Raw genomic sequence first — 115,343 nt, 5'->3', positions numbered from 1 at the left:
CGGCGATACCCCCCATGCCAGCACCACCGATGCCGACAAAGTGGATGTGCCGGACGCGTCGCATCTCGGGCACGATAGTTCTCAGTTTCGCCAATTGTTGTGTATTCACGTTTTTCTTCACTATTTTATCTGTTACGCATTCACGGTCCACGCCTCGCGCAGGCCGTTCATATTCATTTTTTTGCAGCAAGAACCACTTCTGCCGCTACCCGTTCGGTAGCATCAGGGATTGAAACTGCTCTGGCACGCTGTGCCATATCCAACAGCGTTGGACGATCCCACTTAGTGAGCAATGCACTGACTGCCTCAGCCGTAAACTCCGGCTGTTCGAGGATCCGGGCTGCACCGGCTTTCTCCAACGGCAGCGCATTCCAATACTGCTGACGATCTTTATGCTGGAACGGGACAAAAATAGCCGGTAAACCTGCCGCTGCCAGTTCGCTGACTGTTAACGCGCCTGAACGACAAACCACGACATCTGCCCAGGCATAGGCCGCAGCCATGTCATCAATAAATTCCGTAATCTTGTGCTGCGTCTGACCCACCTGCTGATAAGCCTGGGTGACGGTTTCGAGCGATCCTTTGCCAACCTGATGCCACAGCGAAATTTTATCACCCAGCCTGGCTGCCACATCGGGCATCGTCTGGTTCAGCACGCGCGCGCCCTGACTGCCACCAATCACCAATACCCGGATTGCCCCGGTGCGATCTTTCAGACGTTCTAGCGGGAGTGGCAGCGCCAGCACGTCTGTACGTACCGGATTACCAACCACTGCCGCCTTGGGGAACGCCCCTGGGAAGGCTTGCAGTACCGTTTTGGCGATCTTCGACAGCCAACGATTCGTCAGCCCGGCGATCCCATTCTGTTCGTGTAACACAACCGGGATACCACATAACCAGGCGGCCAATCCCCCCGGCCCAGACACATACCCGCCCATGCCGAGAACCACATCAGGCTGGTAACTGCGCATGATCGCTTTCGCCTGGCGTACCCCCCGATAAATTCTAATCGGTGCCGTCAACTGCGCCTTAAGTCCTTTGCCTCGCAAGCCTGAAATACGAATAAAATCAATCTCGATACCATTCTTCGGCACCAAATCCGCTTCCATTCTGTCGGCAGTACCCAGCCAACGGACCTGCCAGCCTTGCGCCATCAGATGATGTGCGACCGCCAGCCCCGGGAAAACGTGTCCTCCCGTGCCACCTGCCATCACCATTAAACGCCTGGTCTCGCCACTCATCGGGCACTCCTTACAAACGCCTGCGCTTTCGTCATGCGTGTTTCAAAATCAATCCGCAGCAATAACACTATCGCCGTTGACATAATCAACAGGCTCGAACCACCATAACTGATTAGCGGCAGGGTTAAGCCCTTGGTCGGTAACATACCGGCTGCAGCACCGACGTTCACCAGTGCCTGAAAGCTGAACCACACCCCGATGGAACATGCGAGAAAACCTGAAAAACGCTGGTCAATCTGCAGCGCTTTCCGTCCGATGGACATCGCGCGAAAAGCGACGAAGAATACCATTAACAAGGCTAAAACCACACCGAAATAGCCCAGTTCTTCCCCTAAAATCGAGAAAATAAAGTCGGTATGCGCTTCGGGTAAATATTCGAGTTTTTGTACCGAATTGCCCAGGCCTTGCCCCCAGAATTCACCGCGGCCAAATGCCATCAGCGATTGTGTCAACTGGTAACCACTGCCGAAAGGATCTGCCCATGGATTCCAGAACGACGTAACGCGCCGCATACGATAGGGTTCTGCCACAATCAGCAGGCCCACCGCGAAAGCACCGGAGCCGATAATCGCCAGGAATTGCCACATCTTCGCTCCAGCCAGAAACAGCATGGCGAGCGTGGTGACGAACAGCACAACTACCGTTCCCAAATCGGGCTGAGCCAGCAGCAATACCGCCAGAACCACCATCACCCCCATCGGTTTGCAGAATCCCCAGAAGTTCGAACGGACTTCCTCAACCTTGCGCACCAGATAACTGGCGAGGTAACAAAACAGCGACAACTTGGAGAACTCAGCCGGTTGAATACGCAGCGGCCCCAAAGAGATCCAACGCGATGCACCGTTTACCGAGCTACCTACGACCAGTACCACCAACAGCATCACAATCGAGGCCAAAAGCATGATATTGCTGTAACGCTGCCAGACTTCCATTGGAACGCGCAGAGTCACCAGAGACAGTCCAAAAGCCAACGCGAGGTAGATTGCATCACGCTTGGCAAACAAAAACGGATCATCGGCCAGACGCTGACCAATCGGCATGGAGGCTGACGTCACCATCACAAAACCCACGATCGCCAGACCAAAAGTCAGCCACAACAGCGTGCGGTCATACAGCACCATGCTGTTGGCATTGTTCTCTTTGGTGTCCATCACCCAATCGTTGAGTTTGCCGAAAAGCCCTAATCCAGGTATCCGCATCAGCCAAGCTCCTTTGCCAATCGGGTGAATTCATCACCGCGCTGTTCAAAGTTTTTGAACTGGTCGAGGCTGGCGCAGGCTGGCGAGAGCAAAACCATATCGCCAGATTGCAGCCGTGGGCTGATATCACGCATCGCCTGTTCCATCGTTTCGAACAGGGATGAAACGTCTGGCCGCAATTGCGCCAATTCAGCGCCGTCGCGTCCAAAACAGTAAACACCTACTTTGTCACCCTGCAGGTAAGACGCCAGAGAAGAAAAATCAGCAGACTTTCCATCACCACCCAATAACAGATGCAGTGTTCCCTGCACCTGCAGCCCCTTCAATGCGGCTTCGGTACTGCCCACGTTGGTGGCTTTGGAGTCATTGATCCAACGCACACCATTGTGCTGATGGGCTAATTGGAAGCGATGCGCCAGACCACCGAACGTCGTCAGTGCTTTCAGACTCGAGGCCCTTGGAATATTCACCGCATCGGCCAGCGCCAGTGCCGCCAGCGCATTGGTATAATTATGTTGCCCCGTCAATTGCATCTCTTTGGTGTTCAAGACTTTCTCGCCCCGCACACGCAGCCAGATTTCACCCTGTTGACGGTTAAGATGGTAATCACCGACATCTGCACCAAAACTGATGCAACGCTTGTCTGCGCCACGCACTGGCATAGTCAGGGCGTCATCAGCATTGACCACGCAAACATCAGCATTCTCATAAATACGCAGTTTTGCCGCCCGATACTGCTGTAAACCAAATGGATAACGATCCATATGATCTTCCGTCACATTAAGAATTGTGGCGGCAGCGGCGCACAGGCTAGAGGTGGTTTCCAACTGAAAACTCGACAACTCGAGCACGTAGAGCTGATATTCAGGCTTAAGCAGCGTCAAGACCGGCAGCCCAATATTGCCGCCGACGCCGACTTGCCAGCCTGCGGCTTTCGCCATCTCGCCCACCAGCGTCGTTACGGTACTCTTGCCGTTGGATCCGGTAATTGCGACGATCGGTGCCTGCGCTTCGCGGCAGAACAACTCCACATCGCCAACAATCTCAACACCAGCCTCTGCGGCGGCACTTAACGCCGGATTTGCCAGCGCCATTCCTGGGCTCGCCACAATCAAATCGGCATCCAGCAGCCACTCTTCATTGAGAGAGCCGACGTGACACTCAACGCTGGTAGCCAGCTTGTCCAGTCCGGACGGGCTGATACGGGTATCCATAACGCGAGGTGTGACACCGCGCGCCATAAAGAAATCGACACAGGAGAGACCGGTCAGTCCCAACCCGATAATGACGACTTTCTTACCCTGATAATCAACCATTTTACCGTACCTTCAGCGTCGCCAGGCCAATCAGCACCAGCATCAGCGAAATAATCCAGAAGCGCACAATCACCCGCGGTTCCGGCCAGCCTTTAAGCTCATAGTGATGATGAATCGGTGCCATACGAAAAATCCGCTGCCCCCGAAGCTTAAAGGACCCGACTTGCAGGATCACCGACAGTGTTTCAACCACAAACACGCCGCCCATGATCACCAATAAAAACTCCTGGCGCAGCAACACAGCGATGGTACCAAGCGCGCCACCCAGCGCCAGCGAACCAACATCCCCCATGAACACCTGAGCTGGGTAGGTGTTGAACCACAAAAATCCAAGCCCGGCGCCAACAATCGCCGTACACACCACCACCAGTTCCCCCGCATGGCGCAGATAAGGGATATGCAGATACTCGGCAAAATTCACGTTACCTGTCGCCCATGCCACCAGGGCAAAACCTGCGGCAACGAAGACCGTAGGCATAATCGCCAGCCCATCAAGGCCGTCAGTCAGGTTTACGGCGTTACTGGTCCCGACAATCACAAAGTAAGCCAGCAGAATATAGAGCAGCCCCAACTGCGGCATGATGTCCTTGAAGAATGGAACCACCAGTTGGGTGGCCGGCGTATCTTTACCAATCGCATACATCGCAAATGCCACAATCAGCGCGATCATGGACTGCCAAAAATATTTCCAACGTGCAATCAGTCCCTTGGTGTCTTTGCGGACCACTTTGCGGTAATCATCAACAAAACCAACAATGCCGTAGCCAACCAGAACAAACAGCACACACCACACGTACGGGTTGGAAGGATACGCCCACATCAACACCGAAATAGTGATGGATGTAAGAATCATCAGCCCCCCCATAGTTGGGGTACCCCGTTTGCTGAAGTGGGACTCTGGACCGTCGTTACGCACAACCTGGCCGATCTGTAATTTTTGTAGCCAGGCAATCAGTTTCGGCCCCATCCACAAAGAAATAACCAGGGCGGTCAACAGACTGACAATGGCGCGGAACGTCAAATACGAAAAGACGTTAAATCCGGAATAATATTTGACCAGGTGTTCAGCCAGCCACACTAACATGTTGCACTCTCCTGTAACGCGCGTACTACCTGCTCCATTGCGGCACTACGTGAACCTTTAACCAAAACGGTAATAACCGCATGTTCAGACAATAAGCTCGTTAAACGGGCTGTCAGCGTTGCCTTATCCTGAAAATGTTCGCCACAGCTGCTGGCTTCACTCAGCAATTGGCTTTGTATTCCCACACTCAATACTTTGTCGATACCGGCAAGACGCGCAGCCTCACCGACCTGGCGATGGCAATTTTCACTCTCATCACCCAGTTCAGCCATATCGCCTACCACCATCACCCGATATCCCGGCATTTCTGCCAGAACCTGTGCTGCCGCGGTCATTGAACCCACGTTGGCGTTATAGGTGTCGTCAAGCAAAAACTTGTTCTCAGACAGCGTGATAGGGAAAAGACGCCCCGGCACGGCCTGTAACTCACCCAGCCCTTTCTGGACTGCGTTGAGTGGCGCACCCACCGACATAGCCAGCGCAGCAGCCGCTAATGCATTCGCGATGTTGTGACGGCCCGGTAGAGGTAAGTGGACACTTACTTCACCCTCAGGACTGTGCAGGGTAAAAGCGGTTCCCTGCTGATCAATCTTTATTGCACTGGCATAAAAATCCACGCCATCGGCGGCGTACGGCGAAAAGCGCCACACTGTTTTGTTGCTCAGAACCGACTGCCAGTGCGGCCAATCGTTACTGTCCGCATTGATAATCGCAACGCCGTCAGCAGGTAAACCGGAGAAAATCTCGCCTTTCGCCTGCGCAACCCCAGCCAGCGAACCAAAACCTTCCAGATGCGCCGCGGCAAGATTATTCACCAGCGCCGTTTCCGGGCGGGTTAAATCGGCGGTATAAGCAATTTCGCCAATATGGTTGGCACCCAACTCAACGACAGCAAAATCATGCTTTGCCGTCAGGCGCAGCAGCGTCAGCGGCACACCGATCTCATTATTGAAATTGCCTGCGGTATACAGAACCTCACCACACTGGCGCAAGATCGATGCGGCCATCTCTTTAACCGACGTTTTACCTGACGAGCCTGTCAGCGCCACCACGCGAGTGGGTACTTGCTTGCGTATCCAGGAACCCAGTAGCCCAAGCGCAATCCGGGTATCTTTGACCACCAGTTGCGGGACATCCACCAATAAGCGCTTACTTACCAGCAAAGCCCCAGCACCTGCGGCGATGGCATCATCAGCAAACTGATGAGCGTCAAAGCGTTCGCCTTTCAGTGCCACAAACAAGCAACCTGCGGTCACCTGACGAGTGTCGGTCGTTACTTCATTGATCTGGCGGTCGTTACCGACCAGTTCAGCATTAAGTACCGCTGTCAATGCTTGCAGGGATACGGTGATCATGCCAAAACCCCCAGCAAACGGGCTACGGTGACACGATCTGAATAGTCAAGCCGTTGATTTCCAACCAACTGATAATCTTCGTGACCTTTACCGGCGATCAATACCACATCATTCTCTTTCGCTTGCATTATGGCGTTGGTTACGGCTTCGGCACGTCCGTGGATTTCCTGCGCACGTCCCGCGTCAAGCAGGCCAGCAAGGATGTCAGCCACAATCGCCCTGGGTTCTTCACTGCGCGGGTTATCGTCAGTAACAATCACCCGGTCGGCATATTGCTCTGCAATCCCACCCATAAGCGGACGCTTACCTTTGTCACGATCGCCACCACAGCCAAAGACGCACCAAAGTTGCCCCTGACAATGCAGACGCGCCGCCGCCAACGCTTTTTCCAAGGCGTCAGGGGTATGGGCATAATCGACCACGACAGTCGGTTTTCCCGGCGCATTAAAAACTTCCATACGACCACATACGGGTTGTAGCTCCGCGCCGGTTTTCAGCAGATCCGCCAGCGGATAGCCAAGAGCCAAGAGCGTCGCCAGAGCCAGAAGCACATTGCTGACGTTGAATGCGCCCATCAACCGGCTTTCCAACAGCCCTTCGCCCCAGCTCGAATCAAACGCAATGGTCGCGCCATTGTCGTGATAGCTGACACTGCGCACGATCAGCCAACGGCCGGCCCAATCTTGCGGTAATTTATCTTCCATACTGACGGCGACGGCCTGCGGCAATTTCGTAAGCCAACTACGGCCCACATCGTCATCAGCATTAATGATCATTTGCCCCACATGGTGCGTGGAGAAAAGCAGCCATTTCGCCGCTTCGTAATGCGCCATATCACCGTGATAATCCAGGTGATCGCGACTCAGATTGGTAAATACCGCAGCGGCAAAATTGAGCGCGGCAACACGATGCTGAACCAAACCATGGGACGATACTTCCATTGCGGCAAAGCTGGCCCCCTGTTCAGAGAGGTTATGCAGCACTTGCTGTACATCAATCGCCGAACCGGTCGTATTTTCTGTTGGGCACACGCGCCCTAACAGACCATTGCCTACGGTCCCCATCACGGCGCTGGTTTCACCGAGTGCCTGGCTCCATTGCGCCAGCAACTGGGAGGTAGTGGTTTTCCCGTTGGTGCCCGTTACGCCAATCAGGCGCATGGTCTCTGCTGGCTGATGGTAAAAACGCCCAGCCAGCGCAGAAAGGCGTTCTGACAGATTACTGAGATAAATAACCGGTACACCGTGCATCTCAGTTTGATAACCGTCTTCGGCCACACCCTCGGCTTCAGCAACAACAGCGGCAACACCTTGCGCAATGGCTTGCGGGATATACCGGCGCCCATCTGCCTTGTGACCAACAATGGCGACAAACAGATCCCCGGCAGCCGCAACGCGGCTGTCTAATGTCATTTCCCGAAGCGCACGCTCAGGGGCGTCTGGCACCCATGGAGCGAGTAATTCGCGCAGATTACGATCGGCCACCTGAACCCTCTTTCTGATTGATTACCAAGTCATTCTTTTCAACAGTCGGCAATGCATCCGGTTCAATGTTCATGGTGCGCAAAACTCCGCCCATGATGGCACCAAATACCGGTGCAGAAACCGCACCACCGTAGTACTTCCCTGCCTGTGGATCGTTAATCACCACCACCAGGGCAAACCGGGGATTACTCGCAGGCGCAACGCCTGCGGTGTACGCAATATATTTATTTACGTACTTTCCATCAGGCCCGACTTTCTTTGCGGTACCCGTTTTAATGGCGATTCGATAGCCTTTGATTGCTGCTTTGGTCCCGCCACCACCCGGCAGTGCGACGCTCTCCATCATATGAACCACCGTACGTACCAGAGGCTCAGGGAAGATGCGTTCACCCGAAACCGGGGGATCGACTTTGGTTATCGACAAGGGGCGGAAGATGCCCAGACTGCCGATCGTTGCATAGACCCGCGCTAACTGTAACGGCGTTACCATTAGCCCGTAGCCGAAAGAGAAGGTGGCCCTCTCTATGTCAGACCACCGTTGTTTTTGAGGATATAAGCCACTGCTCTCTCCGACCAACCCCAAATTGGTCGCTTTTCCCAATCCAAAACGAGAGTAAGTATCTACTAACGCTGAGGACGGCATCGCTAACGCCAGCTTTGAAACACCAACGTTACTCGACTTCTGTAAGACCCCGGTCAGGGTCAATTCACCATAACGCGCCACATCCTTGATCTCATGGCCGTTAACGTAATAGGGCAGGGTATTGAGAACGCTGTTCTCTTTGATGACGCCATTTTTCAGCGCAGTCATAACAACCATCGGTTTGACGGTCGACCCTGGTTCAAAAATATCGGTGATGGCGCGATTGCGCATCGTGTCCTGCGGCGTGCCGGACAAATTGTTCGGGTTGTAGGAGGGACTGTTGGCCATCGCCAGAACTTCACCGGTGTACACATCGACCAGTACCGCGGTACCTGATTCGGCCTTGTTGAAAGCGACCGCGTTGTTCAGTTCGCGGTAAACCAGCGCCTGGAGACGTTCATCAATGCTTAACACCAGATTGTGCGCGGCCTGGCTGTCTACCGAAGAGATATCTTCAATGACCCGGCCATAGCGATCCTTACGCACCGTACGTTCGCCCGGCTGACCGGTTAACCAGCGGTCAAAGCTGCTTTCGACGCCTTCAATGCCTTTTCCATCGATATTGGTTACGCCAATGATATGTGCAGTCACCTGCCCGGCAGGATAGTAACGACGCGATTCCTGACGGAGATAGATGCCCGGCAGTTTTAATTTATGGATGTAATCGCCGATGGCCGGATTGACCTGACGCGCCAGATAGACAAAGCGCCCTTTCGGATTGGCATTGATACGCGCAGACAGTTGATCCAGAGGGATATTCAATGCATCAGACAAGGCTTTCCAGCGCGTATCCAGCGAAATACCACCGCGCTCATTGAGCTCTTTGGGATCGGCCCAGATCGCATTGACCGGAACACTGACCGCCAGGGGTCGTCCGGCACGATCGCTGATCATACCGCGTGACGTTGGCACCTCTTGGACGCGCAGGGAGCGCATGTCCCCTTCCCGCACCAGACGATCAGGATTAATGACCTGCAAATACGCCATACGCAGTATGAGTCCAACCAACGCCAGCAGAATACAACCGCAGATCAACGCAAAACGCCAGCTTACAAAACTGGCCTGATCTTCCTGACGTTTTAACTTCACTGCGCGTGCTGCTTTCATGCGTTAGCTTATCCGCTCCATGTATTTTATTGTTTAACCACAATATTTTCTTGTGATGGGTCCACATGCTGCATCTGCAATTTCTCCGTTGCGATGCGCTCAACGCGGCTGTGATCCCCCAACGCGTTTTCTTCCAAAATCAGGTTGCGCCATTCGATATCCAGCGCATCCCTTTCTAAAACAAGCTGCTCACGTTCAGCAGTCAGTAGCCGGGTGCGGTGGGCGGTCGTCACCACCAGAACGGCTGAAACCAGAACCGCGGCCATCAGGATCAACGGGAACTTGGCATTACGCAGCAGATCCCCGCCGATAACACCAACCAGTCCGTGCCGTTCATTCCCAATCACTCACCCATCCTCTCGGCAAAACGCAATACTGAACTCCGGGCCCGGGTGTTTTCCGCCACTTCGGCATCAGATGGCATCATTTTACCGATGGATTTCAGCGTCCTGCCGCCGAGTTCCCGTAACTGCACTTCCGTCATCGGCAAACCAGCCGGTACTTGCGGGCCACGGCTATGCTGGCGAATAAAACGTTTTACGATCCTGTCTTCCAGCGAATGGAAACTGATTACCGATAAGCGCCCTTCCGGTGCCAGGACTTCCAACGCACCCTCAAGCGCACGCTCGATCTCTTCAAGCTCACTGTTGATATAAATCCGTATTGCCTGGAAGCTGCGCGTGGCCGGATGCTTGTGCTTCTCGCGTACCGGACTGGCATTGGCAATCAGATCGGCCAGTTCTTTGGTGCGGGTCATCGGCAATTCGCGGTTACGTTCAACCACGGCGCGGGCAATACGTTTGGCAAAGCGTTCTTCACCAAATGTTTTCAATACCCAGGCGATGTCGTCAGCCTCGGCTTTCTGTAGCCATTGCGCGGCAGACAAACCACGCGAAGGATCCATGCGCATATCCAGCGGTCCATCACGCATGAAAGAGAAACCACGTTCTGGATCGTCAAGCTGTGGGGAAGAAACGCCGAGATCCAATAAAATGCCGTCGATTTTGCCAGTTAAATCCAACTCCCGCACATAGTGGGAAAGTTCAGAAAATGGGCCGTGTATGATGGAAAAACGTGGGTCAGTAATCTCTTTTGCCGCTTCGATAGCCTGAGGATCGCGGTCGATGGCAATCAAGCGGCCCTCCGACCCAAGTTGGGACAGAATCAGTCGAGAGTGTCCACCGCGGCCAAATGTACCGTCGATATATATGCCGTTGCTGCGGATGTTCAAGCCATTTACGGCTTCATCCAGCAACACGGAAGTGTGTTTGTAATTTTCCAGCATGCTTATAATGACAAATCCTGTAACCGCTCAGACAAAGGTTCCTGAGACGATAACTCAGCGTCAATATCTTCCTTAACTTGTTGATACCAGTCCTGTTCATCCCACAATTCAAACTTGTTGAATTGCCCGACCAGCATCACTTCTTTGGTTAGCCCGGCATGTTGGCGCAATGTGCTTGCGATCAATAACCGCCCGGCATTATCCATCTGACACTCACTGGCATGGCCTAAAAGCAGACGCTGAATACGACGCTCAACAGGATTCATACTCGACAGACGGGACAATTTTTGTTCGATCACTTCCCACTCGGTCAGCGGGTAAAGAAGCAGACAGGGCTGGTGGAGGTCAATGGTACATACCATTTGGCCTTGCGATTCCTCTGCCAGCAAATCCCGGTATCGGGTGGGTACGGCGAGCCGCCCTTTGCTGTCGAGATTAACCATCGTTGCTCCACGAAACATACCTGAGCTACCCCTTCATGACCGTTTTCACCACTTTCCCCCACAAATCCCCACATAAAAGAGTTTACGGATGGTTTGAAAACCTTGTCAAGCCAGAGCGGATGCGGTTTGGTAATATTTCTAGGAGTAATTTGAGAGGGATTGCACCTGTGAGGTGGGTATCGCAGAGGAAATAAAAATTAACATTATGATTAGTTAAGGAAAAATCCTTAAAAAAATAATAACGCTTAAAAAACTGCCAAATTGGATAAAATCTGGCAGATGATATTCTTCTGTAATCAATGTCTCATTTCTAATAGATAACCCAAACACATCCATATCCTGAGCCAACGTAGAAGACTGCCCCGATAAACCGCATAAAACCCATACTTTTTTTCTGAGATAATGCACTTAACTCATTGAGTTAATAAATACACTTGCTCTAAATGAGTTAAATAAAGTCAGGCATTCTACAGCAGATTATCGACAGATATTAATGTATTTTTCATATGAGACAGGCAAATATATATCGAAGAAACCGTTTTCGTTTGAAGTCAATTAGCTAAGATTCATCTCAAATCCGCTTTTTTCGGGCTGAATCACTTTCTTACATTTATTTTTCATAAATAGTAAATGAAATCCGATCAAATCACCGAACAGTGAGCGGATACAGAATTATTGGCAATTCATTGGGTTAATTTCACATTAAAAGCAGGCACGGCAATTGCGTGCCCGGCTTTTTTTATCATCTATGACCCCATATCTGCGGCCAATCATCATCTACGACTTAGTACACCGCGTCTGAACAGATTGCGACGAATCCGCGTCAAACCAGGTTTTGGCTTGCGGGGCTCGTCCAGGCTGGCCAGAACCAGTTCCAACACCCGCTCAGCCACTTCGCGGTGGCGCTGGGCGACAGCAAGTACTGGGCACTGCAGGAAATCCAGCAGTTCGTTATCACCAAAGGTGGCAATAGCCAAATTGGCGGGAAGGTGGCCATTCTGCTTAAGAATAGTGTCCATCACACCTTGCAGAAGTGAAAACGACGTGGTGAAAAGTGCCTCTGGCATATCATGCGTTTTCAGCCAGTCAGCAAACAGCGCACCGGCGGCCTCACGTTCATAGCTGTTGGCATAGAGAAAATCGATCTGACGGGTATCACCTTCCCACGCCTGGCGGAATCCTTGCTCACGCAGGAAACTGACGGAGAGTTCAGGCAATGCACCCAGGTAGAGCACTGATTTTCCTGGGAACTCACGCAGCTCTTTTGCCAGCATGAGTGAATCCTCCTGATCAGCACCGACCACACTGATGAAATTCTCACGATCCAATGCACGATCGAGGGCAATAATCGGGAACGGATCATTTGCCCAACGTTGATAAAAAGGATGTTCCGGAGGAAGAGCCGTTGACACAATAATGGCATCAACCTGCCGCTGAAGCAGATGTTCGACACAACGCATTTCGTTATCGGGCTGATCTTCCGAACAGGCAATCAGCAATTGGTAACCGCGCTGGCGTGCCTGCCGCTCCAGATAATTGGCAATACGGGTATAGCTGGTATTTTCCAGGTCAGGAATAACCAAACCGATAGATCGCGTTCGTCCTGCTCGCAACCCAGCGGCAACAGCATTGGGGTGGTAGTTATGTTCCCTCACGACGGCCATGACTTTTTCGACTGTCTTATCGCTGACGCGGTACTGTTTCGCTTTACCGTTAATGACATAACTGGCCGTAGTGCGCGAAACGCCCGCTAACCGCGCGATTTCATCCAGTTTCACGTAAACCCCTTAAGTGCGTAAGAGTAATAATAGGACTGATGCATTCCATCAAAATGTGCAATGGAATGAAAATCAGTCTTCCCTGATTGGTTTTTCTTCAACGTAAAAATATTCAGAGTGAAAAACCAGCGGCTTTAGAGCCTATTTGGATAGGCCCTTAATCCTTAGAAGAAGTCTGGTATTATCTAACCGCAGAATTTCTCACTGAGCAAGGTGTTTTGCTGAAGGGTGTCAGCTAGACTCCAAAAAAAAGCCCAACAACGCGTTGGGCCTTCAAAAACTCAGCGCATCCAGAACGGACTCAGCGCATTATTTTATCACCACGAGACACGCCGACGATGCCGGAACGCGCCACTTCAACAATTTCAGCAACCTCGCGTACCGTATTGAGGAAAGCATCCAGCTTGCCGCTGGTTCCTGCCAATTGCACCGTATAAAGCGTTGCGGTCACATCCACGATTTGACCACGGAAAATCTCGGTTGAGCGCTTGATCTCTTCACGGCCATAACCACTTGCCTGCAGTTTGACCAGCATGATTTCACGTTCGACGTGCGCGCCTTGTACCAACTCATTCACACGCAGAACATCAACCAGTTTATGCAGTTGCTTCTCAATCTGTTCGAGGACCTTGGCATCCCCCATCGTCTGGATTGTCATCCGCGAGAGCGTGGGATCGTCGGTTGGGGCAACGGTCAGGCTTTCAATGTTATAACCGCGTTGGGAAAACAGACCGATCACCCGCGATAACGCGCCTGACTCGTTTTCCAGCAATACTGATAAAATCCGGCGCATGATTAGGTCCTCTCCGTTTTGCTTAACCACATTTCATCCATACCACCGCCGCGAATCTGCATCGGATAGACGTGTTCAGTCTCATCAACGGTAACATCCACAAATACCAGACGATCTTTCTGACTCAAGGCCTCTGCCAGCTTGCTTTCCAGTTCGTCTGGCGTGCGGATTGCAATACCGACATGGCCATAAGCTTCAGCCAGCTTCACAAAATCCGGCAAAGACTGCATATAGGATTGCGAGTGACGGCCAGAGTAGATCATGTCCTGCCACTGTTTGACCATCCCCAGATAACCGTTGTTCAGATTCACGACGACCACTGGCAAATCATATTGCAGGGCCGTAGAAAGCTCCTGAATATTCATCTGAATGCTACCGTCGCCAGTGACACAAATGACGGTCTCTTGGGGTAACGCCAGTTTCACACCGAGAGCGGCAGGTAAACCGAAGCCCATCGTCCCCAAACCACCCGAGTTAATCCAGCGACGCGGTTTATCGAAGGGATAGTAGAGTGCGGCGAACATTTGGTGCTGCCCAACGTCAGAGGTGACATAGGCATCGCCTTTCGTCAGGCGGTGCAATGTTTCGATGACGGCCTGTGGCTTGATTGTCCCACTGGTTTTGCTGTAACCCAGGCTGTCACGCGCGCGCCAATGTTCAATTGAGCGCCACCACTCGAGTAATGCGTCATAATCCTGGGCAGTATCGCTCTGCGACAACAGTTCCAGCATTTGTTGAAGCACACCCTTCGCATCCCCGACGATAGGAATATCTGCTGTCACCGTTTTTGATATCGATGTCGGGTCGATATCAATATGCAACACGGTGGCATGCGGGCAATATTTGGTCAGATTATTGGTCGTGCGATCGTCAAAACGAACGCCAACAGCAAAAATCAAATCAGTATTATGCATCGCCATGTTGGCTTCATACGTCCCGTGCATGCCAAGCATGCCTACGCTTTGCCGATGAGTTCCCGGAAAACTGCCCAACCCCATCAGCGAACTGGTGACCGGCAAATTAAGTTTCTCAGCCAGTTGCAGCAATTCTTCATGACAGCCGGAATTAATTGCCCCGCCACCGACATACATAATCGGTTTCTTCGCCGCCAACATTGTCTGTAAAGCACGCTTAATCTGGCCGCGGTGCCCTTGCACGTTCGGATTATACGAACGCATGCTGATCGTGTCGGGATAGGCGTAAGGGAATTTAACGGCTGGATTGACCACATCTTTCGGCAGATCGACCACCACCGGGCCTGGACGACCCGTTGCGGCGAGATAAAAGGCTTTCTTCAGGATGGTGGGAATATCTTCCGCGCGCTTGACCAGGAAGCTGTGCTTTACGACCGGACGGGAAATACCGACCATGTCGCACTCCTGAAAGGCGTCATAGCCAATCAGCGAGCTGTGAACCTGTCCGGACAGTACCACCAGCGGGACAGAATCCATATAAGCCGTGGCTATACCAGTGATCGCATTGGTTGCACCAGGGCCTGAAGTGACGAGAACCACGCCCACTTCACCCGTTGCACGCGCGTAGCCGTCAGCCATATGCACCGCACCCTGTTCATGACGAACCAGAATGTGATCAATGCCACCAACCGTATGCAGGGCGTCATAAATGTCGAGTACGGCCCCACCCGGATAACCGAATACATGCTTAACGCCCTGATCGATCAACGATCGGACAACCATCTCGGCTCCTGACAACATCTCCATGGGTTTGCCTCCAGGCTTGTTTTCTTACTGAATGTCGGAAACCTTTTCCTGCCATTCTGTGGGTAAAGGGCTCGGCCCCAGACTTCTTATTGTTCGAATATATACCCATACTTGGAGATGCAGGAGCGTTGGCGTAACTAACACCCTGCAACGTGAAGTACGAAGCGTATAGCGGATTACCTTAACGTCAGGACTAAAGGCAAGCAAACGGCAAAAAAGAGTCGGTCATGCGAGGATATCCTGCCGCGTTCTAATTTCATCAGATTTACAAAAACAAAACACTACCAGAAGCGGCAATAATCTCTGTTTTGTCTGGAACACCTTATCAATAATAGAACTAAATGATGCGTTGAATTTATATTCGGTTGAAGCCAATACGGCAATCCTACCCCTATAAAGAGGTAGGTATTACGGTATTGCTCAGAAGATGAATCACTTTAGTCGCGGTACATGGAGTTAATTTCAGAGTGGTAACGTTGGAGAATAACTTTACGACGTAGCTTCAGCGTTGGCGTTAACTCGCCGGACTCCATTGAAAATGCTTGTGGCAGCAACGTAAATTTTTTTACCTGTTCAAATCGTGCCAGCCCTTTCTGCATCTCTTTCAGGCGCAACTCAAACATCTCAACGATCTGACTGTTTTTAAGCAACTCCAGACGATCGTGATACCGGAGGTTGAGCGCACGCGCGTGCTCCTCAAGGGTATCGAAACAAGGCACGATCAAGGCAGACACGAAATGACGCGCATCAGCAATAATCGCGACCTGATCAATAAAGCGATCCTGACCCAACGTGCCTTCAATCAATTGCGGGGCAATGTATTTTCCGCCCGACGTTTTCATCAGATCTTTCAGGCGTTCGGTAATGAACAAATTCCCATGGCGATCGACTTCGCCTGCGTCACCCGTTTTAAACCAGCCATCCGCTGTAAAGCTCTCTGCGGTCTCCAACGGCTTGTTGAAATAGCCACGCATGATAATGGGACCGCGAACCTGAATTTCATTCTCATCCCCAATCCGCACCTCAATACCCGGAAGAGGCTTACCAATCGAGCCAAAGCAAAAGTCACGCTCTTCCCAGCACGAAACGGTGGCGCAGGTTTCGGTCATGCCATATCCGTACTTGATGTTCAGCCCCATCGACTGGAAAAACAGAATCACATTATCGTCAAGCTTGGCACCCGCCGCAGGCAGAAAGCGGACACGTCCACCCAGTACGCCCCTTAACTTTTGCAATACCAGACGCTCAGCCAACGAATGTCCCCACTGCAACCAATACGGAACGGGCTGTTTTTTGCGTTCGAGCATAAATACCCGCTCACCACACGCCAACGCACAGCGGAACATAAGACGTTTATGCCAGCGTGCTTTCTCAACTTTTTCGTTGATGGCGCTGAAAACTTTTTCATAGAAACGGGGAACGGCACACATCACCGTAGGTTTCACGGCCTGCATGGCATCCCGCACCTGATCGGTATTGCGCAGATAGACATTCTGCGCACCAGTGTGCATCACATAAAAACTCCAGGCGCGCTCAAACACATGCGACAGAGGCAGGAAACAGAGCGAGACATCGTCTGCGGTCAGCGTAAGACGCTGGTCATGCAGGCAAAGTTGCGCTGCCATATTGCGGTAATCGAGCATCACCCCCTTGGGTTCACCTGTGGTGCCCGAGGTGTAAATCAGCGTAAAAAGATCGTCCAGTTCACATTGGTCAATACGCTGCTGGAACACCTTTTTCTGCGCGTCAGTGGGTTCATACCGCATAAATTCCGACAGATGACAGGCGATATCACACTCACGTAAATCCACGCCATCATCCAGCGCCACAATATGGGTTAGCTGTGGGGAAACGCCACGAAGCGCCAACGCCGCATCAAAATGCGATTGGTCGCCAGTAAAAAGAATACGAATATCGGCATCGTTAAGTACATAGGCGGCCTGCGCGGGTGTGTTTGTCGCATAAACCGGTACACTGACGGCACGTACTTGCAGGATAGCCAGATCAACCAACGACCAGGCGATGCAGTTGTTTGCGTAGATCGCGACGCGCTCCTGCACATCAACACCCAAACCAATCAACGCATTGGAAATAGCAGAGACGCGCTCACCAATCTCGCGCCAGCAAAGATGTGTTTCTGCCTCCGGTGACCATTCCCTGAACGCAACCCGATCGGGGAATTGTGAAACCTGCTGCTGAAAACGGCGAACCTGATGGTATTGAAATAAATCATTTTGCATAAAAAGCAAAACCTCACTGTTTATCGACGCGACGGCAGCTTGAAGAGAGATAACTTTCAGCTTACACGCGTTCATATTTTTCCGCGCAGTCTACTGATTCTGTCACTGATGGCAAACAAAATTCAGCGTAGAACTGTGAGCTAAAACGCATCTCTGATCTGATTAGAGCGCAGGCGCAACAAAAGGTTTTCAGCAGTGAGAAATGCTAGCCATTCCCATTTAGAATAAAAAACCAACTTTTATCCATTGAAAGGTGACTATGACTTGCAGGGGCGGGTTTAAAGGGATGCGCTGAAAAAGCGGGGCTGCCATAACGACACCCCCGCTCTATTTTTATGTAAAGACCATGCTTTGTATAAAGACAATGCCTTGTATAAAAACAATGTTTTTGTAAAGACAAGGAATTAAAGCGATGTTCCAGATTGACTCAATAACGTTCTCATCCATTGGTGCGCTTTGTCTTTTCCTGCTGATTCATGCCAGGACAAGTTACAAGCCAATGTGTTTTTCATCCATGGCAGAGGAATTAATTCCAATTTGAGAGGCTCAGCGAATTCCTGCGCTAACCAACGCGGAACCAATGCCACCATATCCGTCTGCGAAACGATATTCAGTACACTGCTCAGATCCGTTGATTGGGATGAAATAGAACGACGCATTTCCATAGATTCATAAAATGGCGCACTGAATGACCCCATCCGATCAAGCATTACAACAGCATGTTTTTCGGCAAACAGCGCATCACGGGAAACTTCTTCTTTTACACGCTGATGATTGGCAGAAACTACTGCGATCAATTCATCCTCGAACAATTTTTCATTATGGAATTCAGGATTTTCAAATTCGTTGTAGCCAATAACAAATTCCATCTCCTGATAACGCAATTGATGCTCGATGTTATCATTAATGGTCGATGTTAATTTAAGTTGTACATGGGGTGCACAATGAGTAACGAAATTGAATATTTTCCCAGACAGACGAATATCTAATGGGCTACATATTGATATATTAAATACTTTCTCGCTGCTATGAGGCTCAAATCCTGCGCCCGGCAATTCATTCAGTACCAGTTGCAAAGCTTGTCTTACCGGCCCGAAGAGCTGTCTGGCACGGACAGTAGGTTGAATCCCCCGGCCATAGCGGACAAAGAGTTCATCATTAAACATCACTTTTAATCGGGCGACTGCGTTACTGACGGCAGGTTGCGACATACCCAGTGATTGCGCAGCACGGGTAATATTCTGTACCTGCATCACCGCATCAAATACAGTCAGCAAATTAAGGTCAACATGACGCAGATGAACTTCACAGGGTTCTTTTATTACTAATAATTCAGACATAATCAACTCCACCAAGCCTTGCGCTTTAATGTTTGGATAGGATACAAAAAACGTATTCGGGCTCGGAATTTTGGTGTGTTTATTAAGCCTCTTTTTATCTGCAATACAAAAACTCACAAATAAAAATGAAACTCACGGGGTCTTAGATTAATTTAATGATTAACCTGAAATAAACGCAGGGTTAAAAATACTGTCACTGACTATTTTTCACACATCCTCTTTCTTGGGTGAACGGCCACTTTACCGAAAGTTATTATGTGCGTTTATCTGTTGCGTTGATGAGACCACAAAATGTAATGTTGAACAATCATACCCGTAGTAAATGATTAGTTAAGCAGTAATAAACTAAGTCGTAAGTTATTCAATTTTAATTAAAATAACTCGGATGAATCATCCCCCTACCCCTATTTTTTTCTAGTAATTCATCAAGCGATATGCAGTTATGTAGCAAACATCGACGAAATAGCGCGAATAATCGCCCACCCACCTCACCGTTCATGGGTGAAACGCATCGACAACACGATAATCAGTAACTTCAATAAAGGATAATTTCACGGTATTTTATGCTGAATCAAAATTCATAATGGTTCAACAGGGTCTCATTGGTGAATTTTTCAATGGGTGTTGACATGCGGCGCACATTCACGTATCAAATTAGAACAACGAATTAATTACTCTACGAGAAGCGGAAAAATCATGTTCACCACTCATCGTCTACTAGGCCTACTACTTAACGCATCTAACTTGCGCGGTACGCTGGTGGACGGAACTCAGAACTGATTTCAGCCACTACGAACAGTAAACCCGCGCCATTGCGCGGGTTTTTTTTTACCTGCATGGCGTCAAAGTTAACGACAAGGAACTACCCGATGAGCCAACAAGTCATTATTTTCGATACCACGCTGCGTGACGGCGAGCAGGCATTGCAAGCCAGTCTGAGTGTAAAAGAAAAAATCCAGATCGCGATGGCGCTGGAAAAGATGGGAGTCGATGTGATGGAAGTCGGTTTCCCGGTCTCATCACCTGGTGATTTCGAATCCGTACAGACCATCGCCCGCCAGATCAAAAACAGCCGCGTATGTGGTTTGGCGAGATGCGTAGACAAAGACATTGATGTCGCTGCCGAAGCATTACGGGTTGCTGAAGCGTTCCGTATCCACGTATTCCTGGCTACCTCAACGTTACATATTGAGTCAAAGTTGAAGCGCTCCTTTGACGACATCATGGAAATGGCGATCCGCTCAGTGAAACGCGCACGCAATTATACCAATGACGTGGAGTTCTCCTGTGAAGACGCCGGTCGTACCCCCATCGACAATTTGTGCCGCATCGTAGAGGCTGCCATCAGTGCCGGTGCTACCACCATCAATATTCCAGATACCGTCGGTTACACCACACCACATCAATTCAGCGGCATCATTACCACCTTATATGACCGCGTGCCTAACATTGATAAAGCGATTATTTCTGTGCATTGCCATGACGATCTGGGAATGGCGGTTGGCAACTCGATCGCGGCAGTACAGGCTGGCGCCCGTCAGGTTGAGGGAACGTTGAACGGGATTGGTGAGCGCGCGGGTAACTGTGCATTGGAAGAAGTCATTATGGCGATCCGTACACGCCAGGACATCATGAATGTCCACACCAATATCAATCACCAGGAAATTTACCGTACCAGCCAGATTGTCAGCCAGTTGTGCAACATGCCAATCCCGGCAAATAAAGCCATAGTGGGTTCAAATGCCTTTGCCCACTCGTCCGGTATTCATCAGGATGGCGTGCTGAAAAACCGCCAAAACTACGAAATCATGACCCCAGAGTCGATTGGCTTGAATCAAATCCAGCTGAATCTGACGTCGCGTTCTGGCCGTGCTGCGGTTAAGCACCGGATGGAAGAAATGGGTTATAAGGAATCAGAGTATAATCTGGACAGTTTATATACCGCCTTCCTGAAGCTCGCCGACAAAAAAGGCCAGGTGTTTGATTACGATCTGGAAGCGTTGGCGTTCATCAATAAGCAGCAGGAAGAGCCGGAACATTTCCGTCTGGATTATTTCAGCGTGCAATCAGGCTCCAGCATGATGGCGACCGCATCAGTCAAACTGGCCTGTGGTGAAGAGGTAAAAGCAGAAGCCGCTACCGGTAACGGCCCGGTCGATGCCATTTACCAGGCAATAAACCGCATTACCGAATATCCCATTGAGTTGGTGAAATATCAGCTTTCAGCCAAAGGCCAGGGCAAAGATGCGTTGGGTCAGGTGGACATTGTTGTCTCCTACCAAGGGCGTCGTTTCCATGGCGTTGGGCTGGCAACAGACATTGTCGAATCCTCTGCCAAGGCCATGGTGCACGTTCTGAACAACATTTGGCGCGCCCAGCAGGTAGAAAAAGAGATCCAACGTCTGCAACAACAAAATAAACATCAAAATAACCAGGAAACGGTGTGAACATGACGAAGACCTATCACATTGCTGTCTTACCCGGAGACGGCATCGGCCCAGAAGTAATGGCTCAAGCATATAAAGTGTTGGATGCCGTGCGCCAGCGTTTTGATTTGCGCATTACTACCAGCGAATATGACGTTGGCGGCGCGGCAATTGATCGGCAGGGTTCCCCGCTGCCTGCAGGCACCGTTGCTGGCTGCGAGCAGGCAGATGCCATTCTGTTTGGGTCGGTTGGCGGCCCAAAATGGGAACATTTGCCACCCGCAGAGCAGCCGGAGCGCGGTGCCCTGCTGCCTTTGCGCAAGCATTTCAAATTATTCAGTAATTTGCGCCCTGCCCGCCTGTATACCGGACTGGAAGAATTCTGTCCGCTGCGCAGCGATATCGCCGCACGCGGGTTTGATATTCTCTGCGTCCGTGAATTGACTGGCGGCATCTATTTTGGTCAACCCAAAGGCCGCGAAGGTCAGGGCATGCATGAGCATGCTTTTGATACCGAGGTTTATCACCGTTTTGAAATCGAGCGCATTGCCCGCATTGCCTTCGAGTCAGCACGCAAACGTCGCGGTAAAGTTACGTCGATTGACAAAGCCAACGTCTTGCAAAGCTCCATTCTGTGGCGTGAAGTGGTTACTGGCATCGCTAAAGATTACCCGGATGTCAGCCTGAGCCACATGTACATCGACAACGCCACCATGCAGTTGATCAAAGATCCATCCCAGTTCGATGTGCTGCTGTGCTCCAACCTGTTTGGCGATATTCTGTCTGATGAATGCGCCATGATCACCGGTTCGATGGGCATGTTGCCTTCAGCCAGCATGAATGAACAAGGTTTCGGTCTTTACGAACCCGCAGGGGGCTCTGCGCCAGACATCGCAGGTAAAGGCATCGCCAACCCTATTGCGCAGATTCTCTCCGCCGTACTGCTTTTGCGTTACAGCCTCGGTGCTGACGAAGCGGCAGACGCTGTTGAGCGAGCCATCAGTAAAGTATTGGAAGAGGGTTACCGCACTGCCGATTTGGCGGGGGACGGTAAAGCAATCAGCACTGGTGAAATGGGTGACGTCATCGCCCGCTTTATCGTCGAAGGGGCATAACATGGCCAAGACCTTATACCAAAAATTATTCGATGCCCATGTGGTCTATGAAGCGCCGAACGAAACACCGCTGCTGTATATCGATCGCCATTTGGTTCATGAAGTGACCTCCCCACAGGCTTTTGATGGCTTGCGTGCTATGGGGCGTCCGGTTCGTCAACCGGGCAAAACCTTCGCCACCATGGATCATAACGTGTCGACCCAGACCAAGGATATCAATGCCTGTGGTGAGATGGCGCGTATCCAGATGCAAGAGTTGATCAAAAACTGCGCCGAGTTTGGCGTGCAGTTGTACGATCTGAATCATCCGTTTCAGGGCATTGTTCACGTCATTGGCCCTGAACAGGGTATGACCCTGCCGGGCATGACGATTGTTTGCGGCGACTCCCATACCGCCACCCATGGCGCTTTTGGCTCGCTGGCCTTCGGTATTGGTACGTCGGAAGTTGAGCATGTGCTGGCGACGCAAACCCTGAAACAGGGGCGCGCCAAGACCATGAAGATTGAAGTGAATGGCGTCGCCGCTGAGGGTATTACGGCAAAAGACATCGTGCTGGCTATCATCGGTAAAACGGGCAGTGCGGGCGGTACGGGTCACGTCGTTGAATTCTGTGGTCAAGCGGTACAAGCGCTGAGCATGGAAGGTCGTATGACATTGTGCAATATGGCCATTGAGATGGGTGCAAAAGCCGGTTTGGTCGCTCCAGACGAAACCACATTTGCCTACCTGAAAGGCCGCCAGTTCGCACCGAAAGGTCAGGATTGGGATGATGCGGTCGCGTACTGGAAAACTATGCAGTCCGATGCAGACGCAAAATTTGACACCATTGTCACACTGGATGCGGCAGATATCGCACCGCAGGTTACATGGGGAACCAACCCAGGTCAGGTCATTGCGGTCAATCAGATCATCCCTGCACCAGAATCCTTCAGCGATCCGGTTGAACGTGCCTCTGCGGAAAAAGCCCTGGCATATATGGATCTGAAACCGGGCATTAAATTGACCGACGTTGCAATCGACAAAGTCTTTATCGGCTCCTGTACCAATTCACGTATCGAAGATCTGCGTGCAGCCGCCGCTATCGCCAAAGGGCGTAAAGTGGCAACCGGCGTGCAGGCGATTGTGGTTCCTGGCTCTGGCCCGGTTAAAGCGCAGGCGGAAGAAGAGGGTTTGGACAAGATTTTCATCGAAGCCGGTTTTGAATGGCGTTTACCGGGCTGCTCAATGTGCCTGGCGATGAATAACGATCGTCTGAATCCTGGTGAGCGCTGTGCGTCCACCAGCAACCGTAACTTCGAAGGGCGTCAGGGACGCGGCGGCCGGACGCATCTGGTCAGCCCGGCGATGGCGGCAGCGGCAGCGGTAACGGGCCATTTTGCCGACATCCGTGAACTGAATTAAGGGAGAGAAAACATGGCTAAATTTACGCAACATATCGGTTTGGTGGCCCCTTTGGATGCCGCTAACGTGGATACCGATGCCATTATCCCCAAGCAGTTCCTGCAAAAGGTGACACGCACGGGCTTTGGTCAACATCTGTTCAATGACTGGCGCTTTCTTGATGACGCAGGGCAGCAGCCAAACCCTGATTTCGTCCTGAATCAGCCGCGATACAAAGGTGCCAGTATTTTGCTGGCGCGTGAAAACTTCGGTTGTGGCTCTTCTCGTGAACATGCCCCCTGGGCGCTGACCGACTACGGTTTTAAAGTCATTATTGCGCCAAGTTATGCTGACATTTTTTATGGCAACGCTTTCAACAATCAGCTTCTGCCGGTCGCGTTGAGCGACGAGCAGGTGGATGAATTGTTCACGTTGGTCAAAGAGAATGAAGGCATCGAATTCACGGTCGATTTGGCAGGGCAAACCGTGCATGCAGGGGGGAAAAGTTATCCGTTTGAGATCGACAGCTTCCGTCGTCACTGCCTGATCAACGGGCTGGACAGCATTGGCCTGACGTTGCAGCACGAAAGCAACATTTCTGAATACGAACAGAAGCAACCGGCATTTATGAAATAACCGGCGCGTCAATCAGGCTCCGCACAAACCCCGGCTTCAGTTCCCTGAAAGCCGGGTTTTTTATACCTATTATTTTTACCTTAAACGTCGCGAACCCGGGCAGTGAGAATCAACGCCACGATCACCAGCCCCGTTGCCACCCAGTAAACCGCGTAGTGACCGAAATTCTCGGCGATCACCCCCTGTAGAATCCCCGCCACAATCACTCCGGTAGAGATGCTATTGGTGAACAGCGTAGTGGCTGAACCGGGTCGGCCCGGCATCAAATCCTGGAAATAGAGCATGCCAATGCCCGCAACTATCCCGATGAAAATGGCATTGAACAATTGCAGCAGCAATAACGCAGTTTTGAACTGGAACATCACCAGCCCGGCGTAAAAAAGCACCCCAGCCGCCACGGCAAAAACCATCATATTGCGTTTGCCAAAACGCTTCACGTAATAGCCCGCCAGCAGCATCGCCGGGATCTCCAATCCGGCGGCGGTCCCCATCAAAAGTCCGGCCAGACGATCGGGCAAACCGAGATCGGCAATAATATACAACGGCATATCAATGATATACATGGTGTTGCAGGTCCACATCAGCAACGATGCAACAAACAGCAGACGGACATCTTTATCTTTCCAGGCATTGGGGTGCACCACCATCTGGTCCACCGGTTGCTCCGCCCGCGGCACGGAAGGAAGCACCAGCCAAATCACCACCGCACTGATCAGGAAAATACCGGCGGCGAAGCAGAACATCACCGTAAAACCGTAATTCAATGCCAGCATGAAAGACAAAGGCGGCCCAATGACCCAGGCCAGCGAAAGTTGCGCACGCATCATCGAGCTGAACATCACCACTTCGCGCGCCGAGTTATCGGCGTATTCACGAGCCAACGCAAACAGTTGCGGCATCGCCGTATTGGCGATAGCGGCCAGCATCACACCGAGGGTAATGAGGGTCAGATAGTGGCGGTTGAAGGCAAATAGAAGGCAGTTGGCCACCGCCATCATGCAACACAAAAGAATCAGTGACTTACGGTTGCCCTGGTTGTCAGAACGTTTCGCCAGCATGAAACTGACCGCGATACCCGCCACCGCATTAATCGTATAAAACAATCCCACCCACAGCGGCCTGACTTTGACTTCTGTGGTTAAAAACAGGCTGAGTGTGGGAGCCTGAAGCGCACCGGCGACACCACAAAGGAATGCCACGGCTAAAAAAGCGGTGAAGATAGGATTGATACGGCGTTTGAGCATGAAAGGTATCCCTGCGCTTTACTGTGCTGAGGAGCCAATAACGTTGAGAAGAGAAGTGTAACTGTCTTTTTGGCAATGATACAGCCAGCGGGCCAAGGAAATGATGCGGCTTATTTCTGTCACTCCATTACCGCCGTGGTGGCCGGAGAGAATAAAAAAACCAGCAGGTTACCCTGCTGGCTGGTGAAGAACACCATTACTCAGAAATACGTTTGGGCATCAGCGTTCGTCAGGCACTTTTCTGACGCGGCTCTGCTGCCGCAGAATTCGTTTTCCACTGCATTAACTGTTCAAGGATCGCCATGCGGTATTGGGCTGGAACCCAATGCAACCATTCATCCTTCGGGCGCATTGCGGCGAAATAATGTTGATAGAATTGACTGGGCATAAATTTTTTCATGGCTCCCTCCCGTTTACGTTACGTCAAAGCCTTTCATTGATTAAAAGTATGGGCGTAATATAGGGAAAGATAAATTGATGAATTTATGCCGGAGAGTTCCCCTTTTATGTCTACCCCGCGCCTGCAACAACAGTTCATCCGTCTCTGGCAATGTTGCCATGGCGAACAAACAGAAACCACATTGCAAGAATTGGCGGAAGTATTGAGCTGCTCGCGGCGTCATGTGCGGTCTTTGCTTACGTCGATGCAACGTGAAGAATGGTTACTCTGGCAAGCCGAGGCGGGACGGGGTAAACGCTCCACGCTGACCTTTCTTTATACTGGCTTGGCTTTGCAGCAGCAGCGGGCTGAAGAGTTGCTCGAACAGGATCGCATAGACCAGTTGGTGCAGTTGGTTGGTGATAAAAATGTCGTTCGGCAAATGTTGCTGTCCCAGCTCGGTCGCAGTTTCCGCCAGGGTAAGCACATCATGCGCGTGCTCTATTACCGTTCGCTGTTCAACCTGCTGCCCGGCTCGGCCCTGCGCCGCTCGGAGACCCATCTCGCCCGGCAAATCTTCAGCGGGCTCACACGCATAAATGAGGAAAACGGGGAACTCGAACCCGATTTGGCGCACCACTGGCAAAAAATAACCCCGTTGCACTGGCGTTTCTATCTACGGCCAGCCATTCACTTCCATCACGGACGTGAATTGGAGATGGCCGACGTGATCGCGTCATTAACCCGGCTGAAGACGCTGGCGCTGTTTTCTCATTTGCATGAGATTACGTCGCCCACACCCTATGTGGTCGATGTAAAACTGGCTTCCGCTGATTACTGGCTTCCCTGGTTGCTGGGAAGTGTCCACGCGATGATTTTGCCGCATGAGTGGCAATCCCTACCAGATTTTGCCCGCCACCCGGTAGGCACGGGGCCCTACGCGGTGGTACGCAATCACCAAACCCAGCTTAAAATCCGCGCTTTCGATGATTACTATGGTTATCGGGCACTGATTGATGAAGTCAATATTTGGGTGCTGCCTGAACTCAGTGAAGAGCTGGTTCATTCCGGGGTTCAACTTCAGGCGGATGATACGGACAACAGCGAACTTGAGAGTCGGTTGGAAGAAGGTTGTTATTTCCTGCTTTTCGATCGGCGTTCGCCATTGGGTGCCGACAGCCAGACCCGCGACTGGCTATGTGAAATCCTCAATCCCATCGCCCTACTCAGTAACGCGGAGAATATTTATCAGCGTTATTGGTCCCCCGCTTATGGCGTGTTGCCGCGTTGGCACCATAAACCCAAGCAGGAGCCGCAGCAGAAACCCGCACACCTCACGCAATTGACGCTAACCTTTTATAGCGATCATTCGGAGTACACCGCCATTTGCAATGCGCTGCGCCCGATTCTACGTTCGCATGATATCGAACTGAGAATCCAAACGGTGAGTTACGAGCAGTGGTATCAGGGCGATGTAGTGAGCGATATCTGGCTTGGCAGCGCCAATTTCTATTTACCGCTGGAATTCTCGCTGTTTGCATCACTTTATGAACTGCCACTCTTGCAGAAATGTCTGACGGAGAATTTGCAGCAGTACGCCGATTTGTGGCATGAGAATACCCTTTCGCTCGCGGATTGGTGTCAGCGTCTGGTGCACAGCAACCAGTTCCACCCACTGTTTCATCACTGGCTGCAAATTCAGGGGCAAAGGAGCATGCGGGGCGTGCGTATGAATACCCTGGGATGGTTTGATTTCAAATCCGCCTGGTTCGCCCCCCCAGAGGTATAATCGCCCTTTCGCCGAGCCTGCTAAGTCTCTACAATAAGCCGTTCTCAACGGGGTGCGAAAAAGCGCGGCCAGTCATCTGAGCCAACCTTTTTAGCTGAGAGTAAACCCGTCGAACCTGATCCGGTTAATACCGGCGAAGGGATTTGAGAGTGTTCAACGCTGACTCAAAGTCCTTTGCCACCCCTTATCTCAAGGAGCGCAAAGTGTTCAAGAAATTCCTGCCGTGCCTGTTACTGATAGCCGCACCCGTTATGGCGGCGAAACCCACGCTTACGGTGTATACCTACGACTCCTTCGCGGCTGACTGGGGCCCCGGCCCGGCAGTGAAAAAAGCTTTTGAGGCCGAGTGTGACTGCGAACTGAAATTCGTTGCGCTGGAAGATGGGGTATCCCTGCTGAATCGTTTGCGGATGGAAGGTAAAAACAGCCAGGCGGATGTGATTCTGGGATTGGACAATAACCTGCTGACCGCCGCAGAGCAGACCGGTTTGTTCAGCAAAACTGACGTGGACAGCAGCCAGTTAACGCTGCCCGACGGCTGGAAAAATGATCTGTTCGTCCCTTACGACTACGGCTATTTCGCTTTCGTCTATAACAAAGACAAATTGAAAAACCCGCCGAAAAGCCTGCATGAGCTGATCGACAGCGATCAGCCGTGGAAAGTGATTTATCAGGATCCGCGCACCAGTACGCCTGGATTGGGTTTACTGCTGTGGATGCAGAAAGTCTATGGTGATAAAGCGCCTGAAGCCTGGCAGAAACTGGCGAAGAAGACCGTCACCGTCACCAAAGGTTGGAGCGAAGCGTATGGCCTGTTTCTCAAAGGCGAAAGCGATCTCGTCCTGAGCTACACCACCTCCCCGGCCTACCATTTGATTGAAGAAAAAAACGCCAGTTATGCAGCGGCTAACTTCAGCGAAGGCCACTATATGCAGGTTGAAGTCGCAGGCCAATTGGCTGCCAGCAAGAATCCTGAACTGGCAAACCGCTTTATGCACTTCATCGTGACACCCGCCTTCCAAAACACTATTGCAACGGGCAACTGGATGTATCCGGTGATCAAAACCACGCTGCCCGCGGGCTTTGATACCCTGACCGTGCCAGAGAAATCGTTACAATATGGCGCGAAAGACGTCGCCGAACAGCGTGGTCAATGGATTCAGGCATGGCAGCACGCCGTCAGCCGCTGATTCCGTGCTGGCTATGGCCCGGACTGATTGCCGCCCTGCTGATCCTGCTGGTGGCCCTGCTGGCGTTTGGCGCGTTGTGGTACAACGCGCCAAGCAATGACTGGCGGAAGATTTGGCAGGACAGCTATCTGTGGCACGTGGTGCGCTTTACGTTCTGGCAAGCCCTGCTCTCGGCAATAATCTCCGTCGCACCGGCCATTTTTCTTGCCCGGGCACTGTTCCGCCGTCGCTTTCCTGGACGGCAATTATTACTGCGGCTTTGCGCCATGACGCTGGTGCTGCCCGTACTGGTCGCCGTATTTGGTATTTTGAGTGTGTATGGCCGTCAGGGCTGGCTGGCACAAATTTGCGGCTGGTTCGGTATTGATTACCGTTTCTCGCCCTATGGCCTGCAAGGTATTTTGCTGGCGCATATGTTCTTCAATTTACCGCTGGCAACGCGTCTGTTGCTGCAATCGCTTGAGAATATTGCCGTTGAACAACGGCAAATAGCCGCACAACTCGGGATGAACGGTTGGCAACATTTCCGCTTTATCGAATGGCCAGCGCTGCGCAGGCAGATCCTGCCGACGGCGGCATTGATCTTTATGCTCTGTTTTGCCAGCTTTGCGACCGTGCTGTCACTGGGCGGTGGCCCACAGGCCACGACGATTGAACTGGCTATCTATCAGGCGCTGAGTTACGACTACGACCTCAGCCGCGCAGCGATGCTGGGGTTGATCCAACTGACATGCTGTTTGGGTCTGGTGCTCCTCAGCCAACGTTTCAGCCAGGCTTTACCCGTTGGGAATACCCATGGTCAGCGCTGGCGCAATCCCGAGGACTCCTGGCGAAAACGTGTTTCAGACACTCTGCTGATCGCAATGGCTCTGTTACTGATCGTTCCTCCCCTGCTGGCTGTGGTCATTGATGGAGCCAATCAGACTGTCTTTGGCGTATTACGCCAACCGGTACTTTGGCAGGCATTGTCGACATCGCTGCGTATTGCACTTTCTGCCGGTGTAGTTTGCGTTGTGCTGACCATGATGCTGTTATGGAGCAGCCGTGAGCTGAAACTACGCCAGCGCCTGTATTGGGCCCAGAGTATTGAATTGAGCGGCATGGCGATTCTGGCCATGCCGGGGATCGTACTGGCAACCGGTTTTTTCCTGCTGCTGAGTGCCACAACAGGTTTGCCCTCATCGGCATGGGGTTTGGTGATCCTGACCAATGCCCTGATGGCCATTCCCTACGCGCTCAAGGTGCTGGATAATCCCATGCGCGATCTGGCTGAAAGGTACAATCCGTTATGCCTTTCACTGGGAATGACCGGATGGCAGCGATTGCGTTGGATCGAGTTGCAGGCGCTAAAAATTCCCGTGGCGCAAGCGCTGGCTTTTGCCTGCGTGCTATCCATTGGTGATTTTGGTGTCATGGCGCTGTTCGGTAATGAGCAGTTCCGCACCCTGCCTTTCTATCTTTATCAGCAAATCGGCTCTTACCGCAGTCAGGATGGCGCAGTGACGGCTCTTTTGCTGTTATTGCTCTGCTTGCTGCTTTTTACCCTGATCGAACGTTTACCGGGACGACATGCTAACGCTAGATAAACTGACCTACCTCTACGACCATTTGCCGATGCGCTTTGATGTCACTGTCGCCAGCGGGGAACGTGTCGCGATTCTCGGTCCAAGTGGTGCAGGGAAGAGTACGCTGTTGAGTCTGGTTGCCGGATTTCTGGCGCCCGTCAGTGGGCGCATTATCCTGAATCAACAAGATCATAGCGCCACCCCGCCCGCAAAGCGGCCAGTGTCGATGCTGTTTCAGGAAAATAATCTTTTTTCGCATCTGACCGTGCGACAGAATATGGGATTGGGACTGGATCCCGGTTTGAAGCTGACCGTAGAGCAGAAGCAGAAATTGGCGGAGCTTGCCGAGCAGGTGGGTCTGGCGGATTGTCTGGATCGCTATCCCGCGCAGCTTTCCGGTGGTCAGCGTCAACGGGTGGCGTTGGGGCGCTGCCTGTTGCGCAGCCAGCCCATCCTGTTGCTTGATGAGCCTTTTTCCGCATTGGATCCGGCACTGCGCAGCGAAATGCTCACGCTGTTGGATCAGGTATGCCAGCGCCAGCAACTGACGCTGCTGATGGTGTCGCATAATCTTGATGATGCGGCGCGCATTGCCGAGCGGACTCTGCTGATTGTCGACGGGCGCATCTACTACGATGGCCCGACCACAGCACTGGTTGACGGCACCGCCAGCGCCGCCTCGGTACTGGGAATTACACCTCGGCAGGCATAATCACCCTTCCAGCACCTTCCATAATAAATGGCGATAGACAGGCATCAGCGGTTGCTGGTGCCAGAAAATAAAACAGGCCACCGCAGCAATAACGGTCAATGAGCAGACCCAACGCAGGCGGCGCAAAGGCAACCAGCGTGAAAACCAATCCGGGCTGCGTTTCCCTTCCCTGAACCAGCGCCAACCCAACCAGCCACTGAGCCAAACCAGCACCACCAGCAAAAACAGCAGCCATTTGAACAGTCCGCTGTGGGCGCTGGCCGGAATATCAATCGCCACACCCGCCAGAATTCCGGGTAGAAAATAGATCGGTGGCCACGCCAGACAGCCAATCACGTTCGGCAAGGCAAACTTGTGCGGTGGTAGATCGAGCATACCGGCGACCATCGGTACCAGTGGTCGCGTTGGCCCGATAAACCGCCCTAAAATGACCGTTGCAAAACGGTGCTGGTGTAATGCGTATTCCGTTTTCATCAGCAAGCTTTTATGTTTTTTCAGGAATGACCAGCGGTGCAGAGGCACTTTAAAACGGCGTCCAATAAAATAGGAAACCCAATCGCCAAGAAAACACCCCAGTGTTCCCGCCGCCCAGGCGGCATACAGGCTCACTTGCCCGCTGCCAATCAATGCGCCCAGCGAGGCCATCATCACGGTGCCTGGCAGTAATAGCCCCACCAATGCCAGCGATTCCAGGAAAGCAACAATAGAAATGGCAACGAGCGAGAAAGCCAATGACTGTGTGACCAAATGAGCTAAATAGGCTTCCATAAACTCCAACTTATTTCTGAAACGACGACAATCCGGGCGCGCGAATTGTCGGCGCGTACCGTTCATCCGTCAATCAGTCAATTGTATGCGTATTTGGCAGAACAGTGGCCGATGGACAATGACTGTATAAATACCCATACTATAGTGATTCATTTAACGGGCATAGAAGGCGCAACGTGACCCAACCCCGGCAGGGCTTTTTGCTCACCCGTCATTGGCGGGACACCCGAGAGGGAACGGAAGTCGAATTCTGGCTGGCTACCGACGATGGCCCGCAGCAGGTGCGCCTGCCGTCGCAAACATCCGTCGCCTTTATCCCCGCTGAACAACGCCAACGTGCGGAAACCCTGCTGCGCGATGAGCGACATCTGCAGATTCGCCCGCTGCAATTACTGGATTTCCATCGCCGCCCGGTGGTGGGGGTGTATTGCCAGCAACACCGCCAGTTAATGCGTATCGAGAAAGTGCTGAGAGAAGCGGGCATTCCCATTTTTGAAGCCGATATCCGTCCACCAGAGCGCTTTCTGATGGAACGTTACATCACCGCGCCGGTCTGGTTCAGTGGTGAACCTCTGGCAGGAAATGTGCTGGGCAATACGCAAATGAAAGCCGCCCCAGAATATCGCCCTCAATTAAGATTAGCCTCTCTGGACATTGAGACCAGCGGAAATGGCGAACTGTATTGCATTGGGCTTGAAGGCTGCGGCCAACGGCAGGTGTACATGCTTGGTCCACCCAATGGCGAGGACACCGAGCGGGACTTTACGCTGGAATATGTCAACAGCCGCCCACAATTGTTGGAAAAACTCAACCACTGGCTGGCAGAACACGATCCTGATGCCATCATTGGCTGGAATCTGGTGCAGTTTGACCTGCGTGTGCTGCAAAAACATGCGGATCGCTATAACATCCCCTTACGTTTTGGTCGCGGTGGCGGTGTGCTCGAGTGGCGTGAACACGGTTTCAAACAGGGGCATTTCTTCGCTTCATCCGCAGGACGATTGATCATTGATGGCATTGAGGCGCTGAAATCCGCCACCTGGAGTTTCCCCTCTTTCAGCCTCGAATCGGTTTCGCAAACATTGCTCGGTGAAGGAAAAGACAGCGATAACCCTTATCAGCGCCTGGCCGAGATCGAACAGCGTTTTCGCCAGGACAAACCTGCGCTGGCCCGCTACAACCTGAAAGATTGCGAACTGGTCACGCGAATTTTTGCCAAAACAGAACTGCTGTCGTTTCTGCTGGAGCGCGCTACCGTCACGGGTCTGGCCGCCGATCGCAGCGGCGGCTCGGTCGCAGCATTTACCCACCTCTATTTGCCCCGCATGCATCGCGCTGGTTATGTTGCGCCCAATCTCGGTGAACAGCCGGAAGATCCCAGTCCAGGCGGCTTCGTGATGGATTCCCGGCCTGGCCTCTATGATTCGGTATTGGTGCTCGATTATAAAAGCCTCTATCCGTCGATCATCCGTACCTTTCTTATTGATCCCGTTGGGTTGATCGAAGGGCTGGCGCACCCTGACGACGCCCATTCCGTGAGCGGTTTTCGCGAGGCGCGATTCTCGCGGGAGAAACACTGCCTGCCTGAAATTGTCAGCCAGATATGGCAGGGACGGGAAACGGCAAAACGCCACAGCAACAAACCACTCTCACAAGCGCTGAAAATCATCATGAACGCATTTTATGGCGTACTCGGCACCAGCGCTTGCCGTTTCTTTGATCACCGCCTGGCGTCGTCCATCACCCTGCGCGGCCATGAAATCATGCACCGCACGCGCGCCCTGATTGAAGCGCAGAAGTACGATGTGATCTATGGCGATACCGATTCCACCTTCGTCTGGCTGAAAGGCGCACACAGCGAGGCGCAGGCGAAAGAGATTGGTCAGGCCCTGGTGCAACAGGTCAACCAATGGTGGCGGGAGCATCTCCAGCAGGAATACGGGTTGGAGAGCGCGTTGGAGTTGGAGTTTGAAACCCATTACAGCCGCTTTCTGATGCCAACTATTCGCGGTGCGGAACAGGGCAGCAAAAAACGCTATGCGGGATTAATTAGCAGCGATCAGGGCGATCGGATGATTTACAAAGGGTTGGAAACCGTCAGAACGGACTGGACGCCACTGGCGCAACAATTCCAGCAGCAGCTCTACGAGCTAATTTTCCACCGCCAACCTTATCAGGATTTTATCCGGGATTACGTTAGCCGCACGCTCAGCGGTGAATTGGACGATCAACTGATCTATCGAAAACGGCTGCGCCGCCGACTGGATGAATATCAGCGAAATGTCCCGCCCCATGTACGTGCAGCACGGCTGGCCGACGAGTATAATCAACAGCAGGGCCGACCTTTGCAGTATCAGAACGGCGGCTGGATCAGTTACGTTATGACCACTGCCGGACCCGAGCCATTGGAAACACAGCACTCTGCAATCGACTATGATCACTATGTGGAACGGCAGTTACAACCGGTGGCTGACGGCATTCTGCCCTTTCTACAGGATGATTTTGCTGCCCTGATAACCGGTCAGATGGGGCTGTTTTGAAAGAAATAAGCGTGTTTGGCAGGTGACGAAACGGTCACCATCCATTACCATAGCGCCCTTCCCAAATTCTGAACAATCACAACACCATGTTGTCACTCCCTGCCAGACCGCATGGAAGGAGCGCTATTGCCTGCTTAAGCAGCAGTAGTCCGACATTATTACCAATTACTATTTGAAGGGGCGTAGCGAGCTAGCAAAGTTCGCTTCCGGCCAGAGCGGAGTGACCCGCAGTGGACATTGAGTCCATGAGGAGTCCGAGCACTGCCCGGGAGGGAAATCGCGACGCGCAGTAGCCTGTCATAATTAATAGAGAAACAATATGCCGTTCACAGTAGGTCAACGCTGGATAAGCGATACGGAAAGCGAATTAGGATTGGGAACCGTGGTTGCACTGGATGTGCGAATGGTGACTTTGCTTTTCCCCGCCACTGGCGAAAACCGCTTGTATGCCAGAAATGACTCGCCAATTACCCGGGTGATGTTTAATCCGGGCGATACGATCAGCAGCCATGAGGGATGGCAGTTGATAGTTGAAGAGGTCAAAGAGGACAAAGGTCTGTTGACCTATTTGGGCACACGTATTGATACGGAAGAAAGCGTCGCTATGCGTGAAATGTTGCTGGACAGCAAGCTGACCTTCAGTAAGCCGCAGGATCGCCTCTTTGCCGGTCAGATTGACCGTATGGATCGTTTTGCGCTGCGTTTTCGCGCAAGGAAATATCAGCGTGAGCAGTTCCGGTTGCGCTGGAGTGGCTTGCGTGGGATGCGTGCCAGTCTGATCCCGCATCAGTTGCACATAGCTTATGAAGTGGGTCAACGCCATGCGCCGCGCGTATTGCTGGCAGATGAGGTGGGGCTGGGTAAAACCATCGAAGCCGGGATGATTATTCATCAGCAATTACTGGCTGGGCGGGCAGAACGGGTTCTGATTGTGGTGCCGGAAACACTGCAACACCAATGGCTGATAGAGATGTTGCGCCGCTTCAACCTGCATTTCTCTCTGTTCGATGATGAACGTTATGCAGAAGCTGCCCACGATGCTTCCAATCCGTTTGAGAGCGAACAGTTGGTGATTTGCTCGCTGGATTTCGTGCGCCGCAACAAACAGCGCCTGGAGATGCTCACAGAGGCACACTGGGATTTGCTGGTTGTCGATGAGGCTCACCATCTGGAGTGGAGTGAAGAAGCGCCAAGCCGTGAATATCAGGTGATTGAACAGCTTGCAGAACATACGCCGGGCGTTCTGTTACTGACCGCGACGCCGGAACAACTGGGCCAGCAGAGTCACTTCGCCCGCTTGCGCCTGCTCGATCCAAACCGGTTCCATGACTATCGTGAATTTGTGGCTGAACAGCAGACTTATCGCCCGGTCGCCGATGCGGTAACGTTATTGCTGGGCGGTCAGCGTCTATCCAACGATGAAAAGAACGTGTTGGGCGAACTGATCTCGGAGCAGGACATTGAACCCCTGTTATCGGCAGCGAACGAAAAAGGTGAAGACAGTGAAGATGCACGCCGCTCGCTGATCACCATGCTGATGGATCGCCACGGTACCAGCCGCGTTCTGTTCCGCAATACCCGCAATGGGGTGAAAGGTTTTCCGCACCGCGTGCTGCATCAGATCCGTTTGCCGCTGCCGATGCAGTATCAAACCGCGATTAAAGTTTCCGGCATTATGGGCGCGAAGAAAACTGTCGAAGCCCGTGCGCGTGACATGCTTTATCCAGAACAGATTTATCAGGAATTTGAAGGCGAGAATGCCACCTGGTGGAGCTTCGATCCGCGTGTGGAATGGCTGATGGGGTATCTGACCACCCATCGTCATGAAAAAGTACTGGTTATCTGTGCGAAAGCCGATACGGCACTGCAACTGGAGCAAGTTCTGCGCGAGCGCGAAGGCATCCGTGCGGCAGTGTTCCATGAGGGCCTGTCGATTATTGAGCGTGACCGCGCTGCCGCCTATTTTGCTTCCGAAGAGGAAGGCGCACAGGTTCTGCTCTGCTCAGAAATTGGCTCTGAAGGCCGTAATTTCCAGTTCGCCAGCAGAATGGTGATGTTTGACCTGCCGTTCAATCCTGACTTGCTGGAGCAACGTATTGGCCGTCTGGATCGTATTGGTCAGCAGCACGAAATCCAGATTATGGTTCCGTACCTTGAGCAGACCGCACAGGCCATTCTGGTGCGCTGGTATCACGAAGGGCTGGATGCATTTGAGCATACCTGCCCAACGGGGCGCCCGATTTATGACAGCAGCTATCAGCAACTGATCGGTTTCCTGGCAACGCCTAACGAGCAGGAAGGTCTCAATGAATTTATCCATGAGTGCCGCTTACATCATGAGGCGTTGAAACTGCAACTTGAGCAGGGTCGTGACCGCTTGCTTGAGATGCATTCCAATGGCGGCGAAAGCGCACAGGCGCTGGCGCAGTCGATTTCCGAATGTGATAACGACGTCAATCTGGTGAATTTTGCCCTGAATCTTTTTGATATCGTTGGCATCAATCAGGAAGATCGCAGCGATAATCTGATCATCCTGACGCCATCCGATCACATGCTGGTGCCAGATTTCCCGGGATTACCGCAGGATGGGTGTACAGTAACTTTCGATCGTGAGCAGGCGCTGTCGCGTGAAGATGCACAGTTTATTACCTGGGAGCATCCGCTTATCCGTAACGGATTGGATCTTATTCTCTCTGGCGATACAGGCAGTTGTGCCGTTTCACTGCTCAAGAACAAGGCTCTGCCAGTGGGTACCCTGCTGGTCGAACTGATTTACGTTGTTGAGTCCCAGGCTCCCAAGCATTTGCAACTGACCCGCTTCCTGCCACCTACGCCGATCCGGATGCTGATGGATCGCAAAGGGACCAATCTGGCGGAACAGGTCGAGTTCGAAAGCTTTAACCGTCAGTTAAATGCCGTAAACCGCCACACGTCCAGCAAATTGGTGAACGCGGTACAACAGGATGTTCACGCCATGCTGCAAATGGCAGAACCCTTGGTCGAACAACAGGCGCGCGTCTTGATCGACGAAGCCAAAGTTGAAGCCGATGAGAAACTGACTGCCGAATTGGCACGAATGGAAGCGCTCAGGGCGGTTAACCCGAACATACGTGATGACGAGTTGGAAGCCCTTGAGTTGACCCGTAAACTGGTTCTGGCAAACCTGAACGACGCTAACTGGCGTCTGGATGCGATTCGCCTGGTGGTGGTAAGTCACCAGTAAATAAATGGTAAGTCACCAGTAAATGACACGCCGCGGGAGAATAGCCCGCGGCTGTGTACTATTCTGAACTGCGGAGTCCTGATGGAACCCTATAATCCACCGCTCGAGCCCTGGCTGCATATCCTGTATCAGGACGAGCATATCATGGTGGTCAATAAGCCCAGCGGTCTGCTGTCGGTACCTGGCCGTGCGCTGGAGCACAAAGACAGCGTCATGACGCGCGTTCAGCGTGATTTTCCCCAGGCAGAATCCGTACACCGTCTCGATATGGCCACCAGCGGCGTCATTGCCGTTGCTTTGACCAAAGCGGCTGAACGCGAGCTGAAAAGGCAATTTCGCGAGCGTGAACCCAAGAAATCGTATATCGCGCGAGTTTGGGGACACATTGAGAAGGATGAGGGCGTCATCGATTTGCCGCTGATTTGCGACTGGCCGAACCGACCAAAGCAGAAAGTGTGTTATGAAACCGGGAAGGCCGCGCAGACCGATTATCTGGTACTTGAACGTGCAGAAGATGGTACCAGCCGGGTAAAACTCACGCCGATCACCGGGCGTTCCCACCAGTTACGCGTGCATATGCTGGCGCTGGGGCACCCGATTCTGGGAGATAATTTCTACGCCCACCCAGAAGCCAGGGCGCGCGCGCCACGCTTACTGCTGCATGCGCAGGAATTAATGATCATCCACCCCAAGTTCGGCAAACCTATGCATTTCCGTTGCGAAGCCGATTTCTGATTTATCCCCCCTCATGATAATTATGAAGGGGGATGCACTTATTTGAATCCTTTCTCGCGTTTGATCAGATCGTAAGCAGCCTGAATCTCCTGCGCCTTCTGTTTTGCCATTTCCATCATTTCCGGCGGTAACCCTTTCGCCACCAGCTTATCCGGATGGTGTTCACTCATCAGCTTGCGGTAAGCACGTTTGATCGTCGTGGGGTCATCCTGTGGATTGATCCCCAGCACTTTGCAGGCATCTTCCAGCGTTGGCCCTTGCTGTCCAGCCCAACCGCCCTGCCCGCCGCCCTGCCCACCGAATTGGGTACCCCCTTCCATCATGCTGAGAAATTGATCGAACTGCTGGCGGGAAATCCCCAGCTCTTCGGCAATGACGTACAGCACCTGACGCTCATTCGGATGCAGCGAACCGTCGGCAAACGCCGCCTGAAGCTGAATCTCCAGAAACATACGGATCAGGTCGAAACGGCCAAAACAGACGCTGCGCAGCTCCCGCAGTTTTTCACGCAGTGGAAACTGGCTCTGTTTACCTTGGCGAAACGCCTGTTGCGCCTGGGTACGCTGATCGCCATGCAGTTGCAGACGATCCATAAACTGGCTGGCAACCTGAATATCGGCCTCGGTCACCCGCCCTTTCGACTTGGTCAGGTGTCCCATCACCTGAAATGTCGTGCGGAAAAAAATTGATTGCCGTGTCTGCTGACCAGAAAAATAACCGCGGCTTTTGCTTGCACGCGCCTTATCGACCATGTGTCCAATCAGCAGTCCCAATACCACACCCCAGAAGCCCATACCGGACATTAATCCCAGTACAAGTCCGAGCAGCTTTCCCCAATACTGCATATACTCCTCAATTCATCATGCCGTCGCTTAAAATTTGCATTATCATACTCGTCATTTATCTCTGTGCCTAACAACGACAGATTTTGACGGCGGGATTTAACACTAGCGCAACGCTGATGAGTGATATAGTCTCTGACCGTTTGCCGGCATGATGCCTCTGATGACGGAACACTGAATACCGCGTATGAAAAAAAGTTTCCCAACACTGCTGGCCACAATGATTTGGACGGCACTTTATAGCCAGGGTGCCCTGGCCGATCTCGCTGCGCAATGTATGCTCGGCGTACCTGTTTACGACAAACCGTTAGTGAGCGGCGACCCCAATAGCCTACCTGTGCATATTCAGGCCGATAAAACGGACGCTAATTTTCCGGATAGCGCCCTGTTCACGGGTGATGTGAATGTGCAGCAAGGCAACAGCACGTTGACTGCCGAACAAGTTGAACTGAATCAAATTCAGAAAGAAGGTCAACCTGATCCGGTGCGCACAGTAACGGCGACGGGCAATGTGCATTACAACGATAACCAGATCATATTGAAAGGCCCCAAAGCCTTTTCAAACCTGAACACCAAAGATACCGATGTGGATAAGGGCGATTACCAGATGGTAGGTCGTCAGGGCCGTGGCGACGCCGACAAAATGAAGATGCGCGACAGTAACCGCTATACCATTTTGGAAAACGGCACCTTTACCTCTTGCCTGCCCGGCGATAACAGCTGGAGCGTGATGGGAAGTGAAGTAATCCACGATCGCGAAGAAGAAGTCGCTGAAATCTGGAATGCGCGCTTTAAGATTGGCCCAGTCCCGGTTTTCTACAGCCCCTATTTGCAATTGCCGGTCGGTGACCGCCGCCGTTCTGGTTTCCTGATCCCCAATGCGAAATATGGCAGCAAGAACGGTTTCGAGTTTGCCTTACCCTATTATTGGAATATCGCACCAAACTTTGACGCCACGATCACGCCGAATGAAATGACCAAGCGGGGTTTGCAATGGCAGAACGAGTTCCGCTATCTGACCGGTTTGGGTACAGGTCTGATCGGGTTTGACTATCTACCGGATGACAGCGAGTACAAACGAGACAACCCGGACGATGATGATAATACCCGTTGGCTGTTCTACTGGGGCCACAGTGGCGTTGTGGACAAGGTGTGGCGATTCAATATCGATTACACCAAGGTCAGTGATTCCCAGTACTTCAACGATCTGGATTCCAAATACGGCTCCTCAACCGACGGCTACGCGACGCAGAAATACAGCATCGGTTACGCCAATGAGAATTGGGATGCCACGCTGGCAGCGAAACAGTTCCAGGTCTTTGCCGATATCAGTAATCCGAACGTCTACCGGGCGATGCCACAGCTCGATCTGAATTACTATAAGAATGATGTCGGTCCGTTCGACGTGCATCTCTATGGTCAGGTCGCCCGGTTTACCAACGTCAACCCGAACTATCCTGAAGCGACACGGCTGCACTTTGAACCGGCGATCAATCTTCCGTTGACCAATGGCTGGGGAAGTCTGAACACCGAAGTCAAAATGCTGGCGACGCATTACCAGCAGGATATTCCTGACGATTTTTATGATACCGATCTCAAATCATCAGTCGATCGCGTAATGCCGCAGTTCAAAACTGATGGCAAGATGGTGTTTGACCGCGACATGGATTGGTCGAAAGGCTATACCCAGACTCTCGAACCGCGATTGCAATATCTCTATATTCCTTATCGCGATCAAAGTGATATCTACACCTATGACTCAACTCTGCTGCAGGCGGACTATACCGGCCTGTTCCGCGATCGCAGTTATAGCGGCCTGGATCGCATTGCTTCAGCCAACCAATTGGCAGGCGGTGTCACGACGCGTATTTATGATGATGCGCTGGTTGAACGATTCAATGCTTCCGTGGGTCAAATCTACTACTTTACTGCGCCGCGGACCGGTGACACGTCATCGATTATCGATCAAAATGACGATACAGGAAGTTTGGTCTGGGCTGGTGACAGCTACTGGAAGATCGCTAATAACTGGGGTGTCCGTGGTGGATTGCAGTATGACACCCGTCTGGATAGCCTGTCGTTAGGCGACGCCGTACTGGAGTACCGTAAAGATGCTGACCGTATGGTGCAGTTGAATTACCGCTACGCCAGCCCGGAATATATCCAGGCGACACTGCCACAAGTGACCAACCCTGGCTATCAGCAAGGTATTTCCCAGGTGGGCATGACGGCCAGTTGGCCGATCGCCGAGCGTTGGGCCGTGGTAGGGGCCTATTACTACGATACGAAAGCCAATCAGCCCGCCAATCAGTTGGTGGGGGTGCAATACAGTACGTGCTGCTGGGCGATCAACGTCGGGTATGAGCGCAAAATCACTGACTGGAACAACACCAATGAAACGAGTAAGTATGATAACAGAGTGTCATTCAACATCGAATTGCGTGGCCTGAGCAACGATCATAGTCTGGGTACCGGCGAAATGCTGCGCTCGGGTATACTGCCGTACCAACGTGCGTTTTGATGCTCCGTAACGCTTTGAATACTGTAAACTTTAACCCGCTTTTGCGAATTACATAAATGGAAAAGGTATGAAGAACTGGAGAACGCTTATTCTCGGATTGGTATTTTGCGCCAGTACCGCGTTCGCAGCACCGCAAGAAGTCGACAAAGTTGCCGCCGTCGTGGATAACGGCGTTGTTCTTGAAAGCGATGTGACGGGCCTGATGCAATCCGTAAAACTCAGCGCCAAGCAAGCCGGCCAGCAGTTGCCGGATGACGCCACGCTGCGCCATCAAATTCTTGAACGCCTGATCATGGATAACATTCAGTTGCAGATGGCGCAAAAGATGGGCATCACGCTGACTGATGAAGATGTGGATAAAGCCATTGCGAATATTGCAGGGCAAAACAACATGACGCCAGATCAGTTGCGCAGCCGTTTGGCCTATGAAGGGGTGAATTACAACACTTACCGGGCGCAAATCCGTAAAGAGATGTTGATCTCCGAAGTGCGTAACAATGAAGTTCGCCGTCGCGTTTCTATCCTGCCTCAGGAAGTGGAGACATTGGCAAAACAGGTTGGCGCGCAGAACGACGGTGGTGCAGAGATGAATATCAGCCATATCTTGTTGCCACTGCCGGAAAATCCAACGCAGCAACAGGTTGATGAAGCCGAAGCTCTGGCTAACAGACTGGTTGCTGAAATTAAAGGTGGCGCTGACTTTGGTAAATTGGCTATCACTTATTCTGCCGACCCTCAGGCGCTGAAAGGCGGCCAGATGGGATGGGCAAAACTTCAGGAATTGCCAACGCTGTTCGCTGAAAGATTGCAGACGGCAGGCAAAGGGGCCACCGTGGGCCCCATCCGTTCTGGCGTAGGTTTCCACATCCTGAAAGTGAATGATATACGTGGCAACGTTCAAAACGTGTCCGTAACTGAAGTTCACGCACGCCATATCCTGCTGAAAACTTCAGTGGTTCTGACGGACGATCAGGCGCGGGCGAAACTGGAAGATGCGACTAACCAGATTAAAAACGGTACCGCTGATTTTGCCTCACTGGCCAAAGAGCTTTCCCAGGATCCAGGTTCAGTACAGCAAGGTGGCGATCTCGGCTGGGCATCACCAGACATGTATGATCCCGCTTTCCGTGATGCGTTGCTGAAGCTGAAAAAAGGCGAGATCAGCAAACCGGTGCATTCTTCATTTGGTTGGCATTTGATTCAACTGATGGATACCCGTCAGGTTGATAAAACGGATGCTGCCCAGAAAGATCGTGCCTACCGGATGCTGTTTAACCGTAAATTTGCTGAAGAGGCACAAACCTGGATGCAAGAACAACGCGCCAGTGCTTATGTGAAGATTCTGGATGGCAATGCAAAACCATAGTAAACGTGTGGTCATCACCCCCGGCGAGCCAGCCGGGGTTGGGCCGGATCTGGTGATTGCCCTGGCTCAGCAGGCGTGGCCTGTTGAGTTGGTGGTTTGCGCCGATCCGGCCCTGTTAATTCAGCGGGCACAAACCTTGGGATTGCCACTGACCTTGCGCGACTATTCTGCGCAGGACGCCGCACAACCGCAAACCGCAGGGACACTGACGCTGTTGTCTATTCCTACGGCGGTGCCTGTGGTCGCTGGCGCACTCAACGTGGCAAACAGCGCCTATGTGGTTGATACGCTGGCGAGAGCCTGCGATGGTTGCCTGAGCGGTGAATTTGCTGCCCTGATTACCGGGCCGGTACATAAAGGCATTATCAATGATGCTGGCGTGGCCTTCAGCGGTCATACTGAATTCTTTGCCGATCGCAGCCATTGCGATCGTGTGGTGATGATGCTGGCAACCGAAGAGCTGCGTGTCGCGCTGGCAACCACCCACCTGCCATTATTGGCCGTGCCGGGTGCGATTACCCAGCAGAGCCTGCATGAAGTGATCACGATTCTGGATCACGACCTACGAACCAAATTTGGTATCGAACACCCTGAAATTCTGGTCTGCGGTCTTAATCCGCACGCCGGTGAAGGGGGCCATATGGGCCACGAAGAGATCGATACCATCATTCCGGCCCTGCAATCCCTGCGTCAGCAAGGGATTCGGTTGGTCGGCCCGCTGCCTGCAGATACGCTGTTTCAGCCGAAATATTTGCAGCACGCAGATGCCGTATTGGCGATGTATCACGATCAGGGTTTACCCGTGCTGAAATATCAGGGTTTTGGCCGGGCGGTAAATATTACCCTTGGACTGCCTTTTATCCGCACCTCCGTTGATCATGGTACCGCATTGGAACTCGCTGCGACCGGCACTGCCGACGTTGGCAGTTTCAAAACGGCATTACATCTCGCCATTAAAATGATAAATAATTGCAATGAATAATCGAGTCCACCAAGGGCACTTTGCCCGCAAACGTTTTGGACAAAACTTCTTAAACGATCAGTTTGTTATCGACAGTATTGTCTCGGCCATCCACCCGCAGCCGGGTGAGTCCGTTGTTGAGATCGGCCCCGGTCTGGGTGCGTTGACCCTGCCCGTTGCCGCAAAGATGGATCGCATGACGGTGATCGAGCTGGATCGCGATCTGGCCGCACGCCTTGAGACACATCCACAGTTACAGAACAAGCTGACGATCCACCAGCAAGACGCCATGAAATTCAACTTTGCGCAATTGGCTGAGCAGGAAGGACAGGCGTTGCGGGTGTTTGGCAACTTGCCTTACAACATCTCCACACCGCTGATGTTTCATCTTTTCAGCTATACTCAGGCCATTCGCGACATGCACTTCATGTTGCAGAAAGAGGTGGTAAACCGTCTGGTTGCCGGGCACAACAGTAAAACCTATGGCCGCCTGACCGTAATGGCGCAATATTACTGTAACGTCATACCTGTGCTGGAAGTTCCGCCAACCGCGTTCACCCCGGTACCGAAAGTCGATTCTGCAGTAGTACGCCTGGTACCCCACACGACGCTGCCTCATCCGGTGGGTGACGTCCGTGTTCTGAGCCGCATTACCACCCAGGCTTTCAATCAGCGCCGCAAAACGGTGCGTAATAGTTTGGGCAACCTGTTCAGCGTTGAGCAACTCATTGAGTTGGGCATTGATCCGACCATGAGAGCAGAAAATATTTCTGTGGCTCAGTACTGTAAGCTGGCAAACTGGCTGTCTGAGCATCCACAACAGCAGGAATCAGAGGAGTCGCTGTAATGATTAACTCGCCCCGCGTATGTGTACAGGTACAAAGCGTCTACATTGAGTCGCAATCCATACCTGAAGATGAGCGTTATGTTTTCGCTTATACCGTCACGATACGAAATCTGGGGCGACATAGCGTTCAACTTCTTCGCCGTTACTGGCTGATTACCAATAGTAATGGGCGCGAGACAGAAGTTCAGGGCGAAGGTGTCATTGGCGAAAAGCCATTGATTCTCCCCAGCAATGAGTTTCAATACACCAGCGGAGCCATTCTGGAAACGCCGCTGGGTACCATGGAAGGGCATTACGAAATGGTCGATCACCAGGGTGAATCGTTCCGTGTTGCAATCCCTGTGTTTCGCCTGGCGATCCCAACTTTGATTAACTAATAAATGTCGACATATCTGATCGGTGATGTTCACGGCTGTTTTGATGAACTACACGCGCTGCTTGCGCAGGTGAACTTCAATACAGAGCGCGATACCTTATGGTTGACGGGCGACCTGGTTGCCCGCGGTCCGGCTTCACATGAAGTCCTGCGCTTTGTCCGTTCACTCGGTTCTTCCGTGCGGATGGTACTTGGCAATCATGACCTGCATCTGCTGGCGGTATTCGCCGGAATCAGTCGCAATAAACCCAAAGATCGTATTACCTCGCTGCTTGAAGCAGACGATGCGGATGAGTTGATCAACTGGCTGCGCCGTCAACCGGTTTTACAGGTCGATAACGAACTGAAGCTGGTGATGGCGCACGCAGGAATAACACCGCAGTGGGATCTCAAAACAGCGCAGATGTGCGCCCGTGAAGTGGAAGCGGTATTACGCAGTGACAGCTATCCGCTGTTCCTTGATGCCATGTATGGTGACATGCCCAATAATTGGAGCCCCGATCTTTCGGGGTTGGCGCGGCTGCGTTTCAGTACCAATGCCCTCACCCGCATGCGTTATTGTTTCCCCAATGGCCAGTTGGATATGATTTGCAAAGACTCCCCAGAGAATGCGCCCATGCCGCTCAAACCCTGGTTCCATTTGCAGAATCCAATTGTTGAAGCCGGTTATTCAATTATTTTTGGTCACTGGGCGTCACTGGAAGGCAAAGGCGCACCAGCAGGTATTTACGCGCTGGATACCGGATGTTGCTGGGGGGGCGATCTGACCATGCTACGCTGGGATGACAAGACGTTTTTTACCCAACGATCCAATCGTCGCGAAGAGCTGGAAAACAGCAATGCCCCGCTCGCGTCTTGATATCTTCTTGCAGGGAATTCCCGACTCAGCAAGTATGAGCTGAAAGCAAAAAGGCACCGAAAGGCGCCTTTTTTGCTTACTTAGGGATTCGCGCGATTAACGGCGGCGATCCAATATTTCGAAGCAATAGCTGTGCGTGTTCTGCTCATCAGCGTCATGAAACTCGCTGAAGGTACTTTCCCATTCATCAGGCTCGTAATCCGGGAAGTGGGTATCACCTTCCACTTCAGCATCAATATGCGTCAGATACAGACGATCGGCTTTGGCGAGGAATTGGGTATAGATACGACCACCGCCCATCACCATGACTTCCGGCACATCACCGGCTGCCTGAAGCGCGTCATCAATGGATATTGCCCAGGTGACGCCATCGTGATTGCCCGGCTGGCTGCTGATCACAATATTTTGCCGTCCCGGTAACGGGCGTCCGATAGATTCAAACGTCTTACGTCCCATAATTACCGGTTTATTAAGCGTGTGATGTTTGAACCACGCCAAATCAGCCGGTAAATGCCATGGCATGGCGTTTTCCATACCAATAACGCGATCCACTGCCAGTGCAGCGATCAGGCTGATAATCATTATTTAACCCTGTGTAGTCGGAAGAGTTGTCGCCGAAAAAGTGCAGACACTATACGGAAAGGGCTTTCGACAGTCGATAGCGATAATCAAGAGCCCGCAATTTATAAGATAGCTCTTAAAAAAGCCGACGCTTTTCGACGTAGTACCCCAGAAGAACCGGTTTTAAGCCGGTTTTTCTGTCAGCACGCAGCAGTCAGGGTAGCGAAAGATTTCCCCGGTCATACGCCTGGGCGTTTGCGATATAGCCACAACCCCGGCAATGACAGCCCGATGGAGAGCGCCCCTACGATGAAACTGGCTTTCAAAAAGTGGGTCACCATTGTCGACATCAGCTCTTCGGTATAGCCAAGATGGGAGATCTCGACCACCGAAATCATGGCGGTATACGCCGAGATCCCTGGGAACATGGGAATAACGGCAGCGACAGTAAACACTTTGGGATGCGCCAACAACCAGCGCGACCAATTAATCCCGATAACGCCAATCAGAATCGAAGCCAGCAGCGACGCCCACTCAATATTCATGCCGTAGTGCATCATCAGCATGCGTGAACCATGGCCTGCAGCCCCCAGCAGCGCACAATAGCGCAATGCCCGGACCGGCACATTGAAAACCATGGCAAAGCCCAATGCTGGAATGGCAGCCAACACCATATCCTGCAGCAGTGCCCACAAAAGACTCATGCCCACCCCCGCAAATGCCACAGCGACATCGCCATCACCACGCCAATACAGGTCGCGAGAGTCAATAAACTGGCCATGGTCCAGCGGGCCAGGCCAGTATTGACGTGGCCTTTGAACATATCAGCGACCGCATTGATCAGCGGGAACCCGGGTACCAGCAGCAAAACGCTGGCCGCCATTGCGACACTGGACGCATTGTGGAAATACTCTACTCGCAGCAGCAGTCCAGATACCGAGGTCGCCACAAAAGCCGTAATGCAAAAATTTATCAGCGGATTCATATGCCGGGAGGTCAGCACCTGCCGCACATACATTGCCAGACCGCTGGCAAGGAATGTCACCACGGATGCATCCCAATCACCGCCGTTGAGCCGACTGAAACAGGCGCAGGAAAGTGCCACCATCACGACAACCAGCCAACGTGGATAGCGCAGTGGCTTGATGTGCTCAAGGCGTTTTTCCACGCCTTTACTGTCGAGCAGTTTGTGTTCAGCCATAATCACGATGTGCTGCACTTCAGTCACCACATGCATGTTGATCCCGCGATCGACATTTTTACGCGTGGACGTCAGGCATGTCCCTTGGCTTATCGTCGTAAGCACCACCGCATTGGCGGAAATAGAGCTTTCTACGCTGTCCATCCCCAGCGAAATACCAAGGCGAGCAGATAACTGCTCAACCAACATGCTTTCTGCGCCGTGTTGCAAGAGCAACAACGCACATTGGATACACAGTCGGGTGACCTCCCGCTGCTGCAAATGGGGTGTAGAGGCGTTCATTGCTCCATCCTGGGGCGAGGTAAAATAACAACCATGAAAAAAGAAGGGGAATTGTTAGCACATCGGTAAGAAATAACCAATAAGTGTCATGATAAATACTGACACTCGCGGTATCATTCTTTCTGGTTCTCTTCTTTCCCTGGTTAGATTTATGCTTGAAACATCATTGTTCGTTGCCACCATAGCCACACTCGGCATGCTTTCACCGGGTCCGGATTTCTTCATGGTGATTAAGAATGCCACCCGTTATCAGCGCACAACAGCGATGTTCACGGCGTTGGGCGTCGTCTGCGGCGTTGCCACCCACATGTCTTATTGCGTTGCTGGCCTCGCGGTCGTGATAACCACCACACCGTGGCTGTTCAACTTCCTGAAATATGCGGGTGCGGTCTATTTAATCTGGATCGGCATCCAGGCGCTATTATCACGCAGCGACAGTAAGATGAATCTCGACCAGATCAAGTCGCAGCAAACCAGCATTAAATCAGCCTTTTTGCAGGGATACCTTTGCAATTTGCTCAATCCCAAAGCAACGCTGTTTTTCCTGGCGGTCTTCACCCAGGTGTTGCAAATCAACTCAAGCATTAGTGAAAAACTGCTGTATGCCGCGATCATCTTCGGTTTGGCTGCCATCTGGTGGCCACTATTGGTGGTGCTGATTCAAAGTGGTCCCGTTCGTCGCGGAATTAGCAAGGCACAGAAAATCATCGACAAGTTACTGGGTGGGGTTTTAATCGCGTTGGGTATAAAAGTCGCCCTGAGCTAGGTGTTGCTGTTTTAAGCGTTGCTGTTTTAAGTATTGATAGTTTTAAGCATTGCCTGTTTTACGCATTGAGCGTTGACCGTTTTGAGCATTGACTGTTTCAGGCTGAAATCGCCCCGGCAAATCCACTACCGGGGCGACAGGATTAACTGAGGGTTTTTCCCTCTTCTGGTTCCAATCCCTCTTCTATTTCACCTTGCCAGCCGAGTTGCTGCACGTCAGACAGGCGCTGCTGATCCTGCGCAATAGCGCTAGTCAGCATTTCTTTGTTGCGCTGCAACGAAGCAATACGGAATTCCGTATCCTCATAATTCGGCAAGGTTTCTTCCAGCATATTAAGGTTGTAGTGACGGAATTTATCTGCTTTTTCCCGAGCCTCGTAAGCGCCATAACCCAGCAACTCCAGTGCCTGACGGCCAATCCGCAGCGAACCTTCAAACAGTTCCCGCTCCGGCATCGCTATTCCGCGCAGACGGAGTTGATAATAGTGATCGACATCGCGTGCGCGGGCGATAATCTTCACCTGCGGGAAGTGTTCGCGCATCAGATCGGTGAGTTGCAGATTGGCTTCAACGTCATCTATGGCATTGATCAATACCTTTGCCTGCCCTGCCCCCGCCGATTCCAGCAACTCTATGCGGGTCGCGTCACCATAAAATACTTTCATACCGAATTTTCGCAGCGTTTCGATATGGTCTGGGTCATGATCGAGAACCACCGCCTGAACGCCATTCGCCAATAACATGCGTCCCGCGATCTGCCCGAAGCGGCCAAAACCGGCAATAATCACGCTGCTATGGTGATCAATCGCATCGTCCGGTCGGGAGTCTTGCTCGACATTCTTTTCCAGCCGGGTAGCCAGAACCAGCAGCAACGGTGTAATGGCCATCGACAAAGCCACGGCAAGCGTCAACGCCTTGGCCCAGTCCAGTGGCAAAACCCCTGACATCTGTGCTGCGCCGAAGACCACAAAAGCAAATTCGCTGCCTTGTCCCAGCAGAATGGCAAACATAACACGCTGTTTACGCGGGACTTTCAACCAAGGCGCAATCAACCACAACAGTGCCGCTTTCAGCAGCATGAAGCCAAAAAGTAATGTCGCGATCAGGAGCGGATGATCGATCAGGGTACCAAAGTCGATCGACATTCCAACACCGATGAAAAACAGCCCCAGCAACAACCCCTTGAACGGTTGAATATCACTTTCCAGCGCATGGCGATACTCGGAACTTGCGAGCATAACCCCAGCCAGAAAAGCCCCCATCGCCATGGAAAGTCCGGCCATTTCCAGTAACACGCCAAACCCGAATACCAGGAAAAGTGCGACGGCACTAAACACTTCCCGCATACCGCTGCGGGCCACGAAGTGCAGCAGTGGCCGGGTCACATAACGCCCAAGCAAAATCACCATCGCCAACGCACCGACCACTTTGCCAGCCGACAAGGCAAACGCCCCCAACGAGGTGCTTGCGTTGCTGCTTGCCAGCAATGGAATCATCGCAACCAATGGAATCGCGGCGATATCCTGAAAAAGCAGCGCGGCAAAACTGCTGTGCCCCAGCGGAGAAATGGTCAGGTTGCGTTCGTTCATTGCCTGCATGGCTATCGCCGTAGAGGAAAGCGCCAATGTCAGTCCAATCAACGCCGCAATTTTCCAGTTCAAGCCGAGCAAATAGCAAAACAGGCTCAGTACCAATCCACAGCCAATCATCTGGATGCTGCCGCCGCCAAAAACCGCAGCCCGCAAATTCCACAAGCGCTTGGGATCCAATTCCAGCCCGATGATGAACAGCATGAGCACAACACCGATCTCGGCAAACGTCAGAATGGATTCCGCATCCGATACCAGCCTCAGCCCCCAAGGGCCGATAATGCAGCCGGCAATCAGATATCCCAACACCGACCCCAAACCAAAACGCACCGCAATGGGCACAATCAGCGCCGCCGAGCCCAGATAAACCAGCCCTTCGATCATCATTGAATGATTATCCATGCTGAACTCCTGATGCAGCGCCCCGATCGGCGAAATCCCCATGCTCAGCAAGATACCCGCGCAGTCGCGACAGATAATGTTCACCGGCGACATCCAACGTTTTCTGATCGCAAGCAAAGGTATTATGAACGGCAAACGGCGGTAACCAGTTCATGCCGCAGTAGAGCGCCGTAGCCTGTAACGGTTGCGCCAATACCTCAAAACCGGGAAAACCACCGAGATCGAAATGATGGGTATCGCCACCCGTAGTGACCGCCCATAAGCAGTCCTTACCGCGCAGGGCATGGCCGTCGTGACCATACGCCCAACCGTGCTCCAGTACTTTGTCACACCACATTTTCAGTAACGGTGGCATGCTGTACCACTGCAATGGATGTTGCAGAATAACCAGTTTGGCGCGACTCAACGCCTGCTGTTCAGCCTGAACGTCCAGGGCAAAATCAGGATAAAGTTCATAAAGCGAGCGAATCTCAACGCCATCCAACGATGCCACCGTCTGCAATAAGTGTTTATTGGCGTGGGAGTGTCGTGGATAGGGGTGAGCATAGATAATCAGAATCATGTCAGTCTCATTGCGAGTTAAATGCCCTAAGCGCAGCTTAGCTTATCGCCAAGGGGTCAGCCGAAAATTATGTCAGAGGAATACCCATACAGGAAATAGATGTATTTATTTCGGCGAAACAAAAAGGAGGGAGTGAAATGAAAAAGACCCGGGAACCGGGCCTTTCAGCATCAATGGCTATACCCGCCATACTTCACGTTGCAGGGAGGCGGCAACTCGAATTATTTAGGGTATATATGTTCTCAACCTTTGATTTTAGCGTGCATTTCCTGAACCGAAATGACCTGCTCGGTTGGATCGGAATTCAGGGCCATCGCCGTGGCGAAACCGCCGTTCAGCGTGGTGTCATAATGCACTTTATATTGCAGCGCACTTCGGCGGATCAGCTTGGAGTCTTCAATCGCCTGACGCCCGGCAGTGGTGTTCACGATGTAGGTATATTCGCCATTCTTGATGCGATCCTGAATGTGCGGACGACCTTCATGCACCTTGTTGACCAGACGCGGATTGATACCGGCTTCACCCAGAACAACCGCCGTGCCGTGCGTGGCATCCAGTTCAAAACCGTGCTTGAGCAGCTTGGCGGCCAAATCAACCACGCGGGTTTTATCCCCTTCGCGAACGGACAACAGCGCGCGACCAGATTTCTTCATACCCGACTGGCTGCCCAGCATAGCTTTTGAAAATGCCTCGGCAAAAGTGCGTCCAACGCCCATGACTTCACCGGTGGAGCGCATTTCTGGCCCAAGTATCGGGTCAACGCCTGGGAATTTGTTGAACGGCAGCACCACTTCTTTTACAGAGTAGTACGGCGGGATAATTTCCTCGGTCACACCCTGATCGGCCAGAGTCTGTCCAACCATCACGCGAGCCGCGACTTTCGCCAGAGGCACGCCGGTCGCTTTCGATACAAACGGAACGGTACGCGCAGCACGAGGGTTAACCTCAATCAGATAGACTTCGTTATCCTTGACCGCAAACTGTACGTTCATCAAACCACGGACACCGAGTTCGAAGGCCAGTTTCTCCGCTTGCTGACGCATGACATCCTGAATCTCTTTGCTCAGGGTATACGCTGGCAATGAACAGGCTGAGTCACCGGAGTGAACGCCCGCCTGCTCGATGTGTTCCATGATGCCGCCAATCAGTACGCGCTCACCATCACAAACAACATCAACGTCAACTTCGATCGCATCGTCCAGGAACCGATCCAGCAGAACTGGCGCATCATTCGACACACTGACCGCATTCTGGAAATAACGCTTCAGGTCGACTTCGTCATAGACGATTTCCATGGCACGACCACCCAGCACATAAGAAGGACGCACCACCAGCGGATACCCAATGGTTACCGCTTTCTCGACTGCCTGTTCAATCGTGGCAACCGTGGCATTGGCGGGCTGTTTCAGGCCCAGACGATTAACCGCCTGTTGGAAACGTTCACGGTCTTCAGCACGGTCAATCGAATCCGGACTGGTTCCGATGATAGGCACACCAGCGGCTTCCAGATCACGGGCCAATTTCAGTGGCGTCTGCCCGCCATACTGAACGATAACCCCAAGCGGTTTCTCGATGCGGACAATTTCCAGTACATCTTCCAGCGTAACCGATTCAAAGTACAAACGGTCAGACGTGTCATAGTCGGTAGAAACGGTTTCAGGGTTACAGTTGACCATAATGGTCTCATAACCGTCTTCACGCAGTGCCAGCGACGCATGGACGCAGCAATAATCGAACTCAATCCCCTGACCGATACGGTTTGGACCACCGCCCAGCACCATGATTTTAGGACGATCGTTGGTTGGGTTTGACTCACACTCTTCTTCATACGTGGAGTACATGTACGCCGTATCTGTTGAAAACTCCGCGGCGCAGGTATCCACACGCTTATAGACCGGGTGCAGATTGAACTTGTGACGCAGTTTGCGCACTTCGCTTTCAGCGACGCCCACCAGTTTGGCCAGACGTGCATCAGCAAAACCTTTGCGTTTCAGCATGCGCAGGAAGTCATAGCTCAGGCTATTGAAGCCACCTTCAGAGACCTGCTCTTCCAGCCGCACCAGCTCTTCAATTTGCACCAGGAACCAGCGGTCAACGTTAGTCAGGTTGAAGATGCCGTCAACAGACAGGCCAGCGCGGAATGCATCGGCGATATACCAAATCCGGTCTGAGCCCGCTTCTTTCAGCTCGCGACGAATTTTGGTCAGGGCTTCCGGGTCATCAAGGCTGACTTTGGGATCGAAACCGCTGGCACCCACTTCCAGGCCACGCAACGCTTTTTGCAGGGATTCCTGCTGTGTGCGACCGATCGCCATGACTTCGCCGACTGATTTCATCTGGGTAGTCAGGCGGTCATTGGCACCGACGAACTTTTCAAAGTTGAAGCGAGGGATTTTGGTCACAACATAGTCGATGGACGGTTCAAACGAGGCCGGGGTTTTGCCACCGGTGATGTCGTTCATCAATTCGTCCAGCGTGTAACCCACCGCAAGTTTGGCCGCGACTTTGGCAATCGGGAAACCTGTCGCTTTCGAGGCCAATGCGGAAGAACGCGATACACGCGGGTTCATTTCGATAACGATCAGGCGACCCGTTTTCGGGTTAACCGAGAACTGGACGTTGGAACCGCCGGTTTCTACGCCAATCTCACGCAGTACCGCCATCGAGGCGTTACGCATGATTTGATATTCTTTGTCGGTCAAGGTTTGCGCAGGCGCAACGGTGATGGAGTCACCGGTGTGAATACCCATGGCATCGAAGTTTTCGATCGAGCAGACGATGATGCAGTTGTCGTTTTTATCACGCACCACTTCCATCTCATACTCTTTCCAACCAATCAGCGACTCATCAATCAGCAGTTCTTTGGTTGGAGAGAGATCCAGGCCGCGCTCGCAGATTTCTTCGAATTCTTCACGGTTATACGCAATACCGCCACCGCTGCCGCCCATAGTAAAGGAAGGACGGATAATGCACGGGAAACCAACGTCAGCGGCAACCGCCAGCGCTTCTTCCATATTATGGGCAATGCCTGAACGCGCAGTATCGAGGCCAATTTTCTTCATGGCTACGTCAAAACGACGGCGGTCTTCTGCTTTATCAATGGCATCTGCGGTAGCACCAATCATGGTGACACCAAACTCTTTCAGCACGCCCTGACGCTCAAGCTCAAGCGCACAGTTGAGCGCAGTCTGCCCACCCATGGTCGGCAGCACCGCATCCGGGCGCTCTTTCTCAATAATTTTACGCACGACTTCCCAGTGAATCGGCTCGATATAGGTAGCATCGGCCATTTCCGGGTCAGTCATGATGGTTGCCGGGTTGGAGTTCACCAGCACCACACGATAGCCTTCCTCACGCAGGGTCTTACAGGCTTGCGCACCGGAGTAGTCAAACTCACAGGCCTGACCGATAACGATCGGACCCGCGCCCAGAATCAGGATGCTTTTAATATCTGTACGTTTTGGCATTGTCTCGCTCCTGATTAGTTGGCGTTAGAACGGTAAGTCTTAATCAGCTCGATAAAGTGATCGAACAACGGTGCGGCATCATGCGGCCCGGGGCTGGCTTCCGGATGTCCCTGGAAGCTGAATGCCGCTTTATCTGTGCGGTGGAGACCTTGTACCGTGTGGTCAAACAGCGATTTGTGCGTCACTCGCAGCGTTGCTGGCAGATCGTTTTCATCGACCGCAAAACCGTGGTTCTGCGCGGTGATCATCACCGTATTGTTATCCAGATCTTTAACCGGATGGTTACCGCCGTGGTGGCCGAGTTTCATTTTCACGGTTTTCGCGCCGCTGGCCAGAGCCAGCAGCTGGTGTCCGAGGCAGATACCAAATACGGGAATATCCGTCTCAAGAAATTGTTTGATTGCAGTTATTGCGTAATCGCACGGCGCTGGGTCGCCCGGGCCATTCGACAGGAAGATACCGTCGGGATTCAACTTCAGCACGTCGTCAGCGGACGTTTGCGCCGGGACAACGGTCAGGCGGCAGCCGCGATCCACCAGCATGCGCAGAATATTGCGTTTCACACCGTAGTCATAGGCCACAACGTGGAAGGGCAGTTGATCTTCTTTCATCGCTTCCGGCAATTCACCTTCCAGCGTCCAACTCCCCTGCAACCAGCTATAGGTTTCGCTGGTCGTGACTTCTTTTGCCAGATCCATCCCTTTCAGACCAGGGAATGCCTGTGCTTTTTCCAGCGCCAGCGTGGCATCAACATGATTGCCCGCAATAATGCAGCCGTTTTGTGCGCCTTTCTCACGCAGGATCCGCGTCAGTTTGCGGGTATCGATATCGGCGATGGCAACAATGTTATGGCGTTTGAGGTAATCCGAGAGGCATTCCTGACTGCGGTAGTTGCTGGCAATAAGAGGTAAATCGCGAATCACCAGGCCTTGGGCATGTACAGAGGAGGATTCTTCATCGGAGGCATTGGTGCCGACATTGCCGATATGGGGATAAGTAAGAGTAACGATCTGGCGGGAGTAAGAAGGATCAGTGAGGATTTCTTGATATCCGGTCATCGACGTATTGAAGACCACTTCCCCCACTGCCGTGCCTTCTGCCCCGATGGCCCGACCGTGGAATTGGGTTCCGTCTTCCAGAACCAATAGCGCTGACTTAATCAAAGCATCCTCCAAGGAATAAACAGTCACAATATTTGCATATTAATTCAGATCTCGCGATCTAAATCAACGCAAAAATCGCCCTTAAAGCTAATTTTTGGCAAATTGCGCGCATTCTAATGATGAGCGATCGGTTTGTCTACCAAAAGCACCATTTTTTTACTGATTTATGCTCAACTCACTGAATTAAGCACCCCACGCGCTCAAAAGCATGGGCTAAGTTAGCATAGTAATCGGTTGCCAGCGTATGGGAATAGACAAACGGGGTAAAAATCCGAGTTTACCGGCAGGACTGAATGAGGTGAACTAAAAAAGCAGCGCATTTCCATTGTAAAAGCAAAGTTATACTCACTAAGCCTTAGGATTATGCCGAGAGCTCTATTTTCGATGGATAAAGAAAAGGGCAATTAAATTATTGCCCATTAATCAAAATATTATGACTAAATTAACCACATCACGATGGTAGAAAACTGCTATAAATTGTCAAGACCCAGGACATCTCTCATATCGAAAAGGCCTGCTTTCTTATCAGAAACCCATTTTGCCGCACGAACCGCACCATTTGCGAAAGTCATACGGCTGGAAGCCTTGTGGGTAATCTCTATCCGCTCACCAACATCAGCAAACATCGCCGTATGTTCACCTACAATATCGCCAGCACGAACAGTCGCGAAACCAATGCTCTTTGGATCGCGCTCCCCGGTATGCCCTTCTCGTGCATACACCGCGCACTCCTTGAGATCGCGTCCTAAAGCATCGGCAATGGCTTCACCCATTGCGAGAGCGGTACCTGAAGGTGCATCAACCTTATGACGATGGTGTGCTTCAATAATTTCAATGTCCGTATAGTCGCCCATAACCTTGGCGGCCTTCTCCAGCAGTTTCAACATGACGTTGACGCCTACGCTGAAATTGGCGGCAAATACGATGCCAATATCGGCAGAAGCGGCCTTGATTGCGGCTTTACCTGCCTCATCAAAGCCCGTAGTGCCGATAATCATGTCTTTTGCATGCTGACGGCAAAATGCCAAGTGAACCAGTGTGCCTTCAGGGCGGGTGAAATCGATCAACAGATCAAAATCCTCGCTGACGGCCTGTAAATCACTGCTCACAATCACCTGAAGCGCACCGACACCGGCCAGCTCACCAGCATCAGTCCCCACCAAGCTGGATCCTTCGCGCTCAAATGCAGCACCCAAACGTACTCCGTCTGCCTGATGTACAGCTTGAATCAGCTGTCGGCCCATACGGCCACCCGCTCCCGCGATTGCTATGCGGATATCAGCATTGCTCATAATTACTCTCTTATTTGTGTCTTCTGCCGTGAATCAACCTCAGGTTAACGACCTGCTCGCTGTACCGCCAGAGAATTTGCCGGATAATTAGAAATATACGATAAAGGCGGTTTAACATCAGTAAAAGCTATCGGACATGCAACAAAAAATGTGCATCGGTTCACTTAAATGCGCATTCAGACGACGGTACACGGTTAGTCATATTTCCCGCATAGCCATGCACTAGCCTATTGTGTAAAAACGGCTAAAATAAATGACATTGAAATTAACGATCTGTGACCAATAGACAAGTATTTCAGGGAGAGTTAATCGGCCATGTCCTCTTTTTTACGCTCAGAATTTACCGCAGTAGGCGATTACCGTGCCGAGTTGGGCGAAACACCCGTATGGTGCGATCGCAGTCAGTCCTTACTTTGGGTTGATATTCTGGCGCAACGCCTTCTGCGCTATTGGCCAGCAACCGCAGAGATTACGATCCATTTGTTACCAGAACTCACCAGCGCGGCACTGCTAACGGAACGGGACGATATATTCCTCCTGCTCTGTCAATCAGGCATCCGACGCTATGACTTTGCGCGTCAGAGTACAGAATTACTCTGCCCTTATCCTGACGCACCAGGAACGCGCCCCAACGAAGCGGCAATCGCGCCCGATGGTTCTCTCTGGTTTGGTGCAATGGATCTTGCCGAAAAAGATCCCATCGGCGGCTGGTATCGTTATCAGCATGGCGACACTATGGCTACCCGCATGATGGACGCCGTCACTATTCCCAATACGCTGGTGTGGTTTGAAGGCAAAGTCTGGTTTGCGGACAGCGCGGCAAAACGGTTTTACTCTGGCAATGCCCGACGCATCGATCGTAAAAAGATCAGTTGCTACTCTTCGGGTGATACGACACCCGATGGTTCGGCATTAAGCCGTGACGGTCAGTTGATTAACGCCTGTTTCGGCGGCGGTTGCCTGAGACGTTATCAAATCAATCAGGGTGAGTTATTGGCGCAAGACGATATTCCGTTGCCCGTAGGGCAACCAAGTTGCTGCACGTTTGGGGGTTCTGACATGAAAACGCTGTTTGTGACGTCTGCGCGAAAGCAACTTGAGTCACCCGGCGAACTGGATGGCGCACTTTTGCAGGCGAAAACCAGCGTGACGGGAGCCGCCCAACATCGCTTTATTTTTTCCTGACGCCATAAAAAATGCCGGTCAATTGCACCGGCATTTTTATTATCTAACGAGGTCTGCTTAATCGATCTGCTTAATCTCAACCCGCAATTCTTTGGGCACTTCAAACACAATATTCTCTTCGCGCCCGCTCATTTCAATCGCTGCATCACCACCGAGATCGCGCAATCGCTGAATGACGTCCTGCACCAGAATGTCCGGGGCCGAGGCACCCGCCGTCACGCCGACGCTCGCTGCGCCCTTGATCCAGATTTCCTGAATATCCGCAGCAGAGTCAATCAGATAAGCCTGCTTGCCCATTCTTTGCGCCAGTTCGGCCAAACGGTTGGAGTTGGACGAATTTTTGGAACCGACCACCAGCACAACATCTGCACCATCTGCCAGATTACGCACGGCTTCCTGCCGATTGGTTGTGGCGTAACAGATATCATCTTTGCGCGGCCCGATGATCTTGGGAAAACGCTGACGCAACGCATCAATCACATCTGACGTGTCATCCACTGACAGCGTTGTCTGGGTCATGAAGCATAAATTTGCCTCATCCTTGACGTTAAGCGCCCAAACATCCGCTGGGGATTCAACGAGGTACATGCCCCCTTTCGGGTTACTGTACTGGCCCATCGTGCCTTCCACTTCTGGATGGCCCGCATGGCCGATCAGGATCGCCTCGGTACCCTTTCTGCTCGCGCGCGCCACTTCCATATGGACTTTCGTCACCAACGGGCACGTCGCGTCAAAGACCGTCAGATCGCGGCATTTTGCCTCGGCACGCACCGCTTGCGAAACACCATGGGCCGAGAAAATCAGGATGGAACCATCCGGCACTTCATCAATCTGCTCAATGAATACCGCCCCGCGCGTACGCAGGCTGTCTACGACATAACGGTTGTGCACCACTTCGTGACGAACGTAAATCGGGGCGCCATACAGTTCGAGAGCACGCTCCACAATACTGATCGCACGATCCACGCCCGCACAGAACCCTCGCGGGTTAGCCAGCAATATTTGCATGGTTCTCCTCCAGCGACGGGTCGATCTCCAGAACTTCAATGTCGAAGCTCACTGCCTGACCCGCCAACGGATGGTTAAAATCGACGGTGATCGAATCTTCCGTGACCTCTCGCACCACACCTGGCATTTCACTGCCGTCCATCGCCGTAAACAGCATGATCGTACCGGCATCCGGGATCCCGGTCTCGATAAAATCGCGACGGGAAAAGAATTGAATCAAATCCGGACTTTGCATACCGAATGCTGACTCCGGTGCCAACGTGAATGCCCGCTTGTCACCCACCTGCAGATCCAGCAATTGCTGTTCCAGTTCCGCTGAGAGACTACCGTCGCCAAGACGAAACAGTGCCGGTTTTCCATTATTACGGGTCGACTCAGCGGTCGAGCCGTCTTCCAGTTTCAGGGTAAAATGCACTAATACGGCACTGTTGTTTTGTACCCGATCTGTTTTCTGACGATCTATTTCGTGACGATCTGTTTCATGACGATCTATTTCGTGACGATCTGCTTCATGACGATCTGCTTTGTGACAACCAGCCATACAATTAACCCTTATTCCTGACGGCCGTTTTATCTTTGTCGGGAGGCGCAAAAAAACCTTCCAGAACAATGATTACCGCACCAATACAGATGGCGGTGTCAGCCAGATTGAATACCGGCCAATGCCAGTCGTTAACGTAGAAATCAATGAAATCAATCACTACGCCGTGAACCATACGGTCAAAAAGATTGCCGAGCGCACCACCAATAATCAATGCATATGCCGCATTGACCAGCCTTTGTTTGGCGCTGGAACGATACATCAGTACGATCAGTACCACGCTGATGACCAGCGCAATCGCTGCAAAAAACCAACGTTGCCAACCACCTTTATCTGCCAGGAAGCTGAACGCCGCGCCGGGATTATGGGCATACGTCAGGTTAAAGAATGGCACCAGCGGCACCGACTCGCCAAGGTAAAAGTGGGCCATGACCCACTGTTTACTGCCGAGATCCAAAACCAGAACGATGAGCGCCAGCCAAAGCCAGCGCAACCCTGTTGAAGAAATCGGTTTACTCATCAGGCGAACTTACGCTCTTCGCCGTCACCGGCAACGTTGGTTACACAGCGGCCACAGATATCTGCATGCTCCGCCACCTGACCGATATCGCTGGTGTAATGCCAGCAACGCGGACATTTTTCACCGTCAGCTTTATCGAGTGTCACTTTCAGCCCTTTCAGTTCGCTCTGTTGCGCAGTGGCAGGTGCATCAGCAAAAGGTGCAACGTGAGCGGCCGAGGTCAGCAGGACAAAACGCAGTTCATCGCCGAGACTCAACAGACGCTCTGAAAGTGCGCTGTCTGCATACAACGTCACCGACGCTTCCAGTGATCCGCCAACGCGCTTGTCAGCACGGGCCTGTTCAATCACCTTGTTCACTTCGCCACGGACTTTCAGCAGGTCATCCCAGAAAGTGTCGTTCATTGGCTGGTTTTCTTCCAGACCAAACAAATCGGTGTACCACTCTTCAGTGAAAACATACTGGGCACGTTCACCCGGCAGATAAGCCCAGATTTCATCGGCTGTGAACGACATAATCGGTGCCATCCAGCGCACCAACGCCTCAGCAATATAGTAAAGCGCGGTCTGGCAACTACGGCGCGCAACGCTGTCGCTTTTCGCGGTGTACTGGCGATCCTTGATGATGTCCAGATAGAACGACCCCATCTCGATCGAACAGAAATGCATCAGTCGCTGTACCACAACGTGGAAATCATAGTTTTCATAAGCCGCCGTGATTTCAGCCTGCGCAGCCTGCGCACGCCCTACCGCCCAGCGATCCACTACGACCATCTCTTCCGGTTTGACCATGTCTTTACTTGGGTCAAAGCCATTCAGGTTAGCCAGCAGGAAGCGGGCGGTGTTACGGATACGACGATATGAATCCGCAGAACGTTTCAGAATTTCGTCTGAAACGGCAATTTCACCGGTGTAGTCAGTCGATGCCACCCACAGACGCAGAATGTCGCCACCCAGCTTGTTCATCACATCCTGTGGACTGACGGTGTTACCGATTGATTTGGACATCTTGCGGCCCTGACCATCAACGGTGAAGCCGTGGGTCAGCACTTGTCGGTAAGGGGCTTTGCCTTTCATCGCGGTAGAAATCATCAGCGATGACATAAACCATCCGCGGTGCTGGTCAGAACCTTCCAGATACATGTCTGGCTCGTGACCATTGAACTCAGGGCGAACCGCCACAACAGAAGAGTGCGTGGAGCCAGAGTCGAACCAGACATCCAGCGTATCAGGCACTTTCACGTAATCCGCAGCCTCGGCACCCAGCAGATCGGCCGGATCAAGATCCCACCATGCCTGAATGCCGTCTTGCTCAACGCGTTTTGCCACTTCTTCCATCAACTCAATGCTGCGTGGGTGAAGTTGTTCTGTCTCTTTATGCACGAACAGGGACATAGGCACGCCCCACGTACGCTGGCGGGAAATACACCAGTCAGGACGGTTGGCTACCATGTTCTCGATACGCGCCTGACCCCAATCAGGGATCCATTGAACACCCTTGATCTCTTCCAGGGATTTCTTGCGCAGACCATGCTGATCCATGCTGACAAACCACTGCGGTGTCGCGCGGAAGATGATCGGCGTTTTATGACGCCAGCAGCACGGGTAGCTGTGAACCAGTTTCTCCACATGCAACAGCGCGCCACGGCTACGCAGCAGCTCAACGATTACATCATTGGCCTTAAAGACAAACATACCATCCAGCTCAGGGAAGGTACCCGGCAAGAAGCAACCGTTCGGCCCCACCGGATTGGCCACTTCCAGCCCGTATTTCTGACCGATGATATAGTCATCAGGACCATGCCCCGGCGCAGTATGCACAGCACCGGTACCCGCATCCAGCGTGACGTGATCGCCAAGGATTGCAGGCTCTTCGATGTCAAGGAACGGGTGTTTGAAACGCAACAGCTCAAGATCGGCACCCTTGCAACTACCCAATACTTCATAGTGGGTGAAGCCAGCACGTTTCATGACGCTTTCAACCAGCTCCGCAGCCAGAATCACGCATTGACCTTCAACCTGAACCAGTTGATAGGTAAATTCAGGATTGAGCGAAATCGCGCGGCTGGCAGGCAGGGTCCATGGCGTCGTGGTCCAGATGACCAACGATACCGGGCCACTGAACTGGGTTACACCAAACTTGGCAGCGACACCCGCCGGATCGATGGCATGAAACGCCACATCAATCGACGGCGAGGTTTTGTCGTAATACTCAACTTCGGCTTCTGCCAGGGACGAACGGCAGTCGGTACACCAATGCACTGGTTTGGCACCTTTATGCAGGTGACCATTGGCGATGATTTTGCCCAACGCACGAATAATGTTGGCTTCGGTGTTGAAGTCCATTGTCAGGTAGGGGTGATCCCAGTCGCCCAACACACCCAGACGGATGAAATCTTTCTTCTGCCCTTCAACCTGCTCGGCCGCATATTTACGGCATGCCGTACGGAATTCTGCCGCACTGACTTTTTCGCCTGGCTTACCGATCAACTGCTCAACTTTCAGTTCGATAGGCAGACCATGGCAGTCCCAGCCCGGAACATAGGGTGAATCATATCCGGCCAGACCTTTAGACTTGACAATAATGTCTTTGAGAATCTTGTTTACAGAGTGACCTATATGAATGCTGCCATTCGCATACGGAGGACCGTCGTGCAGAATAAAGGATTTCTTGCCTTTTTTGGCAGAACGAATAATCCCGTATAGATCCTGTTCATACCAACGTTGCAGCATGCCAGGCTCACGCTTGGCGAGATCGCCACGCATCGGGAACCCTGTTTCCGGCAAATTCAGGGTAGTCTTGTAGTCACTCATTAGATTCTCGGTTCCGTTTTCGGCTAGAGAGATTAAACCGGTGCTTTAAGCCCGAAATACTCACGGGTAGTCACCACATCGTTAGCGATTTGCTGCTTGAGGGCATCAAGCGAGGCAAAGCGCTGTTCATTGCGCACTTTTGCGCGGAGCACCACATCAATATGGCGCCCATAGAGATCCATTGTGACGTCCAGCAGATGAACTTCCAACTGCTGACGCACACCAGCCACCGTGGGCCGGGTACCGATATTGGCTACACCCGGAAACGGCGTTGGGCCAAGGCCAAACACCTCAACCGCATAGACGCCTTTAACAGGCGCGACCAGCCTTTTCAGGGGCAGATTCGCCGTCGGGAAACCGATCGTGCGGCCTAATGCATCACCGTGCACCACACGACCAGAAATACTGTAAGGATGCCCCAGCAAATTTTCAGCCAGGGTCAAATCGTCCTGACGCAGTGCATCGCGGATCGCAGTGCTGCTGATCCGTAGCCCGCCTTCACAGAAGGTATCGGTGCTGATCACGTCAAAACCAAACTCCGCTCCCGCCTTTTGCAGCAACGAGAAATCACCCGTTCTGCCAGCTCCGAAGCGGAAGTCGTCACCGACCATCAGGAACTTGACGCCCAGCTTTTCTACCAGCAAGTGGGAAACAAATGCCTGGGCTGTATTTGCTGCGAATCGCGAATCAAATGTAACGCAGAGCAAATAGTCCACGCCAGCATCTGCCAGGTAACGGGCTTTATCACGCAGGCGGGTTAAGCGCGCAGGTGCCCGGTCAGCCGCGAATAACTCCAGGGGCTGAGGTTCAAAAATCATCACCATGACTGGCAGCCCAAGCCGCTCACCTTCGCGCTTCAACTGTTGCAGCAGAGCCTTGTGGCCACGATGAACACCGTCAAAATTGCCAATAGTGAGCACGCAACCATGGTGGCGCGCCCGAATATTGTGTATACCGCGAATAAGCTCCATAGCTGGCTCAAAACAGTGGAAATCGGCGGATTATACCTTGTACAGCGGTCAAGGTTAACCGGCGATTCGCCTCTTTAATGTAATAGTCCTACCATACCGAAGATATCCCTGCGGTTAAATGGTTTCAGCGAGGGTTATCCACACAAATCGTATATCATTGCCAGACCATGCGCATAAACAGCCGGTTAGCTTGCGCAGGCAGGGGCAAAAGGCGCTCATTGTCGTTTTTTCTCGCGAAAGGCTGTATTCCCGCCCCTGAAGCTGTTAAAATCCTGCGCCATCACAACGTAACAAGTGCCGCACGTACAAACGGCGCTTATTTGCACAAATCCATTGACAAAAGAAGGCTAAAAGGGCATATTCCTCGGCCTTTGAATTGTCCTCAATAGAATATTTTGGGAGTTGGACCTTGGCTAATATCAAATCAGCTAAGAAACGCGCTGTACAATCAGAAAAACGTCGCAAGCACAACACTAGCCGTCGTTCTATGATGCGTACCTTTATCAAGAAGGTACATACAGCGATTGCAGCTGGCGATAAAGAAGCTGCACAAAATGCATTTAATGAAATGCAACCGATCGTGGACCGTCAGTCCTGTAAAGGCCTGATCCACAAAAACAAGGCAGCCCGTCATAAGGCTAACTTGACCAAGCAAATCAACGCAATGCAATAATCGCATTACATTGTTAGCTTGATAAAAAAACCGGCTTTGGCCGGTTTTTTTACGTCTGTCAGTTACCCAACCTTGCTCATGTTGAACAAAAAACGTCGCTGAAATCACGATGGCATATCCTCTGAACTGCCGGATGCTGAATCATTCTCTCTGCAAAAATCACGTAGTACTCTTCCTGAATGGCCTCAACCCGGCCAATTTCCACGATGCCATCTTCATGAAAAATCTCGGCAGCATAGAGAGAAGGGGCGACAAAAATCGCGTTATGCGACTTACCAAAAGCCTTCATCAATGCCGCATCGTCAAATTCACCAAGAATCTCGACCTGAATGCCCTGGGTGTTAAACCAGTTAAGCAGTTTTCTGCCAAGCATGGAGCGCCGTCCGGGTATCAACAGACGCCGCTGCTGTAAACTGGCGGGGAAAGGCAGATCAGGAATCGGCTGCTGGCAATAGAAACTGGTTGCACACTCACCCAATTTGACAGAAAACAGCCCTGCTTGCTGGCTTGAGTCCACCGGACAGTCTGACAGGATCATATCGAGTTTGTGCTGGCTCAACTGTTCGAGAAGCATTTCATGGGTCGATTCGAAACAGCGCAGGTGAATCTGTTCATTGTCGACCACCGCCGCTTCAAGCACGCGGCTGACCAGCCTTTTTGACAACGCATCGGCAACACCCACATCAAACAGCAAGTTGGATTCTTTACGGTAGTTAACGATGTCCATCATTTCTTGACTGAGCATGAACATCTTATCGGCATAACGAAAAACCAGTTGCCCCAGTTCAGAAGGAACAAGCCCCCTTCCCTGTCGTTTGAACAGTTTGCCGTTCAGCCGATCTTCCAGCGCTTTAATTTGACCGGTGATGGTTTGCGGTGTCAAAAACAGCGCCTCCGCCGCGCCAACGACCGACCCCGCCTTACAGACCTGCCAAAAGTAATAGAGATGATTAAAGTTGATGTGTGATAACCGCACTATGCGCTCTCCATAACGTACATGCTGCCCCGAATGCTGCTGTACGCGATTTCCATGTATTTCCAGAAGGGGATTCGCCGGCAATAGTGCGTCAGCAGCAACGCTATGCCGCTGACACCATCGTTCGTTCAAACCGAAGCGAGACCGGTTACATCGGGAGTATATCCTACTTAATATCAGGCAAGGTGTCTGGCTGGTAGCGCCCGTTTCAATAAAAAATACCCCGCGATGGCAGAGAGGATAGATCCGCCGAGAATCCCGACTTTCGAATACACGATCAATTCAGGATCCGCATGCTCGAAGGCCAGCGATGCGATGAAAATTGACATCGTAAACCCGATACCGCAGAGCACTGACGTCGCCATAATCTGTTTGAATGTCACCCCAGTTGGCAACGCGGCCAGACGTAATTTCACTGACAGCCAGCAGAACAGCGTAATCCCCAACGGCTTGCCAAACATGAGGCCAGCGGCAATACCCAGCGGCACCATTGACGTCAAACCTTCAACCGATGCAGTCCGCAGATCGATTCCGGCATTGGCAAAAGCAAACAGCGGTAGAATCAGCCATGAAACCCAGGGATGCAGGCCATGTTCGAGTTTACGAGAAGGCGAATGGTGCTCAGTGCGGTTAAGCGGGATAAAGAACCCGAGGATAACCCCAGCCAAGGTGGCGTGAACACCTGACTTAAGCACGCAGACCCACAGGAAAATGCCAACCAGTATATACAGCGAGATGCGACTGACACCGCGCCAGTTCATATAAGCCAATAACACGATAGCCGCAGCGGCCATCCCCAATGCGGTCATTGAAACCTGTGCGGTATAAAACAGGGCAATAATTACAATCGCGCCAAGGTCATCAATAATCGCCAACGCCAGCAGGAATACTTTCAGGCTCAACGGAACGCGATGGCCCAACAGGGCGAGAACACCCACAGCAAAGGCAATATCCGTCGCCGCCGGGATCGCCCAACCATGACGTGCAACCTCATCGCCGCCATTGAAAAGCAAGAAGATCAGGGCCGGTGCGATCATTCCCCCCAATGCTGCCACGGCGGGAAACACGGCTTTTTCGCGTCCGGCCAAAGAGCCATCCAGCAATTCACGTTTTACTTCCAGGCCCACGATCAGGAAAAACAGGGCCATGAATCCATCGTTAATCCACAATAACAAAGGCTTACTAATGTCCAGCGAGGCGATTTTCAGCGAAACAGGGAGATCAAGAATGCTGTGGTAGAACCCGTTCAGAGACGTATTGGCCATGAAAAGGGCAATAATGGCAGCAATGATCAGGACAATACCGCCAGAAGCTTCCATACGTAGAAATTGACGGATCAGATTGTTCACGTAAAACTCCCTTTCTTAATAAATTTCTCAACTTAATGAGTTGGTAAGAATAATAACTGCATAAGATTACTCAACATTACTCCTCGTTAAAAGAAGCTTTTAATCGCTAAATGGCTCGGAAAATTCGAAATATCCGACGAGTGAGACTGAATCTGTTGTTGCCATCACATAAAACAAAAACGAGTACGCCGGAATGATCCGGCGTACTCGTCACATGAAGCGTGTTTTCTGGCAGGGGTCGTTACGATTTCAGTGCAGCAGGAACCGCCAGCAACCCCGCAACAGCCTTTAAGCATACCGGCACCAGCGATAGCTGGAATGATCGGTAAAAATACGCTGGAAACCACGTCGAGAAAACGGGCAACGATATTCTTTTGCACGTTCGGTGTTACCGTTAAAATAAAAGCCAGTCAGAAAAACTGACCGGCTTTTATTGTACTGCCTTGAAAAATTATCGATTGAAATGACGCTTAGCGCGTCAGATCGTCGAAGAATTTCTTCACGCCATCCAGGAAGCTTTTCGAACGGGGACTGTTGTTTCTGTCTCCGGCGAAACTGTCTTCCAGCTCGCGCAACAGCTGTTTCTGCTTCTCGTTCAGGCTGACGGGCGTTTCTACCACCACGCGGCACAGCAAGTCTCCCTGACTGCCACCACGCACCGATTTCACACCACGCCCACGCATACGGAACAATTTACCGGTTTGCGTCTCCGCCGGAACTTTCAATTTAACGCGACCATCCAGCGTTGGGACTTCAATCTCGCCGCCCAAGGCTGCCATTGCAAAGTTGATAGGCACTTCGCAATACAGGTTATTACCTTCACGCTCAAAAATCTTGTGCGCTTTAACCTGAACCTGAACGTACAAGTCGCCTGCAGGTGCACCGTGCTCGCCTGCTTCACCTTCACCAGCCAGGCGAATACGATCGCCTGTGTCCACGCCGGCAGGAATTTTCACTGACAACGTTTTGGATTTTTCTACGCGACCATGTCCATGACATTTGGTGCATGGATCTTTGATAGTCTGTCCGCGGCCATGACAAGTCGGACACGCCTGCTGGACGGTAAAAAAGCCCTGGCGCATCTGCACCTGGCCCGCACCATGACAGGTTGGACAGGTTACTGGAGCACTGCCCGCTTTTGCACCGCTGCCATGGCAGACATCACACTCTTCCAACGTAGGAATGCGGATCTCTTTGGTCACGCCGCGTACCGCTTCTTCCAGCGTCAGATCCATGTTGTAGCGCAAATCCGAACCACGGCTGGCACGCTGACGACGGCCTCCGCCAAAAATATCACCAAATACATCGCCGAAAATATCGCTGAAGTCAGCACCGCCGCCGCCAAAACCCCCTGCGCCGCCCATTCCGCCCTGCTCAAACGCTGCATGGCCGTATTGATCGTAGGCTGCACGTTTCTGAGCATCGGTCAGAATTTCATAAGCTTCTTTGACTTCTTTGAATTTGGCTTCCGATTCTTTATCACCCTGATTGCGATCCGGGTGGAACTTCATCGCCAGGCGTTTGTAGGCCTTTTTGATTTCACGCTCTTCCGCCGATTTGGAAACGCCTAAAACCTCGTAATAGTCTCTCTTCGCCATTCTTTAATCCTGCCCCTAACATGCATACACGGGCGTTGAGTTTCCCCGACGCCCGTGCTGGTTAATCAGCAACAGTAGTTAATACCGCTACCGTGCCCGCTTAAGGGCTCTTATTTTTTGTCTTTGACTTCTTCAAATTCAGCGTCGACTACGTCGTCATCTTTCTTCGCACTCGCATCCGCTGCGCCTGCATCAGCACCGGCCTGAGCCTGCTGCTGCTGTGCCATTTCCAGCAGTTTGCCAGAAACCTGCACCAGCGCCTGGATCTTGGCTTCGATGTCCGCTTTGTCTTCGCCACGCGCTGCCGTTTCCAACCCTTTCAGCGCTTCTTCGATAGCGGTTTTGTCTTCAGCTGGCAGTTGATCGCCTGCTTCTTCCAGTTGCTTACGCGTTCCGTGGATCAGATGATCCGCCTGGTTGCGGGTTGAGACCAGCTCTTCAAACTTGCGATCCGCTTCCGCATTGGCTTCAGCATCGCTGACCATCTTCTGGATTTCAGCTTCCGTCAAACCAGAAGACGCCTTGATGGTGATCTTCTGCTCACGACCGGTATTCTTGTCTTTCGCAGACACATGCAGAATACCATCCGCGTCCAGGTCGAAGGTCACTTCGATCTGAGCCATACCGCGCGGTGCCGCCTGAATACCGTCCAGGTTGAACTGACCCAGCGACTTGTTATCACTGGAACGTTTACGCTCACCCTGCAGCACATGGATGGTTACCGCAGACTGGTTGTCTTCCGCAGTCGAGAACACCTGGCTGTGCTTGGTCGGGATCGTGGTGTTTTTGGTGATCAGTGGAGTCATCACGCCGCCCATGGTTTCGATACCCAGAGACAGAGGGGTAACGTCCAGCAGCAACACGTCTTTCACTTCACCTGTCAACACACCGCCCTGAACTGCTGCACCAATGGCGACAGCTTCGTCCGGGTTGACGTCTTTACGCGGTTCTTTACCAAAGAATTCAGCCACTTTCTTCTGAACCATTGGCATACGGGTCTGCCCACCTACCAGGATCACATCCTGTACATCAGACACTGACAGGCCAGCATCTTTCAATGCGACTTTCAGTGGCTCGATGCAGCGGTTAACCAAATCTTCTACCAGTGACTCCAGTTTTGCACGGGTCACCTTGATGTTCATGTGTTTCGGACCAGACGCATCTGCAGTGATGTACGGCAGGTTAACGTCAGTCTGCTGAGCAGAAGACAGCTCGATTTTCGCTTTTTCTGCCGCTTCTTTCAGACGCTGCATGGCCAACGGATCATTACGCAGATCCATGCCTTGATCTTTCTTGAACTCATCAACCAGGTAGTTGATCAGACGGCTATCAAAGTCTTCACCACCCAAATGGGTATCACCGTTGGTTGCCAGTACTTCGAACGTCTTCTCACCGTCGACATCGTCGATTTCGATGATAGAAATATCGAAGGTACCACCACCCAGGTCATAAACCGCGATAGTGCGGTTGCCCATTTCTTTGTCCATACCGTAGGCCAGAGCCGCTGCGGTAGGTTCGTTGATGATACGTTTTACTTCCAGACCCGCGATACGGCCAGCGTCTTTGGTCGCCTGGCGCTGAGCATCGTTAAAGTATGCGGGTACAGTGATAACTGCTTCAGTAACGGGTTCACCCAGGAAATCTTCAGCAGTTTTCTTCATTTTCTTCAGCACTTCTGCAGAGATCTGCGGTGGTGCAATTTTCTGGCCTTTCACATCAATCCAGGCATCACCGTTATCTGTGCCAACGATTTTGTACGGCATGATGTTTGCGTCACGCTGTACTTCTTCGTCCTGAAAACGACGGCCAATCAAACGCTTGATGGCAAACAACGTATTCTGTGGGTTAGTCACAGCCTGACGTTTAGCCGGTTGACCAACCAGAATCTCACCATCCTGAGTGTATGCAATAATTGAAGGCGTTGTACGATCACCCTCGCTGTTTTCCAGCACACGTGCCTGAGCACCATCCATAATCGCTACACAAGAGTTGGTAGTACCCAGGTCGATACCAATAATTTTTCCCATCTAAACGTCTCCACTAAAAAGTCATATTCGGTCAAGTTGCTAATGTATATGCGGGCGTTTTTATGATTTTCAACACCCGATATTTCCGGCTGACCCGCTATTAGCAACCGCGGTTGCAATTAAGATGGGGCCAGTAGCCACATCATCAAGGGGGGAGATGAAAAAAAATTACTTTTATTCCCCTCCAGATCATTGTTTACCCGCTTGCAGGTCATTATGATGCCGCGCGCTATCTGGAATGTGGGGACGTTTCATTCATTCCAAAGGGGCAAACACACACAAACATAATCTGAAACCTGGAATTCTCTATTTTGCAGAGGACTTATGCACTCTAAAACGTTGGCGAACCCTGGCCCGCTCGGCCTGATGGGATTTGGTATGACCACCATCTTACTGAATCTGCACAATGCGGGCTTCTTTCCACTGACGTCAGTCATCATCAGTATGGGGATTTTCTATGGCGGGATCGCCCAGATCTTTGCCGGAATTCTCGAGTTCAAGAAAGGCAATACGTTTGGCGTAACCGCATTTACCTCCTATGGCGCATTTTGGCTGAGTCTGGTGGGTATTTTGCTACTGCCACGCATGGGATTGGCTGAACCTACTGATGACGTGTTTCTGGGCGTATATCTGGCGCTGTGGGGCGTTTTCACCCTTTTCATGTTCTTTGGCACACTGCGCGCCAATCGCGGCCTGCAATTTGTTTTCGGCAGCCTGACGGTGCTGTTCGCATTGCTGGCAATCGGCAACATTACCGGCAACCATGCCATTCTGGTGTTTGCAGGCTATGAAGGCATCATTTGCGGTGCCAGCGCGATCTATCTGGCGATGGCTGAAGTGCTCAATGAGCAAGCGGGTCGTACCGTGTTGCCAATTGGCGTCATGAAATAACGGCTGATTTCCTCATCACCGCCATGAAACAAAACGCCCCGCTCATTATTTGCGGGGCGTTTTTCATTATGGGAAAGGGTTGCGCATTCAGTTTCGGCTGATTATCCCTTCTTCCAGCGCCCGCTCCGTTTTGCTCTCACTGTTCAAATCACGGCTGAGGTAAATCCCGACCAGCAGACCAATAACCGAGAGCGCCAACACATAATAGGCCGGAGCCATTGGGGTAATTCTCATGATCGCCGCAAGGAATACCGGTGTTAGCCCCCCACAAATGGCGTAGGACACGTTGTAGGAGAATGAGAGTCCGCTAAAGCGCACTTCGGCTGGGAATGCCCGAACCATAACGTAGGGCACTGCACCAACCACACCAACACTGAACCCTACCAATGCGTAGGTGGCGAACAGATGCTCAGGGCCAACAGCAACGCTATGGTAGAAAACCCAACTGCATACGCCTAGCAGCAGACTCCCTGCAATAAAGGTTTTGCTGGCACCAATACGATCCGCAATCGTCCCGGAAACAATACAGCCCAAAGCGAGTGCAATAGTTGCCAGGCTGTTTGCCTGCAATGCCATCGCTGGCGCGATGCCAAACTGTTTTTGCAGATACGTTGGCGTCATCAGAATGACCACCACGATCCCGGCCGACAACAGCCAGGTCAGTAGCATCGACACCACCACCTCTTTGCGGTGGTTGAGAAGCACAGATTTCAGCGGCATCTCTTCTGCCAGGGTTTTGCGTTTCTGCATCTCAATGAAAATGGGGGTTTCCTGCAGCCAGCGGCGCAGATACATGGCAAACAGGCCAAAAACCCCGCCGAGGAAGAACGGAATACGCCAGCCACCATCATGGATAGCCTGCTGGGTCATGGTCGTGTTCATTACAGTGGCCACCAGCGACCCGAGCAAAATACCTGCCGTCAAACCAGCCGTCAGCGTGCCACAGGCAAAACCAATGCGTTTACGCGGAACATGCTCAGAAACAAATACCCAGGCACCCGGCACTTCGCCGCCAATCGCTGCACCTTGCAAAATGCGCATCAACAGCAGTAACAGCGGTGCGGCAACGCCAATAGACGCATACGTTGGCAGCAGACCCATCGCCAATGTCGGCAAGGCCATCAACAGAATACTCAGGGTGAACATTTTTTTGCGACCCACCAGATCGCCGAAGTGGGCCATAATGATCCCGCCCAGCGGACGAACCAGATAGCCAGCAGCAAAAATACCGAACGTCTGCATCTGTCGTAACCATTCCGGCGTATCTGGCGGGAAGAACAGCTCGCCTATTACTACGCTGAAAAAGACAAAGATGATGAAGTCGTAAAATTCGAGAGCGCCGCCCAATGCTGCAAGGGTCAGGGTTTTGTAGTCTTGCCGGTTGAGTCGGCGATTTTGAACGTGATGCATAAGATACCGTACGAGGCCAGAGTGTAGAATAGGAAAGCATTGCCGCTTTATGTAAACTTCTGCTTACTATAGCGGCAATTATTTTACACACCACTCCGACTGAATCTTATGTCAGAAATAATCCAAAATTAGCTTTTTGTTTCGCGGATTGCATTCTTGGGGCGAAAAGATGCTACGACAGTGTCATTCGTTTCTATATACGGCCCCTCAAGAAGCTGGATGCAGTAGGGTACACTGGCAAAAATCCCAGGCATAATCACGTTACCCTGCGGGTCTTTTACACCTTCCAGCGTTTCTTTAATCGATTTGGGTTGGCCGGGCAGATTGATAATCAGCGCCTGCTTGCGGATTACACCCACCTGACGGGAGAGGATCGCAGTAGGCACAAAATGAAGGCTAATCTGCCGCATCTGCTCTCCAAAACCGGGCATTTCGCGATCGGCAATCGCCAGCGTGGCGTCTGGGGTGACATCACGTCTGGCTGGCCCGGTTCCACCGGTAGTCAACACCAGGTGACAACCACTCTCATCCACCAATTCGCACAGCGTCTGCTCGATCAATGTCTGCTCATCGGGAATCAACCGCGTTTCTACGACAAATGCTGAACTTAACGCGCTCTCCAGCCACGCCTGCAAGGCAGGTAAACCTTTGTCCTGATAGACGCCGCTGGATGCACGATCCGACACCGACACTAACCCAATGCGTAATTTATTCATCTCACCACCTTTATCGATGTCTCTTCAGGCGAAAGCATTTTACCTGCGCCCCATCCTGTTCATTTGGCATAAGTATACGGTTTTGGTCCGGTGCTGGCGCATGAGGTATAAAAAAAGGTGGCCGAAGCCACCTTTCAGTCCATTATCTGCGCACTTACAGCAGATCGGAGAGCATTTTTTCCAGTTTTTCCTGGTCAGCCGCAAACTTACGGATACCGTCGGTCAGCTTTTCAACAGCCATTGGATCGCTGTTGTGCTGCCAGTAGAACTCAGGCTCAGTCAGTGGTTGTGGCTTCGCTTTCACTTCACCACTGAAGGACAGTTTACGCTCCAAAGGACCTTCGCTTTCAGCCAGTTCTTTCAGCAACGTTGGCGCAATAGTCAGACGGTCACAACCAGCCAGTTCAATGATTTCGCCCACATTACGGAAGCTTGCGCCCATAACCACAGTCTTGAAGCCATGTTCTTTGTAGTACTTGTAGATTTCAGTTACTGACACTACGCCTGGATCTTCGTTTGGTGCGAACTCTTTCTTGTCGCCATTGGCTTTGTACCAGTCAAGAATACGGCCAACGAAAGGCGAGATCAGGTAAACGCCCGCTTCCGCACAGGCACGCGCCTGAGCAAAGGAGAACAGTAGGGTCAGGTTACAGTTGATGCCTTCTTTTTCCAGCTTCTCGGCAGCACGAATACCCTGCCAGGTCGAAGCCAGTTTAATCAGAATACGGTCATTGCTGATACCGGCTTCTTTATATAATTTGATCAGGCGTTTAGCTTTCGCGATGCTTGCATCGGTATCATAGGAAAGACGCGCGTCAACTTCGGTAGAAACACGGCCAGGGATCAGTTTGAGGATTTCCAAACCGATTTTCACCGCCAGCATGTCGGTAGCGTCAACGATCTGTTGAGCATGGTCTCCGCCCTGATCGCGCGCCCAGGCGATAGCTTCATCGATCAACTTACGGTATTCAGGAATTTGTGCTGCATTGAGAATCAGCGATGGGTTGGTGGTTGCATCTTGTGGTTGATACAGTTTCATTGCCGCGATGTCTCCCGTGTCAGCAACCACGGTAGTAAACTGGCGTAGAGAAGTAAGTTTATCGGTCATTTTGGCATTTCTCGTAGTTAGGGTATGTCGTGGGAGCATTTTCATGCTCAGCCTTGTCTCTGATGATAACATGCAAGAAGCGGCACGCAAGGCTGGAAATAGGCAAAAGCTCACTGAGCGTTCAGAAGCGCTTTCGCCATAAAATCACCGTGTTAAACCTACACAAGCGCTGAATATCAAGAATAATGCACTAGAAAAATGCGAGTTGTGATAAATTCGCCGCGATTTTTTATGAGTACATGACAGAATCCACTAACACAGGATGTGTAATTCCAAGGCCAAACGATACCTTGGGATGAGAACTGATAAGGAATAAAAATGACGGATCTGATGAGCTTATTGAATACTCTTCTTTGGGAATCTGTACTTACCTATTTACTGGCAGGAGTGGGTATCTATCTCACTCTGCGTACCCGCTTTATTCAGTTTCGCCATTTTATTCATATGTTTTCCTTGTTGAAAAACAGCCGCAAGCGGGACAGCGCAGGGATTTCCTCTTTTCAGGCACTGTGTACCAGTCTCGTCTCACGCGTAGGGGCCGGTAACATGACGGGCATCGCCATCGCGCTCACCATCGGTGGACCGGGTGCCATTTTCTGGATGTGGGTAGCAGCGATCCTGGGGATGTCGACTTCGTTCATTGAATGCACACTTGCTCAGTTATACAAAACCAAAGACGTTAATGGCCACTATCGCGGGGGACCCGCCAGTTACATGGAAAAAGGACTGGGGATGCGCTGGATGGGCGTCATTTTCTCTGTGCTTCTGATCCTGTCTTTTGCTTTTGTATTTAATGCGGTACAGGCGAACGCCATCGCCCAGACCAGCGCAGCCGCCTTCGGATTTGATCCGCTACATGTCGGGGTTTTTCTGGTGGTCGTGTGCGGATTGGTCATTTTTGGCGGCATCCGCACAATCGGTCGCGTAGCTGCAATTGTGGTTCCACTCATAGCTTCAATCTATTTGCTGCTGACTTTCTGGATTGTCGCCCATAACCTGGAACGCATACCCGATATTTTCATGCTGATTATGCGCAGTGCGTTCGGCCTGCAGGAAGCCGCCGCAGGCGCAGTGGGTTATGGCATTGCGCAGGCAATGACACAAGGAATCCAACGCGGCTTGTTCTCCAACGAGGCCGGGATGGGATCAGCCCCCAACGGGGTAGCCTCAGCAACGCCCTACCCGCCGCATCCGGCAGCACAAGGCTATCTTCAGATGCTGGGCGTGTTTATTGATACCATCGTTTTTTGCAGTTCCACTGCCACGATTATCCTGATTTCAGGAATCGTTACTCACCCGACCGATGTCATCAGTGGGATTGAACTGACGCAGCGAGCCTTCTCTGTGACTGTAGGGGAATGGGGTTCACCTTTCTTCGCCGTTGCCATTTTTTTCTTTGGCTTCATCTCAATCATCACCAACTACGCCTATGCCGAGAATAATCTGGTGTTTCTACAGCATAATCATCCGGCCAGATTGACTCTGTTTCGTCTGGCGTCTTTGGGAATGGTGATGTTCGGTACCCTGACCGAATTACCGCTGGTGTGGAAAATGGCCACTATTTCGATATCGCTGATAACGATTACCAATCTGACCGCCATTCTCCTGCTCTCGGGCATTGCGCTGAAACTGGCCAGGAATTACGACTTCCAGCGTCGGTTAGGTAAAATCCCCACCTTCGACCTCGTTGACTTTCCGGAACTCAAATTGCATCTGGAACCCGGTATTTGGCCGAACAGCAAGTTACGCGGGTGACGAAGTGTCTGTTGGCGTTGGGTAAAGAGTGTCTGTTGGCGCTGGGTAAAGAGTACCTATTGGAGCCATCGCCCCTTTTTCAGCGCTTTTTTGCTAAAGTAGCGGCATCAGAAAAAACAGGATGCCGCTATGCTGATTATAATTTCACCTGCCAAAACTCTGGACTACACCAGCCCGCTCGCTACCCGACGCTATACCCTGCCTGAATTGCTGGATAAATCGCAGCAGTTGATCAGAATTTGCCGCAAGTTAAGTCCGGCGCAAATTTCAGGATTGATGGGGATCAGTGACAAATTGGCTGGATTGAATGCCACCCGCTTCCATGACTGGCACCCGGATTTTACCCCGGACAATGCCCGTCAGGCACTGCTGGCGTTCAAGGGTGATGTCTATACCGGACTTGCAGCGCAGGATTTCAGCGAGGACGATTTTGATTTTGCCCAACGGCATCTGCGCACACTTTCCGGTTTATACGGGGTCTTGCGGCCGCTGGATTTGATGCAGCCTTACCGCCTTGAAATGGGCATTAGACTGGAGACCGCCAAAGGCAAGGATCTCTACACATTCTGGGGTGATCACATCACGAAAAAACTCAACCAGGCGCTGGCTGAACAAGGGGATAAGGTGGTGATCAATCTGGCTTCTGATGAATATTTCAGATCGGTCAAACCAGCCAAATTGGATGCTGAGTTGATTAAGCCGGTATTTCTGGATGAGAAGAATGGTAACTACAAAGTCATCAGTTTTTATGCCAAAAAAGCGCGCGGTTTGATGAGTCGTTTTATTATTAAAAATCGCCTGACCCGCGTCGATCAGTTGGCCGATTTCAATCTGGATGGCTACCGCTTTGATCAGCAGCGCCCAGAGAAAAATGAACTGGTTTTTACTCGCCCTGAACAGCACTAATACAGCGTGAAAGCATGATAAAAAAGGGCCATCAGGCCCTTTTTGCCACGTCTTAATGTTACTTCGGCAATCCCAACAGGAAACTGCGCAGTCCTGCAAAGTCAGCGCCCATGTTGTGTGACAACAGAGGCAAATTGGCGCGCACTGCCAGTTCATTTGGCAGTACCAACGGCTGGCCGAGGATCTCTTCAACGCTCTCTTTGAATTTGGCCGGATGCGCTGTACCGAGGAACAGACCAAACTCACCCTCTTTCAACTGATCGCGCAGCAGCCGGTAAGCGATGGCGGCATGTGGTTCAGAAATATAGCCTTTCGCTGCCAACTCATGCATCGTCTCTTTGGTGGTTTCATCACTGACAGCACCAAATCCCAACTCTTTTAACTGCCAGATTTTGCGACGGAACAGTTCTTCAACGCGCGGCCAGTTATTCGGTTGGCTGACATCCATGGCATTCGACAGGGTCGCCACGGTTGCACTCGGCAGCCATTGTCCCTGCGCCAGGTAGCGGGGAACTGTGTCATTGGCATTGGTCGCCGCGATGAAACGCTTAATGGGCAATCCAAGGGATTTCGCCAACAGCCCTGCCGTGAGATCGCCAAAGTTGCCGCTGGGCACCGACACCACCAACTGATTGCGGTCATGCTGCGGCAGTTGTGCAACAGCCTCAAAGTAGTAGCAGATCTGGGCCAGCAGACGGCTGATATTAATTGAGTTGGCCGAGTTGAGGCTCAGTTCGCGCTTCAGCTCTTCATCATCAAATGACTGCTTCACCAGCGCCTGACAGGCATCAAAATCACCATCAATCGCCACCGTGTGGATATTCCCACCCAGCGTACAGAACAGTTTTTCCTGCAACGGGCTGATTTTGCCACGCGGATAGAGGATCACCACACGCACGTTTTTCAGGCCGTAGAACGCATGCGCCACTGCCGCACCGGTATCGCCAGAGGTTGCGGTCAAAATGGTCACCGGCTCGTCGCCAGAAACTTCAGTCAGCATTTGCGCCATGAAACGGCCGCCGAAGTCCTTGAATGCCAGCGTCGGGCCGTGGAACAGCTCCAGCGTGGAGATGTCGTCTTCCACCTTAACCACGGGCGCAGGGAATTCAAATGCCGCCTTGACGCGTTTTAACAGTGTTTCTTCTGGGATTTCATCGCCGATAAAAGTCGACAGAATACGCGCGCTACGGGTAACGAAATCCAACTCGAGTAAATGATCGATTTCAGTCAGCTCAAATTCCGGCAATTCCAGCGGGAAAAAAAGCCCCTGCTTTTTGCCTAATCCCTGTTTGATCGCCTGGGCAAAGCTGACTTGCTCGTTGTGATCCTTCAGATTGTACAGTTTCATGCGTTATCCCAATAGTCGTGCGCCTGCAGTATCCAGACGGCAAATATGAACAAAACCTTCGTCGTTTTGCAGGTAGTGGTTTTCCAACCAGTCAGCCATACGACGCGCCGTTTCCCGGTCGTTACACACGGCAAACAGCGTCGGGCCTGAACCCGAAATTCCACAGGCCAGCGCACCGATTTCCCGAGCCGCTTTACGCGCCTCGGCAAAACCCGGCAGCAAGCGGGTACGATACGGCTCGGCGATCACATCCTGCATCAACTTAACCGCCAGCTCAGGTTGTTGAGTATGGCAGGCGTGAATAAACCCGGCCAGATAACGGCCATGATTGATGCAGTCCTGGCGACGGTATTGTGCCGGCAGAATGGCCCGCGCTTCCGCCGTTGACACTTTGATGCCGGGATACGCCATGACCCACAGCCAATCGCTGAAACCGGGAACGTCCTGACTGATAATTCCGTTTTCGTTAAGCATCAGTTGCAAACCGCCAAGGAAACACGGCGCAACATTGTCGTAATGCACACTGCCAGAAATACGCCCTTCCAGCTCACCCATCAACGTAAGGAGAGTGTTGTCGTCCAACGGTTTGCCACAAAATTCATTCATTGCCATCAATCCGGCAACGACAGAGCAGGCGCTGGAACCCAGACCTGAACCGATCGGCATATTTTTCTCCAGCGTCATCGCGACGGGGATCTCTTTGCCAATTTCCTGACAGAAACGCTGCCAGCATTGGTAGACGATATTCTCTTTCGGATCGTCCGGCAGTTTGCTGACGAAACGCCCTTCATTTTTCAGGCTGAAGACCTCAGCCGCTTTTACGCTGACACAATCGCCGAGCAGAGAACCATCGGCCGGCGACACCGCCGCACCGAGCACATCAAAACCAACGCTTACATTACCAATCGAGGCCGGTGCATACACCTTAACCATATTAGACTCCCAACTTCCATGACAGCGTGCGCAAAAGATCGGCGAAAACGCCTGCGGCGGTGACATCGTTGCCCGCACCGTAACCGCGCAGAACTAATGGCAGCGGCTGGTAATAGCGAGTATAAAACGCCAACGCATTCTCACCATTTTTAACTTTATACAGCGGATCATCGCCGTCCACTGCGTCGATTTTAACCAGACAGCGCCCATCTTCGATCACACCGACATAGCGCAACACTTTCCCTTCCGCGTTAGCTTGCGCAATGCGGCGGGCAAACTCTTCGTCCAGCGACGGCAGGCGGGCCATGAAATCAGCCACGCTGCCGCTGGAATCAAATGAGGCAGGCAACACGGATTCTACGTCGATGTCTTCCAGCTCAAGACGATAACCGGCTTCACGCGCCAGAATCAACAGCTTGCGCGCCACATCCATTCCGGAAAGATCGTCACGCGGATCGGGCTCCGTATAGCCGTTCTGTTTCGCCTGATGGGTCGCTTCTGACAGGGACATCCCTTCATCCAGCTTACCGAAAATAAACGACAGGGAACCTGAAAGAATTCCCGAGAAGCGTGTCAGTTCATCACCCGCATTCAGCAGGTTCTGCAAATTCTCGATAACCGGCAAACCTGCGCCCACGTTAGTGTCGTACAGGAACTTGCGTCGGGATCCCGCAGCCGCTTTACGCAGTTGATGGTAATAATTCATCGACGAGGTGTTCGCTTTTTTGTTCGGCGTAACAATGTGGAAACCATCTGCCAGGAAATCGGCATACTGATCGGCAACTTCCTGACTCGAGGTACAATCGACAATCACCGGGTTCAACAGGTGGTATTGTTTGACCAGACGAATCAGACGTCCCAGGTTGAAGGGCTCTTTCGCTGCCCCCAGTTCATCGCGCCAGCTATCGAGCGCGATACCATGGACATTGGTCAGCATGGCGCGGGAGTTGGCGATACCGCAAACGCGCAAATCAATATGCCTCTTTTTCAGCCAGGCTTGTTGACGGGAGATCTGCTCAATCAACGCCCCGCCTACACCACCCACGCCAATCACAAACACTTCGATAACCTGATCGGTGTTGAACAGCATTTGGTGACTGACGCGAACGCCCGTCGTGGCATCTTCATTATTGACGACCACCGAAATGGAGCGTTCCGAAGATCCCTGGGCAATGGCGATGATATTGATGTTGGCGCGCGCCAGTGCTGCAAAAAATTTCGCTGAGATACCACGCAGCGTGCGCATGCCGTCACCCACAACCGAAATCACCGCCAGATGTTCCATGACGTCCAGAGGTTCCAGCAGTCCATCTTTCAGCTCCAGATAGAACTCATCTTCCAGTGCCTTGCGTGCACGATGCAGTTCGCTTTGCGGTACGCAGAAACTGATGCTGTATTCGGAAGACGATTGGGTGATTAACACCACGGAGATGCCTGAACGCGACATCACTGCAAACACCCGAGCCGCCATGCCGATCATCCCTTTCATGCCCGGTCCGGACACGTTGAACATCGCCATATTATTCAGGTTGGTGATACCTTTGACCGGATTGAGGTCGCCGAGACTCTCACCGCCAATCAGCGTGCCGGGAGCTTGTGGGTTAGTGGTGTTTTTAATCAGGCAAGGAATCTGGAATTGGGCGATGGGGGCGATGGTGCGGGGATGGAGAACTTTGGCACCGAAGTAGGAAAGTTCCATCGCTTCCTGATAGGACATCGACTTCAGTAACCTTGCGTCAGGAACAGTACGCGGGTCACAGGTGTATACACCGTCGACATCCGTCCAGATTTCGCAACAATCTGCGCGCAGACAGGCGGCCAGAACGGCAGCCGAATAGTCCGAGCCGTTACGGCCCAGCACGACCAATTCACTCTTCTCGTTGCCCGCAGTGAAACCCGCCATCAGCACAATATGATCCGCAGGAATGGCCTTGGCTGAAATGCGCAGGGTGGACTGCGCGATATCGACCGTCGACTCCATATAATGGCCATGCGCCAGCAGTTTTTCGACGGGATTGATTACCGTCACGCCAAACCCTTTAGCCTTGAACACCGCTTCCATAATGGCGATCGACATCTTCTCACCCAGGCAGATGATCCTCGCATTGACGCTATCAGGACATTGGCCGAGAAGCGCAATACCATGAAGTTTTTGCTTGAGCTGCGCAAACTCCTGCTCAACAAAAGCCTTGAGTTTGGCGTAATCAAAACCCGGTTGTATTTTTGCCAAGCCGCTAAGCAGTTCGGAGAAAATACGTTCGGCATCACTGATATTCGGCAGAATGTCTTGACCAGCCACCGTTTTTTCAATCATCGCAACCAAGTGATTGGTGATCTTGGCCGGTGCAGAAAGCACGGTCGCAACCTGTCCCTGACGTGCATTACTTTCCATGATATCGGCAACACGCATAAAGCGTTCTGCATTTGCTACTGAGGTTCCGCCAAATTTCAGCACTCGCATTTCTGATCTCTCCTGAATTTATGTCGAAAAAAAAGCCCGCACTGGTTAGGTGCGGGCTTTTTTCTTGTTTTTCCTGTGCGCGTCAGCCCGCCCCGTTACCTGTGGTATCGGTGGTGGTAATAATTGTCGTATTCAGGCTGATGTTTCGCATTGTCTCTGTCTGTCTCAATTAAATCTGTCCCCCTCTATTAGCTAAAGCAATAGGTTCACCAAGTCAAATTTTTTCTGAGTCCACCCGTTTTGAAGAGCATATGGAGCGGCATGATATCAATCTCTGGATTTTTGATTCAGCAGTTAAAACACCACGATTAATCAAAAAACAACAGAATATTAATCTACATATGAACGCAAAAACAGTGATTGAGAAGTCGATTATTCCCCTATTTTTTTTTCAATGTCATGCAGCAAGGTATGCAGCATCGCCGTATCCCTTTGCTCCACGCCACCCAATCTTTGATGTATCCAATCGCGCAATTTTTCATCTCCAGCAACGTCCAAACGCTGCAATAAGGTATCAAAACGCTTGCGCAGCGCAGCCAATTGACCACTGAAGGCTCTCTCCGGTTCGGGTGCTGAGAAATCATGAAGCAACGCCGATAACTGATAGCAATACACCATGACGGCCTGCCCCAGATTCAGTGAGGGATAGTCGGCTTTCATCGGCACACCCGTCAAAAGATCGGCCAACGCCAACTCATCATTTGTCAGCCCAGAATCCTCTCGCCCAAAGATCAATGCCACCTGATTTACCCACTGCTGCTTTTCCTGAAGTTGTTCAAAGAGTTGCTGCGGAGTACTGTAGTAATGAAATCTTGCGCGACTGCGTGCCGTGGTGGCGATAGCGAAATCAATGTCTGACAGTGCACTTTCCAGTGAATCGAAATGCGTGGCCTGCTGCAGTATTTCACCCGAACCATGTGCAACCCAACCCGCTTCCGGTTGGAGATGAGCCTGGCTATTCACGATCCGCAATGAATCAAACCCCATGGTTTTCATTGCCCTTGCCGCAGCCCCGACATTCTCAGGCCGGGCAGGTGAAACTAAAATGATATGTAATTGCATCAGAAACTCAGTTAGAAACGGGGGAAAATGGTCGATAACCACTTTATCCTGTCATTCATTGAGATGCCATTTATCAAAAATTCACATTTAATTAACATATTCATTGACTTACAAGAGAGCAAAAACACCGCTTAACGTGGCTTAATGCACTCAACTTCCCGCCGAACACGTTTAAGTTTACAAAATAAATAGAATTCAACGAGATAAAGCTGGCGCAATTTATATTATTTTTGTTAAATTCCCTTGGTCGATCCTCATGCTGAATCGTGAAGAATAATCAACGAAGTGTGACTTAACTCGCCATTCTTGTAAGAGTTTTTGACTAATCTGTTAACGTGCTACAATTGAAATTGATGTATGTCAATAAACCGTAGTTTTGTTGGGTGGTAAATTCGACACACACTGTTATATTGCTGTTAATAGGGTTAGGATATGCGCCGCTTTTGGTACCCTAGAGGCTGTAGGGAAAGGCATCCCCCCAACCAAGCTAGCGATGTTGTTGACGTTGATGGAAAGTGCATCAAGAACGAGTTTACGTACTTTAGTCAGGGTGCAAGAGAGATGTGGGTCATAGATGCGCGCAGCTCCTAGAAAACAAAGACTTCTGTACTTCCTATTTTCTATTTTGTTGGCAATTTTAGGTAGCAACCCATGCAGACCGCGCACATTCTGATCGTTGAAGACGAGTTAGTAACTCGTAATACATTAAAGTCCCTGTTCCAGGCAGAAGGCTATGTTGTTCGTGAAGCCAGTAATGGCGCAGAAATGCACCAGGTTCTGGCTGAAGATAAGATCGATCTTGTTATCATGGATATCAACCTTCCAGGCAAGAACGGTCTACTGTTGGCTCGCGAACTGCGTGAACAGGCGAGCGTCGCGCTGATGTTTTTGACCGGGCGTGACAATGAAGTTGATAAAATCCTGGGCCTGGAAATTGGTGCAGATCATTATATCACCAAGCCGTACAATCCACTTGAGCTGGCCATTCGCGCCCGTAATCTACTGTTACGTACCATGAATAACGGTAAAGCGGTTGAAGAACGCAAACTGGTTGAGAGCTACAAGTTCAACGGTTGGAAGCTGGAGATCAACAGTCGTTCGTTGATCAGCCCCAACGGTGAACATTACAAACTGCCGCGCAGTGAATTCCGTGCCATGCTGCACTTCTGTGAAAATCCCGGCAAGATTCAGACCCGCGATGAGCTGTTGAAGAAAATGACCGGACGCGAGTTGAAAGCAAAAGACCGCACGGTTGATGTGACTATTCGCCGCATTCGCAAGCATTTTGAATCGATACCGAATTCTCCAGAAATTATTGCCACCATTCATGGTGAAGGTTACCGCTTCTGCGGCGATCTGGAAGAATAACTCTGGCGTCAGGAATGCGCTAAGAAAAATGCCAGCACTGGATGCTGGCATTTTTGTCTCTAGCGTGTGCCCCAGGGAATAATCGGCACAGCGCTCAACGCATTCTTCGGCGAACCATCGACCACTTTATCGGAATAGGAGAGATAGATGAGCGCGTTGCGTTTCTCGTCATAAAAGCGTACTACCTGAAGTTTCTTAAACACCAGCGAAGTTCGTTTCTGAAAAACAACGATGCCTTTATCCTGAGAGGCCTTCACTTTGTCACTCAGCTCGATAACACCGACCTGTTGGCAAGAAATGGCAGCATCGGATGTGTCCTCCGCCAACCCCAATCCCCCTTTTATTCCTCCGGTTTTTGCTCGACTGATATAACAAGTTACATTTTTAACATCAGGGTCATCGAACGCCTCTACCAGAATTTTATGATCCGGCCCGAAGAGTTTAAAAACGGTATCCACGGACCCGACCTGTTCTGCCTGCGCCATATTTACCGTGCCAGTCAGCAGGCCACAGAAAAATAACCATCGCATTTTCATTTACTTACTCCAAAAACAAAGCATTGCATGTCGAATTGCATACTCAGGACTGTTTTTTTTGGTATGCATCACAAAAGCAGCATCTTCCCAAAAGACATGAGATATATAGCACTCACAGACTAAAAATTCTTAAGAAGTTTTAACGTTAAAAAGTTGCTATCATGCGGCGTCATCATTCTTTGCGCATCTCTTAGTTCAACGAGGACGATCTATGGATCAAGCCGGAATCATTCGTGATCTTCTTAGCTGGTTAGAAAGCCATCTCGATCAGCCACTATCACTTGACAACGTTGCTGCCAAAGCTGGCTATTCCAAATGGCACCTGCAACGGATGTTTAAAGATGTCACTGGCAATGCCATTGGCGCCTATATCCGTGCCCGCAGACTTTCAAAAGCCGCGGTAGCGCTGCGTTTAACCAGTCGCCCGATATTGGATATCGCACTGCAATATCGTTTTGATTCTCAGCAAACTTTTACCCGCGCATTTAAGAAACAATTTTCGCAAACCCCGGCTCTTTATCGTCGTGCAGAAGATTGGCATTCATTCGGAATTTGCCCACCGATCCGTTTAGGTGCCTTCCATCTGCCGCAACCAGAGTTCATCTCGTTACCCGAGCAGAATCTGGTGGGGATGACACAAAGCTACACCTGTACGCTGGAGCAAATCTCGAATTTCCGTACGGAATTGCGCACCCATTTTTGGCGTCAATATCTTGGAGAAGCGAAGAGCATTCCTCCGGTGCTGTACGGTTTACATCATTCTCGCCCCAGCCAGGAAAAGGACGATGAACAAGAAGTGTTCTATACCACGGCTATCGAACCTCAGCACGTTCCTGCCAATGTGCCAGAAGGACAACCGGTTATCCTGCAAGGCGGTGAGTATGCCTTATTCACTTATCAGGGTCCGATCGACGGTCTGCAGGATTTCATTCTGACGCTGTACGGTACCTGTCTGCCATCAATGAAATTGACGCGCAGACGTGGTCACGACATCGAACGATTCTTCCCTAAAGGTGGTCCGAATGAACAGCCACCTGAAGAGCTTGAATGTGAATACCTGATCCCGATCCGCCGTTAACGCTGTATCTCATCAAGTGCGGGCATATCCAGATGTGAGGTGTCGCCCGCAGTTTCAACAATCCAGCCAGGCGCCAGCCAAGGGCTGTTCTGATGATCAACGCGGGACAGGGAACAGTTTCGCAAACGAAGACGCCGTTCCGCATACGCAGGCAAACCAATAATCGTTCCGATGAGGCAGCCCAGCGCAATTCCGTGGCTGACAATCAACGGTTTGCTTCCCGCAGGTAATTCCAGGCAACTTTCGAGCGCTGCGCGCATGCGTTTGCCCAATTCCAACATGGATTCCCCTTGAGGAATGCGCCCATCGGGTGTGCCATCCACCATTTGCTTGCGCCAGCCCTCTTCTTCGGCGGTCAATCCATCAATCAACCGCTCTTCCAGCACGCCCATATGCAGTTCGCGCAGTCGGGGTTCAAGGATCACCGGGCAACCACATGCATCGGCAATGATTTTGGCGGTACTCTGGGTACGGCCTAAATCGCTGGTGATCACATGGGTTATCCCCTGCTTGCGCATGCGTTCAGCCACCTGCTTTGCCTGCTGTTCGCCTAGGTCTGTAAGTGGACTATCTGATTGTCCCTGAATACGGCGTGCCGCGTTCCATTCGGTTTCGCCGTGGCGAACAAGATATACCTGTAACATGTCTTTTTTCCGTTATACTGCGTGAAACTTATCAATAGGTGTCGAGAACAGTTATGTATCATGTGATTGCTGCTACTACTAATCCGGCCAAAATCAACGCTGTCCGACTGGCTTTTGAGGACATATTCGGTACCGACACGTTTTACATTGAAGGTATCGAGGTTGAAAGTGGCGTCTCTCACCAGCCTATCGGCTGTCAGGAGACACGAACCGGCGCACGTCACCGGGTGATTTCTGCCAGGCAACTCCGCCCTGAAGCTGACTTCTGGGTCGGAATCGAAGCCGGCATCGAAGATGAGATGACCTTCGCCTGGATGGTGATAGAAAATATGCATCAGCGTGGGGAATCACGATCCGCCAGTCTGGCGCTACCTGAAATTATATTACAAGGTATTCGACAAGGCCGTGAATTAGGCGACGAAATGGCAAAACTGACGGGAATTGCGGATGTTAAGCGCCGTGGCGGTGCCATGAGTATTTTCACCGCCGGGAAATTGAGCCGAACGAGCGTGTATCATCAAGCGCTGGTGCTGGCACTCGCGCCCTTCCATAACGCCATTTATCAGGCCCGAAGCCAGATGCATTAAGCATGACAACTCTGGTAATAACCACAATAATTGGAGCGACGCCAAGTATGCAGGTTATTTGTTCTTGGGGGTGAGCAGTTGCTGCTCCAACCACTGTTTCAACTGCGGCGGGGACGCTTTCAGGCTGTTCGACCCGCGGGTTATAGTCGCAATGCCAGCCCCCAATTCACTCTTCAACTCCCTTTGACTCATCTCGCCACGCATCAACTCTTCAATGATACGCACACGGGTACCTAACGCCGTACGCTCATCGGGAGTGAACAGCAATTGCATCAGAGGTTGATGGAGATCTTCGGCAAAAGATTGCTGAAGCAGCGCGACGAAGCGCAGCCAGTCCTCATTACCTTGTTGGGAAAGAGCGGGGTCGGTTAACGATAACTGTGTCATGATCGGCTGCCATACTATTTAACTAGTACAGCAGCATATCATAGCGTAACAAAAATCAATAACGCCTCTGCCATTCAGCATCAGTCAGGATTTTTGCCGGGCGATGCATGAAGTGACGATAAAACGCGTCATATGACAACACATTTTTAACATATCCCCGTGTTTCAGAGAAAGGAATACTTTCTATGTAAGCCACGGCATCCACCTGCCCGGCTGTATTGCCCAGCCAGGTATTCACACGGGACGGTCCTGCGTTGTAGGCCGCCGTCGAAAGAATCCGGTTACGCCCAAACATCTGATAGACATACTCCAGATAGCTGGTACCGATGACAATATTGGTTTGTGGATCCAGCAGTTGGCTGCTATTCACATAACCGGGGATATTGAACATCTGTACGGTGTGTTCAGCGGTACGTGGCATTACCTGCATCAATCCTGCCGCTCCCACGGGTGATTGCGCCTTGGGGTTCCAGGCACTCTCCTGACGGGCAATCGCCATGGAATAACTCGGCGTAATGCCTTTGCCATCGGTTGCCTTGCGGAACTCATCGGGCCAGGCCATCGGGAAGCGCTCTTCAAGGTGATCCCACATTTTCGCCACTATCGTCGCCTGAACACTAAGATCCGCCCATTTCTGGTTAAAGGCATAGCGCGCCAACTGCCCTTGCTCAACGCTATTGCGACTGGTCACCAGATACGTCCACTCAGTACGCGCCAGGTTATCCATATTCCAGTACATCAACTCACGTACACGGGCTATGCCGGGAAGTTTTGCTGTGCTGCTGTCGGGTGCTGCAGAAACCTCAACCATGACCGGATAACGGACATTGAGTTTCTGCGCAGCGACCATCGGATAGAACCCACGCTGTTTCAGCAACTCGCGCAGAATAGCTTCGCCTTCCGCTTTTTGGCCCTGATCAATCAGGACGGAGGCTCGCCAGTAGCGCCATTCATCTTTCTCACGGGCTTCGGCAGGCAGACGGTTCAGCCAGACGGACAATCCCTGGCGATCGCCACTCCCCAGTGCCATGCGCACACGGCGCTCCAGCAGCGTGGTGGATTGGCTGCGTAAAATAACCGCATCGCGCCACTTCGCCTGTTCATAGGTGGCATCACTTCCCAACAGCCGCCAGGCGACCGTCTCTTCAAGTTCGAGACGTTCACTGTCACTCATTTTCTGTAGCCGCGCCAATATCGGCAGCATCGAACGTGCATTCTCCACGTCCTCGCGGGCAACGCGGACGAACGCAATGCTGACGGCATTACGGGTAAAATCTGTCGGGCCAACAGTACGGGCGAAACTCTCCAATGAAGACGGGTCATTTTGCAACTTGGCAAGCGCTGAACCCATCGTCTGATAATCAGAAGGCAGCTGTTTGGCCAGATAATTCACCAGACTGGCATTACCCTCTTTGAATGCCAACCCCATACGTTGCAACGTCGTCAGGGGGGTCTGGTTGCCTGCCTGCTGCCATACGTTAAATAATTTATCGCAGGTAGCGGGCAGCGTAGAACCAGTCAGCCAAAGCTCTTTCGCACCGTCCCAGGCCACATTCTGCTCACCCGTTGCCCATTTGGCATAATAGTAATTGCAGCGGGCAGCCACTGGCTTGGGAGCCTGTGGGCTGAAGGCGAGAAGGCTATGCCAGTCTCCACGACGTCCCAGTTCATTGACAAAACGGGACGACAGCGACATGGCGGGCGGTAACGTTGGATGCTCGTTAATGAATTCAGTGACTTGCGCGGAGCTGACCTGCCCGAGATCCTGGGTGAGTTGCCGGTACTCCAGATACGGATAAAGGGGATAATCCCGTAATGTCGGCATCAGCTGATTTACGGTGTCCATCTGGTTAGTATCCCAGGCCTGTTTAATTTGCAGATAGCGTTGCCGTTGCGCGTCCAGCGAATCTGCATGCGCCACACCTGAAAGCGTGACAAAGCCTACGCCAACTGCCAGAAAACGCCATTTGTCCACCTTGACCATACTTGCCTCTATCCTCGCGGGTTGTATTGCTTACTTCTCAATCTCATACGGCGCAAACCGGTTATCTCTTCGTCGCCAGTAATGCATAGACAACAGCTACGCTAATCTATTCACTTGGAAAATTGAAGTTTATGCGAACAAAAGACATAAACTTTACATAGTGGCTGTTGATAAGGGTAGAGCGAGGCGATGGAAAATCCAGTGGGTATATTATTAGTGTCACGGGAATGCTGTTTATAAATAAAGGGCAAGAAAAGTCTCATCACCTTTCATGTATTCCCCACTGCTATTAATCACCCTGGGTATTATTTATTTCTCGAGGTACGGCACCTGGAGGGTCACAAGACCTCTGGCCTATTGATAATTAACATGAACTTTCTGCATGCAAATAACAACTCTGAAATTTGCTTCTATACTGATAACAAACAGGCAGTTGGCACATTTTAGAGATCACAAAAAACTCACTGATTCTCATTGCTATTGCAGTCTTATATTTCGTTAAAAGGATAGGTTTCGCGTTTATCTTTCATTGACACCGTGCTGAACTTAAACGAAACCTAAATGGCACACCTGATGGCACAAAACACAACCATCTGATAAATATACATAAATTTAAAAATCAACAACTTAGGAGCCGCAATTACTTAATCTAGGTCAAAGTTCACAATGCTTTTTAAACTATTATCAGCGCGATGAATAAAAGCCCAGCATATTTAACGATTTCAATAAACTGGGTTTAGTTACTTCCGCCATAAAACATCCGTATTTTTACAAAGTAGTCATCCAAACAACAGGCATTTTGTTGGCTGAAAATGAATAACAGCAAGCGTTAATGGAACGGGACTTCCGCACAGGTAATGCGTCGTTAGTAAGAGATGATTACAAATTCATTTTGCTGAGTTTAGAGATCGACAGCCATAAACTCAGAAAGAGTAGATTAGCTCAGGAGAACAATCCTAATGAACACCCATCCCCCGAAAGGCAGTAGTGATTCACCGCAAGTCAGCGAAAAAACCTGGTATCAGCTCAGTACAGAGGAGACGCTGACGCGTCTGCAAACCACTGAGCAAGGTATCAACGCGGAAGAAGCCACACAGCGCTTGCAGCAGTATGGCCCCAACGCCCTGCCGGAAAAGAAGCGCAAAAGTGCTTTTCTCCGTTTCATCGCTCACTTCAACGACGTATTGATTTATATCCTGCTGGCTGCCGCTGCGCTCAAGTTCATCATGGCGCACTGGGTCGATACCATTATCATTCTGGCCGTGGCAGTCATTAATGCGCTGATCGGTTACATCCAGGAAAACAGTGCCGAGAAGTCCTTGAAAAGCATCCAGAACATGCTTTCCAGCCGGGCATTGGTGATCCGTGATGGCACCACGCAGACAATCGACGCCGATCAACTGGTTCCTGGGGATATTGTTCAATTACGGCCTGGGGATAAAATACCGGCGGATCTACGACTGATTTCTGCGCATAATCTTCGGGTGGAAGAAGCGATTCTGACCGGTGAATCCACCGTTGTTGAGAAGCACACCCAACCCATTGCTAACGAAGTCATGATTGGCGATCGCAGCAATCTGCTGTTTTCGGGAACGACTATCAGCGCGGGTACAGCAACCGGAGTGGTCATTGCCACTGGACCGGCGACCGAGCTGGGTCACATCAATCAGATGATGTCCAACATCGATGTACAACGTACACCACTTCTGGTGCAGATAGACCGATTGGGTAAAGCCATTTTCGGCCTGATTCTGATCATGATGGTTTTCCTGTTTATCTTCTCCTTCGTGCTGCGCGATATGCCGCTTGGCGAACTGTTGATCTCCCTGATCAGCCTGGCCGTTGCCTCTGTGCCAGAAGGTTTACCTGCCATCATCTCTATTATTCTGTCGCTCGGCGTACAGACAATGGCGCGCAAACGGGCAATTATCCGTAAATTGCCTACCGTTGAGACGCTGGGTTCCATGACGGTTATCTGTTCCGATAAAACCGGCACCCTGACGATGAACGAAATGACGGTCAAGGCGGTGCTGCTTGCAGAGGGCAACTACCGGGTGGAAGGCGAGAGTTACGAGCCGGTTGGTCAGATTGTTGAAGAAAGCACCGGTAAGAAACCCGATCTGGCCCATTCTCCCGTTCTGGCAAAATTCATTACTGCGGTTGAACTGTGTAACGATAGCCAACTGGTAAAAGACAGCAAAGGACATTGGGGTATCACTGGCGGTCCGACTGAAGGCGCGCTGAAAGTTTTGGCGGCCAAGGCGGATTATAAATTGGATGATGTACGTCAACTGGACAAAATCCCGTTCGACTCCCAATACAAATACATGGCGACCTGCCACCAGGTTAATGGCGAAAACCAGATATTCCTGACCGGTGCACCGGATGTCCTGTTCTCACTGTGCCAATATGAAATGACGTCGCAAGGCGTTGTCGCGTTCCGTCGTGATTTCTGGGAAACCGAAATGGCGCGGTATGCCCGTCAGGGTCTGCGCATGGTAGCGGCAGCGTATAAAACCGCGACCGCCGATCAAACCACTCTGGATCACAGCGACCTTCAGCAGCAGATGGTCTTTATCGGGATCGCTGGCATGATGGATCCACCGCGTCTGGAAGCGATTGAAGCAATCGCCCGCTGTCAGAAAGCAGGTATTCGCGTCAAGATGATCACCGGTGACCATCAGGAAACCGCGATGGCTATCGGTGTCATGCTGGGTATCGGCAATAGCACTGATTCGGTCACGGGTTATGAGCTGGAGCATATGGATGACCGGCAACTCGCTGCGGCAGCGCTGCACTACGATATTTTTGCCCGTACCAGCCCAGAACATAAGCTACGCCTGGTTAAAGCCTTGCAGGATAAAGGTGAAGTCGTTGGTATGACTGGTGACGGTGTGAACGATGCTCCGGCCCTGAAACAGGCTGACGTGGGTATCGCGATGGGTATCAAGGGTACCGAGGTAACGAAAGAAGCCGCTGATATGGTCCTGACGGATGATAACTTCGCCACCATTGCCAACGCCGTTGAAGAAGGCCGCCGGGTTTATGACAACCTGAAGAAAACCATCCTGTTCCTGCTACCTACCAACTTGGCACAGGGGCTGTTGATCGTTATCGCCATTTTGGTGGGCGCAGTCATTCCATTAACGCCAATCCAGATTTTGTGGATGAACATGGCAACGTCCACCACCCTTTCCTTTGGGCTGGCATTTGAGCCTGGTGAAAAAGGGATGATGAGCCGCAAACCACGCGCCCCCGGTAGCAGTGTATTGGATGGGCATGGTATCTGGCGCATCGGGTTTGTCGGGATATTGATTGCCTGCAGTGCTTTCCTGCTGGAAGCCTATATGCAACCACGCGGCTACAGTACCGAGTTCATCCGTACCGTGCTGTTGCAAACGCTGGTGACTGCACAGTGGGTATATATGTTCAACTGCCGCGTCACAGACCGTTTCCCAATTGGCCGCGCAATGTTTGTTAATAAAGGGCTGTGGTTAGTCACCGGTGTGCTGATTCTGCTGCAACTGGCGATCATCTATCTGCCAATCATGAATACCTTGTTCGGCACTGCACCACTCCCTGCCTACTATTGGGGCATAACGTTGTTGATTGGTATCATGATTTTCGTCATCGTTGAAATAGAGAAATTTGTTATCGCACGCTTCGTCAAACGATAAGCGCATCACACTTCCAGGCCATAGCCTCGTGCTATGGCCTGTTTTTTGCCCGCCAACAACCATTTCGTTTCAAATAACAACCATTTCATCCCATTTTGTTCACCAAGTGTTTACAAAAAATTTGGCTTAAATTAATACTGGGTTCTGACGCTTATCTTGGCGCTCACTGTCAGGCCAAAAATCATGACCAATATTATCATTATCTGTATTCTTATTTTAATTACAGCAATAAGTTTTGTGGCGCATTTAAGACAATGAAAAAATAAATGGCTCACTTCACGGAAAGATAAAATTAAAAAACAGGATAAAAGGTGAATTCCATAATCGCTTATTCAGTATGTTTTTTTCCTGCACGATATTTTATCCACTTTATCAAAGACCATAGGGTTTTAATATGTCAGCTATTATCGTCGACGCATGTCATTTTACCTGTCTGGCACTGTATACACACATCGTTAATCAGGGGATCAAGGAAAAGGATATCTCCTTACTGACCGAAACTACGCTGTTGAATGCCAGTATGGTAAAAATGATGCCAAGGATCGTGTTCATCAATGAAGACTGCTTTACGGGTGGTTCGGGGGAAACCGCCGCGTTGAAGCGCATTATTGATGGATTCAGGGAGACACTCTTTGTCATTTTTATCGCTAATGAAAATTTCAACTACCATGAGTTTATTTCAGTCAGAGAAAATATTGTTATTATTTCCAAATCAATAAATAAAGACACTCTTGAATGCCTCATGATGCAAGGGTTACGCACCAGAGTGAAAAAGAGTGACAATGAGAGAATTGATTTGACGCCACTCACGCTGAGTCGCTCCGAAGCCGATGTTTTGAATATGTGGATGGCGGGTCACGACACAATTACCATTTCAGATATTATGCAAATTAAACGAAAAACCGTTTCTTCGCATAAGGGAAATATCAAGAGAAAGGTTAAAACCCATAATAAGCAAGTTATTTACCATGTCAAAAAGCTGGTGGATAAACTGACCAATGGCATACACGTAAACGTCTATTATTGAGCCATTGCGGGCAGTCTGCTTGACTGCCCGTGACCTTCCTATTCTTGATCCCTGGCCAAACTGGCTACCCACACGTGCTTCCTGACCTGTTACCCTCATCTGCCGCAAAGCCGCACCAAGCCTGGTGACAACGCCGATCTCCCCGCAGCATGCAGAAGAAATTCTCATTAATAACGTAAATACAATTCCATTATTGGATAAAGCCCACTTATTTCAGTCAAATAAACTACAATTTAACTGATAGTATGAAGTAAATCACCATTCACAACCTTATATCCAGTTGATCGCATTGGAACAATAGAAATGCTTGAAACATTTGGCGTTAACAATCTCTTTACTTACATTCTGGGCGCAGCCCTGATTATTCTGGTGCCAGGCCCGAACTCCATATTCGTGCTGACAACCAGCGTCAGGCATGGTGTCCGTAGGGGCTATCGCGCGGCGTTGGGGGTTTTCCTGGGTGATGCAACGCTCATTTTCCTGACGTTTCTGGGTGTCGCTTCACTCATTCGCACCATGCCCTTGCTGTTTACCGGCGTGAGATACGCAGGTGCAGCCTATCTGCTGTTTCTGGGCGGAAAACTCCTCTATACCGCGCTATTTACCCGTAAAACGGAAAAAGAACAGGTCATGGAAAACCGCGACCATTCATTCAGCAAAGCGCTGATTTTAAGCATCACCAATCCAAAAGTGATCATTTTTTATATCTCATTCTTTGTGCAATTCATTGATCCGGCCTATCCACACACCGCTGTCCCCTTCTTCATTCTGGGGTCCATACTGGAAGTATTCAGCCTCATTTATCTGTCGGCACTGATCTTTCTCGGCTCCTCAATCCTCATTACGCTGAAAAAGAAAAAGAGCCTGGCAAAAATCGGCAGCAGTCTGGTGGGTGCGATGTTCCTCGGGTTCGGTCTAAAACTCGCTGCCGGTTAGCCTCGCAAAAGCAGAATAAACTCGCTGAAAGAGGGCTGATAGCTGGGATCGGCGACTAAAACGGGCTAAACTTCCCGGTCGAACCGCCTTACTTGGCAACGTGCCCCATACATGCCCCACTCTATTTGCCGGGGCATAATAAAAACCAGATATAGCGAGGCTTAGAGCACTGTGGCTCAATACGTCTATACCATGCACCGCGTCGGCAAAGTCGTTCCGCCGAAGCGTCATATTCTGAAAAATATCTCTCTCAGTTTCTTCCCTGGCGCAAAAATTGGCGTTCTTGGTCTGAACGGTTCCGGTAAATCTACCTTGCTGCGCATTATGGCCGGCATTGACACCGACATCGAAGGCGAGGCACGTCCGCAGCCTGGCATCAAAATTGGTTACCTGCCGCAGGAACCTACACTCAATCTGCAACAAACCGTGCGTGAAGCGATTGAAGAAGCGGTTGGCGAAGTGAAAAATGCGCTGACCCGTCTGGACGAAGTTTACGCGGCGTACGCAGATCCTGAGGCCGATTTCGACAAACTGGCTAAAGAGCAAGGCGAGCTGGAAGCGATCATTCAGTTGCATGATGGTCACAATCTGGATAACCAGCTTGAGCGTGCGGCTGATGCCCTGCGTTTACCGCCGTGGGACGCAAAAATTGAAAACCTGTCTGGGGGTGAGCGTCGCCGCGTCGCGATCTGCCGCCTGTTGCTGGAAAAACCAGACATGCTGCTGCTCGACGAACCGACCAACCACCTCGATGCGGAATCCGTTGCCTGGCTGGAACGCTTCCTGCACGACTATGAAGGTACCGTTGTGGCGATTACCCATGACCGCTACTTCCTGGATAACGTGGCGGGTTGGATTCTGGAACTTGACCGTGGTGAAGGTATTCCATGGGAAGGTAACTATTCCTCATGGCTGGAGCAAAAAGATCAGCGTCTGGCGCAGGAAGCCTCTTCTGAAGCCGCACGCCGCAAATCAATCCAGAAAGAGCTGGAATGGGTTCGGCAGAATCCTAAAGGACGTCAGGCCAAAGGCAAGGCGCGTCTGGCACGTTTCGAGGAACTCAACAATACCGAGTACCAGAAACGTAATGAAACCAGCGAGTTGTTCATTCCACCGGGTCCGCGTCTGGGTGATAAAGTTCTTGAAGTTGAGAACCTTACCAAATCCTACGGCGACCGTGTTCTGATCGACGATCTGACGTTCGCCCTGCCAAAAGGGGCCATTGTCGGGATCATCGGGCCGAACGGTGCGGGTAAATCGACGCTGTTCCGCATGCTGTCAGGCAAAGAGCAACCGGATTCCGGTTCTATCACTCTGGGTGATACCGTGCAATTGGCTTCGGTTGATCAGTTCCGTGACAACATGGACAACAGTAAAACCGTCTGGGAAGAAGTATCTGGCGGTCAGGATATTATGCGCATCGGTAACTTCGAACTGCCGAGCCGCGCCTATGTCGGTCGCTTCAACTTCAAAGGCGTCGATCAGGGCAAGCGCATTGGCGAACTCTCCGGCGGTGAGCGGGGCCGTATTCATCTGGCAAAATTGCTGCAAGTTGGCGGTAACATGTTGCTGCTCGATGAGCCAACCAATGACCTGGATATCGAAACCCTGCGGGCACTTGAAAACGCCCTGTTGGAATTCCCAGGCTGTGCGATGGTGATCTCGCATGACCGCTGGTTCCTCGACCGCATTGCCACCCACATCATCGACTATCAGGATGAGGGTAAAGTCGAGTTCTTCGAAGGTAACTTTACCGAATACGAAGAGTGGAAGAAACGGACACTGGGTGCCGAGGCGTTAGAACCTCATCGCATCAAATACAAGAAAATGACCAAATAACGTTTTTTTACTGCGTATCATTCGCTTTTTAGCTCCAAGGGCCTGTCCATCAGGCCCTTTTTATTTATCAGCCAGCCCACGCATATAGTTGTCAAATACGGGATGATGCAATTGCTGTGGTTCTATCAGTGGTGGGAATTCATCAAGGTATGCGGAGGAGGCCAGGAGGTCTAGACTGTAGCTATAACCCAAAGGAGATCAATTATGTCTGTACGTGCCATTGCTGTAACGCCGGAAAACCCGGATACCTTTGTTGAAATCCAACATGAGAAACCAGAACCGGGTCAGTACGACTTGCTGGTAGAGGTAAAAGCAGTATCAATCAATCCGGTTGATACCAAAGTTCATCAGGGTTTGAAAAAGAATGGTCTGCAACAACCGCGTATCCTGGGTTGGGATGCCAGTGGTGTGGTGCGCAAAGTGGGGTCTGCCGTCAGCAATTTTAAAGAGGGTGACGAAGTCTGGTATGCGGGGGACATTACCCGTCCGGGCAGTAACGCCACGTTCCAGCTTATCGACTCCCGCATCACCGCACGCAAGCCAACCCGCTTGAACTGGGCAGAATCAGCCGCCATGCCCCTGACTGCCCTCACCGCGTGGGAAGCACTGTTTGAGCACCTCAAGATTCAGGAAGCCGATGAAAGCAAGACGCTGCTGATTATTGGCGGTGCGGGTGGCGTTGGCTCACTGGCGGTGCCCTTTGCTGCACTGCGTAGCAAGGTGAAAGTTATTGCGACCGCATCACGTCCGGATTCTGTGCAATGGTGTCTCGATCGCGGTGCCGATCTCACGGTCGACTACCACGATCTGAAAGCTGAGTTGGCGAAAGAAGGGATTGAGCAGGTCGATTATATTCTTTGCCTGAATGACACCGATGGCCACTGGAAAGCGATCAGCGACGTCATTGCCCCTCTCGGCCATATCTGCACCATCGTCGAAAACTCAAGCCCACTGGATCAAAGCCAGTTGAAATTGAAAAGTGCGGCCCTGCATTGGGAATTGATGTTTACCCGCAGTATGTTCACCACGCCAGATATTGCCCAGCAAGGTGAAATATTGCGTCAGGTAGCGGTCCTTGTGGATGAGGGTAAATTAACGACAACGTTAAGTGAGACCTTGAACGGACTAACTGTAGAAAATATTCAGGCTGCCCACGATAAAGTTCTCGAAGGTCACATGCGCGGTAAAGTGGTTATTGCGTTCTGATAAGAACGTATTTATAAAACTGTATTTATAAAACTGTATTTATAAAACAAAGGCGGGAGAGATCCCGCCTGTTTACTGGACGTACTAATAGCCAATCCCAGTAGGCGTTATTGTTGCAGACAGTTTGAACACGGACAGCGCGCAAGACCCGGAGCGTACACGCAGTACGTGAGGAGTCTGAGCACTGCCCAGGTTCAAAATGGCCAATAAAATAGCCCTAATGGGATAGGTTCTAAGGCGTTACCGGCCTGGATTCCCCTAGCATTTCCTGCACCAACTCCACACAACGCAAGAAGCGCTGATCGTAATCAGATGACTCGACGTGCACAAACTTGATGTTGTTTTCATTGAGCATTTGTACCAGCAGATCCTGAAACTCTGAACGATCCACTGAACTGCCGAGACTACGCAGACCATCGGCTACCCAAGGCGTGTTATTTTCCAGCAGGATCACCAGATCGAAGCGATATTCATCAATCAGTGCCTGAACAAAGGGATGCTCCCGCCCTTCGTATTTTTTACAGAAAGCCTGGGTGGTAACAAAGTCGGTGTCGATAAAGGTCACTTTATTGGCATATTTCACGGCAAAATCAACATACTTTGCTTGCCCCAAGGCGATTTTGTCGTAGTCGGAATACTGCAGCGCCATTTCATCCCCACCAAGATGCGAGAAAACGTAATCGCGGCCATATTCCCAGGCACTCGATGTATTGAAGATGTTGGCCAGTTTATTGACCAGGGTGGATTTACCGCTGGATTCTCCACCCAACACCGCCACGGTACGTACAAAGAAGGGCTTCACTTCGGTAGGAATATATTCCCAGTAGCGGAAAGGATCCTGACGGATTTGCCCACCACTGATGTTCATGAAAGATCGTTTGGGATCGATAAGTACCGTCTCAATACCCAGATTCTCACGGTATTTTGGCGCATCCTGTTCTTCGCTGGTATAGATGGTGTTCGGCGTAATGCCTTTCTCGTCCATGAAGGCTTTGATACCGCGCCCCCAGACATCCCAACCGTGCGGATAAGGCTCCATCCCTTCTTCGTTGAAGGCGTGAATCCGGATGTTTTTCTGATATTTGAAGGTCTGTAGTAGCCAACGTAAACGATCGCTGATCGTTGGCTGCTGCGACATTGAGCTACTCTCGAACAATTGGCGATCGCGGGACTCGTCATAGCCCATAATGATATGCAGTTCATCGACCTGACTGCATGCCCGCTGTATCAGATAAATATGGCCGGTGTGCAGAGGGTAAAATTTACCAAACACCACCCCGATCTTTTTGACTCTACGCGGAAACTCCAACTCCAGATACCGGTGCAGTGCTTCCAGTTTCTGTGCGCTTGGACTTTTAATTTTCGCATTAAGCAATTGGCTAAGATAGCCTTTCGTCATCCCACTGGCATCAGCGACCTGCTGCAGGGTATATCCTTGTTGCTTGATGGCTGTTTTCAAGTAATCGAACTGCGACATCGCCAAGCCTCTTGTTTAATTTACTAAACAAATTATCACAGGTTAAAGTTGTAGTGACAAGCTGAACTCATAGATCTTCGAGGACTGCCAATGCATCGGCCAATTTCTTCACCCCAAAAACCTGCATATTGGTCGGCATTTTTTTAGGCACATTGGCATGAGGGACAATGGCGCGTTTAAAGCCGTGCTTGCTGGCTTCCGAAATACGTTCCTGACCGCTTGGCACCGGACGAATTTCGCCTGAAAGCCCGACTTCACCAAAGACCACCAGATCCTGCGGTAGCGGGCGATCGCGCAAACTGGACACCAACGCCAACAGCAGCGCCAAATCGGCGCTGGTCTCGGTGACTTTGACACCCCCAACAACATTCACAAAGACGTCCTGATCGGACATCTGCAAACCGCCGTGACGATGCAATACCGCCAGCAACAGCGCCAGCCTGTTCTGTTCCAGACCAACGGTCACCCGACGCGGATTCGCCATCATTGAGTGATCCACCAGTGCCTGGATCTCGACCAGCAGCGGACGCGTACCTTCCCAGACCACCATCACCGAACTGCCGGACATCACTTCATCACCACGGCTCAGGAAAATAGCGGAAGGATTACTGATTTCACGCAATCCCTGTTCAGTCATGGCGAAAACTCCCAGCTCATTCACCGCACCGAAGCGGTTCTTATGGCTGCGCAGCGTGCGGAAACGGGAGTCTGCATCACCATCCAACAGCACCGAACAGTCGATACAGTGCTCAAGCACCTTCGGTCCTGCCAGTGATCCATCTTTGGTGACGTGACCCACCATGATAATGGCCACGCCGCGTGTTTTGGCAAAGCGCGTCAGGTAGGCTGCTGTTTCACGGACCTGCGCCACGCTGCCGGGCGAGGATTGGACATCCGCCATATGCATGACCTGAATGGAGTCGATGACCATCAGTTTGGGTTGTTCCTGCTCGGCAATCAGGCAGATCTGCTCAATGCTGGTTTCCGACAGCATATTGAGGTTGGGCGTTGGTAGCCCGAGTCGATGAGCACGCATCGCCACCTGTTGCAGCGATTCTTCCCCGGTGACATACAGGGTTTTCATCTGTGCAGAGAGTTTGCACAAGACCTGCAACAACAGCGTACTTTTACCGGCACCGGGGCTGCCACCGATCAGGATCGCACTGCCAGGCACAACGCCGCCGCCCAGTACGCGGTCAAATTCTTTAAATCCGGTGGAGAAACGCGGTAACTCATCCAGACTGATGTCAGAAAGTTTCTGCACCCGACTGACGCCCGCATCACCGGCGTACCCGCTGAAACGCTCAGTACGAGCAGACGAAGAGGATGCGGCGGCCAAACGCACTTCAGTAATGGTATTCCAGGCATTGCAGGCGGTGCACTGCCCCTGCCAGCGTGGATAATCGGCCCCACATTCATTACACACAAACGCGCGCTTTGCTGCTTTTGCCACAACTTACCTCAATACGAGGGGCGGGAATCGCCCAGACAGAATGAATTCTACAGACAGGGAAGGACAAAGCAAAGACAGGTCAATATTGATCGGTGATAACCCGAGATACACGGGTCTACCGCCGGCGAAGCGTCCCTCCGGGAACTTGCATATCTGCTTCACGACAAAACGATTAGTGCCAGTCCGAGATACACGGGTCTACCGCCGGGCGAGGCGTCCCTCCGGGAACTTGCATGTCTGCTTCACGACAACACAATTAGTGATAACCCGAGATACACGGGTCTACCGCCGGGCGAGGCATCCCTCCGGGAACTTGCATATCTGCTTCACGACAAAACGATTAGTGCCAGTCCGAGATACACGGGTCTACCGCCGGGCGAGGCATCCCTCCGGGAACCTCATCCCTGCGCTCCCCCTAAAATGTGAGAACAGATGACTAGTGGGATTATTTAAAAAACCCACAGCCAAAACGCGCAAACCAGGCGCAGCCAGTTCAGGGGCGGCCAGCGCGCAGCATCCGGAATGGACTTGATGTCCATGAGGAATGCGAGCACTGCCCGCACCTGAAATGGCAAGCAGGGTGCCGCGCCTGTAAGTATTATGCCGTCTAATCGCGAAGGCTGCCGCTGAGGATGCACAAGACCCCAACCAAATCAGCATGCCGGATACTCACTTTCGCCTGCTCGTAAACTTTTGGCTTCGCGTGGAAAGCCAGACCCAGCCCGGCAACAGCCATCATTTTCAGATCGTTGGCTCCGTCACCTATCGCTACCGTCTGCTCAATAGGAATATCCAGTTGCTGGGCGAGTTGCAGCAGCGTATCGGCTTTGTATTGGGCATCGACAATCGGGCCAATGACTTCACCCGTCAGTTTGCCATCAACAATTCCCAGTTCATTGGCTGCCACGGCAACCAGATTTAATTTGTCACGCAAGTATTCGGCATAATAGGTGAATCCGCCGGAGGCAATGGCAACGTGCCAATCGAGTTCTTGTAATTTACTCACCAGCGTCGTCAAGCCTGGCATGAGCGGTAAACCATCGCGTACCTGCTGTAAAATCGCGGCATCGGCCCCTTTCAGTGTCCCGACGCGTTGGCGCAGGCTGGCAGCGAAATCGAGTTCACCGCGCATCGCCCTTTCCGTGACTTCCGCCACTTGCTCGCCTACACCCGCCAGCTTGGCAATTTCATCAATGCATTCGATCTGGATGGCAGTAGAGTCCATATCCATCACCAGCAGACCCGGTGTGCGCATATGCGGAACTTTACCGAGCGGGGCAACGTCCAGACTGTATTCATTCGCCAGCGCAATGATATGATCGTTGAGCGAGCCCGCCAAACGAACAACCTGATAGTCCTCAACGCACCAGGCGCTGACGATCACCAACGCAGTGCCCAACCGGAGTTGAAAACGGGTAATACATTCTTTATCGAGCGTTCTGCCATACAATAGCCAACCGGTATGACCAGCCCAATAATCCAGTGGCATAACTTCATCGCCACTCAGCGAAAGGGGAAGACCCGGCCATTGATAGATCTCCGCGGGAAGATCGCAATAGGTCAGACTCTTAGACATTATTAGCTCCTGTTGTGGTGCAGATTCGCCATCATAAAACGCCGCATCAAGCTATCCTATCGCTATTGCTTCTGGCAACATAAAGTCATCAAAATTCCTAAGGATGCGGCATGGCACGGGCAAAAACAAAATTCCGATTGCATAGGACAGCTATTGCCCTGATTTGTCTGGCATTATTAGTTGTATTAATGCAGGGAGCGTCCTATTTCAGCCTCAGCCATCAACTCGCCCGTTCAGAACAGGTAGAAGAATTGGCGCAGACGCTCGCGCGTCAGGTCTCTTTCTCGCTGGTTCCTTTGATGAACAGTGATGAAGAAAACATCGACAGCGAAAAAATCAGCGAGATCCTCGGCCATCTTACCGAACACAGCCGCATTCTCGATGCCAGTGTTTACCAGTTGGATGGGTCACTGGTGGCGCACGCCGGTGAAAATGTGGCTATACGCGATCGGTTGGCGCTGGACGGTAAGCGGGCAGGCAGCTATTTCAATCACCAGATCGTGCAACCCATTGAAGATAAAGAGGGTCCGAGTGGTTTTTTACGTATCACCCTGGACACGCACGTGCTGGGTACAGAAGCCAAGCAGGTGGATAACACCACCAATCTGTTGCGCCTGATGATTCTGCTGGCACTGGCTATCGGTATCATTCTCGCCCGCACATTATTACAGCATCGCCGCAGTCGCTGGCAACAATCTCCCTTCCTGCTGACGGCCAGTACTCCGCTCAAGGAAGAAGATAGCGACAATGAGGAGAGTGGGGAAGATAAACCGCAAGAAAATGAGACGGGGAAGGATAAAGCGTAAAAGAACGGCTCCGCGCGGGGAACATAAAAGAAAAACGGGCGCATCGTTATAAATTTTTAACGGCACGCCCGTTCTTTTTCACAGAAAAGATTATTCCTGGTCGCCCAACAGAACGGATTCCAGTGCGATCTCAATCATTTCGTTAAACGTATTTTGGCGCTCTTCTGCCGTGGTCTGCTCATGGGTACGGATATGGTCAGAAACGGTACAGATTGTCAGGGCTTTGGCACCGAACTCTGCCGCAACGCCATAAATACCGGCAGCTTCCATTTCCACACCCAGAATGCCGTATTTTTCCATTACGTCGAACATTTGCGGATCGGGCGTATAGAACAGGTCTGCGGAGAACAGGTTACCGACGCGCGCCGGAATGCCTTTGGCTTTTGCCGCATCAACGGCATTGCGCACCATATCAAAATCAGCGATAGCCGCGTAATCATGGTCCTTGAAGCGCATACGGTTGACTTTAGAGTCGGTGCACGCGCCCATACCGATAACAACATCACGCAACTTTACATCACTGCGCACTGCACCACATGAACCGACGCGGATGATTTTTTTCACGCCGAATTCGGTAATCAATTCTTTGGTATAGATCGAGCAGGAAGGAATACCCATGCCGTGGCCCATCACAGAGATCTTACGGCCTTTATAGGTTCCAGTAAAACCCAGCATACCGCGCACGTTATTGACTTCACGGACATCCTGCAAAAATGTTTCTGCAATGAATTTGGCACGCAGCGGGTCGCCCGGCATCAATACCACGTCAGCAAAATCACCCATCTCCGCATTGATATGTGGCGTAGCCATAATCGGTTCCTTATTGGTTATCTGTATTAATCACAAGAATCAGAACCCAGCGCCAGCCGTAAGCTGACCAGCGCTGGCAAAATATTTACAGCATGGATTTACCGTAATCCATCGGGGACAGATCAAAGTAGCTGGCAACGGTCTGCCCGATATCGGCAAAGGTATCACGGTGACCCCGTGAACCCGGTTTTACTTTCGGGCCATAGATCAGTACCGGAATGTGCTCACGGGTGTGATCGGTGCCGGGCCAGGTCGGGTCGCAACCATGGTCAGCGGTCAGGATCAGAATATCATCTTCACCGACCAGCGCCATCAACTCCGGCAAGCGGCGATCGAATAACTCCAGCGCGGCAGCATAACCGGCCACGTCACGACGGTGACCGTAGGAAGAGTCAAAATCAACAAAGTTAGCGAACACGATGGTTTTGTCACCGGCTTTCTTCATTTCCTGAATGGTTGCATCAAACAAGGCATCCAGTCCCGTGGCTTTCACTTTCTGCGTAATACCAACGTGCGCATAGATATCGGCGATTTTACCTACGGAAACCACTTCCCCGCCCTTCTCTTTCACCAGTTTTTTCAGTACGGTGGGCGCCGGTGGTTCAACGGCGAGATCGTGGCGGTTACCGGTACGCTCGAATTCCCCTGGCTTGTTGCCCAGGAACGGACGAGCGATGACGCGGCCAATGTTATAGCCCCCTTCCGTCAACTCTTCCCGGGCGATTTCGCACAGTTCATACAGACGATCGAGGCCGAAAGTCTCTTCATGACAGGCGATTTGGAACACGGAGTCGGCAGAGGTATAGAAAATCGGCTTGCCGGTTTTCATATGCTCTTCGCCCAGTTGATCGAGAATAACCGTACCCGAGGAGTGGCAGTTACCGAGATAGCCAGGCAAATTGGCGCGCTTCACCAATTTATCCAGCAACTCCTGCGGGAAGCTGTTGTGTTCATCGCTGAAGTAGCCCCAGTCGAACAGAACGGGGACGCCCGCAATTTCCCAGTGGCCGGAAGGAGTATCTTTACCCGAGGACAATTCACTGGCATAAGCATAGGCACCGATAATGTCGGCATTTTTATCCAGACCTTCAGGGAACTTACCGGTCGATTCTTCTGCAGCTTTACCCAGACCAAGACGACTCAGGTTCGGCAGATGCAGCGGGCCTTCACGTCCAATGTTCGCATTACCTTTCGCGCATTGTTCGGCAATATGGCCCAGCGTGTCAGAACCTTTGTCACCAAAGCGCTCGGCATCTTCGCTTGCGCCAATCCCAAAAGAGTCCAACACCATAATAAATGTACGTTTCATCTTGCTCTCCTACGTGTTTTCACGCGTTGGGAACGGCAATCATACCCTGCCGCCCCTGATTCGCTTTCGCTGCATTATGACGGTTATTCGCTCACGCGGCGGTAGACCACCGGCGTTGCTTCAGGTATCGCATCACTCAGCACGATTGCGGCACGGACTGCATCAGCAGCCTGTTGCCAGCTCTCTTCACTGTTGGCATGAATCATCGCCAGTGGCTGCTGGGTATCGACTTTATCGCCGAGACGCGCTACCTGGGTAAGACCTACGCTGTAATCTATGGAATCACTGGCACGGCGGCGTCCGCCCCCCATCGCCACCACCACCATACCCAACTCACGGGTATCCATGGCGCTGACAAACCCCTTCTGCTCGGCATAGACAGGTTTTGTCAGCGTCGCCGATGGCAGATAACGGTCATAGTTCTCCATAAAGTCATTTGGCCCGCGCTGCGCGGCAACCATACGACCAAAAATTTCTGCGGCTTTACCGTTGTCCAGTACAGCCTGCAGCTTGCGGCGGGCATCGGCGTCGTTATCCGCCAGTTTGCCGGACAGCAGCATCTCCACGCACAGCGCCATCGTCACTTCAAACAGGCGCGGATTACGGTATTCACCGGTCAGGAAGCGTACCGCCTCACGCACTTCAACCGCATTCCCGGCACTGGATGCCAGCACCTGATTCATGTCGGTGAGCAACGCCGTGGTTTTACAGCCCGCGCCATTCGCCACGCCAACAATCGCCTGCGCCAGATCTTCTGAAAGTTGGTAAGTCGGCATAAAAGCCCCCGAACCGACTTTCACGTCCATCACCAGCGCATCCAATCCTTCAGCCAATTTCTTGGCCAGAATGGATGCAGTGATCAACGCAATGGAGTCGACTGTCGCCGTGATATCGCGCGTGGCGTAAAAACGTTTGTCTGCCGGGGCAAGAGAGCTGGTCTGGCCGATAATAGCCACACCCACTTCTTTAATAATCTTACGGAATGCCTCATCATCAGGGAAAATATCAAACCCCGGAATGGCTTCCAGTTTATCGAGCGTACCGCCAGTGTGACCCAGACCACGGCCAGAAATCATCGGTACGTATCCACCGCATGCAGCGACCATTGGCCCCAACATCAATGACGTCACGTCACCCACGCCGCCAGTCGAATGCTTATCGACAATTGGGCCATTGAGGTTCAATGATTTCCAGTCCAGTACCGTACCTGAATCACGCATCGCCATAGTGAGCGCTACACGCTCCGGCATGGTCATATCGTGGAAATAGATGGTCATCGCCAGTGCAGCGATCTGACCTTCTGAAACTTGATTGTCACGAATGCCATTGATAAAGAATCGAATTTCTTCTTCGCTTATCGGATGTCCATCGCGTTTTTTACGGATTATTTCTTGTGCCAGGAACAAGGTATATCCCCCTGCTTGACTAAATGTAGGATACAACGCGATCGGTCAGACGAATCTGCCCGATCGCCGAGTGATATCAGTAACCGCTACCGGATTTTTCAGTTTTGTGTCCGAGCGTATTCAGCAGGCTCGCCAACAGGCTGGAGGCACCAAAACGGAAGTGACGGGCATCGGCCCAACCCTCGCCCATGATACGGTCGGCAAGTTGCAGGAATTGTGCTGCGTCTTCAGCGGTACGAACACCACCCGCGGGTTTGAAACCGACTTTTTCGCCTACGCCCATGTCATGAATCACAGAGATCATTAACTCTGCGCTTTCCAGCGTGGCGTTAACCGGAACTTTACCCGTGGAGGTTTTGATGAAATCTGCACCCGCTTTAATGGAGATTTCAGATGCTTTACGAATCAGATCGGCTTGCTTCAACTCGCCGGTTTCAATGATCACTTTCAGCAGAATACCGGCCTCGGCACAGGCTTGCTTGCAGCGTGAAACCAGATCAAAACCAATTTGCTCGTTTCCGGCCATCAGTGCGCGGTATGGGAATACCACGTCGACTTCATCAGCGCCGTAGGCAATGGCTGCGCGGGTTTCGGCCAGCGCAATGTCGATGTCGTCATTGCCATGCGGAAAGTTGGTCACGGTGGCAATGCGGATATCCGGCGTTCCCTGCTCGCGCAGAGTTTTACGGGCGATAGGGATAAAACGCGGATAAATACAGATAGCGGCGGTGTGGCCTGCTGGACTTTTTGCCTGATGACAGAGCGCGATCACTTTTGCATCGGTGTCATCATCATTTAACGTCGTTAAATCCATCAAACTCAATGCACGTTGCGCTGCTGCGGTTAAATCGGTCATAAAACTCTCCAACTATTATCAATTCTGATGACTTGCCAGAACTGAGCATACAGTCATGAATGCGACACGGTAGGGATCGGGGTGCAACATTCAGTACGTTGGCGAGCGGACTTGGTTCCTTGAAGATTGCGCCAGAAGGAATTCGCTCTCCAGATGGCCGTTGAGATCCTTCTCACCGCACGTAGTTCGGCAAAAGATGCCGACCTCATTGTGACTATTTGAACAGGTTACCGTCGATCTATATGTGTTCAGTCTCACACTATTTGAAAATCAATTGTAACGCGTTCAAATTATTTGTGATATTAATCACAAATAATTCTCAAATGCTCAGCAAATGGCACTGTCTTAAAGTTTACACCAGGAATGACGACCTGGAATGAACGAGCAGCTTCCTTACTGTAAAGGAACCTTAACTCTGTGTGCATGTTATAATAATAACATTATAATAGATAGATTATTCCCGCCATTACTGAAAATCTCCCTGTGAATGCGTTATAATCATTTTATAATGTTATTTAAATAACATTATAAAATGTGCGGATACTTGATAGCTGTTGCAGGAAAGTACCTGAGGAAAAGTATTACTGAAGAGGCGGCAGATTGAACAGGCTCAAGGTATTTTCATAGAGCGCATTGGCGATTTCTTGCGGAGGCTCGCTACGTAATTCACACAATGTCGCAAAGACATCGGCCGCGCGCTCTGGGCGATTTGGTTGCCCCTGATAGCCCGCAAGCGGCATGTCTGGCGCATCAGTTTCCAGTAGCAAAGAGGTCAAAGGCAGTTGCGCCATCACACGCCGGGTCTTCTGTGCACGTTCATAAGTGATGGTTCCCCCCACGCCAATGTAATAACCCAACTGAATGAACGCCTGCGCCTGTGACAGACTCCCGGCAAAACCATGAACTACGCCGGTCGTAGGCAACTTTACTTTACGCAATATCGCGGCAAGAGGATCATGTGTGCGCCGCGAATGTAAAATAACGGGCAGATCTGCGCGTTTGGCCAGATCAAGTTGTGCTCGTAACAGATGCTGCTGGCGCTCGTAATGCGGCTCATCCATGTACAGATCCAGCCCTATCTCCCCCACCGCCACCGGCTTGAGTTGAGGATCCAGCAAAAAACGCTGCAACATCTCCAGATCCTGTTCCTGATGTTGGGCAATATACAACGGGTGCAGCCCCAGAGCCGCGAACAAGGCGGGATAAGTCTGCGACAAGGCGGTGATTCTGTTGAAGTACTGTGCTGCCACCGCAGGAACAATGATCTGTCGAACCCCCTGAATCGCGGCGGAAGCCAGACTCTCCTGCTCGTCATCGCTGAAGGGGGGAAAATCAAAGTGGCAATGGGTATCGATAAAATAAGGGCGCGTCATACCACGTCACCACTCTTGAGGATGGGATCGTCCTGCAAAGGCGTATTGGCAGGCTCGCCCATCAGTTTGCCATGAGCGGTACTGACTGACGCAGGCATCGTGAAGTCTGTAATGATGGGCGATGTGTTCTGCGCGACCAGCAAGTCTGCAACCTCAATCTCCGGCAAGACGGCAGATTGGGGTTGGATAATCCGACGCGACAACGACTGCACGTTCTGTTTACCATCAGATAACAACCAGTGCGCGACCGTAGCCAGAAAATAGCGGCCACAACGCCGACCGAGATGGTAGTCCTGATTCAGCGCAGGCAAGCGACTGCCGAGGGCATGGCTGGTCAGCGGTCTCGGCGGATAGATTTCAAATATGCGTAAGTCGCCTGGCGGGTTTTCTATAAATTGCTGAATACGATGATAGCTGCGCTCATGATGTTGCATCATCGTCACCAACTGCTGCAGGCTACTTTCACTCAACCACTGTTCCATCCGCTTCATCCATTGCGGGGTATAGAACATCTGCGAGGGAACGGTACGGATAACGATAATGGTGTCAGCACCGCGCCGATAAGCCTCTTCCACCGGAATCGCATCGCTGATGCCGCCATCCTGGTAGCTGATCCCTTCAAGATCCACACCCTGTCGATAAAATCCCGGGATTGCGCTTGAGGCTTTGATTAGCGTTAACCAGTTGTCCCTGTTCGGGGAGAAATAGTTGGGGGTGTAATCATCACTGCGACAGGCGCACATCAGGAACTCACGGCCATCGATCAGGTTTTTTTCAGCAGTATCCATCGCCAGTGGCATTTGCTGGGACGTCACACCAATCAACCAATCGAGATCGATCAAATGCCCGCCACGGACAAACCGTAGAGGATTGAAGAAGTTGGCATGGGTGGTGTAGCGGGTGATAACGCGACGCGCATACCCTGGCTGTCCGCAGACAAAAGCTGAAAGGTTTTGTGCACCAGCAGACGTACCGATGAACAGATCAAAAGGATTAAAGCGGGCACGTTGGAATTCATCCAGCACACCGGCTGTAAAAATTCCTCGCTGCCCGCCCCCTTCACATACCAGCGCTATCTTACCGGGCCGGTAGGGCTTATACGCTAATGGCTCAATATTACCAAGCGTAATAGGTATTCTGTATCCCACCCTGTATCCTCAGTGTATAGACGTGAATCCAGAGGATACCCTGTCTTTCTCTCTTCCGTAATCTTCTTGTAAAACGCCGGAGAGTAAATCATTGCTCCCTGCAAGCCATGCGCAGTCACTGTCAAACATGTCTGCCCACATCAACCACATCTGGCTTTTCCATTGTTTCCATTTGCCTGCAACGATGTCGCTGTTCATGATTTACCCCTGCGGCGAGAAAGGAATAAGAGTTTCGATGGATACAGTTCGCTAAGGACGTCTGCGACCGGCGAACAAGCTCACCAGGAACAGAATAATACCAACTACGAATACAACTTTAGCCGCCCATGCTGCCGTACCTGCCAGACCACCAAAACCCAATGCAGCAGCGATCAGAGCGATAACTAAAAATATAATGCCCCAACGAAACATAAGCCTCTCCTTACCCTATTGAAATTCGAGATGCCTCAAACTGTGTTTGAGAAAGCAGTCCCGTCTTAAAAAGATAGCTCTTAATTAAGACCCTGCTGGCAGATGACTCATTTTTCTGCCGAAAGACATCTTTAATCTTGTTATATAGTCAATAATCGGGTTACGAGGCCGATGCCAGGTAACCCGAGTGGGGAGTATTACGGTTTGATGCTCAGATCATTTTTGACGCTTTTCACACCATCAATAGCCTTGGCAATACTCTCAGCACGTTCGGACTGCGCCTTGTTTTCTACACTACCGGAAAGCTGGACAACGCCATCTGTAGTCTCAACCGTCACTGAACGTGAAGGTACAATGTCATCGGCAAGCAGTTTCGCTTTTAATTCAGCCGTGGTCGTGGTGTCACCGGCGTAGGCTTTTGCAGATTGGGATTTCTGATCTTTCACATGCAGTTTGTCGCTAACCGACTTGACGCCTTCAACCTTGGTGGCAAGCGCTACGGCCGTTTCAGCTTCAGACTGGCTGGAAACAAAACCTGTCAGCGAAACCACACCACCTTCAGTTTTCACTGAGATGTCGCTGCTTTTAATTGAATCGGCATCAACCAATGCACTTTTCACTTTCGCAGTGATAGCGCTGTCGTCCATATAGCTGTCAGCTTTTTTGATTGAGCTATCGATTTTCGCACCAGCAGTATCCGCCGCGTTTTCGGTTTTGCTGGTCAAGGTTTCAGCCAGTGCGCTTGTGCCCACCAGTGCCGAGCTTAAAAAAATCGCCATCAACGAGTAGGTTAATTTGGTCTTTTTCATCGATATCTTCCTTTCTTTCTGTTGTGTGAGCCCAAAAAATGCGGACCCTCTCAGCCACCAGCGTGATGACCATTAATATACTTCACGACAACTAAACAATTTTTTGTCACGCTTTCACGTCTTAAACCGCATGCCAGTTTTAAAACGCCCATTGAAGCAGCATATGATCAACCATTTATTAACAACTCAGCGCGTAACTGTCTCTTTATGACGACGATGTCTGATTGTGTTCTCAGACAAATTACATAGCGCATCAATAACAAATAGGATAAATCCTCTACAACTGGCAACACTACCGAATAACACACTGAGGAGTTGCATTTGGTTGGTCGTTTCAACCTCAGCAGCGGCTCTTGAATGATAAATATAGTCGAGGGTGGCAAAAACGGTAGGTAGATCACGTAAAAAGGGGGTCGATAAGGCAGATATACAGAGGATTCTTAAGAATTAGACTACATAACGTACAATTCAGCCAGTAAAAACAAACCGCCCCCTCGTGCAAGGAAAGCGGTTCAGAGAGTTACTGGGAAGTATTCAGTCCATGAGGATGTCGAACACTGCCCGATCGCAATATTCCAGGCTAAGTAGCCCCAGGCGTAGCGTGCGCCGGAAGATTGAGTGCGGACAGCGCACAGACACCGCAGTGGACATTCAGTCCATGAGGATGTCGAGCACTGCCCAATCTCAATATTCCAAGCTAAGTAGCCTGGGTTTAGTGTTCGCGGGTCTTGCGGAAAGCGACGTCAGGATACCGCTCCTGGGTCAAATTCAGATTCACCATGGTGGGGGCGATATAGGTGAGGTTATCACCGCCATCCAGCGCCAGATTCAGTTCGCATTTACGTTTGAATTCTTCGAGTTTTTTGACGTCGTTACATTCCACCCAGCGGGCGGTTGATACGTTGACGGATTCGTAGATGGCTTCGACGTTATATTCACTCTTCAAGCGAGAGACTACGACATCAAACTGCAGTACACCGACGGCACCAACGATCAGATCGTTGTTGGTGATGGGGCGGAATACCTGAACGGCACCCTCTTCGGAGAGTTGCACCAAACCTTTGAGTAGTTGCTTTTGCTTAAGCGGATCGCGAAGACGAATACGGCGGAACAATTCTGGGGCAAAGTTGGGAATACCGGTGAATTTCATGTCTTCACCTTGGGTGAAGGTATCACCAATCTGGATCGTCCCGTGGTTATGCAAACCCAGAATATCGCCGGGATAGGCTTCTTCTACATGTGAGCGATCGCCAGCCATAAAGGTCAGTGCATCAGAGATCACCACATCTTTGCCGATCCGTACCTGCCGCAGCTTCATGCCTTTCTCATAACGCCCTGAAACTACACGCATAAAGGCAACGCGGTCGCGGTGTTTCGGATCCATATTGGCCTGGATCTTAAAGACAAAGCCGGTAAATTTCTCTTCTTCTGCCCGTACTTCACGCACATCGGTTTTACGTGGCATCGGAGCGGGGGCCCATGAGACCAGACCATCAAGCATGTGATCCACGCCAAAGTTACCCAGTGCGGTACCGAAGAATACTGGCGTTAACTCACCTTGCAGGAAAGCGTCCTGTTCAAACTCGTGCGAAGCGCCTTGCACCAGCTCCAACTCTTCACGCAGTTGTTTGGCGAGATCTTCGCCGACAGCCAGATCCAGATCCGGGTTATGCAAGCCCTTGATGATACGGACTTCCTGAATCGTGTGGCCTTTACCGGTCTGATAGAGATACGTTTCATCTTTATAGAGGTGATAAACCCCTTTGAACAATTTACCGCAACCAATCGGCCAGGTGATGGGCGAACAAGCGATTTGCAGTTCACGCTCGACTTCATCCATGACTTCCATTGGATCGCGGATATCGCGGTCCAATTTGTTCATAAATGTCAGAATCGGGGTATCACGCAAACGGGTAACTTCCATCAATTTGCGGGTACGATCTTCTACGCCTTTCGCGGCATCGATGACCATCAGACAGCAGTCAACCGCAGTCAGGGTACGGTACGTATCTTCAGAAAAGTCTTCGTGCCCTGGGGTATCAAGTAGATTGACCAGGCAGTCCTGATAAGGGAATTGCATCACTGACGTAGTGATGGAAATACCACGTTGTTTTTCCATTTCCATCCAGTCAGATTTGGCATGATGGCTTGAGCCACGGCCTTTTACCGTACCGGCCGTCTGAATGGCGTGTCCGAATAAGAGAACTTTTTCGGTGATGGTGGTTTTACCCGCATCGGGATGCGAAATTATTGCGAAGGTACGGCGTTTAGCCACTTCGCGGGCGTAATCACTTGGAGACATGTTTTTCACGTTTCTGCGGTTAGTCCGCCCTGCAAAAAATTACGTTACGCCAGCAACGGCGTCAGGCAAAGCGGGTAATAAAAAGTTATAGCCGAGTATTTTCCCTGATTTATCCTGCTTAGACAATCAATGCTTTTTCCGGCTGTCTTTGAAAGTACGCATTCAGCCAATTTTAAAGTCGGCTGAGAGTGCTGCCCAAATAATCATCTCGACAAACCATCATCCCAACGGCAGCGCCATAATGATGGCGTCTTCACGCCCCTGGGCGGCAGGATAATAGTTGCGGCGGATAGAGACTT

96 protein-coding genes, 1 riboswitch and 1 other annotated feature (2 of these 98 only partly in view) are annotated in these 115,343 nt (G+C 51.4%); of the genes, 32 read left to right on the top strand and 64 right to left on the bottom strand.

Annotated elements, in window-relative coordinates; translation table 11 throughout:
- The 16 genes from murC to leuO form a co-directional block, all read right to left on the bottom strand.
- On the bottom strand, positions 1–109 hold the start of the coding sequence (murC, locus tag DRI82_RS06705; protein WP_114192792.1) for a UDP-N-acetylmuramate--L-alanine ligase. Its footprint begins 1,370 nt before the window's first position; 109 of the gene's 1,479 nt are visible here — the first part of the coding sequence; the start codon lies at positions 107–109; its stop codon lies beyond the left edge, outside the window.
- A gap of 64 nt (positions 110–173) precedes the next feature.
- Positions 174–1,241 carry an undecaprenyldiphospho-muramoylpentapeptide beta-N-acetylglucosaminyltransferase gene (murG, locus tag DRI82_RS06700; protein WP_114192722.1) on the bottom strand — a complete coding sequence of 356 codons (1,068 nt, stop codon included), beginning with the start codon at positions 1,239–1,241 and terminating at the stop codon, positions 174–176.
- On the bottom strand, positions 1,238–2,440 hold the full coding sequence (ftsW, locus tag DRI82_RS06695) for a cell division protein FtsW (RefSeq protein ID WP_114192721.1): 1,203 nt from the start codon (positions 2,438–2,440) through the stop codon (positions 1,238–1,240). Before ftsW ends, murG begins: the two co-directional genes overlap by 4 nt.
- The gene (gene murD / locus DRI82_RS06690; RefSeq protein ID WP_114192720.1) at positions 2,440–3,756 is read right to left on the bottom strand and encodes a UDP-N-acetylmuramoyl-L-alanine--D-glutamate ligase; all 1,317 of its coding nucleotides are present in this window, start codon (positions 3,754–3,756) and stop codon (positions 2,440–2,442) included. Before murD ends, ftsW begins: the two co-directional genes overlap by 1 nt.
- Before the next feature lies 1 nt (position 3,757).
- Positions 3,758–4,840, bottom strand: a complete 1,083-nt coding sequence (mraY, locus tag DRI82_RS06685) for a phospho-N-acetylmuramoyl-pentapeptide-transferase (protein ID WP_114192719.1) — start codon at positions 4,838–4,840, stop codon at positions 3,758–3,760.
- Positions 4,834–6,195: a UDP-N-acetylmuramoyl-tripeptide--D-alanyl-D-alanine ligase gene (gene murF / locus DRI82_RS06680; protein WP_114192718.1), complete on the bottom strand. Its 1,362-nt coding sequence runs from the start codon at positions 6,193–6,195 to the stop codon at positions 4,834–4,836. The genes mraY and murF overlap by 7 nt, the downstream gene beginning before the upstream one ends.
- Entirely contained in the window at positions 6,192–7,679 is a 1,488-nt protein-coding gene (gene murE / locus DRI82_RS06675) for a UDP-N-acetylmuramoyl-L-alanyl-D-glutamate--2,6-diaminopimelate ligase (RefSeq protein WP_114192717.1), read from the bottom strand. Before murE ends, murF begins: the two co-directional genes overlap by 4 nt.
- Positions 7,666–9,429, bottom strand: a complete 1,764-nt coding sequence (locus DRI82_RS06670; RefSeq protein WP_114192716.1) for a peptidoglycan glycosyltransferase FtsI — start codon at positions 9,427–9,429, stop codon at positions 7,666–7,668. Before DRI82_RS06670 ends, murE begins: the two co-directional genes overlap by 14 nt.
- A gap of 26 nt (positions 9,430–9,455) precedes the next feature.
- Positions 9,456–9,776: a cell division protein FtsL gene (gene ftsL / locus DRI82_RS06665; protein ID WP_114192715.1), complete on the bottom strand. Its 321-nt coding sequence runs from the start codon at positions 9,774–9,776 to the stop codon at positions 9,456–9,458.
- A complete protein-coding gene (gene rsmH, locus DRI82_RS06660; RefSeq protein ID WP_114192714.1) occupies positions 9,773–10,714 on the bottom strand; it encodes a 16S rRNA (cytosine(1402)-N(4))-methyltransferase RsmH in 942 nt (313 codons plus the stop codon). Before rsmH ends, ftsL begins: the two co-directional genes overlap by 4 nt.
- Positions 10,715–10,716: 2 nt before the next feature.
- Entirely contained in the window at positions 10,717–11,175 is a 459-nt protein-coding gene (mraZ, locus tag DRI82_RS06655) for a division/cell wall cluster transcriptional repressor MraZ (RefSeq protein ID WP_114192713.1), read from the bottom strand.
- 755 nt (positions 11,176–11,930) lie between these two features.
- Positions 11,931–12,935 (bottom strand): catabolite repressor/activator, encoded by a 1,005-nt coding sequence (gene cra / locus DRI82_RS06650; RefSeq protein WP_114192712.1) that lies wholly within the window; start codon positions 12,933–12,935, stop codon positions 11,931–11,933.
- Between the two features lie 301 nt (positions 12,936–13,236).
- Positions 13,237–13,728: an acetolactate synthase small subunit gene (ilvN, locus tag DRI82_RS06645; RefSeq protein ID WP_170138680.1), complete on the bottom strand. Its 492-nt coding sequence runs from the start codon at positions 13,726–13,728 to the stop codon at positions 13,237–13,239.
- A 2-nt stretch (positions 13,729–13,730) separates the two neighbouring features.
- On the bottom strand, positions 13,731–15,449 hold the full coding sequence (ilvI, locus tag DRI82_RS06640) for an acetolactate synthase 3 large subunit (protein WP_114192711.1): 1,719 nt from the start codon (positions 15,447–15,449) through the stop codon (positions 13,731–13,733).
- A gap of 437 nt (positions 15,450–15,886) precedes the next feature.
- A complete protein-coding gene (locus tag DRI82_RS06635; protein WP_114192790.1) occupies positions 15,887–17,689 on the bottom strand; it encodes an AMP-dependent synthetase/ligase in 1,803 nt (600 codons plus the stop codon).
- Between the two features lie 404 nt (positions 17,690–18,093).
- The gene (gene leuO, locus DRI82_RS06630; RefSeq protein ID WP_114192710.1) at positions 18,094–19,029 is read right to left on the bottom strand and encodes a transcriptional regulator LeuO; all 936 of its coding nucleotides are present in this window, start codon (positions 19,027–19,029) and stop codon (positions 18,094–18,096) included.
- 869 nt (positions 19,030–19,898) lie between these two features.
- Between leuO and leuA the strand changes: the two genes are divergently transcribed.
- The 4 genes from leuA to leuD are packed head-to-tail and all read left to right on the top strand — an operon-like array spanning position 19,899 to position 24,587.
- A complete protein-coding gene (gene leuA, locus DRI82_RS06620; protein WP_114192708.1) occupies positions 19,899–21,476 on the top strand; it encodes a 2-isopropylmalate synthase in 1,578 nt (525 codons plus the stop codon).
- Between the two features lie 2 nt (positions 21,477–21,478).
- Positions 21,479–22,570 carry a 3-isopropylmalate dehydrogenase gene (gene leuB, locus DRI82_RS06615; protein WP_114192707.1) on the top strand — a complete coding sequence of 364 codons (1,092 nt, stop codon included), beginning with the start codon at positions 21,479–21,481 and terminating at the stop codon, positions 22,568–22,570.
- 1 nt (position 22,571) lies between these two features.
- Positions 22,572–23,972 (top strand): 3-isopropylmalate dehydratase large subunit, encoded by a 1,401-nt coding sequence (leuC, locus tag DRI82_RS06610; protein ID WP_114192706.1) that lies wholly within the window; start codon positions 22,572–22,574, stop codon positions 23,970–23,972.
- Positions 23,973–23,984: 12 nt separating this feature from the next.
- Positions 23,985–24,587, top strand: coding sequence for a 3-isopropylmalate dehydratase small subunit (leuD, locus tag DRI82_RS06605; protein WP_114192705.1), 603 nt, complete (start codon positions 23,985–23,987; stop codon positions 24,585–24,587).
- 80 nt (positions 24,588–24,667) lie between these two features.
- Here leuD and DRI82_RS06600 read toward each other — a convergent pair whose 3' ends face one another.
- On the bottom strand, positions 24,668–25,831 hold the full coding sequence (locus DRI82_RS06600; protein WP_114192704.1) for a sugar efflux transporter: 1,164 nt from the start codon (positions 25,829–25,831) through the stop codon (positions 24,668–24,670).
- 229 nt (positions 25,832–26,060) lie between these two features.
- Positions 26,061–26,231, bottom strand: a complete 171-nt coding sequence (gene sgrT / locus DRI82_RS06595; protein WP_114192703.1) for a glucose uptake inhibitor SgrT — start codon at positions 26,229–26,231, stop codon at positions 26,061–26,063.
- Between the two features lie 106 nt (positions 26,232–26,337).
- Here sgrT and sgrR point away from each other — a divergent pair, with 106 nt between their 5' ends.
- The 4 genes from sgrR to thiQ all read left to right on the top strand — a co-directional run bounded on the left by sgrR (position 26,338) and on the right by thiQ (position 31,466).
- Positions 26,338–27,999, top strand: a complete 1,662-nt coding sequence (sgrR, locus tag DRI82_RS06590; protein ID WP_114192702.1) for an HTH-type transcriptional regulator SgrR — start codon at positions 26,338–26,340, stop codon at positions 27,997–27,999.
- Positions 28,000–28,037: 38 nt separating this feature from the next.
- Positions 28,038–28,159: riboswitch (TPP riboswitch) on the top strand.
- A gap of 43 nt (positions 28,160–28,202) precedes the next feature.
- On the top strand, positions 28,203–29,189 hold the full coding sequence (gene thiB, locus DRI82_RS06585) for a thiamine ABC transporter substrate binding subunit (protein WP_114192701.1): 987 nt from the start codon (positions 28,203–28,205) through the stop codon (positions 29,187–29,189).
- Positions 29,165–30,775 (top strand): thiamine/thiamine pyrophosphate ABC transporter permease ThiP, encoded by a 1,611-nt coding sequence (gene thiP / locus DRI82_RS06580; protein ID WP_114192700.1) that lies wholly within the window; start codon positions 29,165–29,167, stop codon positions 30,773–30,775. Before thiB ends, thiP begins: the two co-directional genes overlap by 25 nt.
- Positions 30,759–31,466: a thiamine ABC transporter ATP-binding protein ThiQ gene (gene thiQ, locus DRI82_RS06575; protein ID WP_114192699.1), complete on the top strand. Its 708-nt coding sequence runs from the start codon at positions 30,759–30,761 to the stop codon at positions 31,464–31,466. Before thiP ends, thiQ begins: the two co-directional genes overlap by 17 nt.
- On the opposite strand, the gene DRI82_RS06570 is transcribed toward thiQ, so the two are convergent.
- Entirely contained in the window at positions 31,467–32,234 is a 768-nt protein-coding gene (locus tag DRI82_RS06570; RefSeq protein ID WP_114192789.1) for a DedA family protein, read from the bottom strand.
- A 176-nt stretch (positions 32,235–32,410) separates the two neighbouring features.
- On the opposite strand from DRI82_RS06570, the gene DRI82_RS06565 reads away from it, so the two are divergent.
- From DRI82_RS06565 to rluA, 3 genes are all read left to right on the top strand, one after another.
- Positions 32,411–34,774, top strand: coding sequence for a DNA polymerase II (locus DRI82_RS06565; protein ID WP_114192698.1), 2,364 nt, complete (start codon positions 32,411–32,413; stop codon positions 34,772–34,774).
- A gap of 319 nt (positions 34,775–35,093) precedes the next feature.
- Positions 35,094–37,997: an RNA polymerase-associated protein RapA gene (gene rapA / locus DRI82_RS06560; RefSeq protein WP_114192697.1), complete on the top strand. Its 2,904-nt coding sequence runs from the start codon at positions 35,094–35,096 to the stop codon at positions 37,995–37,997.
- Between the two features lie 81 nt (positions 37,998–38,078).
- Positions 38,079–38,732: a bifunctional tRNA pseudouridine(32) synthase/23S rRNA pseudouridine(746) synthase RluA gene (gene rluA, locus DRI82_RS06555; RefSeq protein ID WP_114192696.1), complete on the top strand. Its 654-nt coding sequence runs from the start codon at positions 38,079–38,081 to the stop codon at positions 38,730–38,732.
- Positions 38,733–38,770: 38 nt separating this feature from the next.
- Here rluA and djlA read toward each other — a convergent pair whose 3' ends face one another.
- Positions 38,771–39,577, bottom strand: a complete 807-nt coding sequence (djlA, locus tag DRI82_RS06550) for a co-chaperone DjlA (protein ID WP_114192695.1) — start codon at positions 39,575–39,577, stop codon at positions 38,771–38,773.
- Positions 39,578–39,761: 184 nt separating this feature from the next.
- On the opposite strand from djlA, the gene lptD reads away from it, so the two are divergent.
- The 6 genes from lptD (at position 39,762) to apaH (ending at position 46,504) form a co-directional block, all read left to right on the top strand.
- A complete protein-coding gene (gene lptD, locus DRI82_RS06545) occupies positions 39,762–42,095 on the top strand; it encodes an LPS assembly protein LptD (RefSeq protein ID WP_114192694.1) in 2,334 nt (777 codons plus the stop codon).
- A gap of 67 nt (positions 42,096–42,162) precedes the next feature.
- Positions 42,163–43,461 carry a peptidylprolyl isomerase SurA gene (gene surA / locus DRI82_RS06540; protein WP_114192693.1) on the top strand — a complete coding sequence of 433 codons (1,299 nt, stop codon included), beginning with the start codon at positions 42,163–42,165 and terminating at the stop codon, positions 43,459–43,461.
- The gene (gene pdxA / locus DRI82_RS06535; protein ID WP_114192692.1) at positions 43,448–44,443 is read left to right on the top strand and encodes a 4-hydroxythreonine-4-phosphate dehydrogenase PdxA; all 996 of its coding nucleotides are present in this window, start codon (positions 43,448–43,450) and stop codon (positions 44,441–44,443) included. The genes surA and pdxA overlap by 14 nt, the downstream gene beginning before the upstream one ends.
- Entirely contained in the window at positions 44,436–45,269 is an 834-nt protein-coding gene (gene rsmA / locus DRI82_RS06530; RefSeq protein WP_114192691.1) for a 16S rRNA (adenine(1518)-N(6)/adenine(1519)-N(6))-dimethyltransferase RsmA, read from the top strand. Before pdxA ends, rsmA begins: the two co-directional genes overlap by 8 nt.
- Positions 45,269–45,646, top strand: a complete 378-nt coding sequence (gene apaG / locus DRI82_RS06525; protein WP_114192690.1) for a Co2+/Mg2+ efflux protein ApaG — start codon at positions 45,269–45,271, stop codon at positions 45,644–45,646. Before rsmA ends, apaG begins: the two co-directional genes overlap by 1 nt.
- Before the next feature lie 3 nt (positions 45,647–45,649).
- Complete coding sequence (apaH, locus tag DRI82_RS06520) at positions 45,650–46,504, top strand: bis(5'-nucleosyl)-tetraphosphatase (symmetrical) ApaH (RefSeq protein ID WP_114192689.1); 855 nt, start codon at positions 45,650–45,652, stop codon at positions 46,502–46,504.
- Between the two features lie 96 nt (positions 46,505–46,600).
- Here apaH and folA read toward each other — a convergent pair whose 3' ends face one another.
- The 3 genes from folA to DRI82_RS06505 all read right to left on the bottom strand — a co-directional run bounded on the left by folA (position 46,601) and on the right by DRI82_RS06505 (position 48,548).
- Positions 46,601–47,083 carry a type 3 dihydrofolate reductase gene (folA, locus tag DRI82_RS06515; RefSeq protein ID WP_211317637.1) on the bottom strand — a complete coding sequence of 161 codons (483 nt, stop codon included), beginning with the start codon at positions 47,081–47,083 and terminating at the stop codon, positions 46,601–46,603.
- A gap of 221 nt (positions 47,084–47,304) precedes the next feature.
- Positions 47,305–47,769: a threonine/serine exporter gene (locus DRI82_RS06510; protein ID WP_170138679.1), complete on the bottom strand. Its 465-nt coding sequence runs from the start codon at positions 47,767–47,769 to the stop codon at positions 47,305–47,307.
- Positions 47,766–48,548, bottom strand: coding sequence for a threonine/serine exporter family protein (locus DRI82_RS06505; RefSeq protein ID WP_114192687.1), 783 nt, complete (start codon positions 48,546–48,548; stop codon positions 47,766–47,768). Before DRI82_RS06505 ends, DRI82_RS06510 begins: the two co-directional genes overlap by 4 nt.
- Before the next feature lie 151 nt (positions 48,549–48,699).
- Between DRI82_RS06505 and DRI82_RS06500 the strand changes: the two genes are divergently transcribed.
- On the top strand, positions 48,700–49,314 hold the full coding sequence (locus tag DRI82_RS06500; RefSeq protein WP_114192686.1) for a LysE family translocator: 615 nt from the start codon (positions 48,700–48,702) through the stop codon (positions 49,312–49,314).
- A 142-nt stretch (positions 49,315–49,456) separates the two neighbouring features.
- On the opposite strand, the gene kefC is transcribed toward DRI82_RS06500, so the two are convergent.
- From kefC to dapB, 5 genes are all read right to left on the bottom strand, one after another.
- Positions 49,457–51,304: a glutathione-regulated potassium-efflux system protein KefC gene (kefC, locus tag DRI82_RS06495; RefSeq protein WP_114192685.1), complete on the bottom strand. Its 1,848-nt coding sequence runs from the start codon at positions 51,302–51,304 to the stop codon at positions 49,457–49,459.
- Positions 51,297–51,866, bottom strand: coding sequence for a glutathione-regulated potassium-efflux system oxidoreductase KefF (gene kefF, locus DRI82_RS06490; protein WP_114192684.1), 570 nt, complete (start codon positions 51,864–51,866; stop codon positions 51,297–51,299). The genes kefC and kefF overlap by 8 nt, the downstream gene beginning before the upstream one ends.
- 242 nt (positions 51,867–52,108) lie before the next feature.
- A complete protein-coding gene (carB, locus tag DRI82_RS06485) occupies positions 52,109–55,333 on the bottom strand; it encodes a carbamoyl-phosphate synthase large subunit (protein ID WP_114192683.1) in 3,225 nt (1,074 codons plus the stop codon).
- Between the two features lie 14 nt (positions 55,334–55,347).
- On the bottom strand, positions 55,348–56,496 hold the full coding sequence (carA, locus tag DRI82_RS06480) for a glutamine-hydrolyzing carbamoyl-phosphate synthase small subunit (RefSeq protein WP_114192682.1): 1,149 nt from the start codon (positions 56,494–56,496) through the stop codon (positions 55,348–55,350).
- Positions 56,497–56,966: 470 nt separating this feature from the next.
- On the bottom strand, positions 56,967–57,788 hold the full coding sequence (gene dapB, locus DRI82_RS06475; RefSeq protein ID WP_114192681.1) for a 4-hydroxy-tetrahydrodipicolinate reductase: 822 nt from the start codon (positions 57,786–57,788) through the stop codon (positions 56,967–56,969).
- A gap of 315 nt (positions 57,789–58,103) precedes the next feature.
- Between dapB and DRI82_RS06470 the strand changes: the two genes are divergently transcribed.
- Positions 58,104–58,973: an SMP-30/gluconolactonase/LRE family protein gene (locus DRI82_RS06470; RefSeq protein ID WP_114192680.1), complete on the top strand. Its 870-nt coding sequence runs from the start codon at positions 58,104–58,106 to the stop codon at positions 58,971–58,973.
- Positions 58,974–59,030: 57 nt separating this feature from the next.
- Here DRI82_RS06470 and ispH read toward each other — a convergent pair whose 3' ends face one another.
- The 5 genes from ispH to ribF are packed head-to-tail and all read right to left on the bottom strand — an operon-like array spanning position 59,031 to position 64,826.
- A complete protein-coding gene (gene ispH / locus DRI82_RS06465; protein WP_114192679.1) occupies positions 59,031–59,981 on the bottom strand; it encodes a 4-hydroxy-3-methylbut-2-enyl diphosphate reductase in 951 nt (316 codons plus the stop codon).
- Entirely contained in the window at positions 59,962–60,522 is a 561-nt protein-coding gene (gene fkpB / locus DRI82_RS06460) for an FKBP-type peptidyl-prolyl cis-trans isomerase (RefSeq protein WP_114192678.1), read from the bottom strand. The genes ispH and fkpB overlap by 20 nt, the downstream gene beginning before the upstream one ends.
- Before the next feature lie 4 nt (positions 60,523–60,526).
- A complete protein-coding gene (gene lspA / locus DRI82_RS06455) occupies positions 60,527–61,042 on the bottom strand; it encodes a signal peptidase II (protein ID WP_114192677.1) in 516 nt (171 codons plus the stop codon).
- Entirely contained in the window at positions 61,042–63,855 is a 2,814-nt protein-coding gene (gene ileS / locus DRI82_RS06450; RefSeq protein WP_114192676.1) for an isoleucine--tRNA ligase, read from the bottom strand. The genes lspA and ileS overlap by 1 nt, the downstream gene beginning before the upstream one ends.
- A gap of 32 nt (positions 63,856–63,887) precedes the next feature.
- Positions 63,888–64,826: a bifunctional riboflavin kinase/FAD synthetase gene (gene ribF, locus DRI82_RS06445; RefSeq protein ID WP_114192675.1), complete on the bottom strand. Its 939-nt coding sequence runs from the start codon at positions 64,824–64,826 to the stop codon at positions 63,888–63,890.
- 409 nt (positions 64,827–65,235) lie between these two features.
- On the opposite strand from ribF, the gene rpsT reads away from it, so the two are divergent.
- Complete coding sequence (gene rpsT / locus DRI82_RS06435) at positions 65,236–65,499, top strand: 30S ribosomal protein S20 (protein ID WP_114192674.1); 264 nt, start codon at positions 65,236–65,238, stop codon at positions 65,497–65,499.
- Positions 65,500–65,575: 76 nt separating this feature from the next.
- Here the strand turns inward: rpsT and nhaR are convergent, their stop codons facing one another.
- The 4 genes from nhaR to dnaK form a co-directional block, all read right to left on the bottom strand.
- On the bottom strand, positions 65,576–66,475 hold the full coding sequence (gene nhaR / locus DRI82_RS06430) for a transcriptional activator NhaR (protein ID WP_114192673.1): 900 nt from the start codon (positions 66,473–66,475) through the stop codon (positions 65,576–65,578).
- A gap of 176 nt (positions 66,476–66,651) precedes the next feature.
- Entirely contained in the window at positions 66,652–67,824 is a 1,173-nt protein-coding gene (nhaA, locus tag DRI82_RS06425; RefSeq protein ID WP_114192672.1) for a Na+/H+ antiporter NhaA, read from the bottom strand.
- A 470-nt stretch (positions 67,825–68,294) separates the two neighbouring features.
- Entirely contained in the window at positions 68,295–69,422 is a 1,128-nt protein-coding gene (gene dnaJ, locus DRI82_RS06420; protein ID WP_114192671.1) for a molecular chaperone DnaJ, read from the bottom strand.
- A gap of 110 nt (positions 69,423–69,532) precedes the next feature.
- Positions 69,533–71,449, bottom strand: coding sequence for a molecular chaperone DnaK (gene dnaK, locus DRI82_RS06415; RefSeq protein ID WP_114192670.1), 1,917 nt, complete (start codon positions 71,447–71,449; stop codon positions 69,533–69,535).
- A gap of 324 nt (positions 71,450–71,773) precedes the next feature.
- On the opposite strand from dnaK, the gene satP reads away from it, so the two are divergent.
- The gene (gene satP / locus DRI82_RS06410) at positions 71,774–72,340 is read left to right on the top strand and encodes an acetate uptake transporter (RefSeq protein WP_114192669.1); all 567 of its coding nucleotides are present in this window, start codon (positions 71,774–71,776) and stop codon (positions 72,338–72,340) included.
- Between the two features lie 87 nt (positions 72,341–72,427).
- On the opposite strand, the gene DRI82_RS06405 is transcribed toward satP, so the two are convergent.
- The 3 genes from DRI82_RS06405 to tal form a co-directional block, all read right to left on the bottom strand.
- Positions 72,428–73,750, bottom strand: coding sequence for an MFS transporter (locus DRI82_RS06405; protein ID WP_114192668.1), 1,323 nt, complete (start codon positions 73,748–73,750; stop codon positions 72,428–72,430).
- A gap of 128 nt (positions 73,751–73,878) precedes the next feature.
- Positions 73,879–74,466, bottom strand: coding sequence for a molybdopterin adenylyltransferase (gene mog / locus DRI82_RS06400; protein ID WP_114192667.1), 588 nt, complete (start codon positions 74,464–74,466; stop codon positions 73,879–73,881).
- Positions 74,467–74,620: 154 nt separating this feature from the next.
- Positions 74,621–75,574: a transaldolase gene (tal, locus tag DRI82_RS06395; protein WP_114192666.1), complete on the bottom strand. Its 954-nt coding sequence runs from the start codon at positions 75,572–75,574 to the stop codon at positions 74,621–74,623.
- Between the two features lie 318 nt (positions 75,575–75,892).
- Here tal and DRI82_RS06390 point away from each other — a divergent pair, with 318 nt between their 5' ends.
- Together DRI82_RS06390 and yaaA are read left to right on the top strand one after the other, a co-directional pair.
- Positions 75,893–77,329: an alanine/glycine:cation symporter family protein gene (locus tag DRI82_RS06390; protein WP_114192665.1), complete on the top strand. Its 1,437-nt coding sequence runs from the start codon at positions 75,893–75,895 to the stop codon at positions 77,327–77,329.
- A gap of 129 nt (positions 77,330–77,458) precedes the next feature.
- Complete coding sequence (gene yaaA, locus DRI82_RS06385; protein WP_114192664.1) at positions 77,459–78,235, top strand: peroxide stress protein YaaA; 777 nt, start codon at positions 77,459–77,461, stop codon at positions 78,233–78,235.
- Between the two features lie 58 nt (positions 78,236–78,293).
- Here yaaA and thrC read toward each other — a convergent pair whose 3' ends face one another.
- The 6 genes from thrC to yjjY all read right to left on the bottom strand — a co-directional run bounded on the left by thrC (position 78,294) and on the right by yjjY (position 84,588).
- Positions 78,294–79,583 (bottom strand): threonine synthase, encoded by a 1,290-nt coding sequence (gene thrC / locus DRI82_RS06380; protein ID WP_114192663.1) that lies wholly within the window; start codon positions 79,581–79,583, stop codon positions 78,294–78,296.
- 3 nt (positions 79,584–79,586) lie between these two features.
- Positions 79,587–80,516: a homoserine kinase gene (gene thrB / locus DRI82_RS06375; protein ID WP_114192662.1), complete on the bottom strand. Its 930-nt coding sequence runs from the start codon at positions 80,514–80,516 to the stop codon at positions 79,587–79,589.
- 1 nt (position 80,517) lies between these two features.
- Entirely contained in the window at positions 80,518–82,977 is a 2,460-nt protein-coding gene (gene thrA, locus DRI82_RS06370) for a bifunctional aspartate kinase/homoserine dehydrogenase I (protein ID WP_114192661.1), read from the bottom strand.
- Between the two features lie 25 nt (positions 82,978–83,002).
- Positions 83,003–83,121 (bottom strand) — a sequence feature (Thr leader region).
- Positions 83,060–83,128, bottom strand: coding sequence for a thr operon leader peptide (gene thrL, locus DRI82_RS06365; protein ID WP_071998276.1), 69 nt, complete (start codon positions 83,126–83,128; stop codon positions 83,060–83,062). It overlaps the preceding feature by 62 nt.
- A 221-nt stretch (positions 83,129–83,349) precedes the next feature.
- The gene (locus DRI82_RS06360) at positions 83,350–84,039 is read right to left on the bottom strand and encodes a tRNA/rRNA methyltransferase (protein WP_114192660.1); all 690 of its coding nucleotides are present in this window, start codon (positions 84,037–84,039) and stop codon (positions 83,350–83,352) included.
- A gap of 405 nt (positions 84,040–84,444) precedes the next feature.
- Positions 84,445–84,588, bottom strand: coding sequence for a YjjY family protein (gene yjjY, locus DRI82_RS24275; RefSeq protein ID WP_245956793.1), 144 nt, complete (start codon positions 84,586–84,588; stop codon positions 84,445–84,447).
- Positions 84,589–84,690: 102 nt separating this feature from the next.
- On the opposite strand from yjjY, the gene arcA reads away from it, so the two are divergent.
- Positions 84,691–85,407 (top strand): two-component system response regulator ArcA, encoded by a 717-nt coding sequence (gene arcA / locus DRI82_RS06350; protein ID WP_114192658.1) that lies wholly within the window; start codon positions 84,691–84,693, stop codon positions 85,405–85,407.
- Between the two features lie 59 nt (positions 85,408–85,466).
- Here the strand turns inward: arcA and creA are convergent, their stop codons facing one another.
- A complete protein-coding gene (creA, locus tag DRI82_RS06345) occupies positions 85,467–85,943 on the bottom strand; it encodes a protein CreA (RefSeq protein WP_114192657.1) in 477 nt (158 codons plus the stop codon).
- Between the two features lie 211 nt (positions 85,944–86,154).
- On the opposite strand from creA, the gene robA reads away from it, so the two are divergent.
- Positions 86,155–87,021: an MDR efflux pump AcrAB transcriptional activator RobA gene (gene robA, locus DRI82_RS06340; RefSeq protein ID WP_114192656.1), complete on the top strand. Its 867-nt coding sequence runs from the start codon at positions 86,155–86,157 to the stop codon at positions 87,019–87,021.
- Here the strand turns inward: robA and gpmB are convergent.
- Complete coding sequence (gene gpmB / locus DRI82_RS06335) at positions 87,018–87,665, bottom strand: 2,3-diphosphoglycerate-dependent phosphoglycerate mutase GpmB (protein ID WP_114192655.1); 648 nt, start codon at positions 87,663–87,665, stop codon at positions 87,018–87,020. The two genes, robA and gpmB, sit on opposite strands and share 4 nt — an antisense overlap.
- A gap of 53 nt (positions 87,666–87,718) precedes the next feature.
- On the opposite strand from gpmB, the gene yjjX reads away from it, so the two are divergent.
- Complete coding sequence (gene yjjX, locus DRI82_RS06330; protein ID WP_114192654.1) at positions 87,719–88,252, top strand: inosine/xanthosine triphosphatase; 534 nt, start codon at positions 87,719–87,721, stop codon at positions 88,250–88,252.
- 54 nt (positions 88,253–88,306) lie between these two features.
- Here the strand turns inward: yjjX and trpR are convergent, their stop codons facing one another.
- Positions 88,307–88,639 carry a trp operon repressor gene (gene trpR, locus DRI82_RS06325; protein WP_114192653.1) on the bottom strand — a complete coding sequence of 111 codons (333 nt, stop codon included), beginning with the start codon at positions 88,637–88,639 and terminating at the stop codon, positions 88,307–88,309.
- Between the two features lie 55 nt (positions 88,640–88,694).
- A complete protein-coding gene (gene sltY / locus DRI82_RS06320) occupies positions 88,695–90,614 on the bottom strand; it encodes a murein transglycosylase (RefSeq protein WP_114192786.1) in 1,920 nt (639 codons plus the stop codon).
- Positions 90,615–91,582: 968 nt separating this feature from the next.
- On the opposite strand from sltY, the gene DRI82_RS06315 reads away from it, so the two are divergent.
- The 5 genes from DRI82_RS06315 to DRI82_RS06295 all read left to right on the top strand — a co-directional run bounded on the left by DRI82_RS06315 (position 91,583) and on the right by DRI82_RS06295 (position 99,308).
- Positions 91,583–94,300: a cation-transporting P-type ATPase gene (locus tag DRI82_RS06315; RefSeq protein WP_114192652.1), complete on the top strand. Its 2,718-nt coding sequence runs from the start codon at positions 91,583–91,585 to the stop codon at positions 94,298–94,300.
- Positions 94,301–94,694: 394 nt separating this feature from the next.
- Positions 94,695–95,327 (top strand): transcriptional regulator RcsA, encoded by a 633-nt coding sequence (gene rcsA, locus DRI82_RS06310; RefSeq protein ID WP_114192651.1) that lies wholly within the window; start codon positions 94,695–94,697, stop codon positions 95,325–95,327.
- 303 nt (positions 95,328–95,630) lie between these two features.
- Positions 95,631–96,263 (top strand): leucine efflux protein LeuE, encoded by a 633-nt coding sequence (gene leuE, locus DRI82_RS06305; protein ID WP_114192650.1) that lies wholly within the window; start codon positions 95,631–95,633, stop codon positions 96,261–96,263.
- Positions 96,264–96,434: 171 nt separating this feature from the next.
- Positions 96,435–98,102 carry an energy-dependent translational throttle protein EttA gene (gene ettA / locus DRI82_RS06300; protein WP_114192649.1) on the top strand — a complete coding sequence of 556 codons (1,668 nt, stop codon included), beginning with the start codon at positions 96,435–96,437 and terminating at the stop codon, positions 98,100–98,102.
- A gap of 204 nt (positions 98,103–98,306) precedes the next feature.
- Positions 98,307–99,308, top strand: a complete 1,002-nt coding sequence (locus tag DRI82_RS06295) for a zinc-binding alcohol dehydrogenase family protein (protein WP_114192648.1) — start codon at positions 98,307–98,309, stop codon at positions 99,306–99,308.
- A 232-nt stretch (positions 99,309–99,540) separates the two neighbouring features.
- Here DRI82_RS06295 and nadR read toward each other — a convergent pair whose 3' ends face one another.
- The 3 genes from nadR to serB all read right to left on the bottom strand — a co-directional run bounded on the left by nadR (position 99,541) and on the right by serB (position 103,814).
- Entirely contained in the window at positions 99,541–100,785 is a 1,245-nt protein-coding gene (nadR, locus tag DRI82_RS06290; RefSeq protein ID WP_114192647.1) for a multifunctional transcriptional regulator/nicotinamide-nucleotide adenylyltransferase/ribosylnicotinamide kinase NadR, read from the bottom strand.
- A gap of 67 nt (positions 100,786–100,852) precedes the next feature.
- Complete coding sequence (radA, locus tag DRI82_RS06285; RefSeq protein ID WP_114192646.1) at positions 100,853–102,238, bottom strand: DNA repair protein RadA; 1,386 nt, start codon at positions 102,236–102,238, stop codon at positions 100,853–100,855.
- 607 nt (positions 102,239–102,845) lie between these two features.
- Positions 102,846–103,814: a phosphoserine phosphatase gene (gene serB / locus DRI82_RS06275; protein ID WP_114192645.1), complete on the bottom strand. Its 969-nt coding sequence runs from the start codon at positions 103,812–103,814 to the stop codon at positions 102,846–102,848.
- 110 nt (positions 103,815–103,924) lie between these two features.
- Here serB and DRI82_RS06270 point away from each other — a divergent pair, with 110 nt between their 5' ends.
- Positions 103,925–104,620 (top strand): YtjB family periplasmic protein, encoded by a 696-nt coding sequence (locus DRI82_RS06270; protein ID WP_114192644.1) that lies wholly within the window; start codon positions 103,925–103,927, stop codon positions 104,618–104,620.
- A 90-nt stretch (positions 104,621–104,710) separates the two neighbouring features.
- Here DRI82_RS06270 and deoD read toward each other — a convergent pair whose 3' ends face one another.
- The 11 genes from deoD to rimI all read right to left on the bottom strand — a co-directional run.
- The gene (gene deoD, locus DRI82_RS06265) at positions 104,711–105,430 is read right to left on the bottom strand and encodes a purine-nucleoside phosphorylase (RefSeq protein WP_114192643.1); all 720 of its coding nucleotides are present in this window, start codon (positions 105,428–105,430) and stop codon (positions 104,711–104,713) included.
- A gap of 85 nt (positions 105,431–105,515) precedes the next feature.
- A complete protein-coding gene (gene deoB, locus DRI82_RS06260) occupies positions 105,516–106,739 on the bottom strand; it encodes a phosphopentomutase (protein WP_114192642.1) in 1,224 nt (407 codons plus the stop codon).
- A gap of 83 nt (positions 106,740–106,822) precedes the next feature.
- Complete coding sequence (gene deoA, locus DRI82_RS06255) at positions 106,823–108,145, bottom strand: thymidine phosphorylase (protein WP_114192641.1); 1,323 nt, start codon at positions 108,143–108,145, stop codon at positions 106,823–106,825.
- Between the two features lie 76 nt (positions 108,146–108,221).
- The gene (gene deoC / locus DRI82_RS06250) at positions 108,222–109,001 is read right to left on the bottom strand and encodes a deoxyribose-phosphate aldolase (RefSeq protein WP_114192640.1); all 780 of its coding nucleotides are present in this window, start codon (positions 108,999–109,001) and stop codon (positions 108,222–108,224) included.
- Between the two features lie 581 nt (positions 109,002–109,582).
- Positions 109,583–110,374: a TatD family hydrolase gene (locus tag DRI82_RS06245; protein ID WP_114192639.1), complete on the bottom strand. Its 792-nt coding sequence runs from the start codon at positions 110,372–110,374 to the stop codon at positions 109,583–109,585.
- A complete protein-coding gene (locus DRI82_RS06240) occupies positions 110,371–111,522 on the bottom strand; it encodes a patatin-like phospholipase family protein (RefSeq protein ID WP_114192638.1) in 1,152 nt (383 codons plus the stop codon). Before DRI82_RS06240 ends, DRI82_RS06245 begins: the two co-directional genes overlap by 4 nt.
- A 9-nt stretch (positions 111,523–111,531) precedes the next feature.
- Positions 111,532–111,720 carry a CsbD family protein gene (locus DRI82_RS06235; protein ID WP_114192637.1) on the bottom strand — a complete coding sequence of 63 codons (189 nt, stop codon included), beginning with the start codon at positions 111,718–111,720 and terminating at the stop codon, positions 111,532–111,534.
- A gap of 51 nt (positions 111,721–111,771) precedes the next feature.
- Positions 111,772–111,933 carry a DUF1328 domain-containing protein gene (locus DRI82_RS06230; protein WP_114192636.1) on the bottom strand — a complete coding sequence of 54 codons (162 nt, stop codon included), beginning with the start codon at positions 111,931–111,933 and terminating at the stop codon, positions 111,772–111,774.
- A 197-nt stretch (positions 111,934–112,130) separates the two neighbouring features.
- Positions 112,131–112,742 (bottom strand): molecular chaperone OsmY, encoded by a 612-nt coding sequence (gene osmY, locus DRI82_RS06225; protein ID WP_114192635.1) that lies wholly within the window; start codon positions 112,740–112,742, stop codon positions 112,131–112,133.
- Positions 112,743–113,454: 712 nt separating this feature from the next.
- Positions 113,455–115,044, bottom strand: coding sequence for a peptide chain release factor 3 (gene prfC / locus DRI82_RS06220; protein WP_114192634.1), 1,590 nt, complete (start codon positions 115,042–115,044; stop codon positions 113,455–113,457).
- Between the two features lie 219 nt (positions 115,045–115,263).
- Positions 115,264–115,343, bottom strand: partial view of a ribosomal protein S18-alanine N-acetyltransferase gene (gene rimI, locus DRI82_RS06215; RefSeq protein WP_114192633.1) — the final stretch only. 364 nt of this gene lie beyond the right edge of the window; only the last 80 of its 444 coding nucleotides appear in the window; its start codon lies beyond the right edge, outside the window; the stop codon is at positions 115,264–115,266.

The sequence above is a fragment of the Edaphovirga cremea genome, from assembly GCF_003332275.1.
Classification (GTDB): domain Bacteria; phylum Pseudomonadota; class Gammaproteobacteria; order Enterobacterales; family Enterobacteriaceae; genus Edaphovirga; species Edaphovirga cremea.
This window is presented reverse-complemented; position numbering and strand designations above follow the sequence as displayed.

Bases quoted from the DNA above. Each gene is read 5' to 3' on its own strand.
- murG (WP_114192722.1), bottom strand. From the start codon at position 1,241: ATGAGTGGCGAGACCAGGCGTTTAATGGTGATGGCAGGTGGCACGGGA.
- ftsW (WP_114192721.1), bottom strand. From the start codon at position 2,440: ATGCGGATACCTGGATTAGGGCTTTTCGGCAAACTCAACGATTGGGTG.
- murD (WP_114192720.1), bottom strand. From the start codon at position 3,756: ATGGTTGATTATCAGGGTAAGAAAGTCGTCATTATCGGGTTGGGACTG.
- mraY (WP_114192719.1), bottom strand. From the start codon at position 4,840: ATGTTAGTGTGGCTGGCTGAACACCTGGTCAAATATTATTCCGGATTT.
- murF (WP_114192718.1), bottom strand. From the start codon at position 6,195: ATGATCACCGTATCCCTGCAAGCATTGACAGCGGTACTTAATGCTGAA.
- DRI82_RS06670 (WP_114192716.1), bottom strand. From the start codon at position 9,429: ATGAAAGCAGCACGCGCAGTGAAGTTAAAACGTCAGGAAGATCAGGCC.
- rsmH (WP_114192714.1), bottom strand. From the start codon at position 10,714: ATGCTGGAAAATTACAAACACACTTCCGTGTTGCTGGATGAAGCCGTA.
- mraZ (WP_114192713.1), bottom strand. From the start codon at position 11,175: ATGTTTCGTGGAGCAACGATGGTTAATCTCGACAGCAAAGGGCGGCTC.
- ilvN (WP_170138680.1), bottom strand. From the start codon at position 13,728: ATGCGCCGGATTTTATCAGTATTGCTGGAAAACGAGTCAGGCGCGTTA.
- ilvI (WP_114192711.1), bottom strand. From the start codon at position 15,449: ATGGAGATGTTGTCAGGAGCCGAGATGGTTGTCCGATCGTTGATCGAT.
- DRI82_RS06635 (WP_114192790.1), bottom strand. From the start codon at position 17,689: ATGCAAAATGATTTATTTCAATACCATCAGGTTCGCCGTTTTCAGCAG.
- leuO (WP_114192710.1), bottom strand. From the start codon at position 19,029: ATGTCTGAATTATTAGTAATAAAAGAACCCTGTGAAGTTCATCTGCGT.
- leuA (WP_114192708.1), top strand. From the start codon at position 19,899: ATGAGCCAACAAGTCATTATTTTCGATACCACGCTGCGTGACGGCGAG.
- leuB (WP_114192707.1), top strand. From the start codon at position 21,479: ATGACGAAGACCTATCACATTGCTGTCTTACCCGGAGACGGCATCGGC.
- leuC (WP_114192706.1), top strand. From the start codon at position 22,572: ATGGCCAAGACCTTATACCAAAAATTATTCGATGCCCATGTGGTCTAT.
- leuD (WP_114192705.1), top strand. From the start codon at position 23,985: ATGGCTAAATTTACGCAACATATCGGTTTGGTGGCCCCTTTGGATGCC.
- DRI82_RS06600 (WP_114192704.1), bottom strand. From the start codon at position 25,831: ATGCTCAAACGCCGTATCAATCCTATCTTCACCGCTTTTTTAGCCGTG.
- sgrT (WP_114192703.1), bottom strand. From the start codon at position 26,231: ATGAAAAAATTTATGCCCAGTCAATTCTATCAACATTATTTCGCCGCA.
- sgrR (WP_114192702.1), top strand. From the start codon at position 26,338: ATGTCTACCCCGCGCCTGCAACAACAGTTCATCCGTCTCTGGCAATGT.
- thiP (WP_114192700.1), top strand. From the start codon at position 29,165: ATGGCAGCACGCCGTCAGCCGCTGATTCCGTGCTGGCTATGGCCCGGA.
- thiQ (WP_114192699.1), top strand. From the start codon at position 30,759: ATGCTAACGCTAGATAAACTGACCTACCTCTACGACCATTTGCCGATG.
- DRI82_RS06570 (WP_114192789.1), bottom strand. From the start codon at position 32,234: ATGGAAGCCTATTTAGCTCATTTGGTCACACAGTCATTGGCTTTCTCG.
- rapA (WP_114192697.1), top strand. From the start codon at position 35,094: ATGCCGTTCACAGTAGGTCAACGCTGGATAAGCGATACGGAAAGCGAA.
- rluA (WP_114192696.1), top strand. From the start codon at position 38,079: ATGGAACCCTATAATCCACCGCTCGAGCCCTGGCTGCATATCCTGTAT.
- djlA (WP_114192695.1), bottom strand. From the start codon at position 39,577: ATGCAGTATTGGGGAAAGCTGCTCGGACTTGTACTGGGATTAATGTCC.
- lptD (WP_114192694.1), top strand. From the start codon at position 39,762: ATGAAAAAAAGTTTCCCAACACTGCTGGCCACAATGATTTGGACGGCA.
- surA (WP_114192693.1), top strand. From the start codon at position 42,163: ATGAAGAACTGGAGAACGCTTATTCTCGGATTGGTATTTTGCGCCAGT.
- pdxA (WP_114192692.1), top strand. From the start codon at position 43,448: ATGCAAAACCATAGTAAACGTGTGGTCATCACCCCCGGCGAGCCAGCC.
- rsmA (WP_114192691.1), top strand. From the start codon at position 44,436: ATGAATAATCGAGTCCACCAAGGGCACTTTGCCCGCAAACGTTTTGGA.
- apaG (WP_114192690.1), top strand. From the start codon at position 45,269: ATGATTAACTCGCCCCGCGTATGTGTACAGGTACAAAGCGTCTACATT.
- apaH (WP_114192689.1), top strand. From the start codon at position 45,650: ATGTCGACATATCTGATCGGTGATGTTCACGGCTGTTTTGATGAACTA.
- DRI82_RS06510 (WP_170138679.1), bottom strand. From the start codon at position 47,769: ATGAGTCTTTTGTGGGCACTGCTGCAGGATATGGTGTTGGCTGCCATT.
- DRI82_RS06505 (WP_114192687.1), bottom strand. From the start codon at position 48,548: ATGAACGCCTCTACACCCCATTTGCAGCAGCGGGAGGTCACCCGACTG.
- DRI82_RS06500 (WP_114192686.1), top strand. From the start codon at position 48,700: ATGCTTGAAACATCATTGTTCGTTGCCACCATAGCCACACTCGGCATG.
- kefC (WP_114192685.1), bottom strand. From the start codon at position 51,304: ATGGATAATCATTCAATGATGATCGAAGGGCTGGTTTATCTGGGCTCG.
- kefF (WP_114192684.1), bottom strand. From the start codon at position 51,866: ATGATTCTGATTATCTATGCTCACCCCTATCCACGACACTCCCACGCC.
- carB (WP_114192683.1), bottom strand. From the start codon at position 55,333: ATGCCAAAACGTACAGATATTAAAAGCATCCTGATTCTGGGCGCGGGT.
- dapB (WP_114192681.1), bottom strand. From the start codon at position 57,788: ATGAGCAATGCTGATATCCGCATAGCAATCGCGGGAGCGGGTGGCCGT.
- DRI82_RS06470 (WP_114192680.1), top strand. From the start codon at position 58,104: ATGTCCTCTTTTTTACGCTCAGAATTTACCGCAGTAGGCGATTACCGT.
- ispH (WP_114192679.1), bottom strand. From the start codon at position 59,981: ATGCAAATATTGCTGGCTAACCCGCGAGGGTTCTGTGCGGGCGTGGAT.
- fkpB (WP_114192678.1), bottom strand. From the start codon at position 60,522: ATGGCTGGTTGTCACAAAGCAGATCGTCATGAAGCAGATCGTCACGAA.
- lspA (WP_114192677.1), bottom strand. From the start codon at position 61,042: ATGAGTAAACCGATTTCTTCAACAGGGTTGCGCTGGCTTTGGCTGGCG.
- ileS (WP_114192676.1), bottom strand. From the start codon at position 63,855: ATGAGTGACTACAAGACTACCCTGAATTTGCCGGAAACAGGGTTCCCG.
- ribF (WP_114192675.1), bottom strand. From the start codon at position 64,826: ATGGAGCTTATTCGCGGTATACACAATATTCGGGCGCGCCACCATGGT.
- dnaJ (WP_114192671.1), bottom strand. From the start codon at position 69,422: ATGGCGAAGAGAGACTATTACGAGGTTTTAGGCGTTTCCAAATCGGCG.
- dnaK (WP_114192670.1), bottom strand. From the start codon at position 71,449: ATGGGAAAAATTATTGGTATCGACCTGGGTACTACCAACTCTTGTGTA.
- satP (WP_114192669.1), top strand. From the start codon at position 71,774: ATGCACTCTAAAACGTTGGCGAACCCTGGCCCGCTCGGCCTGATGGGA.
- DRI82_RS06405 (WP_114192668.1), bottom strand. From the start codon at position 73,750: ATGCATCACGTTCAAAATCGCCGACTCAACCGGCAAGACTACAAAACC.
- mog (WP_114192667.1), bottom strand. From the start codon at position 74,466: ATGAATAAATTACGCATTGGGTTAGTGTCGGTGTCGGATCGTGCATCC.
- tal (WP_114192666.1), bottom strand. From the start codon at position 75,574: ATGACCGATAAACTTACTTCTCTACGCCAGTTTACTACCGTGGTTGCT.
- DRI82_RS06390 (WP_114192665.1), top strand. From the start codon at position 75,893: ATGACGGATCTGATGAGCTTATTGAATACTCTTCTTTGGGAATCTGTA.
- yaaA (WP_114192664.1), top strand. From the start codon at position 77,459: ATGCTGATTATAATTTCACCTGCCAAAACTCTGGACTACACCAGCCCG.
- thrC (WP_114192663.1), bottom strand. From the start codon at position 79,583: ATGAAACTGTACAATCTGAAGGATCACAACGAGCAAGTCAGCTTTGCC.
- thrB (WP_114192662.1), bottom strand. From the start codon at position 80,516: ATGGTTAAGGTGTATGCACCGGCCTCGATTGGTAATGTAAGCGTTGGT.
- thrA (WP_114192661.1), bottom strand. From the start codon at position 82,977: ATGCGAGTGCTGAAATTTGGCGGAACCTCAGTAGCAAATGCAGAACGC.
- DRI82_RS06360 (WP_114192660.1), bottom strand. From the start codon at position 84,039: ATGCAATTACATATCATTTTAGTTTCACCTGCCCGGCCTGAGAATGTC.
- arcA (WP_114192658.1), top strand. From the start codon at position 84,691: ATGCAGACCGCGCACATTCTGATCGTTGAAGACGAGTTAGTAACTCGT.
- creA (WP_114192657.1), bottom strand. From the start codon at position 85,943: ATGAAAATGCGATGGTTATTTTTCTGTGGCCTGCTGACTGGCACGGTA.
- robA (WP_114192656.1), top strand. From the start codon at position 86,155: ATGGATCAAGCCGGAATCATTCGTGATCTTCTTAGCTGGTTAGAAAGC.
- gpmB (WP_114192655.1), bottom strand. From the start codon at position 87,665: ATGTTACAGGTATATCTTGTTCGCCACGGCGAAACCGAATGGAACGCG.
- yjjX (WP_114192654.1), top strand. From the start codon at position 87,719: ATGTATCATGTGATTGCTGCTACTACTAATCCGGCCAAAATCAACGCT.
- trpR (WP_114192653.1), bottom strand. From the start codon at position 88,639: ATGACACAGTTATCGTTAACCGACCCCGCTCTTTCCCAACAAGGTAAT.
- DRI82_RS06315 (WP_114192652.1), top strand. From the start codon at position 91,583: ATGAACACCCATCCCCCGAAAGGCAGTAGTGATTCACCGCAAGTCAGC.
- rcsA (WP_114192651.1), top strand. From the start codon at position 94,695: ATGTCAGCTATTATCGTCGACGCATGTCATTTTACCTGTCTGGCACTG.
- leuE (WP_114192650.1), top strand. From the start codon at position 95,631: ATGCTTGAAACATTTGGCGTTAACAATCTCTTTACTTACATTCTGGGC.
- DRI82_RS06295 (WP_114192648.1), top strand. From the start codon at position 98,307: ATGTCTGTACGTGCCATTGCTGTAACGCCGGAAAACCCGGATACCTTT.
- nadR (WP_114192647.1), bottom strand. From the start codon at position 100,785: ATGTCGCAGTTCGATTACTTGAAAACAGCCATCAAGCAACAAGGATAT.
- serB (WP_114192645.1), bottom strand. From the start codon at position 103,814: ATGTCTAAGAGTCTGACCTATTGCGATCTTCCCGCGGAGATCTATCAA.
- DRI82_RS06270 (WP_114192644.1), top strand. From the start codon at position 103,925: ATGGCACGGGCAAAAACAAAATTCCGATTGCATAGGACAGCTATTGCC.
- deoD (WP_114192643.1), bottom strand. From the start codon at position 105,430: ATGGCTACGCCACATATCAATGCGGAGATGGGTGATTTTGCTGACGTG.
- deoB (WP_114192642.1), bottom strand. From the start codon at position 106,739: ATGAAACGTACATTTATTATGGTGTTGGACTCTTTTGGGATTGGCGCA.
- deoC (WP_114192640.1), bottom strand. From the start codon at position 109,001: ATGACCGATTTAACCGCAGCAGCGCAACGTGCATTGAGTTTGATGGAT.
- DRI82_RS06245 (WP_114192639.1), bottom strand. From the start codon at position 110,374: ATGACGCGCCCTTATTTTATCGATACCCATTGCCACTTTGATTTTCCC.
- DRI82_RS06235 (WP_114192637.1), bottom strand. From the start codon at position 111,720: ATGAACAGCGACATCGTTGCAGGCAAATGGAAACAATGGAAAAGCCAG.
- DRI82_RS06230 (WP_114192636.1), bottom strand. From the start codon at position 111,933: ATGTTTCGTTGGGGCATTATATTTTTAGTTATCGCTCTGATCGCTGCT.
- osmY (WP_114192635.1), bottom strand. From the start codon at position 112,742: ATGAAAAAGACCAAATTAACCTACTCGTTGATGGCGATTTTTTTAAGC.
- prfC (WP_114192634.1), bottom strand. From the start codon at position 115,044: ATGTCTCCAAGTGATTACGCCCGCGAAGTGGCTAAACGCCGTACCTTC.